The 115,343-nt window shown below is 64.0% G+C and carries 103 protein-coding genes and 2 tRNA genes (2 of these 105 running past the window's edge); 57 read left to right on the top strand and 48 right to left on the bottom strand.

Annotated elements, in window-relative coordinates:
- Positions 1-431 carry the 3' portion of a hypothetical protein gene (locus tag P9273_RS12430; protein ID WP_278049171.1) on the top strand. 94 nt of this gene lie to the left of the window's left edge, so the window shows 431 of its 525 coding nt (coding positions 95-525); its start codon lies off the left edge, out of view; the stop codon is at positions 429-431.
- A gap of 197 nt (positions 432-628) precedes the next feature.
- A complete protein-coding gene (locus P9273_RS12425) occupies positions 629-913 on the top strand; it encodes an SCP2 sterol-binding domain-containing protein (protein WP_040997164.1) in 285 nt (94 codons plus the stop codon).
- Positions 914-1,032: 119 nt separating this feature from the next.
- Here P9273_RS12425 and P9273_RS12420 read toward each other — a convergent pair whose 3' ends face one another.
- On the bottom strand, positions 1,033-1,563 hold the full coding sequence (locus P9273_RS12420) for a GNAT family N-acetyltransferase (protein ID WP_278049518.1): 531 nt from the start codon (positions 1,561-1,563) through the stop codon (positions 1,033-1,035).
- A gap of 338 nt (positions 1,564-1,901) precedes the next feature.
- Positions 1,902-3,035 (bottom strand): ornithine/lysine decarboxylase, encoded by a 1,134-nt coding sequence (odc2, locus tag P9273_RS12415; protein WP_278049170.1) that lies wholly within the window; start codon positions 3,033-3,035, stop codon positions 1,902-1,904.
- 542 nt (positions 3,036-3,577) lie between these two features.
- Here odc2 and P9273_RS12410 point away from each other — a divergent pair.
- From P9273_RS12410 to P9273_RS12395, 4 genes are all read left to right on the top strand, one after another.
- A complete protein-coding gene (locus P9273_RS12410; protein ID WP_278049169.1) occupies positions 3,578-4,774 on the top strand; it encodes an amidase in 1,197 nt (398 codons plus the stop codon).
- Between the two features lie 2 nt (positions 4,775-4,776).
- A complete protein-coding gene (locus P9273_RS12405; RefSeq protein ID WP_040997168.1) occupies positions 4,777-5,676 on the top strand; it encodes a LysR family transcriptional regulator in 900 nt (299 codons plus the stop codon).
- 217 nt (positions 5,677-5,893) lie between these two features.
- Positions 5,894-6,562 (top strand): DUF1007 family protein, encoded by a 669-nt coding sequence (locus P9273_RS12400; RefSeq protein WP_278049168.1) that lies wholly within the window; start codon positions 5,894-5,896, stop codon positions 6,560-6,562.
- A gap of 157 nt (positions 6,563-6,719) precedes the next feature.
- Entirely contained in the window at positions 6,720-7,856 is a 1,137-nt protein-coding gene (locus P9273_RS12395; protein ID WP_278049167.1) for a nickel/cobalt transporter, read from the top strand.
- 6 nt (positions 7,857-7,862) lie between these two features.
- Here P9273_RS12395 and denD read toward each other — a convergent pair whose 3' ends face one another.
- Genes denD through P9273_RS12375 form a run of 4 tightly spaced genes read right to left on the bottom strand, consistent with a single transcriptional unit; the run spans position 7,863 to position 10,839 of the window.
- Positions 7,863-8,837, bottom strand: a complete 975-nt coding sequence (gene denD, locus P9273_RS12390; RefSeq protein WP_278049166.1) for a D-erythronate dehydrogenase — start codon at positions 8,835-8,837, stop codon at positions 7,863-7,865.
- A gap of 2 nt (positions 8,838-8,839) precedes the next feature.
- The gene (locus tag P9273_RS12385; protein WP_278049165.1) at positions 8,840-9,046 is read right to left on the bottom strand and encodes a hypothetical protein; all 207 of its coding nucleotides are present in this window, start codon (positions 9,044-9,046) and stop codon (positions 8,840-8,842) included.
- A 51-nt stretch (positions 9,047-9,097) separates the two neighbouring features.
- Positions 9,098-10,093, bottom strand: coding sequence for a cation diffusion facilitator family transporter (locus P9273_RS12380; RefSeq protein WP_278049164.1), 996 nt, complete (start codon positions 10,091-10,093; stop codon positions 9,098-9,100).
- A 59-nt stretch (positions 10,094-10,152) separates the two neighbouring features.
- The gene (locus tag P9273_RS12375) at positions 10,153-10,839 is read right to left on the bottom strand and encodes a GNAT family N-acetyltransferase (protein WP_040997707.1); all 687 of its coding nucleotides are present in this window, start codon (positions 10,837-10,839) and stop codon (positions 10,153-10,155) included.
- Positions 10,840-10,921: 82 nt separating this feature from the next.
- On the opposite strand from P9273_RS12375, the gene P9273_RS12370 reads away from it, so the two are divergent.
- A complete protein-coding gene (locus P9273_RS12370; RefSeq protein WP_278049163.1) occupies positions 10,922-12,106 on the top strand; it encodes a pyridoxal phosphate-dependent aminotransferase in 1,185 nt (394 codons plus the stop codon).
- Between the two features lie 12 nt (positions 12,107-12,118).
- Here P9273_RS12370 and P9273_RS12365 read toward each other — a convergent pair whose 3' ends face one another.
- From P9273_RS12365 to trhO, 3 genes are all read right to left on the bottom strand, one after another.
- Positions 12,119-12,880 carry an SDR family oxidoreductase gene (locus P9273_RS12365; protein WP_040997709.1) on the bottom strand — a complete coding sequence of 254 codons (762 nt, stop codon included), beginning with the start codon at positions 12,878-12,880 and terminating at the stop codon, positions 12,119-12,121.
- 241 nt (positions 12,881-13,121) lie between these two features.
- On the bottom strand, positions 13,122-13,853 hold the full coding sequence (locus P9273_RS12360) for a tellurite resistance TerB family protein (protein WP_278049162.1): 732 nt from the start codon (positions 13,851-13,853) through the stop codon (positions 13,122-13,124).
- A 120-nt stretch (positions 13,854-13,973) separates the two neighbouring features.
- The gene (gene trhO / locus P9273_RS12355) at positions 13,974-14,903 is read right to left on the bottom strand and encodes an oxygen-dependent tRNA uridine(34) hydroxylase TrhO (protein ID WP_278049161.1); all 930 of its coding nucleotides are present in this window, start codon (positions 14,901-14,903) and stop codon (positions 13,974-13,976) included.
- Between the two features lie 147 nt (positions 14,904-15,050).
- Between trhO and P9273_RS12350 the strand changes: the two genes are divergently transcribed.
- Complete coding sequence (locus tag P9273_RS12350; RefSeq protein WP_278049160.1) at positions 15,051-15,689, top strand: 2-dehydro-3-deoxy-phosphogluconate aldolase; 639 nt, start codon at positions 15,051-15,053, stop codon at positions 15,687-15,689.
- A 9-nt stretch (positions 15,690-15,698) separates the two neighbouring features.
- Here P9273_RS12350 and P9273_RS12345 read toward each other — a convergent pair whose 3' ends face one another.
- Positions 15,699-16,448 carry an SDR family oxidoreductase gene (locus tag P9273_RS12345; protein WP_278049159.1) on the bottom strand — a complete coding sequence of 250 codons (750 nt, stop codon included), beginning with the start codon at positions 16,446-16,448 and terminating at the stop codon, positions 15,699-15,701.
- 215 nt (positions 16,449-16,663) lie between these two features.
- Between P9273_RS12345 and P9273_RS12340 the strand changes: the two genes are divergently transcribed.
- Entirely contained in the window at positions 16,664-17,557 is an 894-nt protein-coding gene (locus P9273_RS12340; protein ID WP_442920217.1) for an AraC family transcriptional regulator N-terminal domain-containing protein, read from the top strand.
- Positions 17,558-17,710: 153 nt separating this feature from the next.
- Here P9273_RS12340 and P9273_RS12335 read toward each other — a convergent pair whose 3' ends face one another.
- The 4 genes from P9273_RS12335 to P9273_RS12320 form a co-directional block, all read right to left on the bottom strand.
- On the bottom strand, positions 17,711-17,887 hold the full coding sequence (locus P9273_RS12335) for a hypothetical protein (protein ID WP_198540251.1): 177 nt from the start codon (positions 17,885-17,887) through the stop codon (positions 17,711-17,713).
- Between the two features lie 127 nt (positions 17,888-18,014).
- A tRNA-Gln gene (locus tag P9273_RS12330) sits at positions 18,015-18,086 on the bottom strand.
- Positions 18,087-18,177: 91 nt separating this feature from the next.
- Positions 18,178-20,034, bottom strand: coding sequence for a DUF882 domain-containing protein (locus P9273_RS12325; protein ID WP_278049157.1), 1,857 nt, complete (start codon positions 20,032-20,034; stop codon positions 18,178-18,180).
- A gap of 378 nt (positions 20,035-20,412) precedes the next feature.
- On the bottom strand, positions 20,413-21,954 hold the full coding sequence (locus tag P9273_RS12320; RefSeq protein ID WP_278049155.1) for a sigma-54-dependent transcriptional regulator: 1,542 nt from the start codon (positions 21,952-21,954) through the stop codon (positions 20,413-20,415).
- A gap of 144 nt (positions 21,955-22,098) precedes the next feature.
- Here P9273_RS12320 and P9273_RS12315 point away from each other — a divergent pair, with 144 nt between their 5' ends.
- The 11 genes from P9273_RS12315 to P9273_RS12265 all read left to right on the top strand — a co-directional run bounded on the left by P9273_RS12315 (position 22,099) and on the right by P9273_RS12265 (position 35,200).
- Entirely contained in the window at positions 22,099-23,937 is a 1,839-nt protein-coding gene (locus P9273_RS12315; RefSeq protein WP_278049154.1) for a M3 family oligoendopeptidase, read from the top strand.
- Positions 23,938-24,292: 355 nt separating this feature from the next.
- Positions 24,293-24,991 carry a proton-conducting membrane transporter gene (locus tag P9273_RS12310; protein WP_278049153.1) on the top strand — a complete coding sequence of 233 codons (699 nt, stop codon included), beginning with the start codon at positions 24,293-24,295 and terminating at the stop codon, positions 24,989-24,991.
- A gap of 155 nt (positions 24,992-25,146) precedes the next feature.
- The gene (locus P9273_RS12305) at positions 25,147-26,292 is read left to right on the top strand and encodes an aminodeoxychorismate synthase component I (protein WP_278049152.1); all 1,146 of its coding nucleotides are present in this window, start codon (positions 25,147-25,149) and stop codon (positions 26,290-26,292) included.
- On the top strand, positions 26,241-26,903 hold the full coding sequence (locus tag P9273_RS12300; protein WP_278049151.1) for an aminotransferase class IV family protein: 663 nt from the start codon (positions 26,241-26,243) through the stop codon (positions 26,901-26,903). The genes P9273_RS12305 and P9273_RS12300 overlap by 52 nt, the downstream gene beginning before the upstream one ends.
- Before the next feature lie 35 nt (positions 26,904-26,938).
- Positions 26,939-27,868 (top strand): heme-dependent oxidative N-demethylase family protein, encoded by a 930-nt coding sequence (locus P9273_RS12295; protein ID WP_278049150.1) that lies wholly within the window; start codon positions 26,939-26,941, stop codon positions 27,866-27,868.
- A gap of 130 nt (positions 27,869-27,998) precedes the next feature.
- A complete protein-coding gene (locus tag P9273_RS12290; RefSeq protein WP_278049149.1) occupies positions 27,999-29,444 on the top strand; it encodes a homospermidine synthase in 1,446 nt (481 codons plus the stop codon).
- 84 nt (positions 29,445-29,528) lie between these two features.
- A complete protein-coding gene (locus P9273_RS12285) occupies positions 29,529-29,903 on the top strand; it encodes a hypothetical protein (RefSeq protein ID WP_040997196.1) in 375 nt (124 codons plus the stop codon).
- 189 nt (positions 29,904-30,092) lie between these two features.
- Positions 30,093-32,216: a 5'-nucleotidase C-terminal domain-containing protein gene (locus P9273_RS12280; protein WP_278049148.1), complete on the top strand. Its 2,124-nt coding sequence runs from the start codon at positions 30,093-30,095 to the stop codon at positions 32,214-32,216.
- 143 nt (positions 32,217-32,359) lie between these two features.
- Positions 32,360-33,424 carry a ferrochelatase gene (gene hemH, locus P9273_RS12275; RefSeq protein WP_278049147.1) on the top strand — a complete coding sequence of 355 codons (1,065 nt, stop codon included), beginning with the start codon at positions 32,360-32,362 and terminating at the stop codon, positions 33,422-33,424.
- A 238-nt stretch (positions 33,425-33,662) separates the two neighbouring features.
- Positions 33,663-34,613, top strand: coding sequence for an SPFH domain-containing protein (locus P9273_RS12270; RefSeq protein ID WP_278049146.1), 951 nt, complete (start codon positions 33,663-33,665; stop codon positions 34,611-34,613).
- 122 nt (positions 34,614-34,735) lie between these two features.
- Positions 34,736-35,200 carry an NfeD family protein gene (locus P9273_RS12265; protein WP_278049145.1) on the top strand — a complete coding sequence of 155 codons (465 nt, stop codon included), beginning with the start codon at positions 34,736-34,738 and terminating at the stop codon, positions 35,198-35,200.
- Between the two features lie 145 nt (positions 35,201-35,345).
- On the opposite strand, the gene P9273_RS12260 is transcribed toward P9273_RS12265, so the two are convergent.
- Positions 35,346-36,347 carry a KpsF/GutQ family sugar-phosphate isomerase gene (locus tag P9273_RS12260; RefSeq protein WP_040997206.1) on the bottom strand — a complete coding sequence of 334 codons (1,002 nt, stop codon included), beginning with the start codon at positions 36,345-36,347 and terminating at the stop codon, positions 35,346-35,348.
- 160 nt (positions 36,348-36,507) lie between these two features.
- Here P9273_RS12260 and P9273_RS12255 point away from each other — a divergent pair, with 160 nt between their 5' ends.
- Positions 36,508-38,307, top strand: a complete 1,800-nt coding sequence (locus P9273_RS12255) for an outer membrane beta-barrel protein (protein ID WP_278049144.1) — start codon at positions 36,508-36,510, stop codon at positions 38,305-38,307.
- A gap of 72 nt (positions 38,308-38,379) precedes the next feature.
- On the opposite strand, the gene galU is transcribed toward P9273_RS12255, so the two are convergent.
- Positions 38,380-39,285, bottom strand: a complete 906-nt coding sequence (gene galU / locus P9273_RS12250; RefSeq protein WP_278049143.1) for a UTP--glucose-1-phosphate uridylyltransferase GalU — start codon at positions 39,283-39,285, stop codon at positions 38,380-38,382.
- 234 nt (positions 39,286-39,519) lie between these two features.
- On the opposite strand from galU, the gene P9273_RS12245 reads away from it, so the two are divergent.
- Positions 39,520-40,740, top strand: coding sequence for a lytic murein transglycosylase (locus tag P9273_RS12245; RefSeq protein ID WP_278049142.1), 1,221 nt, complete (start codon positions 39,520-39,522; stop codon positions 40,738-40,740).
- A gap of 123 nt (positions 40,741-40,863) precedes the next feature.
- Positions 40,864-42,078, top strand: coding sequence for an SGNH/GDSL hydrolase family protein (locus P9273_RS12240; protein ID WP_278049141.1), 1,215 nt, complete (start codon positions 40,864-40,866; stop codon positions 42,076-42,078).
- A 180-nt stretch (positions 42,079-42,258) separates the two neighbouring features.
- On the opposite strand, the gene P9273_RS12235 is transcribed toward P9273_RS12240, so the two are convergent.
- Both P9273_RS12235 and gltB read right to left on the bottom strand, forming a co-directional pair.
- Positions 42,259-43,713, bottom strand: a complete 1,455-nt coding sequence (locus tag P9273_RS12235; protein ID WP_040997214.1) for a glutamate synthase subunit beta — start codon at positions 43,711-43,713, stop codon at positions 42,259-42,261.
- A 143-nt stretch (positions 43,714-43,856) separates the two neighbouring features.
- A complete protein-coding gene (gene gltB / locus P9273_RS12230; protein ID WP_278049140.1) occupies positions 43,857-48,569 on the bottom strand; it encodes a glutamate synthase large subunit in 4,713 nt (1,570 codons plus the stop codon).
- 492 nt (positions 48,570-49,061) lie between these two features.
- Between gltB and P9273_RS12225 the strand changes: the two genes are divergently transcribed.
- Genes P9273_RS12225 through P9273_RS32270 form a run of 3 tightly spaced genes read left to right on the top strand, consistent with a single transcriptional unit; the run spans position 49,062 to position 51,035 of the window.
- Positions 49,062-50,111, top strand: coding sequence for a threonine aldolase family protein (locus tag P9273_RS12225; RefSeq protein ID WP_278049139.1), 1,050 nt, complete (start codon positions 49,062-49,064; stop codon positions 50,109-50,111).
- Positions 50,112-50,121: 10 nt separating this feature from the next.
- Complete coding sequence (locus P9273_RS32275; protein ID WP_336619386.1) at positions 50,122-50,640, top strand: MBL fold metallo-hydrolase; 519 nt, start codon at positions 50,122-50,124, stop codon at positions 50,638-50,640.
- A complete protein-coding gene (locus tag P9273_RS32270; protein WP_336619385.1) occupies positions 50,640-51,035 on the top strand; it encodes a hypothetical protein in 396 nt (131 codons plus the stop codon). The genes P9273_RS32275 and P9273_RS32270 overlap by 1 nt, the downstream gene beginning before the upstream one ends.
- Before the next feature lie 67 nt (positions 51,036-51,102).
- On the opposite strand, the gene P9273_RS12215 is transcribed toward P9273_RS32270, so the two are convergent.
- Positions 51,103-51,570 carry an Hsp20 family protein gene (locus tag P9273_RS12215; protein WP_040997220.1) on the bottom strand — a complete coding sequence of 156 codons (468 nt, stop codon included), beginning with the start codon at positions 51,568-51,570 and terminating at the stop codon, positions 51,103-51,105.
- Between the two features lie 557 nt (positions 51,571-52,127).
- Between P9273_RS12215 and P9273_RS12210 the strand changes: the two genes are divergently transcribed.
- Positions 52,128-53,084, top strand: a complete 957-nt coding sequence (locus tag P9273_RS12210; RefSeq protein WP_278049138.1) for an alpha/beta fold hydrolase — start codon at positions 52,128-52,130, stop codon at positions 53,082-53,084.
- Positions 53,085-53,094: 10 nt separating this feature from the next.
- Here P9273_RS12210 and hisN read toward each other — a convergent pair whose 3' ends face one another.
- A complete protein-coding gene (gene hisN / locus P9273_RS12205; RefSeq protein ID WP_278049137.1) occupies positions 53,095-53,868 on the bottom strand; it encodes a histidinol-phosphatase in 774 nt (257 codons plus the stop codon).
- 355 nt (positions 53,869-54,223) lie between these two features.
- Positions 54,224-55,180, bottom strand: coding sequence for an N-formylglutamate amidohydrolase (locus P9273_RS12200; RefSeq protein ID WP_278049136.1), 957 nt, complete (start codon positions 55,178-55,180; stop codon positions 54,224-54,226).
- 149 nt (positions 55,181-55,329) lie between these two features.
- Here P9273_RS12200 and cpdR point away from each other — a divergent pair, with 149 nt between their 5' ends.
- The 3 genes from cpdR (at position 55,330) to P9273_RS12185 (ending at position 56,875) form a co-directional block, all read left to right on the top strand.
- Positions 55,330-55,692: a cell cycle two-component system response regulator CpdR gene (cpdR, locus tag P9273_RS12195; protein ID WP_006199474.1), complete on the top strand. Its 363-nt coding sequence runs from the start codon at positions 55,330-55,332 to the stop codon at positions 55,690-55,692.
- A gap of 118 nt (positions 55,693-55,810) precedes the next feature.
- Positions 55,811-55,885 (top strand) — tRNA-Val (locus P9273_RS12190).
- A gap of 321 nt (positions 55,886-56,206) precedes the next feature.
- Positions 56,207-56,875 carry an outer membrane protein gene (locus tag P9273_RS12185; protein WP_278049135.1) on the top strand — a complete coding sequence of 223 codons (669 nt, stop codon included), beginning with the start codon at positions 56,207-56,209 and terminating at the stop codon, positions 56,873-56,875.
- Between the two features lie 107 nt (positions 56,876-56,982).
- Here P9273_RS12185 and P9273_RS12180 read toward each other — a convergent pair whose 3' ends face one another.
- From P9273_RS12180 to P9273_RS12165, 4 genes are all read right to left on the bottom strand, one after another.
- A complete protein-coding gene (locus P9273_RS12180) occupies positions 56,983-57,396 on the bottom strand; it encodes a hypothetical protein (protein ID WP_278049134.1) in 414 nt (137 codons plus the stop codon).
- A gap of 407 nt (positions 57,397-57,803) precedes the next feature.
- Positions 57,804-58,097 (bottom strand): DUF1330 domain-containing protein, encoded by a 294-nt coding sequence (locus tag P9273_RS12175; RefSeq protein WP_278049133.1) that lies wholly within the window; start codon positions 58,095-58,097, stop codon positions 57,804-57,806.
- A gap of 29 nt (positions 58,098-58,126) precedes the next feature.
- The gene (locus P9273_RS12170; RefSeq protein WP_278049132.1) at positions 58,127-58,891 is read right to left on the bottom strand and encodes an SDR family NAD(P)-dependent oxidoreductase; all 765 of its coding nucleotides are present in this window, start codon (positions 58,889-58,891) and stop codon (positions 58,127-58,129) included.
- 107 nt (positions 58,892-58,998) lie between these two features.
- The gene (locus tag P9273_RS12165) at positions 58,999-60,153 is read right to left on the bottom strand and encodes a dihydrodipicolinate synthase family protein (protein WP_278049131.1); all 1,155 of its coding nucleotides are present in this window, start codon (positions 60,151-60,153) and stop codon (positions 58,999-59,001) included.
- 241 nt (positions 60,154-60,394) lie between these two features.
- On the opposite strand from P9273_RS12165, the gene P9273_RS12160 reads away from it, so the two are divergent.
- The 13 genes from P9273_RS12160 to P9273_RS12100 all read left to right on the top strand — a co-directional run bounded on the left by P9273_RS12160 (position 60,395) and on the right by P9273_RS12100 (position 76,199).
- Positions 60,395-61,438 (top strand): LacI family DNA-binding transcriptional regulator, encoded by a 1,044-nt coding sequence (locus P9273_RS12160; protein ID WP_278049130.1) that lies wholly within the window; start codon positions 60,395-60,397, stop codon positions 61,436-61,438.
- Positions 61,435-62,451, top strand: coding sequence for a Gfo/Idh/MocA family protein (locus P9273_RS12155; RefSeq protein ID WP_278049129.1), 1,017 nt, complete (start codon positions 61,435-61,437; stop codon positions 62,449-62,451). Before P9273_RS12160 ends, P9273_RS12155 begins: the two co-directional genes overlap by 4 nt.
- On the top strand, positions 62,448-64,049 hold the full coding sequence (locus P9273_RS12150) for an acyl CoA:acetate/3-ketoacid CoA transferase (protein ID WP_278049128.1): 1,602 nt from the start codon (positions 62,448-62,450) through the stop codon (positions 64,047-64,049). Before P9273_RS12155 ends, P9273_RS12150 begins: the two co-directional genes overlap by 4 nt.
- The gene (locus P9273_RS12145; protein WP_278049127.1) at positions 64,042-64,815 is read left to right on the top strand and encodes an enoyl-CoA hydratase/isomerase family protein; all 774 of its coding nucleotides are present in this window, start codon (positions 64,042-64,044) and stop codon (positions 64,813-64,815) included. The genes P9273_RS12150 and P9273_RS12145 overlap by 8 nt, the downstream gene beginning before the upstream one ends.
- A 10-nt stretch (positions 64,816-64,825) precedes the next feature.
- Entirely contained in the window at positions 64,826-66,337 is a 1,512-nt protein-coding gene (locus P9273_RS12140) for an aldehyde dehydrogenase family protein (protein WP_278049512.1), read from the top strand.
- A 56-nt stretch (positions 66,338-66,393) separates the two neighbouring features.
- Positions 66,394-67,647, top strand: coding sequence for an ABC transporter substrate-binding protein (locus tag P9273_RS12135; protein WP_040997238.1), 1,254 nt, complete (start codon positions 66,394-66,396; stop codon positions 67,645-67,647).
- 123 nt (positions 67,648-67,770) lie between these two features.
- On the top strand, positions 67,771-68,730 hold the full coding sequence (locus P9273_RS12130; RefSeq protein WP_278049126.1) for a carbohydrate ABC transporter permease: 960 nt from the start codon (positions 67,771-67,773) through the stop codon (positions 68,728-68,730).
- The gene (locus tag P9273_RS12125; RefSeq protein ID WP_040997241.1) at positions 68,727-69,671 is read left to right on the top strand and encodes a carbohydrate ABC transporter permease; all 945 of its coding nucleotides are present in this window, start codon (positions 68,727-68,729) and stop codon (positions 69,669-69,671) included. Before P9273_RS12130 ends, P9273_RS12125 begins: the two co-directional genes overlap by 4 nt.
- A gap of 21 nt (positions 69,672-69,692) precedes the next feature.
- Positions 69,693-70,808: an ABC transporter ATP-binding protein gene (locus P9273_RS12120; protein WP_040997243.1), complete on the top strand. Its 1,116-nt coding sequence runs from the start codon at positions 69,693-69,695 to the stop codon at positions 70,806-70,808.
- Between the two features lie 68 nt (positions 70,809-70,876).
- The gene (locus P9273_RS12115) at positions 70,877-72,379 is read left to right on the top strand and encodes a GMC oxidoreductase (RefSeq protein WP_278049125.1); all 1,503 of its coding nucleotides are present in this window, start codon (positions 70,877-70,879) and stop codon (positions 72,377-72,379) included.
- Positions 72,376-73,137 (top strand): 3-ketoacyl-ACP reductase, encoded by a 762-nt coding sequence (locus tag P9273_RS12110; protein WP_278049123.1) that lies wholly within the window; start codon positions 72,376-72,378, stop codon positions 73,135-73,137. The genes P9273_RS12115 and P9273_RS12110 overlap by 4 nt, the downstream gene beginning before the upstream one ends.
- Positions 73,138-73,143: 6 nt before the next feature.
- Positions 73,144-74,772 carry a GMC family oxidoreductase gene (locus P9273_RS12105; RefSeq protein WP_278049121.1) on the top strand — a complete coding sequence of 543 codons (1,629 nt, stop codon included), beginning with the start codon at positions 73,144-73,146 and terminating at the stop codon, positions 74,770-74,772.
- 209 nt (positions 74,773-74,981) lie between these two features.
- Positions 74,982-76,199 (top strand): MFS transporter, encoded by a 1,218-nt coding sequence (locus P9273_RS12100; RefSeq protein WP_278049120.1) that lies wholly within the window; start codon positions 74,982-74,984, stop codon positions 76,197-76,199.
- Positions 76,200-76,209: 10 nt separating this feature from the next.
- On the opposite strand, the gene P9273_RS12095 is transcribed toward P9273_RS12100, so the two are convergent.
- The 12 genes from P9273_RS12095 to P9273_RS12040 form a co-directional block, all read right to left on the bottom strand.
- The gene (locus tag P9273_RS12095) at positions 76,210-77,055 is read right to left on the bottom strand and encodes an EamA family transporter (RefSeq protein ID WP_278049119.1); all 846 of its coding nucleotides are present in this window, start codon (positions 77,053-77,055) and stop codon (positions 76,210-76,212) included.
- Between the two features lie 7 nt (positions 77,056-77,062).
- Positions 77,063-77,980: an endonuclease/exonuclease/phosphatase family protein gene (locus P9273_RS12090; RefSeq protein ID WP_278049118.1), complete on the bottom strand. Its 918-nt coding sequence runs from the start codon at positions 77,978-77,980 to the stop codon at positions 77,063-77,065.
- 223 nt (positions 77,981-78,203) lie between these two features.
- Positions 78,204-79,757 carry a cation:proton antiporter gene (locus P9273_RS12085; RefSeq protein ID WP_040997258.1) on the bottom strand — a complete coding sequence of 518 codons (1,554 nt, stop codon included), beginning with the start codon at positions 79,755-79,757 and terminating at the stop codon, positions 78,204-78,206.
- Between the two features lie 170 nt (positions 79,758-79,927).
- On the bottom strand, positions 79,928-80,992 hold the full coding sequence (locus P9273_RS12080) for an ABC transporter ATP-binding protein (protein ID WP_040997729.1): 1,065 nt from the start codon (positions 80,990-80,992) through the stop codon (positions 79,928-79,930).
- A 29-nt stretch (positions 80,993-81,021) separates the two neighbouring features.
- Positions 81,022-81,813: an ABC transporter permease gene (locus P9273_RS12075; protein ID WP_040997259.1), complete on the bottom strand. Its 792-nt coding sequence runs from the start codon at positions 81,811-81,813 to the stop codon at positions 81,022-81,024.
- Complete coding sequence (locus P9273_RS12070; RefSeq protein WP_040997261.1) at positions 81,810-82,718, bottom strand: ABC transporter permease; 909 nt, start codon at positions 82,716-82,718, stop codon at positions 81,810-81,812. The genes P9273_RS12075 and P9273_RS12070 overlap by 4 nt, the downstream gene beginning before the upstream one ends.
- Before the next feature lie 60 nt (positions 82,719-82,778).
- Positions 82,779-83,885: an ABC transporter substrate-binding protein gene (locus P9273_RS12065; protein WP_278049116.1), complete on the bottom strand. Its 1,107-nt coding sequence runs from the start codon at positions 83,883-83,885 to the stop codon at positions 82,779-82,781.
- Positions 83,886-84,128: 243 nt separating this feature from the next.
- Positions 84,129-85,301 carry an iron-containing alcohol dehydrogenase gene (locus tag P9273_RS12060; protein ID WP_278049115.1) on the bottom strand — a complete coding sequence of 391 codons (1,173 nt, stop codon included), beginning with the start codon at positions 85,299-85,301 and terminating at the stop codon, positions 84,129-84,131.
- A gap of 17 nt (positions 85,302-85,318) precedes the next feature.
- Complete coding sequence (locus P9273_RS12055) at positions 85,319-86,707, bottom strand: aldehyde dehydrogenase family protein (protein ID WP_278049114.1); 1,389 nt, start codon at positions 86,705-86,707, stop codon at positions 85,319-85,321.
- 158 nt (positions 86,708-86,865) lie between these two features.
- Positions 86,866-88,236, bottom strand: a complete 1,371-nt coding sequence (locus P9273_RS12050) for a glutamine synthetase family protein (protein WP_278049113.1) — start codon at positions 88,234-88,236, stop codon at positions 86,866-86,868.
- Between the two features lie 82 nt (positions 88,237-88,318).
- Entirely contained in the window at positions 88,319-89,875 is a 1,557-nt protein-coding gene (locus P9273_RS12045; protein WP_040997271.1) for an amino acid permease, read from the bottom strand.
- Positions 89,876-89,894: 19 nt separating this feature from the next.
- Complete coding sequence (locus P9273_RS12040) at positions 89,895-90,713, bottom strand: N-formylglutamate amidohydrolase (protein ID WP_278049112.1); 819 nt, start codon at positions 90,711-90,713, stop codon at positions 89,895-89,897.
- A 142-nt stretch (positions 90,714-90,855) separates the two neighbouring features.
- Here P9273_RS12040 and P9273_RS12035 point away from each other — a divergent pair, with 142 nt between their 5' ends.
- The 3 genes from P9273_RS12035 (at position 90,856) to P9273_RS12025 (ending at position 96,173) form a co-directional block, all read left to right on the top strand.
- Positions 90,856-91,680 (top strand): MurR/RpiR family transcriptional regulator, encoded by an 825-nt coding sequence (locus tag P9273_RS12035; protein WP_278049111.1) that lies wholly within the window; start codon positions 90,856-90,858, stop codon positions 91,678-91,680.
- Between the two features lie 213 nt (positions 91,681-91,893).
- Positions 91,894-93,045 (top strand): efflux RND transporter periplasmic adaptor subunit, encoded by a 1,152-nt coding sequence (locus tag P9273_RS12030; RefSeq protein WP_278049110.1) that lies wholly within the window; start codon positions 91,894-91,896, stop codon positions 93,043-93,045.
- Positions 93,042-96,173, top strand: a complete 3,132-nt coding sequence (locus P9273_RS12025) for an efflux RND transporter permease subunit (protein WP_278049109.1) — start codon at positions 93,042-93,044, stop codon at positions 96,171-96,173. The genes P9273_RS12030 and P9273_RS12025 overlap by 4 nt, the downstream gene beginning before the upstream one ends.
- A gap of 1 nt (position 96,174) precedes the next feature.
- Here P9273_RS12025 and P9273_RS12020 read toward each other — a convergent pair whose 3' ends face one another.
- The 6 genes from P9273_RS12020 to P9273_RS11995 form a co-directional block, all read right to left on the bottom strand.
- Entirely contained in the window at positions 96,175-96,582 is a 408-nt protein-coding gene (locus P9273_RS12020; RefSeq protein ID WP_278049108.1) for a GtrA family protein, read from the bottom strand.
- On the bottom strand, positions 96,579-97,400 hold the full coding sequence (locus P9273_RS12015; protein WP_278049107.1) for a ChbG/HpnK family deacetylase: 822 nt from the start codon (positions 97,398-97,400) through the stop codon (positions 96,579-96,581). The genes P9273_RS12020 and P9273_RS12015 overlap by 4 nt, the downstream gene beginning before the upstream one ends.
- On the bottom strand, positions 97,397-98,365 hold the full coding sequence (locus P9273_RS12010; protein ID WP_278049106.1) for a glycosyltransferase family 2 protein: 969 nt from the start codon (positions 98,363-98,365) through the stop codon (positions 97,397-97,399). Before P9273_RS12010 ends, P9273_RS12015 begins: the two co-directional genes overlap by 4 nt.
- Complete coding sequence (locus P9273_RS12005) at positions 98,358-99,524, bottom strand: glycosyltransferase 87 family protein (protein WP_278049105.1); 1,167 nt, start codon at positions 99,522-99,524, stop codon at positions 98,358-98,360. Before P9273_RS12005 ends, P9273_RS12010 begins: the two co-directional genes overlap by 8 nt.
- Positions 99,525-99,745: 221 nt before the next feature.
- Positions 99,746-100,783, bottom strand: a complete 1,038-nt coding sequence (locus P9273_RS12000) for a zinc-binding dehydrogenase (RefSeq protein WP_278049104.1) — start codon at positions 100,781-100,783, stop codon at positions 99,746-99,748.
- Positions 100,784-100,786: 3 nt separating this feature from the next.
- Entirely contained in the window at positions 100,787-102,028 is a 1,242-nt protein-coding gene (locus tag P9273_RS11995) for an acyl-CoA dehydrogenase family protein (protein WP_278049103.1), read from the bottom strand.
- A gap of 130 nt (positions 102,029-102,158) precedes the next feature.
- Between P9273_RS11995 and P9273_RS11990 the strand changes: the two genes are divergently transcribed.
- From P9273_RS11990 to P9273_RS11965, 6 genes are all read left to right on the top strand, one after another.
- A complete protein-coding gene (locus P9273_RS11990) occupies positions 102,159-102,974 on the top strand; it encodes an SDR family oxidoreductase (RefSeq protein ID WP_278049102.1) in 816 nt (271 codons plus the stop codon).
- Positions 102,975-103,060: 86 nt separating this feature from the next.
- Complete coding sequence (locus tag P9273_RS11985) at positions 103,061-103,546, top strand: MaoC family dehydratase (protein WP_278049510.1); 486 nt, start codon at positions 103,061-103,063, stop codon at positions 103,544-103,546.
- Entirely contained in the window at positions 103,543-104,580 is a 1,038-nt protein-coding gene (locus tag P9273_RS11980; RefSeq protein WP_278049101.1) for a phosphotransferase family protein, read from the top strand. The genes P9273_RS11985 and P9273_RS11980 overlap by 4 nt, the downstream gene beginning before the upstream one ends.
- Positions 104,581-104,597: 17 nt before the next feature.
- Positions 104,598-105,374 (top strand): SDR family NAD(P)-dependent oxidoreductase, encoded by a 777-nt coding sequence (locus P9273_RS11975; RefSeq protein ID WP_278049100.1) that lies wholly within the window; start codon positions 104,598-104,600, stop codon positions 105,372-105,374.
- 120 nt (positions 105,375-105,494) lie between these two features.
- On the top strand, positions 105,495-106,139 hold the full coding sequence (locus tag P9273_RS11970) for a TetR/AcrR family transcriptional regulator (protein WP_278049099.1): 645 nt from the start codon (positions 105,495-105,497) through the stop codon (positions 106,137-106,139).
- A gap of 165 nt (positions 106,140-106,304) precedes the next feature.
- Positions 106,305-106,538: a DUF680 domain-containing protein gene (locus P9273_RS11965; RefSeq protein WP_278049098.1), complete on the top strand. Its 234-nt coding sequence runs from the start codon at positions 106,305-106,307 to the stop codon at positions 106,536-106,538.
- Positions 106,539-106,625: 87 nt separating this feature from the next.
- Here P9273_RS11965 and P9273_RS11960 read toward each other — a convergent pair whose 3' ends face one another.
- From P9273_RS11960 to P9273_RS11940, 5 genes are all read right to left on the bottom strand, one after another.
- The gene (locus tag P9273_RS11960; protein WP_278049097.1) at positions 106,626-106,850 is read right to left on the bottom strand and encodes a hypothetical protein; all 225 of its coding nucleotides are present in this window, start codon (positions 106,848-106,850) and stop codon (positions 106,626-106,628) included.
- A gap of 85 nt (positions 106,851-106,935) precedes the next feature.
- Complete coding sequence (locus P9273_RS11955; protein ID WP_278049096.1) at positions 106,936-107,520, bottom strand: sarcosine oxidase subunit gamma; 585 nt, start codon at positions 107,518-107,520, stop codon at positions 106,936-106,938.
- The gene (locus tag P9273_RS11950; RefSeq protein ID WP_278049095.1) at positions 107,513-110,506 is read right to left on the bottom strand and encodes a sarcosine oxidase subunit alpha; all 2,994 of its coding nucleotides are present in this window, start codon (positions 110,504-110,506) and stop codon (positions 107,513-107,515) included. The genes P9273_RS11955 and P9273_RS11950 overlap by 8 nt, the downstream gene beginning before the upstream one ends.
- Complete coding sequence (locus P9273_RS11945; protein WP_040997306.1) at positions 110,503-110,799, bottom strand: sarcosine oxidase subunit delta; 297 nt, start codon at positions 110,797-110,799, stop codon at positions 110,503-110,505. Before P9273_RS11945 ends, P9273_RS11950 begins: the two co-directional genes overlap by 4 nt.
- 72 nt (positions 110,800-110,871) lie before the next feature.
- Positions 110,872-112,125, bottom strand: coding sequence for a sarcosine oxidase subunit beta (locus P9273_RS11940; protein ID WP_278049094.1), 1,254 nt, complete (start codon positions 112,123-112,125; stop codon positions 110,872-110,874).
- Between the two features lie 242 nt (positions 112,126-112,367).
- Here P9273_RS11940 and P9273_RS11935 point away from each other — a divergent pair, with 242 nt between their 5' ends.
- The 5 genes from P9273_RS11935 to P9273_RS11915 all read left to right on the top strand — a co-directional run.
- Positions 112,368-113,126 carry an SDR family oxidoreductase gene (locus tag P9273_RS11935; protein WP_278049093.1) on the top strand — a complete coding sequence of 253 codons (759 nt, stop codon included), beginning with the start codon at positions 112,368-112,370 and terminating at the stop codon, positions 113,124-113,126.
- A 109-nt stretch (positions 113,127-113,235) separates the two neighbouring features.
- On the top strand, positions 113,236-113,622 hold the full coding sequence (locus P9273_RS11930) for an SET domain-containing protein (protein WP_278049092.1): 387 nt from the start codon (positions 113,236-113,238) through the stop codon (positions 113,620-113,622).
- A gap of 179 nt (positions 113,623-113,801) precedes the next feature.
- Positions 113,802-114,068, top strand: a complete 267-nt coding sequence (rpsU, locus tag P9273_RS11925) for a 30S ribosomal protein S21 (RefSeq protein ID WP_027165252.1) — start codon at positions 113,802-113,804, stop codon at positions 114,066-114,068.
- A 132-nt stretch (positions 114,069-114,200) separates the two neighbouring features.
- Positions 114,201-115,052, top strand: a complete 852-nt coding sequence (locus tag P9273_RS11920; protein WP_278049090.1) for a tetratricopeptide repeat protein — start codon at positions 114,201-114,203, stop codon at positions 115,050-115,052.
- Between the two features lie 232 nt (positions 115,053-115,284).
- Positions 115,285-115,343: the 5' portion of a DUF992 domain-containing protein gene (locus P9273_RS11915; protein WP_040997316.1), read on the top strand. Its footprint extends 418 nt past the window's final position; 59 of the gene's 477 nt are visible here — the first part of the coding sequence; the start codon lies at positions 115,285-115,287; the stop codon falls past the right edge of the window.

Raw genomic sequence — 115,343 nt, 5'->3', positions numbered from 1 at the left:
CCGAACCGCCGAAGCCGATGCTGGGAGGCCTCGATTACGTCAAGACCGACATGATCTCGGTGCCGCTGCTGCGCGACGGCTCGATCGACGGCTACTTCCTCACCAAGCTCGTCTACACGGTGGAGCCGGAACAGATAAAGAAACTGTCGGTCCCGGCGCAGGCGCTGATGACCGATCAGGTCTATTCCTATCTCTATTCCAACCCGCAGATCGATTTCACCAAGAAGGAATCGATTGATCTCGACGCTTTCCGCAAGTCGATCCGCGACACCATCAACACCCGTGTCGGCGTCGAGCTGGTGCACGAGGTGCTGATCGATCAGGTCACTTTCCTCTCCAAGGACGACATCCGCGACAACGCGCTTCGCCGCCGCAAGAATGCCGGCGAAACGGCGGCGGCGATGACCAGGCCCTTCCAGGCTGAACACTGATCGCCCTCCCTCTAGGACTAGCCGCGGCTGCCTGCTTGCCCGTGATGCGACATGACGCATGGTGACCGCGTTGACGTTTACGTCAACTCGAAGCTATATGCGCCGGTGAAAGGCGACCGCTTGGGCGCGGCGCGCCGACCTCGCCCAGCGGCTCGACGAGCCGGTGCGCGTCAATGCAACCAACGAGGAGAACCGCCATGGGCGTTCAGGAGATTGCCGACAAGATCAGGTCGCGCGTGGCAAGCGCGGGCTTCGAACATTCGGTCAAGTTCGACACCGGCAGCGACGGCGTCATCGTCATCGACGGCGCGACCGTCTCGACCACCGACGCGCCGACCGACTGCACCGTCAAGCTCTCGCTCGACGATCTGGATTCGCTGATCGCGGGCGACCTCAACCCGACCATGGCCTTCATGGCCGGCAAGCTCAAGGTCGAGGGCGACATGACGGTCGCAATGGCGCTCAGCCAGCTGCTCGGCTGATCCTTCGCAAAGCAAAAACGCCGCCCGATGGGTGGCGTTCTTGCTTTTGTCGAGCCTGGAGCAACTCCAGGAAAAGTGCGCAGCGGTTTTTCGTCCAGAATGGCGCGAAAACAAAGGCTTCACGCCGCGAAGCCCGGCGCCTGCCCTTTGATCTTGCGGCCGGCGGCCTTGATCGTGCCTTTGGCGCCGTCCAGCGCGCCTTCCTTCAGCTCCCTCGCCAGAAGCCGATGCCGCTCATAGGGGCCGGGCATGGCAAGCGCCCCGGTGCGGTCGGCCGAGAAGCCGAACCGTCCATAGTAGGGCGCATCGCCGACGAGCAGGATCGCGCCATGGCCGAGCCGCGCGGCTTCGGCAATGGCATGCCGCATCAGCGCAGAGCCGATGCCGCCGCTCTTCAAGCCCGGCTCGACCGCGAGCGGGCCGAGCAGAAGCGCCCCCGGACCGCCCTCGCCCAGCCTGACATCCCAAAGCCGCACCGTGCCGACGACCGCACCCGAGGCATCGCGGGCGACGAAGGCCAAGCCTTCCGAAGGCCGGCGGCCGCGCCGCAGCTTCTCGGACGATTTCTTCTTGCGCTTCGGCCCCATGGCGCGGTCGAGCAGCGCTTCGCGCGCTGCGATGTCGCCCGCACCTTCGCCGACGATGACCAAGGCCGGCGCTTGGGCGGCCCCCTCGTCCGGCGCGTCGCGCGAGCCAGCCTGTGCCCGGTGGGCAAGGGAGGGCGCCAGCGCATTTTCAGGCGAAGTGGAAACCGGTTCGCCGTCAGAAAATGCACCACGAAGCACCGCCGCAATCGGGCTCTTCTCCCCCGCGGAGAAAAGCTCAGCCGACGGTCCGGACGAGGGGGCAATTTCGGTGGCCGCAAGGGCCGATTTGGTCAGGTATTCCATATCCGCGATCCTTCACGAGCGGAGATCTGTTCCACAAGCGAGCCCGGGCGGGCGACAGGCGCCCGCGCCGGTTGATCCGAGCGGTTCTTGCGAACTGCTCAGATCACGTAGGATCGGAGAGGCTCGAAACCGTTGAAGGCGACCGCCGAGTAGGTGGTCGTGTAGGCTCCGGTGCCTTCGATCAGCACTTCGTCGCCGATGGTCAGCGACAAGGGCAGCGGATAAGGCGTCTTCTCGTACATCACGTCAGCCGAATCGCAGGTCGGGCCGGCAAGCACGCAAGGCGCGGTTTCCGAGCCGTCATGGCGGGTGACGATCGGGTAGCGGATCGCCTCGTCCATCGTCTCGGCGAGACCGCCGAACTTGCCGATGTCGAGGAACACCCAGCGCACATTGTCGTTGTCGGCCTTCTTCGAGATCAGCACGACTTCCGACTTGATGACGCCGGCATTGCCAACCATGCCGCGGCCCGGCTCGATGATCGTCTCGGGCAGCGCGTTGCCGAAATGCTTGCGCAGCGCCGAGAAGATCGCCTGGCCGTAGGCCTGCGCCGCCGGCACGTCCTTCAGGTAACGGGTCGGGAAGCCGCCGCCCATATTGACCATCTTGAGCACGATGCCTTCCTCGGCGAGCGTCGCGAACACCTTCTTGGCGTCGCCCAGAGCACGGTCCCAGGCCGAAAGATCGGTCTGCTGCGAGCCGACATGGAACGACACGCCATAGGCTTCGAGGCCGAGTCCCTTGGCATGGCGCAGCACGTCGACGGCCATCTTGGGCACGCAGCCGAACTTGCGCGACAGCGGCCACTCGGCGCCTTCTCCGTCGGTCAGCACGCGGCAGAACACGCGCGAGCCGGGAGCGACATGGGCGATCTTCTCGACCTCCTCGACGCAGTCCACCGCGTAAAGGCGAATGCCGAGCTGGTAGGCGCGTGCGATGTCACGCTCCTTCTTGATGGTGTTGCCGAAGGAAATGCGATCGGCCGGCGCGCCGGCGTCCATCGCCATCTCAACCTCGGCAACCGATGCGGTGTCGAAGGACGACCCCATCGCAGCAAGGAGGCGCAGGATTTCCGGCGCCGGGTTTGCTTTCACCGCATAATAGATCTTGGAATCAGGCAGCGCCTTCTCGAAGGCGCGGAAATTGTCGCGCACGACATCGAGGTCGACGACGAGGCAAGGGCCGTTCGGACGTCGGGTGGCGAGGAAATCAAGGATGCGCTGAGTGGCCATCGAGGTCTCTCCATTGGCGCCTTTCGGCGCGCACAAAGGCTGCGGAACGCGGGCGCTCAGCCTCGCGAACTCGCGGTGGACAAAGGCGGGACGTCAAATCCATGGAACCAGCCGGTGGAGACCCCGGAACCATGAAATGCCGTCTCGCGGCGGTGAACCTTGGCCTTGCCCGGCCTCGGTTCGCTTTGTCTGCCTTGGCTTGGATGGGAGACCCCGTCCGCACTGCCGGCAATGAAGGTGTGCCTCTTTAGTAACCCCGGTCTTTGGACGACCGGAAGAGAACCAGAAAGGCCCGCACCGTCGTTGCTTCAAGGTGTCCTCGGTCTTGTGGTTGGCCACTGACCGACTGGAGGGGTTGGCTCCAGTTACCTTACCGATTGCCCTCACCATTCGAGGATCGGCGGACACCCACAGGCACGTGCGACTTTGGGCAAGCGCGATATAAGAGCGAAGGCTTTCACAATCAATAAAAATCGTAAGCCCCGGTTGTAAAATTTCCGGCATCGAACAATGTTGGTCGCACCGTATCCGGAAATCGAACGATGCCAGGAACTCAAGGACCGCTCAACGCCTTCCTCGATCTGCGCCAAATGCCTGTGGCAAATGCGGAATTGGGCCCGCTCGCCGGCCTGCGCCTGGCCGTCAAGGACATCTATGACGTCGCCGGCTACCGCACCGGCTGCGGCAACCCGCAAAAATACGAGGAGGGGCATGCCGCCTCGCGCACGGCGCACGCGGTGCAGACGATCCTCGATGCCGGCGCGCGATTCGTCGGCAAGACCCAGACCGACGAATTGGCCTTCTCGCTGTTCGGCCAGAACGCGAATTTCCCCTTCCCGGTCAATCCCGCCGCCCCCGACCGCGTCACCGGCGGCTCGTCCTCGGGCTCGGCCGCCGCGGTCGCCGGCGGGCTGGCGAACATCGCCACGGGCTCGGATACCGGCGGCTCGATCCGCGCGCCGGCAAGCTTCTGCGGCCTGATCGGACTGCGCACCACCCATGGCCGCATCTCGCTCGACGGCGCGATGAAGCTGGCATCGAGCTTCGACACTTTCGGCTGGTTCGCCGATGACATCGAGACCTATGAGGCGGTCGGCAAGCTGCTGCTCGGCCGCGACCCGCACCAGCACCCGCTCAACCGTCCGCTATCGATTCGTTGGCTGGACGCCTTTGTCACGGGTCCGGCGGAAGCCGCCGAATATGCGCGCATGAAGGCGCTCGCAGCCCGCGTCATCGGCCAGCCGGTGGAGACCGAATACGCCTTCGCGTCGTTCCCCGACGAGCTTTACTGGTGCTTTCGTCGCTTGCAGGCCTTCGAGGCCTGGCGCGAGCATGGCCCCTGGATCTCGGCCGGCGGCCGCCTCAGCCCAGGCGTCGAGGAGCGTTTCGGCTTCGGCCGCACCATCGACGCCACGACTGCGGCCACCGAAGCCGCGCGCCGCCTAGCGTTCCGGGCCGAGCTTGGGGCGCTGCTCGGCAACAACGGCTTTCTGGTGCTGCCGACCGTTCCCGGCGCGGCACCGCTTGCCGTCAGCACGCCGGAACAGTTCCAGGCCTATCGCGAAAGGGCGCTGCATCTCCTGTGCCTTTCCGGCCTTTCGGGCTTTCCGCAGATCACCTTGCCGATCGGCTCCGTCGAGGGCGCGCCCTTCGGCCTTTCGCTGCTCGGCCCTTCCGGCAGCGACGTTGCCCTGATACGGCTCGGCCGCAGGATTCTCGACGCGGCACGAAAGGCCTGACCATGGATACATTGACCCGTATGCGCGCCTTCATCGACGTGGTCGAGGCGGAAGGCTTTTCGGCCGCGGCGCGCAAGATCGGCCGCTCCAAGGCGCTCTTGTCGAAATATGTGCGCGAATTGGAGGACGAGCTCGGCGCGCTGCTCTTGAACCGCACCACACGCCAGTTCTCGCTGACCGAAGCCGGCCACACCTATTATCAGCGCGCCTCCGAGATCGTGCGCGAGGTCGACAGCCTCGCCGAGGCTGTGCGCCAGTCTTCCGGCGACGTCCGCGGCAGGATCAAGCTGTCGGCCGCCCGCACCTTCGCCGATGCGCCGATCGGCCAATCGCTGGTCGACTTCACCAGGCAGCATCCCGACATCGTGCTCGACATCCATCTCGACGACCGCTTCGTCGACCTGGTCGAGGAAGGCTTCGACCTTGCCGTGCGCATCTCGCGGCTGGAGAACTCCTCGCTGATCGCCAGGCGGCTGGCGCCGTTTTCGGTCAGGCTTTGCGCTTCGCCGGAGCTGATCGCCAAGCATGGCGCGCCGACGCGGCCGCAGGACCTCGCCAATATGCCCTGCATCGTTGACACCAACGGCCGCTCGCTGTCCAACTGGCGCTTCAAGGGTGAGGGCGAGGACTCCATCAGCGTCGCCGTTTCGGGTCCGATCGAGGTCAACAGCCCGATCGTGGCTAGAGCGGCCGCGCTTTCCGGCCTAGGCTTTGCCATGCTGCCGGATTTCATCGCCGCCCCCGATGTCGCATCCGGCAGGCTGGTCACCGCGCTCGACGACCGCATCCTGTCGGGCACCGGCATCTTCGCCGTCTATCCGCACCGGCGTTATCTGCCGGCCAAGGTTCGCGTCTTCGTCGACTTCCTGGTGCACTGGTTCAGGACACGCGACACCGCCTGATGCGCCATCCGTCCCCATGCAGCGGCGCGCATCAAGATGAAGCTGAGGCGGGCGTCCCAATTTCGCCCGCTTTATGTCAACCCTCGGGCTCGCTCCCGAGAGCAATTCCAGGAAAAGTGCGTAGCGGTTTTCCGTCCGGAATTGCGCAAAACAAATAGTTGGAGCGGGTCAGCGTGGAACGCAGAACCGCTCTAAGTCAATGGAATCGCGGCACGGAATGCATCTGAAACGGCAAGCAACCATGCTGGCTTCGGCCCTTGCGGCCACATTGGCCTCGGTCGAGCAGGCTGAAGTCCATCCACATGTCTTCGCCGAAGCCCGGCTCGACGTCATCCTCAGCCAGGATCACCAAAGTGTGACGGCGCTGCGCCACCTTTGGCGCTTCGACGACCTGTTTTCGAGTACAGTGATGATGGAGTTCGACAAGAACTCCGATCTGAAACTTGACGACAAAGAGCTCAAGGAAGTGGCCGACACCGTCCATTCCTCGCTGGCCGAGTTCAACTATTTCCAGCTCGTCACCCAGGACGGCAAGGACGTGCCCATGGTGCCGCCGCCGCATCTGATGGCGAATTTCGACAACGACCAGCTGATCATCCTGTTCGAGTCGCAGCCGAAGACGCCGATCAAGCTCACTGGCAAGATCGACATCGGGGTCTACGATCCGACCTTCTACACCGCGATCGACTTTACCGACGACGCCAACCTCACCGTCGAAGGCTTGCCCTCGACCTGCACCAAGAAGGTCATCCGGCCCGATCCGGACGAGGCGATCAAGGAAAACCAGAAAACCCTGACGGACGCATTCTTCAACGATCCGACAGGCACCGACATGAGCAAGATCTTCGCCACCAAGCTCGAGCTGAACTGCCCGCCGGAAGGATAATTTGGTGATGAAACCGTCGCTGCGCGCAAGCAGGTTCCGCAAAAGTGTCCCACGATTTTGCGATCCGAACCCGCGACAGACAAGGGAATCTAAGCGGATATTCGTCGGGCACCCCACGAATATCCGCTTAGCTCTCGGCCTGCTGGCCGCCACTCTGGTGATCGCCCATTGGCCTGTCGTAGCGCATGCGCAAAGCTCGCTCGGCATCGGCACCAATGACGGCATGGCGCCGACCACCACGGGTCCGTTCGCCCATATCCTGATGTGGATCAATCTCCGGCAGCAGGAATTCTATCATTCGCTGGCCGCCGCCATGAAGGCGATGCGCCAGGACGGCAGCAAGCTCTGGCTTTTGATTGCGCTGTCCTTCGCCTACGGCATCTTCCACGCCGCCGGCCCCGGCCACGGCAAGGCGGTGATCTCGTCCTACATGGTCGCCAACGAAGTGGCGCTGAGGCGCGGCATCATGCTTTCCTTCGTCTCGGCGCTGCTGCAGGGCCTGACGGCGGTTGTCGTCATGATGCTTGCCTATTTCGCGCTGCGCGGCACCGCCATCTCGATGACCGACGCGGCCTGGTTCCTCGAAATCTCGAGCTATGTGCTGGTGACGCTGTTCGGCGCCTGGCTTTTGTGGCGCAAGCTCGGCCCGTCGGTCCTGCGCCTGTTCGGCAGGACGCCTGCTTACAGCCTGTCGGCCGCCCATGCCGGCCATTCGCATGGCGGGCATTCCCATGCAGGCCACGCGCATGCCCATGCGCATGCGCACGCCGCGCATTCCCATGCCCTGCACGCGCATGACGATCACGATCATCATAACCATTCGCACGCGCATGGCCACGATCATGGCGCGCATGATCACCACCATCGCGCCGCGCACGGTCATGACCACCACGACCATAGCCCCGGCGAAGTCTGTGAGACCTGCGGCCATTCGCATGCGCCGGACCCGGCGATGCTTTCGGGTGACCGCTTCGACTGGAAGACCGCCTGGTCGGCGGTGGCCGCCGTCGGCATCCGCCCCTGCTCCGGCGCGCTGATCGTGCTGAGCTTCGCGCTGCTCAATGGACTATGGGTGGGCGGGCTGCTGTCGGTGCTGGCGATGTCGATCGGTACCGCGATCACCGTCTCGGCGCTGGCGACGATCGCCGTGACAGCCAAGAACTGGGCCGTCTATTTCGCCGGCGACGGACGCATCGGCAACCGCATCCATTCGATCGTCGAGATCGGCGGCGCCGCCTTCATCTTCCTGGTCGGACTGCTGCTTCTGTCGGCCAGCCTGTCGGGCGGCGCCTGAACCCTGTCAGGCGATCTTCCCACCAAGCTCATCCTCGATATGCGCGCGGATGATCTCGTCAAAGCTCTTCTCAGCGGCGAAGCCGAGGTCCCTCGCCCGCCTCGCCTCGAAGCGCGTCGGCCAGCCCTTGACGATCGCCCAGATCGTCTCGTCGGGCTGCTCGCGGATCCGCTTCGCGACCTCGGCGCCGGCAATGCGCTCCAGCGCCTCGATCTGTTCACCGACGGTGACGGCGACGCCCGGCATTGTGAGGTTGCGGCGCGGACCGACCTTGTCGCCGTCGATTTCGGCCGCGTGGATGAGGAAATTTACCGCCGAGCGCGGGCTGGCATGTGTGTGCAGCACCGAGCGCGGCACCGGCAGGATCGCCTCCTGCCCGGCAAGCGGCTCGCGGATGATGCCGGAGAAGAAGCTCGACGCCGCCTTGTTCGGCTTGCCGGGGCGCACGCAGATCGTCGGCAGCCGGATGCCGATGCCGTCGAAGAAGCCGCGCCGCGTATAGTCGGCAAGCAGCGCTTCGCTCATCTGCTTCTGCGTGCCGTATGAGGTGAGCGGCGTCGGATGGAATTCGTCCGGAATGACGTCCGGGAACGGCGCGCCGAACACGGCGATCGACGAAGTGAAGACGAGGCGCGGCGCAAAGGCCGCCAGGCGCACCGCGTCGAACAGCGCGCGCGTACCGTCGAGATTGACCCTGTAGCCCAGATCGAAATTGGCTTCCGCCTCGCCCGAGACGATGCCCGCCAGATGGAAGATCACATCCGGGCGCGGAGCCACGAGGGCTGCCATGGCGCCGGGCGCGGATAGATCGCCGGTGTGGGTCGAGACATCGACACCCGCGAGCGCAGGCGCCTGCGGCGCCACGATGTCATGCAGGTCCAGCGCCGTAATTTTGCGGCCGCGCAAGGCGCCGTCCCTGGCGAGCCGCGCTATGAGCTTGCGGCCAACCATGCCGGCCGCGCCCGTGATAAGTATTCTCATCTTCAGAGACCTTTCTTGCGTTGGCTGCGTCCGCGCAGCCACAGGACGACGAACAGCCCGACCATGAAGACCGCGGCGATGACGGCCGCCAGCACCGTCGACACCTTGCCCGCGGCCAGCATGATGGCCGGCAGGAAATAGGCGGCGAGGCCGAACAGCAGCAATATCACCGCCGCGGCGATCGCCGCGTTCTTTGTCTCGCGGTCCATCAGCGGGCGGTCCTCGTTTCGAGGCTGTTCGGTTTCATCGTCACGGCGGGATCAGTGATAATGCCGGCGGTCGGCGGGCGCGCCATTCGCATGGTCGAGATCGTGGTGATGGTCATGCTCATCATGGCTGTCGGCGCATTGTCCGAACTCGGGCTCGACCGTGGCATGGTCGATGCCGTGCTTGACCGCAAGCCGCTTTTTGATGGCGCTCACCGCGATATGCGCATCGACACCGTCGTTTAGGCAGGCATGCAGCGTCGCCATGTTCGACGTCCCGTCGAGCGACCATACATGCATGTGATGCACCTCGCGCACGCCCTTGACCGCGCCTTCGATGTCCTTGGCGATCAGGTCGCGGTCGAGGCTTGCCGGCACGCCTTCGAGCAGGACATGGGCCGCCTCGCGCATCAGCGACCATGCCGTCGACAGGATCAGCAGCGACACCAGGACGGAGAGGATCGGATCGATCGGCGTCCACCCCGTCGCCACGATGATGATGGCGGCGGCGATCGCCGCCGCGGAACCCAGCAGGTCGCCCAGTACATGCAGGATGGCGCCGCGCATGTTCAGGCTCTCGCGGTCTCCGCCATGCAGCACGAAGAAGGAGGCCACATTGACCAGGAGACCTGCCACCGCCACCAGCAGCATCGGCCCGCCGAGCACCGGCGCCGGGTTCGTCAGCCGCCCCCAAGCCTCGTAGACGATCCAGAGCGCGATGGCGAAGATGGCGATGCCGTTGGTGTAGGCGACCAGCGTCTTCACGCGCGCGAAGCCATAGGTGAGCCGGCCGGTGGCCGGACGCCCCGTCAGGTGGAAGGCATACCAGGCAAGGCCGAGCGCGATCGAATCGGCGAGCATATGGCCAGCATCCGCGAGCAGCGCCAGCGAACCGGTGAGCAGACCGCCAAGCGCCTCGGCGACCATGAAGCCGCCAGTCAGGCAGGCCGCGATCAGCACCCGCTTCTTGTCGGTCGAGCCATGCACATGTCCGGGGCCATGGCTGTGACCGGCCGGGCCATGAACGTGCGAAGCGTGGTCATGCGCCATTGCCGAACTCCTGTCTGACCTTGCCCGGCAAGCGGTTTCCCGCTTCCGGAAATCGTGGTCTATGCGCCGAAATCGGCGCGAAAATCCTCAAGCCGCCGCTTCTGGCCGCCTTCACTGTCGAAATTCGCCGGATCGAGCCAGCCTTCATAGGCTTTGCGCAAGGCCGGCCATTCCTTGTCGATGATCGAATACCACGCCGTATCGCGGTTTTCACCCTTGACCACAAGGTGCTGGCGAAAGATGCCTTCGAACTTGAAGCCGAAACGCTCGGCGGCGCGCTTCGAGGGTTCGTTGCGGTTGTTGCATTTCCACTCGTAACGGCGGTAGCCGAGATCGTCGAAAAGATATTTCGCGAACAGGAACTGCGCCTCGGTCGCAGCCGGCTTACGCGAGACCAGCGGACCCCAATAGATGTTGCCGATTTCGCCGACGCCATTGTTGGCGTCGATGCGCATCAGCGTCTGCCGTCCGGCGATCTTGCCGCTTGCCTTGTCGATAACGGTGAAGAACAGCGGATCCTCGCTCGCTTCCGCCTTGTCGAGCCAAGGCTGAAAGGCGGCGCGGGTTTCCGGCGGGTAGTCGGGCAGCCAGGCGAAACGTCCGTCGGCATCGGAAACCGAGGAGGCCTCGTAGAGGCCGTCGCCATGCTTTGCCGCGCTCAGCGGCTCGAGCCTGACGGTGCGTCCCTCGATCGCCTTGCGTTCCGGCCGCGGGCGCGGCTGCCAATTCTTCAGATCTTCCGACACCGGCCACTCCAATCCGTTGACTTTTTCCAACGGACGGTCACAAAAACGCTCGCTCACAGAAAGAACCACAGGGACGGGAAAAATGCTCCACACCATCGCGGCCTTCGACCGTCTCGGCGAGGAAAACGCCTTCGCGGTGCTGGCCAGGGCCACCGCGCTAGCCCATCAGGGCCGCGACATCATCAACCTCGGCATCGGCCAGCCCGACTTCAAGACGCCGCAGCACATTGTCGAGGCGGCGATCAAGGCGCTGCGCGACGGCCACCACGGTTACACGCCGGCAAACGGCCTCTTGGCCACCCGCGAGGCGGTCGTGCGCCGCACGCTGACCACCACCGGCGTCGAGGTGTCGCCCGAGAATGTGATGATCCTGCCCGGCGGCAAGCCGACCATGTTCGCCGCGATCCTGATGTTCGGCGAGGCCGGCACCGAGATCCTCTACCCCGATCCCGGCTTTCCGATCTATCGCTCGATGATCGAGTTCACCGGCGCCACGCCGGTGCCTGTGCCGATCCGCGAGGAGAACGGCTTTGCCTTCTCGGCCGACGAGACGCTGGCGCTGATCACGCCCAGGACGAGGCTGCTCATCCTCAACTCGCCCGCCAATCCGACCGGTGGCGTGACGCCTCGCGCCGAGATCGAGAAGCTGGTCAAGGGCCTGGAGAAGCACCCCGAGGTCGCCGTCATGTCGGACGAGATCTACGACGTCATGACCTATGACGGCGAGACCCACTGCTCGCTGCTCAACTTCCCCGAAATCCGCGACAGGCTGATCGTGCTCAACGGCTGGTCGAAGACCTGGGCGATGACCGGCTGGCGCATGGGCTGGTCGATCTGGCCAAACGGCGACAAGGGCGCGCATCTCTATGACAAGGTGCGCAAGTTGGCCGTCAATTGCTGGTCCTGCGTCAACGCGCCGAGCCAGTTCGCCGGCATCGCGGCGATTGACGGCCCGCAGGACGATGTCGAGAAAATGATGCGCGCTTTCGACAACCGCAGGAAGATCGTGGTCGAAGGGCTGAATGCGCTCCCCGGCATTTCCTGCGTCACGCCGAAGGGCGCCTTCTACGCGTTCCCCAACGTCTCGAAGACCGGCTGGAAGGCGAAGAAGCTTGCCTCGGCGCTGCTCGAGGATGTCGGCGTGGCGCTCATCGGCGGCCCCGACTTCGGCGTGCTCGGCGAAGGTTATATCCGCCTTTCCTATGCCAATTCCGAGGAGAACATCCTGCGCGCGCTGGAGCGGATCGAGGCGTTTCTGAAGAAGTGATCCGTCAGGCGCTCACCCGCGCCCGACAAACGGCATCTTCGTCGCCATCACGGTCATGAACAGCACGTTGGCGTCGAGCGGCAGGCTCGCCATATGCAGCACCGCGTCGGCGACGCGCTGCACGTCCATCACCGCCTCGGCGGCGATCGAGCCGTTGGCCTGCGGCACGCCGACCGTCATCGGCTGCGCCATCTCGGTCAGCGCGTTGCCGATGTCGATCTGGCCGCAGGCGATGTCGAAGGGCCGGCCATCGAGCGCCAGCGTCTTGGTGAGCCCGGTGATCGCGTGCTTGGTCGCCGTGTAGGGCGCTGAGCCGGGGCGCGGTGCATAGGCCGACACCGAGCCGTTGTTGATGATGCGGCCACCCATCGGCTTCTGCCTTCGCATGGCGCCGAAGGCCGCGCGGGCGCACAGGAACGAGCCGGTGAGGTTGACGCCGACGACATCGTTCCAGACCTCGACCGGGATCTCGTCGATCAGCGTCGACTTGTAACCCATGCCGGCATTGTTGAAGAGCAGGTCGACACGGCCGAAGGCCTCGAGCACGGTCTCGAACATGTCGTCGACTTCCTCCGCCTTGCTGATGTCGCAGGCGACGGCCAATGCCTTGGCCTGCGTCTTGCCCGCGTCGGCGATCGCCTCTTCCAGCAGCGTCTTGCGGCGGCCGCAGAACACGGTGTTCCAGCCCGCCTGGAGCAGCGCCGTGGCGACGCTCTTGCCGATGCCGGTGCCGGCGCCGGTAACGATGGCGGTCTTCTCTGGTATGGCTGTCATCGCCGTCCTCCCGGTCATGCGTGGAAAGACGTGGCATCGCAAATGCCGGGGATCATGGCAAGCCGGTGTTGGCGATAAAACGGAGGCCAACAAAAAGGGCGGCCATTGGCGACCGCCCCGATCTGAACCGCGCTTGGGAGGAAGAAAAGCCGGTCCGACTGTTTAGAATGATGCGCTTGCTGAGTTAACGAAACATTAACGACCGGCAAGGCGGTGCGCAGCGTTGTTTACCAACGCTGATTCACCACGGCGAACTAGGCGCGCTGCCGGCCGGCACCTTTGCCGCCGAAACCGTCGCCTCGACATGATCGACCAGCGCGTCCGGCAGGCCGAGGCGGCCGGCGAGCAGGTCGAGATAACCGCGCTCGGCGCGCGTGTTGGGATCGACGGTCAGCCGCGAGGCAGTGTATAGCTCGAGCTTCTGCGCATCGGTCTTGGCGCCGGCGACCAGCGTGTCGAGATCGAGGGGGCTTTCCAGCTCGGCGAGCAGGAACTTTTCCGCTTCCACGCCGATGCCGGCGAGCTTGAGCTTGTCGGCGATCTTCTTGCGTTCTTCGTCGTCGACATGGCCGTCGGCCTTCGCCGCCGAGATCATCGCCCTGACCAGGGTCAGCGTGAACTCGGCCTCGCCCTGCGGCGCCTGCGCGGGGTCGAAGGCGGAATCGGCCGGCGGCGGCAGCAGCTCCGGCTCGCCGGATGCGGGCGCCTGCGCCGGCTCGTTGCCGGCCTTGTAATTCTGATAGGCCTTGTAGGCGAGACCGCCGATGGCGGCCAGACCGCCGAGCTTGATGGCCGCGCCCGTCACTTGCCGGCCTGTGCCCGTGCCGAGCAGCACCGCAGCCAGCGCGCCGGCGGCCAGCGGATTGTCCTTCGCCATCTGCACCGCCTGCCCGGCCTTGTCGCGGACGGTCGAGCCGGTCCCAGGGATTTGCGAGCCGAGAAGGTCGTCGAGCAGCTTCTTGGGGTCGAGCATCAATGCCTCCAGAATTGGCCCGGCCGAATGCGCGCGGGCAAAGTTTCGGACCGGCAAGAGGTAGGCCTCGCGCTTTGACATTACAATGACGCGGGCTTTTCGGTCGCGGGGCTGGCCGCTCTAATTGCCAATATGGCGCTTGCCGCCGCGCGCTTGCGCAAGTTCGACCTGACGATGGCGTTCGGCATAACGCTCGCGATCCGCATCGGACCGCGTTGCAAAGCAATGCGGGCATGAAACGCCAATTGTATATTTCGGCGACAGCCGATCCTCGACCGTCAGAGGGTACCGGCAAGCGCGGCAGAGCTCCGCCTCGCCCTCGATCAGTCCATGCGAGACGGATACCCGCTCGTCGAAGACGAAACATTCGCCTTGCCACAGGCTGTCCTCGGCCGGCACCTCTTCGAGATATTTCAGGATGCCGCCCTTGAGATGGAAGACGTTTTGGAGGCCGAGCGACTTCACATAGGCCGTCGCCTTCTCGCAGCGAATGCCGCCGGTGCAGAACATCGCTACCTTGCGGCCTTCGAGCTCCTCACGGTGCTCTTCCACCCAGGCCGGGAACTCGCGGAAGCTGCTCGTCTTGGGATCGACCGCGCCCCTGAAGGTGCCGAGCGAGACCTCGTAAGCGTTGCGCGTGTCGATCACGACGGTGTCGGCGTCCGAGATCAGCGCGTTCCAGTCGGCCGGCGCGACATAGGTCCCGGCGCTGGTCGCAGGGTCGATATCCTCGACGCCCATGGTGACGATCTCGTGCTTCAACCGCACCTTCATGCGGTGGAACGGCATCTCGGCGGCGCTGCTGTATTTGACTTCCAGCCCGGCAAGACCTTCGAGAGCCTCGAGGTGACCCATCAGCGCGGCGATCGCTTCCTCGCTGCCGGCGACGGTGCCGTTGATGCCTTCATGCGCCAGAAGCAGCGTGCCCTTGATGCCGCGCCCGCAACAGAAAGCGGCGAGCGGCGCGCGCATCGCCTCGTATCCGTCGAGCCGGGCGAATTTATAGAGCGCGGCGACGCGGACGGGCTGGATTTCCTTCGCTATTGTCATGGCCATGCCACTAGACCGTGGTGAAAGCCGTTTCAAGGCAGACACTGCCGTCGCATGACGACGTGACATCGCGACACGCCGGGCTTCGTGGACTTGAGCAGGCCCTTCTGCTAATCGGTTTAAAATGATCGAAATGGAGACCAGCACATGACCAGCAAGACCGAAAAGCTCCTGTCGCTCCTCAACGGTCAGCCGGTTATCCCGGTGCTCAAGATCGCCAATGTCGCCGATGCCGTGCCGCTCGCCCGCGCTTTGTCGCGCGGCGGCTTGCGGGCCATCGAGATCACGCTGCGCACGGCCGACGCGCTGGAAGCGATCCGGCGCGTCGCGGCCGAAGTCGAGGAAGCAGTCGTCGGCGCCGGCACCATTCTCGATCCCAGGCAATTCGACGAGGCAGCTCACGCCGGCTCGAAATTCATCGTCAGCCCCGGCATAACCAGCCAGCTTCTCGACGCGGCCAAGGACAGCCCGGTGCCACTGCTGCCCGGCGCCATCACACCCGGCGAGATCATGGCCGCGCGTGAGGCCGGCCTTCGCTTCCTGAAATTCTTCCCGGCCGAGCAGTCCGGCGGTATCGCTTCGCTGAAAGCCTTCGCCTCACCGCTGGCGGACGTGAAATTCTGCCCGACCGGCGGTATCACCGGCAAAAACGCCGCCGATTATCTGAGCCTGCCCAACGTCATCTGCGTCGGCGGCTCCTGGGTGGCGCCGGACGATCTCATCAAGGCCGGCAAATGGGACGAGATCGAAGCGCTGGCGCGTGAGGCGAGCAAGCTCAAGAAGTAATCAGCGCTTTCACCAGGGCAGCGCGCCGTTCTCATCGAAATAGCCGCCTGTCGGTCCGCCTGGCTCCAGCGTCGCCAGCCGCACGATGATCTCTGCCGCCTGCTGCACGGTACGGCCGCCTCTGTGCGCGTTGAGGTCCGTCGCGGTGTAGCCGGGAGCGGCCGCATTGACCATGATGCCGCGCGGCGCGAGTTCCCTGGCGAAGGCCAGTGTCACGGCATTGAGCGCCGTCTTCGAACTGCCATAGCCCATGACATTGGGCGACTGGCTATTGCCGGCCGCGCGCGCCAACGAACCGAGATAGCTGCTCACCATGACAATGCGGGAAGCGGCCGATGCCAGGAGCAGCGGCAGGAACGCCTGGGTGACCCGCACCGGACCGAAGACGTTGACGTCATAGGTGGCTTTCATATCCGCGACACTCTCGCGGCTCGGCGGCCGTTCATAGCGGCCGTTCGGGCCGAGCCCCTCGACATAGCCGGGAGCGATGCCGGCATTGTTGACCAGCACGTCCAGGCGGGGTGTCCGCGCCGCGACCATCTTGGCTGCGGTCGCCACGCTGTCGTCGCTGGCGACATCAAGCTCGAGCCACTCGACGTCAAGCGCTTCGCCGCGCAACGCCTGCGCGGCGGTCTCGCCACGCTCTGCGTCGCGCGCGCCCAGCCAAACCTTGTAACCCAATGCCGCCAGCCGCCGGACGGTCTCGTGGCCTATGCCCTTGTTGGCGCCGGTCACCAGCGCATTCCGTTGTGTCGTCATGTCCACGTCTCCTCTTCGATGACCTAGAGATGGCGTGAGTTGGTCCGCTTCGCGCGCCGGAAGCTCTCATGCTCTTGCCTAATCCTCTCAGGTGCGTCTTCGCGTCACCCAGGTGCGCGTCTGCGCGTCACCAGGCCCCGCGCCTCCGCGTCACCCGCCCCACGTAACCGCCTCGCTTGGTTGCTTGGCGGCAATGGATCGGCGATGCTGAAATGATGAACGAAGCGCTTGAGGAATTGATCGCGATTGCCGCCCGGCATGCGCGCGGGCGGCGCACGAACACGGCTATCCCGCGTGTTACGATCGGCCGTAGCGAAGTTCCGACGCCGCCGTTGCCCGAGCTTTGCCAGCCGACCACGCTGTTCGTTCTGCAGGGAACCAAAACGGTGCTGATCGGCGACCGCACGCTTGCCTACAGCGCCGGCAGCTATTTCGTCTACGCGGTTGAAACGCCCGCCACCAGCCAGCTGATCGAGGCGAGCGCCGCGCAGCCTTACATGGCCATCGCCTTCTCGATCGATACCGAGTTGATCGCCGGCCTGCTCATCGACCACAAGCCGGCGATCGACTGCGATCGCTTCATGACCGATCAAGTCGATGACTTGCTGCTGGATGCGTGGTGCCGGATGCTGCGGCTCCTCGACAGGCCGGCAGAGATTCCTGTTCTCGCGCCGATGCTCGAACGGGAGATCGCGTTCAGACTGTTGCAAGGCCCGCAGGGTGAGAAGCTGCGTCAGCTCGCGCGCGCCGACGGGCGCCTTTCACAGATCCGCCGTGCCACGGCCTGGATCCGCGCGCATTACAACGAGCCGATCGATGTGACGCAACTGGCGGAGCTGTCACATATGAGCAATGCGGCCTTTCATCGTCATTTCAAGGCGGCGACGGCGATGAGCCCGATCCAGTATCAGAAGCAGCTCCGCCTGCTGGAAGCGCGCCATCTGCTGATCGCGCAGTCCGGCAACGCCGCGCAGGTTGCCTTCACCGTCGGCTATGAAAGCGCTTCCCAGTTCAGCCGCGAATATGCGCGCCAGTTCGGATTGCCTCCGGCGCGTGACGCCGCGCGGCTTCTGGCCAAAGGCGAAGCGGCCACGCTGGACATTGACTGAGCACTAAAGCGCGTCGCGATCTTTCGGATTCGCTCCCTGCGCTTTAGGTTTTTATTCTACGCATGTCTTTGTCCCGAAACCGGTTCCCACTTTCGGGAGACATGCTTTAAAAAACCGGCCGGCTTGCGCCGGCCGGGGTAGTCTTGAACGCAACTATCTGCAGACCCTGACCTTCTCGACCACCTTGTGATGGTGGCGCCAATGCGTCACCAGCTTGGTCGCGCAATGATGCTTTCCGGTCTTGACGATGACGGTTTCGGCTTGCGAGGGAGCGACGACAGCCGATGCCGCAGCCAGCGCCAGAACTGACGCCAATACAATCTTCTTCATGAATATCCTCAGTTTGGAACGAACCCGTTTCAACCCATCATTGGGCGCGGCGTTCCAAGCTCACGGTAAGTTCAGCCAGGCGTGAAGATGCACGCATGGAACGCCGACTGAGGCATTGCCATGTCTGGTCCCGCTCATGGATTCGAACCGCGATCTCACGCCTTCAAACGGCACTGTCCTACCATTAGACGAAGCGGGAAAAGTGCGGACGAGCCAAAACACCGATGCGCCACAAAACAAAAACCGCGCTGGCGGGCCAGCGCGGCTTTGCGGCGGCCGGGCAGGCTCGCCTATTTCGTTTGGAAGCGCGCGACCGAGAGGAACTTCACGGCGTTGCCGGTGAAACGGCTTGCGTCCGGCACCTGGCCATCCGTCTGGAAGCCGGCCGTGTACACTTCGCTCGGCGGCGTGTGCACGATGTTGTAGGCATAGCGCGGCGCCGTCGTCGGATCGGAAACCGAGGCGATGTTGACGCCGCTGCCCAGCGCCCAGCGTGCGGCTTGCGGCGGTGCCGCCACCACCATGGCCTTGGGTCCTGGCTTCAGATCGTGGGCGGACGCCCTGTCTTCCTTGGCCGTCGTCTTGACACCGCCGCCGATCGCCTGCGCGGGATCGGCCCCGGCCGGCAGGGCTGCGATGGCTTTGCGCGGCGAGGCCGCATCGACGCCTGACGGATCGTTGAAGGCAGAGCGCGGCTCTGGCTCGGTCAGCGACGCGAGCTGGTATTCGGCACCGCCGCCATCGGCCTCGACGGTCGCATTGGCCTGTTCGAGAACAGCTTTGACCTCATCCTGCTTGCCGGGTTGCGGCCGTGCGGTCGGCAGCACGGAGAACGCATCGGTTGCGCTCTTGTCCTGCGAAGCCGTTTCGGCCAGCGCCAGAAGCACGTTCTTGTCCTTCGGCGCCAGTTCGGCCGGCGTCGAGCGGTCGGGGCGCCGAGTCGGCAGCGGGATGTTGTTGACCGCCACCTGCGCGGGATCGGTGCTCGCGGCCTCGGCGGCGCTGGCTGCGCCGAACGGAACCTTGTCCGGCACCGGCGCCTGTGCGGTCGAAACCGCCTGCCCGGTCGTCGCCGAGGCATCCGCCATGGCGAACGGCACGTTCTGCGGCGTCTGCTGGCCGACATCGACCTTCGGACGCGGCGCGAAGTCGGGCAGCGGGATTTCCTTGGGCGGCAGCGCGGCGATGATCGTTTCGGGCGTATTCTGCTGCGGCTGCGAATCGTCGGCGCTGTCATCCGCGATCTGCGGGATATTGGCGCGCTTGGCGTCCTTCGGCGAAACGATCGCGATACCCGGAAGATTGCTGGTGCGGGCCGTGGCGGCGCTCGCGACCTGAACCTGCTTTACAGCTTTTTGCTGAGGCGCCGGGGCGCTGTCATCGGCCTCGTCGTCGGCCTCGTCGGCACCGCCGCCGCGGAACCAGGCGAACAGGCCGCCGGACCGCTTGGTCGAGCCACCGGCGCTGGCCAGCTCGATATTGGGCGTGCCGGCGCCCTTACGAGCCTGATAAGCCGCCAGCGCCTGCTGATAGCCAGGCAGCGGCTTGCCGTCGCTCGGTACATGCAGCGTCTTGCCGTTGGGGAACAGGCTGACCAGTTCCTGGCGGCTGATGCCCGGCCAGTGGCGCACATTGCCGACATCCATATGCACGAAAGGCGAGCCGGAGGTCGGATAATAGCCGACGCCGCCGCCCTGCATCTTGAGCCCGATATTGCGCAGCTTCTTCAGCGGCACGCCGGGAATGTAGAAGTCCATCGCCTTGCCCAGCATGTGCTGGCTCTTCTCGGCGACGCCGCGGCTGCGCGAGCGCAGCATCGCGTTGGTCGACGGCGAACGATAGCCGCAGACGACCTGGATATAATCGGTCGCGCCGCTTTCGCGATAGGCTTCCCAGACAAGGTCGAGCAGCCGCGGATCCATCTTGGTCGGCTCGTTGCGGCGCCAGTCGCGCAGGATGATGTTGATCTTGCGCAGGCCTTCCGGATCGTAGCGCCCGTTGCGCTTGTAGACGATCTCGGCCTTCTCATGCGTGTGCAGGTGATAAAGCTTGAGCGACCGGATTTCCGCCCTGGCGCCCGACATTGCCGCGGACAGGAACCCGACGGCGAGAATCAGGAACGTCAGCCACCTTGGCCAGACGCTCATGTCAAAATGCCGCCCGTTTTTGTGTCGTTCGATTTTGTTCAAATCAAATGGCTTTCAGGCTGCCGTTTGTCCCCGGATTTGACCAAACGGATGCGTGGTTTTCACATCCGAATATCGATCCTAATGGTTAATCATCGTTTATTGAAGCCGAAATGCGGTAACACCGTGGCGATATCCCGTCAAAAATGATGCACAGCACTTCGTGGTAAACCGCTGGTTTAGATCAAGAATCCGGCCTCGGCCAGAACACGATCTGTTACTGTTAGCGTTAATGCGTGATCGTCGGCAACGCCAACCGCTGAAAACCCGGGATTTTCACGTCCAAAGCGACAATTTGACTCGGAGTTCAAGCGCGCAAGCTGGCTCGAGGCTTGTCTGTCACGAGGCAAGCCGGTCGACGCGACCAGCTTCGGGATCAATGCCATATTCCTTCAACTTGCGATAGAGCGTCGAGCGGCCGATGCCCAACCGGCGCGCAACTTCGCTCATCTGGCCGTTGTAGTGGTCGATCGCCAGCTTGATCATCTCGAGCTCGACATCGGCCAGCGCCCGCACATTGCCCCGCTCGTCGAGCGCACGAAGCGTTCCGAAGCGCGGCTGCGGCCTGGCCGGCGCTTCCCCGTCGAACAAGGCAGCCTCCATCGTGTCGGCAACATCGTCTTGGCGGATCTCCTCCGCAACGGTTTCGGCGACGGCGGATGCCGGCTCCGCTCGGAGATTGACCGTGCCTTCCACCTGCGCCCGGATCTGCGGGAACTCCTCCTCGGTCAGCACATCGCCCTCGGCAAGAACGGACGCGCGGAAGACCGCATTCTCCAGCTGGCGGATGTTGCCCGGCCAGTCATAGGCCTGCAGCATCGCGAGCGCCGACGCCGATATGCCGGCAAGGCGGCGGCGCGGATCGGCCGGGGCGACCTTTTCCATGAAATAGCGGACAAGATAGGGAATGTCGTCGCGGCGGTCGCGCAGCGGCGGCACAAAGATCGGATAAACGTTCAGCCTGTAGAACAGGTCCTCGCGGAACTTGCCGTCCTTGACCTGCTGCAGAAGGTTGCGGTGCGTGGCCGAGATCAGCCTTATATCGACCTTGACGGTCGAGCGGCCGCCGACCGGATCGACCTCGCCCTCCTGCACGGCGCGCAGCAGCTTGACCTGGACGTCGAGCGGCAGGTCGCCGATCTCGTCGAGGAACAGCGTGCCGGAATTCGCTTCGACGAATTTGCCGGTGTGTTTCTCCGTTGCGCCCGTGAAGGAGCCCTTCTCGTGGCCGAACAGGATCGATTCGACGAGATTGTCCGGGATGGCGCCGCAATTGACGGTGACGAACGGCTTCGAGCGGCGGTCGCCGCTGCCCTGGATGGCGCGCGCCACCAGTTCCTTGCCGACGCCCGACTCGCCCTCGATCAGGATCGGGATGGTGGAGGCCGCCGCTTTCTGCCCGAGTCGGATCACCCGGTCCATCGCCGGGCTGCGCGTGATCATGTCCTTGAAGGTGAGATGGCCGCCGCCGCGTCGCCGCGACGCGCGCTTCATCTCGTCCTCGACGGCTTCCACCTTGAGCGCGTTGGAAATCGCGGTCTGCAGCCTGTCGGGCGACGCCGGCTTGACGACGAAATCGAAGGCGCCGTGCCGCATCGCCGAGACGACCGTCTCGATGCCGCCCTGGGCCGTCTGCACGATGACGGGAATGTTGATGGCGCGCTCGCGCATCGCCTTCAGCACGCCGATGCCGTCGAGGCCGGGCATGACGAGGTCGAGAATGACGACGGAGACGTCGCGTGCGTTCGGCCCGTCGAGCACGTCGAGGCCGGCCTCGCCGCCATCCGTGACGATCGGGGTGTGGCCGAACTTGGTCAACGCGGCTTCGACCAGCCTGCGCTGCACCGGATCGTCATCGACTATGAGTATGGAACCTGTCATGACTGTTTGAGTTGTCCGCCCGAGAAAATCCCCATGGATCATCTTGGCACAGGGTTCTAAATAAGGTTTCAAAAAACCCGGTGAACGAATTCCTTAGGATTTGACCGGCTTCTCCTTTCCCTTTGATTCTGGAAGGTATTGTTGATGCGCATGGTATTTGGTCGGCGGCTTGCGGCGCCAACGTCCGGCCAGGGCGCTACGGGGCTTGGCGACCTGCCGGAGTGGAATCTCGCCGATCTCTATTCCGGCATGGAAGCGCCCGAGTTGAAGCGCGACATCGCCAAGGCGGCCAGCGACGCCGTCGCCTTCGAGACCCGCTGGAAAGGTACGCTGGCCTCGGAAGCCGGGCGTGGCGGCGCTGGCCGGCTGGGCGAGGCGCTGAAAGCCTATGAGGCGCTCGAGGAGCTGATCGGCCGCATCGTCTCCTATGCGGGGCTCGTCTATGCCGGCAACACCGCCGATCCGCAGCGCGCCAAGCTCTATGGCGACGCCCAGGAAAAGATGACGGATGCGAGCGCGCATCTCCTGTTCTTCGCGCTCGAGCTCAACCTGATCGACGACGCGGTGATCGAAAACGCTTTGGCCGCCGACAAGTCCTTCGGCCACTACCGGCCCTGGGTGCTCGACCTCAGGAAGGACAAGCCCTACCAGCTCGAGGATCGCATCGAGCAATTGTTCCACGAAAAATCGGTCACCGGTCGCGGCGCCTGGAACCGCCTGTTCGACGAGACGATGACCGACCTGCGCTTCGATGTCGACGGCGAGGAGCTGACGCTGGAGCCGGCGCTCAACCGGTTGCAGGATGCGAATGGCGAGGTCCGCCGCCGCGCCTCCGAGGCGCTCGCCGCGACCTTTCGCAAGAACCTGCGTACCTTCACCCTCATCACCAACACTTTAGCCAAGGACAAGGAAATCTCGGACCGCTGGCGCGGCTTCCAGGACATTGCCGACTCGCGCCACCTCGCCAACCGCGTCGAGCGCGAAGTGGTCGATGCGCTGGCCGCGGCCGTGCGCGAGGCCTATCCGCGGCTGTCGCATCGCTATTACGCCATGAAGGCGCGCTGGCTCGGCATGGAGGTGATGAACCACTGGGACCGCAACGCGCCGCTGCCGGAGACGCCGCAGGCGGTGATCAGCTGGGACGACGCCAGGGACACCGTGCTCTCCGCCTACCAGCGTTTCTCGCCGGACATGGCCGAAATCGCACGGGGCTTTTTCGATCGCAGATGGATCGACGCGCCGGTCAGGCCGGGCAAATCGCCCGGCGCCTTCGCTCATCCGACGGTGCCGTCGGTGCATCCTTACGTGCTGCTCAACTACATGGGCAAGCCGCGCGACGTGATGACGTTGGCGCATGAGCTCGGCCATGGCGTGCACCAGGTGCTGGCCGCCGGCCAGGGCGCGCTGATGGCCTCCACGCCGCTGACGCTGGCCGAGACCGCCTCCGTCTTCGGCGAGATGCTGACCTTCCGCTCGCTGCTCGAGCAGACCGGCGACAAACGCGAGCGCAAGGCGATGCTTGCCCAGAAGGTCGAGGACATGATCAACACCGTCGTGCGCCAGATCGCCTTCTACGAGTTCGAGCGCAAGGTGCATGCGGAGCGCAAGAACGGCGAACTGACTTCGGACAGGCTCGGCGAATTCTGGCTGGAGGTGCAGGCCGAAAGCCTGGGACCGGCAATCAAGCTGCGCGAGGGCTATGAGGTCTTCTGGACCTACATCCCGCATTTCATCCACTCGCCTTTCTACGTCTATGCCTATGCTTTCGGCGATTGCCTGGTGAATTCGCTCTACGCGGTTTACCAGAACGCCGAGCGCGGCTTTCAGGAGAAGTATTTCGAGATGCTGCGCGCCGGCGGCACGAAGCATCACTCCGAGCTTCTGGCGCCCTTCGGCCTCGACGCCACCGATCCCGCTTTCTGGCAGATCGGCCTCGGCGTGATCGGTTCGCTGATCGACGAGTTGGAGGCGCTCGACAATTGACGACAGCAACAGCGCGCACATCGGCCGCAGTAATTTAGGCTAGACGCATATTAGCGAGAATCTATTCTTGCTCTAAATAGCTGTTCTTGAATAACTCTCCCGCGCATTTTCAACTGGCTTTCGACAAGCCATATGATAGCGTCCGGCCTCAAGCTCAGCCGGACGCATAGCGCAGGCCAGAGATGGCCGGTCGCGGCGCTACGGCGAATGCGATGATGGCCGTCGGCTAGGGACAAGGCCGAACGCCGATGGCTCGATTGAAGCCGGCGGTTCCGCCAACCACGGAACCTTTGACGATCCTTGGCGTGCGCTCGCCTTTCCGGGCCTCGGCCGACAGATCGGACTGGAGAGGGAAATGAGCACTTTCTTCTACATGCTCCTGGCGTTCGTTGTGGGTGTCCTGGTCGGCTGGTTCATCTGGGGCCGCCTGCGCGGCGAGCTCGACAGTCTGCGTGGCGATCTCGACCGCACGCGAAGCGAGCGCGACAGGCTGCGCGCCGACTGCGATCGGCTGAAGGGTGAGCTTGACGCCTGCGGCCGTGCCCGCGCCGATCTCGAAAGCCGGCTGCGCGACGCGCCTTCCGCCAAGGACGGAGCCGACAAGGCCGCCACGCCGGCGCCGGCGGCGATGATGTCGACGCCGACGACTGCGACATCGGCCAAGGCCGCAAAGCCGGCCTCTGCCAGGAAGCCTGCCGCGACGAAGACCGCGGTGGCGCCGAAGCCGGCTGCCAAAACCGCTGCGCCCAAGAAAGCGGCGGGCCCCGCGGCAAAGAAAGCTGCCGCGCCGACGACGGGCAAGGCGGACAATCTGCGCCGCCTCATCGGCGTCGGGCCGGTCAATGAGAGGCTGCTCAAGGGCCTGGGCGTCACCACCTATGCCCAGATCGCGGCATGGACCGATGCCGATGTCAAACGCGTCGAGGAGGTGCTCAATTTCGACGGCCGCATCGCGCGCGAAAAATGGATCGAGCAGGCGAAATTGCTGGCCGCCGGCAACGAGGCCGAATTCGCCCGCCAGTTCCCCTCGGCCGGAACCGCAAGCAACAGCTGAATACCAGCTTATTGGCAGGCAGACGGCGTCCCAACGGGCGCCGTCTTTTGTTTTGGGCCACAACCAGCTTTGCGCCGCCCGACGCCGTTCCCTCGATTGCGCCACGCCGAACCCCCATATAGAGCGGTCGACTGAATTGTCCGCATCCAAGGCTTATGTCTCTGCCCGCAGCCATTTTCCGCAACGACGCGACCGCTCGTCAGCTGGTCTTCGACCGGCCGCGCGAGATCATCGTCGCGCACGACGCGGAAGAGTTCACGCCCGCGCTTGAAAAGGCGCAGGCCGCCTCCGACTCCGGCAAATGGCTGGCGGGCTATTTCTCTTACGAAGCCGGTTACCTGCTCGAACCGAAACTGGTGCCGCTTCTGCCCACAGACCGCCGCGCGCCGTTGGTCCGTCTCGGCATCTTCGATGCGCCCGTCGAGCAGGCCGTGCCGAAAAATGCGGTGCGCGCCAGCAACGGCCCGATCTTCGATGCCAGGGCAACCTGGTCCGCCGAGGACTATGCCCGCCGCTTCGCGCGCCTCCACAACCACATCCGCAAGGGCGACTGCTACCAGGGTAACCTCACCTTCCCGGTCCGTGCGCAATGGTCCGGCGATCCGCTCGCTGCCTTCGACGCGCTGACGGAACGCCAACCGGTCAAATATGGCGCGCTGGTCTCGCTCGGCGATCCGATCGTCCTGTCGCGGTCGCCCGAATTGTTCTTCGAGATCGATGCCGACGGCATGATCGAGACGCATCCGATGAAGGGCACCGCGCCGCGCGGCGCGACCAAGGCGGAAGATGCGCGGCTGAAGGCCTTCCTGCGCAACGACGAGAAGAACCAGGCCGAGAACCGGATGATCGTCGACCTTCTGCGCAACGACATCTCGCTGATCAGCGAAGTCGGCACGCTGGACGTGCCGGAGCTGTTCCGCATCGAGAGTTATCCGACGGTGCACCAGATGGTGAGCCGGGTGCGGGCACGGCTTTTGCCCGGCATCGGCATCCGCCAGATCTTCGCCGCGCTCTTTCCCTGCGGCTCGATCACCGGTGCGCCGAAGATCCGTGCCATGGAAATCCTGCACGAGCTGGAAGACACGCCGAGAGACGTCTATTGCGGCGCCATCGGCTGGATCGCGCCTGGAGGCAGGATGCGTTTTTCGGTAGCGATCCGCACCATCTCGCTCTTTGCCGACGGCGAGGCCGTCTACAATGTCGGCGGCGGCGTCGTCTTCGATTCCACCGCCGAAGAGGAGTACCGGGAGTGTCTGTTGAAAGCGCGCTTCGCGACGGGAACAGTGCCGGCTTCGAGCTGATCGAGACCATGCGCTGGGAGCCGGGCTCGGGCTTCCTGCGCTTCGAGCGCCACCTTGCGAGGCTTTATGCGTCCGCCGCTGAACTCGGCTTCGCCTGCGACCCTGAACGCACCGGCGATGTGCTTTCGAACACCGTCGGCGGACATAAAGTTGCCTTGCGCGTGCGCCTTGCCTTGCAGCGCAATGGCGAAGCGACGGCCGCCGCTCAACCCTATGAACCGCTGCCCGCCGACAAGATCTGGCGGCTGCAGCTGGCGCGGATCCGTGTCGATTCCGCCAATACACTGCTGCGCCACAAGACAAGCCTGCGCCAAGTCTATACGCAGGCGCGCAGCGAATATCTCTCGACCCGCGCCGACGAAGTGCTTTTGGCCAACGAGCGCGGCGAGCTCTGCGAGGGCACGATCACCAATCTCTTCGCCGATTTCGGCGACCGCACGCTCGCCACGCCCCGCCTCGACTGTGGCCTTTTGCCTGGAATACTGCGCGGCGAGCTTCTGGACGAAGGCCGCGCCGTGGAAGCGGTCTACAGCTTTGACGACCTGAAGGCGGCGAAGGCGATCTTCGTCGGCAACTCGCTGCGCGGGCTGATCCGTGCGACGCTCGGCTGACTGGAGCCGACGACGATTTTCTGTTTGAAGAACGCATGACTATTCGCCAGCCGACCCACACGCCCTATGATGGGTCCTCGAAACTCTTCACCATCGGACTCAAGCCCCTCGAATTCGAGCGCTGGATCGAGGTCGACGAATTCCTGCTGCCGCATCTGGCCGAAAAGCAGCGGCTCTACGCGGAAGTCCCGGAAAAGGTCTTTGTCGAGGAAGAAGGCACATGCGACGCTCAGCGCGAAGTGCTGGACCTGCTCGTCGCGCATCTCGAAGCCGCGCATCCCGGCACGCACCGCCGCGACGGGGGCGAGCCGGTCGGTTTCGAGGGGACGATCGACAGGCTGCCCCCCGCCCTGCGCGAGGCGCCGCTGGCAAGGGCGTCGCTGCTTGTCCAGGAAGATATGATCCTGATGCGTCGCGACGAGCGCGGCTGGCGGCTTGCCGCCGGTTCGCTCTGCTTCCCTTCGTCCTGGTCGTTGCGGGAAAAATTCGGCAAGCCGCTGCAGGAGATCCACGAACCGGTGCCTGGATTCGGACCCGGCACGCGGCCGGCCGAGCTCATCAACCGCATGTTCGACGGCCTGCAGGGCCAGGCGGTCGAGCGCTTCAACTGGTCGATCCAGGCGGGCGATGCGCTCTATCATCCGCTCTCCAATGTCGAGCGCATCGACCGCGCCGCGAACCGCCCGAGCCGCTTCCCCGGCGGCGACGTCAAAGCCCATGCCTTCATCCGCGTCGAACGCCAGACGTTGCGCAAGTTGCCAGTGTCGCGCGACATCCTCTTCACCATCCGCATCCATCTCGATCCGCTGGCCGTGCTCGCCCGCCACCCCGACAGGGCGATGCTTGCCGCGTCATTCGCGGAGCAGCTCAACGCGCTCGATCAGGCCCAGCTCGACTACAAGGGCCTGACCGCCGACCGTGACCGGCTGATCGCCTATCTCAGCGGCATGTCCAAAGCGGCTTAACCACGCCGCCACGCGAGTTAGCCGGCAATTGGTGATTTCGCTGGTTTGTGACAATGATCTGTGATTGTAGCGCTTGACCCGGCGCGAAAAGCGCCCGGTTTTGCATATGTTCGAAGGAGTGCGCGAAAAAATGGCGAATGAAAACTGGCCCGTTTACGGTGAAATCACCGGTCCTGTCGTGATGATCGGCTTCGGCTCGATCGGGCGGGGAACGTTGCCGCTGATCGAGCGCCATTTCAAGTTCGACAAGTCGCGCATGGTGGTCATCGACCCACGCGACACCGATCGCAAGCTGCTCGACGAGCGCGGCATCACCTTCATGCAGGACGCGGTAACCGAGAAGAATTACAAGAAGCTGCTCACGCCGCTCCTGACCAATGGCGGCGGCCAGGGTTTTTGCGTCAACCTGTCGGTCGACACCGGCTCGGTGGACCTGATGAAATTGTGCCGCAAGCTCGGCGTGCTCTACATCGACACCGTCGTCGAGCCGTGGCTCGGCTTCTATTTCAACGCCGAGGCCGACAATGCCAGCCGCACCAACTACGCGCTGCGCGAGGCGATGATCAAGGAAAAGCAGGACAAGCCGGGCGGCCCGACGGCGGTCTCCACCTGCGGCGCCAATCCCGGCATGGTCTCGTGGTTCGTCAAGAAGGCGCTGGTCAACCTCGCCACCGATCTCGGTCTGGAGTTTTCGGAGCCCGCGCAGGACGATCGCGAAGCCTGGGCCAGGCTGATGAAGAAGGCCGGCGTCAAGGGTATCCATATCGCCGAGCGCGATACCCAGCGCACCAAGAAGCCGAAGCCGATGGACGTGTTCTGGAACACCTGGTCGGTCGAAGGCTTCATCTCGGAAGGGCTGCAGCCGGCCGAGCTCGGCTGGGGCACGCATGAAAACTGGATGCCGAAGAATGGCAAGAAGCACAAGCACGGCTCCAAGGCGGCGATTTATCTGGAGCAGCCCGGCGCCAACACGCGCGTGCGCAGCTGGTGCCCGACGCCGGGCGCGCAATACGGCCTCCTGGTGACGCATAACGAGTCGATCTCGATCGCTGACTTCTTCACCCTGCGCTCGAAGAAGGGCAAGGTCCAATACCGCCCGACCTGCCACTACGCCTATCATCCCAGCAACGACGCCATGCTGTCGCTGGACGAGATGTTCGGCGCTGCCGGCAAGCCGCAGCCGGTCCACCATGTGCTCGACGAGAACGAGCTGGTCGACGGCGTCGACGAGCTCGGCGTGCTGCTCTACGGCCACGACAAGAATGCCTACTGGTACGGCTCGCAGCTGTCACTGGCCGAGGCGCGCAAGCTCGCCCCCTACCAGAACGCCACCGGCCTGCAGGTGACCTCCGCGGTGCTCGCCGGCATGGTCTGGGCGCTGGAGAACCCGACCGCCGGCATCGTGGAGGCCGACGAGATGGACTACCGGCGCTGCCTCGAAGTGCAGTTGCCTTATCTCGGGCCGGTCAGGGGGTACTACACCGACTGGACGCCGCTGGATAACCGGCCGGGCCTCTTCCCCGAGGACCTGGACAAGGACGACCCGTGGCAGTTCCGCAACATCCTGGTCCGATAGCAACGGGGCACACTGCCCTCACCGCCTTGCAATCGCCCGGAAATCGGGCGATTGAAAGGTGCGGACTGAGGAGAGGATTTCATCATGACCATCGCGCGCAAACTGCTTGCGGCGGGCGCCGCGGCAAGCCTTCTGGCTGCGGCCGCCTGCACCACCACCGGACCATCGGAACCACTGCCCGCCGCCGCACCCAAGGGTGTCGAGGGGAACTGGATCGATGCCAAGGGCACAGGCCTGTCGACCTTCACGGCCGGCAAGTTCACCACCGTCGCCACCGACACCGGGCAGAAATTGTCGGAAGGCAGCTACACCATGACCGGAGCGACCTCGGTCGAGATCCACGGCACCTCGCTGATCCGCCAGACGCCGGTCAGCTTCAACTGTCTTATGGTCTCCACCAGCCAGCTCAACTGCACCAGCGCCAGCGGCCAGAACTTCGTCTTGACGCGCAGGGCCTGAGGCTGGCGAATGTTTCGCTGAAAGGGACGGCGGCGCGAGCCGCCGTCTTTTTTGTGCCGGCAAACGTCTCCCTGATTTGTGCTTGCATCGGTCGGAACCCGATGTGAACATGAACCGAGGCTGGCTGTTATTTTCCGGTCAAGCGACGGCGTTAGACACCCTGAGGGTCAGCTCATCCGGGAGACGAAGATGAAGAAGATTGCCGCGATCTTAACCCTGTCCGCCTCGGCGCTCGGCCTGTCGCCGGGCGTGTCTTTTGCCGACTACACGCTGAACATCCTGCATTTCAACGATTGGCACAGCCGAATCGAAGGCAACAACAAATACGAGTCGACTTGTTCGGCCGACGAAGAGACCAAGGGCGAATGCATCGGCGGCGCCGGACGGCTGATCACCGCGATCGCTGAGGAGCGCAAGAAGCTCGAAGGCCAGAACGTGCTGCTGCTCAATGCCGGCGACAGCTTCCAGGGGTCGCTCTTCTACACAACCTACAAGGGCGCGGTGGAAGAGGAATTCCTCAATCAGATCAAGCCCGACGCGGTGACGCTCGGCAACCACGAATTCGACGATGGCGAGGCCGCCCTGGTGCCTTACCTCGATAAGGCGAAGTTCCCGATCGTCAGCGCCAATGTCGTGCCCAACGACAAGTCCGGCGCCAAGGACAAGATCAAGCCTTCGATCGTCGTCGAGGTCGGCGGCCAGAAGATCGGCATTGTCGGCGCCGTCACCAACGACACGCCGGAACTCGCCTCGCCTGGTCCGAACATCGCCATCACGGATGACGTCAAGGCGATCACCGCCGAAGTCGAGAAGCTCAAGGCGCAAGGCGTCAACAAGATCATCGCGGTCACTCATATCGGCTACCGGCGCGAGCGCGACGTGATCGCCAAGATCCCGGGTGTCGACGTGGTGGTCGGCGGCCACAGCCACACGCTCCTGTCGAACACCGACCCGAAGGCCGAGGGACCGTACCCGACGATGGTCGACAACCCCGACGGCTACAAGGTGCCGGTGGTGCAGGCGGCCTCCTATTCGAAATATCTCGGTGAGTTCAAAGTCGTGTTCGACGACAACGGCGTCGTCAAGGAAGCCAGCGGCGCCCCGATCTATCTCGACAAGTCGATCACGCCCGATCCCGTCGTGCTTGCCCGCATCAAGGAGCTCGGCGCGCCGATCGAGGCGCTGAAGAACAAGGAGGTGGCCGAGACCACCAAGGCGATCGACGGCAGCCGCGAGAACTGCCGCGCGCGCGAATGCGAGATGGGCAATCTCGTCTCCGACGCCATCCTCGACCGCACCAAGGGCCAGGGCGTCGAGATCGCCATCTCGAACGGCGGCGGCCTGCGCGCCTCCATCGACCAGGGCACGGTGACCATGGGCGAGGTTCTGACCGTGCTGCCCTTCCAGAACACACTTGCCACCTTCAAGATCTCGGGCAAGGACCTGGTTGCGGGGCTCGAAAGCGGCCTCAGCCAGGTCGAGGACGGCGCCGGCCGTTTCCCGCAGGTCGCCGGGCTGAAATATTCCTTCGACAAGTCGGTCGCGCCCAATGCCGGCCGCGTCAAATCGGTCGAAGTGATGGAGAACGGCGCCTGGGCGCCGATCAATCCGGACAAGCAATACCTCGTCGCCACCAACAATTACGTCCGCCAGGGTGGCGACGGCTACAAGGTCTTCGCCGAGAAGGCGACGGACGCCTATGACTACGGCCCCGGCCTGGAGCAGGTGGTGGCCGACTATCTCGGCGCGCATCGGCCCTACACGCCCAAGCTCGACGGCCGCATCACCGAGATTGCGGCGACGACCGCGGCGGCCGAGCCGGCCAAGCCTGCGGAACCGGCAAAGCCCGCCGAAACCGCTCCCGCCGCCACTCAGGCGCCCGCGGCCGAGGCAGCAAAACCGGCCGAGGCTGCGCCGGCAAACAGCGAACCGGCAATGCCGGCTCTGCCTTCCGGTTCCAGCGACATTGCCGGCACGCCGCCGTCCGTTTCGGCTGAGACCGCCCCCGCCGCGCCCGCCGAGACCGCGAAACCGGCTGAGACGGCGCCCGCGGCGCCGGCCACTGAACCGGCAAAGCCTGCCGAGGCTGCACCGGCAACCCCTGCTCCCGCCGCCGAGCCGGCCAAGCCAGCTGAAACCAAGCCGGCGGAAACCAGCCACACCGTCGCCGCCGGCGATACCTATTGGGACCTGGCCAAGAAAGCCTATGGCGACGCCACCAAATGGAAGCTCATCTCCGAGGCCAACAAGGACTACAAGCCGCGACGCCTGCCGCTCGGCGCGAGGCTGACCATTCCGCCGGCCGCGAAGTAATCGGTCATCCGGATTCATGGCACCTGCCCGGACAACCGGGCGGGTGTTCCTTTTTCAGATCGTAACGCGGTAAGGTGCGGCCAGACGCGGCATTGAAACCCGGCAGGGCATCGCTAGTTTCGCGGCGCTACCGGAGACTGTTCATGACGCTTGCCAGCTCAACCGATGCCAAAGCCGCCAAGGCCGTCGGTCCGCTGTCCGCCGACGCCGCGCCTGTCAGGCCGGGCAGGATCGGCATAATGCTGGTCAATCTCGGCACGCCCGACGGCACCGACTTCAAGCCGATGTGGCGATATCTCAGGGAATTCCTTTCCGACCCGCGCGTCATCGAGCTCAACAAGGCGATCTGGTACCCGATCCTCTACGGACTGGTGCTGACCACCCGGCCGAAGAAGTCCGGCGCCAACTACGCCAGGATCTGGAACCGGGAGATGAACGAGTCGCCGCTGCGCACGTTCACCCGTGCTCAGGGTGAGAAGCTGGCCGCCGCGCTCGCCGACCTGCCCGACGTGATCGTCGATTGGGCGATGCGCTACGGTAATCCCTCGACGGCAAGCGTCGCCCAAAGACTGGTCGACCAGGGTTGCGAGCGCATTCTCACCTTCCCGCTCTACCCGCAATATTCGGCGACGACGACGGCGACGGCCAACGACCAGCTGTTCCGTGCACTGATGAAGATCAGGCACGCGCCGGCGATCCGCAGCGTGCCGCCCTATTACGACGAGCCGGTCTATATCGAGGCGCTTGCCCGTTCGATCGAGAAGCACGTTGCGACGCTCGATTTCGTGCCGGAAGTGGTGATCACCTCCTACCACGGCATCCCCAAGCCCTATTCCGACAAGGGTGATCCGTACCGGTCCCATTGCCTGGAGACGACGCGGCTGCTGCGGGCGAGGCTCGGCTGGGACGAAAACAAGCTCATCACCACCTTCCAGTCACGTTTCGGCGCGCAGGAATGGCTGCAGCCCTATACCGACGTCACGGTCGAGAAACTGGCCAAGGACGGCGTCAAATCCATCGCCATCGTCAATCCGGGCTTTTCCGTCGACTGCATCGAAACGCTGGACGAGATCGGCCGCGAAGCAGCCGAAACCTTCCATCACGCCGGCGGCACGAACTTCGCCCATATCCCCTGTCTCAACGACAGTCCCGAGGGCATGGCCGTGGTCGAAGCGCTGGTGCGGCGCGAGCTTTCCGGCTGGGTGTGACCGGCTTCAGCGGCTAATGCATGTCGCCCAGAAGTGTGCAGCGGTTCTGGGATAACGACATGCATCACGACAAGACCCAAAGCGCGTCGACTGAATCCGTTTCAGCGCGACGCGCTTTGGCCCGAAACCGGTGCGCAAAAGCCTTCACTAACCAATATTCCCGATCACCTGATTGTAACGTTGCGGAAACACACTTAAGTGATTCCGTGAGGTCGCCGCCTTTTGAGGGAGAAACGAAATGGGCTTCAGCGGTTTCGATATTGCCATCATTGTTCTTGTCTTTTTGGTCATCATCCTGCTTTTCAAGGGCATCAGGACGGTTCCGCAAGGTTACAATTATACGGTTGAGCGCTTCGGCCGTTACACCAAGACGCTGACCCCCGGCCTCAACATCATCAATCCCATCTTCGAGCGCGTCGGCGCCAAGATGAACATGATGGAGCAGGTGCTCGACGTCCCGACGCAGGAGATCATCACCCGCGACAATGCCATTGTGGGGGTCGACGGCGTCGCCTTCTACCAGGTGCTGAACGCCGCGCAGGCCGCTTACCAGGTGGCCGGGCTGCAGAACGCCATCCTCAACCTCACCATGACCAATATCCGTACCGTCATGGGCTCGATGGACCTCGACGAATTGCTCTCCAACCGAGACGCGATCAATGAGCGGCTGCTGCGCGTCGTCGACGAGGCGGCGCATCCGTGGGGCATCAAGATCACCCGCGTCGAGATCAAGGACATCAACCCGCCGGCCAATCTGGTGGAATCGATGGGCCGCCAGATGATGGCGGAGCGCGACAAGCGCGCCCAGATCCTTGCCGCCGAAGGCCTCAAGCAATCGCAGATCCTCGAAGCCGAGGGCCGCAGGGAAGCAGCCTTTCGCGACGCCGAGGCGCGCGAGCGCTCGGCCGAGGCGGAAGCCAAGGCGACCCAGGTCGTGTCGGAAGCCATCGCAAAGGGCGACGTGCAGGCGATCAATTACTTCGTCGCCCAGAAATACACCGAGGCCCTGGCCAGGATCGGCTCGTCGAGCAACAACAAGATCGTGCTGATGCCGTTCGAAGCCTCCTCGCTGATCGGCTCGCTCGGCGGCATCGGCGAGATCGCCCGCGAGGTCTTCAAGGGAGATGGGCCGTCCAGCCCGCAGCGGCAGGGTTCGCGCCCGCCGGTCGTGCGGCAGACCGACAGCTGAGGTGACAGCCGCAATTCCAGGAAAAGTGTGACACGGTTTCCGTCCGGAATTGCGGCAAACAGAGAAATAGGACGGTTCCTCGTTTCCGTGAAACGGGAACTGCTCCGGGTGGGAGAACATCGATGATCGACCGCATCGTTTCGGAACTCGGCCCGTGGAACTGGATGGTCCTCGGCATCGTGCTCCTGGTGATGGAAGTCGTGGCTCCAGGCGTGTTCATGCTGTGGATCGGCATCGCCGCGCTGATCGTCGGCGCGGTATCGCTGGCGATCTGGGACGCGGCTTTCTGGACCTGGCAGGTCCAGGTCCTTGCCTTCCTCATGCTGGCCGTCGTCTCGGCCTATGTCGGCCGGCAGATCGCCGTCGGCCGGCAAGGCAGCGTCGACCAGCCGCTGCTCAACCGCCGCGGCGCACAGATGGTCGGCCGCACGGCGACACTGGCCGAGCCGATCAAGAACGGCCGCGGCCGCATCCGGCTCGGCGACACGCTGTGGCGCGTCTCCGGTCCCGACCTGCCGGTCGGCGCACAGGTGCGCGTGACCGGGGCGGCGGATACCGATTTGGAGCTGATCGTCGAGGCGATTTGACTGCAAACGCTGTGTAACGAGCGGATATTAAGGTCAGGCCGAGTCGAAAACGGTGGGTTCCGAGAACCGGAGCGGAGCGTACTTTCGTACGTGAGCACCGGAAGCGCAGGAAGCCGCCGTTTGCAGGCCGGCCTCACCTTAATATCTAGGCAGCGCCGATGCGCAGCAGGTCGTGCAAATGCACCAGTCCGACCGGGCGTCTGCCCTCCACGACCATCAGGCTGGTGATGGCGGAGGCGTTGATCGTCTGCAGCGCCGTCGCCACCAGCGTGTCGGGGCTTGCAGTCTTCGGCTTCTTCGTCATCACCTGATCGACGCTCATCGAAAGCAGGTCGCTGGCGATGTGCCGGCGGATATCGCCGTCGGTGATGATGCCGGCCAGCGCGCCGTCGGCGGCGGTGATCGCCACGCAGCCGAAGCCCTTGCGCGACAATTCCAGGATCGCCTCGCGCATGCCGGTGCCCAACGGCACCAGCGGCAGCCTTTCGCCCACATGCATGATCTCGCGCAGCTGAGTCAGGTTCGCGCCGAGCTGTCCGCCCGGATGGAAGGTGCGGAAATGATCTGGCGTGAAGCCACGCGCCTCGAGCAGCGCGATCGCCAGTGCATCGCCCATGACGAGTTGCAGCAGGGCGGAGGTTGTGGGCGCCAGCCCATGCGGACAGGCCTCCGGCACGGCGGGCAGGAGCAGGACGACGTCGGCGGCTCGCGCCAGCGCCGAGCTCTCGCCCGAGGTGATGGCGATCAACGGGATGGAAAAACGCCTGGAATAGGCGACGATGCCCATCAGTTCCTTGCTCTCGCCCGACCAGGACATGGCGATAATGGCGTCATCGCGGGCGATCATGCCGAGATCGCCGTGATTGGCCTCGGACGGATGGACGAAAAAGGCCGGCGTGCCGGTGGAGGCAAGCGTGGCGGCGATCTTGGAGCCGATATGGCCGCTCTTGCCGACACCCGTGACGATGACGCGGCCATCGATGCGCGAGATCAGGTCGATCGCGGCGGCGAAGGGCTCGGCCAGCCCGTTTCCGAGCGCGGCGGCAAGGGCCGCCACACCGGCCTGCTCCGTCGCCACCGTTCTCAGCGCCGACTCGATCGCAGCCTGCCTATCCGGCTGCTTTCTTTCTGGGGACCCCGCATGCATGGGCGAAGCGATTAGCGCTTTGCCGCGCCCCTGTCCAACAGAATTGCCTTAAGCCTCCGATCGGAGAGGCTCCGGGGCCGCTCTCTCAACCCTCCGTTAACCATCCGCATTTACGGTTCGGTAAGTATGGCGCAACCGCGCCGCGCAAGCAGTGGTGACGATGTCCGGGGGCCAGCCTGAAACGAAAATCGGTCGGAAGGGCATTGCCGTTGCAGCACTGCTGCTGACGGCAAGCGCGCTTGCCCTGCTGCGTCCGGCGCCTGCATATTCGCAGGAAACCGAGCTGCGTGGCGAGGTCTCCGAATCGGCCATACTTGCCGACCAGCAGCGCAAGGCCAGGCAGTTGCGGGCGCAAGGGTCGTTGGATCAGACCCCGCCGGCCGCGGCCGCCCAGGACACGGCACCGACGGCCTACCAGCCGGCAAGCCCCGGCGCCGTTCCCGATGACGATCAGGCGGCGGGCGCGACGGACAGCATCTTCGACCCGCCGCAGGCGGCGGACGATACACTGACCGATACGGCGGTGCCGGCGAAGCCGCGCCGGCCCTCGACGGCGAATCGGCGCGCTCAGGACACCAAGGCCGACACCAAGTCGAATACCAAGGCCGCCGACAAGAAGAAGGCCAAGAAAAAGGCCGGCGAGGCCACCGACAGCATGGCCACTGCCGCGACCGCCTCCACAGGCGACAAGGCTGATGCGGCAGCGGCCGACGATGATGGCAGCAACCGCCGCGCCGTCACCATCGACAGTGTCGACAAGCAGAAGCTCGACCCGGGCCAGGAGCGCACCGGATCGATCGATGGGCAGAAGATCAAGCCGGAGGAAGATCCCTTCGCCGCGCCTGGCATCAGGATCGGCACCTTTGTCTTCCGGCCGACGCTGGAACAGGGCTTCACCGCGACGTCCAACGCCGATTCCAGCAGCACGGGCAAATCGGCGGTTCTGTCCGAGACGGCGCTGCGTTTCACGGCGACCTCCGACTGGCGCGAGAATTCGGCTCTGATCACCGGCTACGGCCAGTTCCGCAACACCGTCTCGGGCGAAAAGATCAACGATGCGCAGGGCCGCATCGAGGGCCAGCTCAATGTCGATCTCGACAACGAGCTGCGTGCCATCGCCAAGCTCGGCTATGAGGCAGCACCGGAATCGGCTTCCTCGCCGGACGCGATCGCCGGCGTCGACCAACAGCCGCTGCGCCAGACCCTGGACGGCAGCCTCGGTCTCGAAAAGAGCGTCGGCAAGATGCGTTACGCGCTGACCGGCGCGGTCTCGCATGACTTCTATGGCGACGCGGAACTCACCGACGGCACCACCATATCGCAGAAAGATCGCAACAACACGCTCTACACCGCGACTTTGCGCACCGGCTATGAAATCTCGCCGGCGCTCACGCCCTTCACGGAAGTCGAACTCGGCCGCAGGGTCTATGATCAGCGTCTCGATACTGACGGCTTTGAGCGCTCTTCGAAGCGGCTCGGGGCGCGCGCCGGCGTCGAGCTCGACATGGGCGAGAAGCTTTCGGGCGAATTCTCCGTTGGCTGGTTGCGCGAGGCGCTCGACGACAGCCGCCTTCCGGCAATCGCGGGGCCCTCCATCAATGCCGATCTGAAATGGTCGCCCGAACGCGGTACCACGATCGGGCTCACCGGACAGACCAACGTCGAGACGACCACGACGGCCGGCGAGAGCGGCGATATCCTCTACTCCGGCCGTCTGACCGGCGAGCGCCAGATCCGTGCCAACCTGACGGCGAACTCGGCGCTTGGCCTCGATTGGCGCGACTACACCGGCTCCGACGGCCACGATCTGATCCTGAGCGCCGAGGCCGGGCTGACCTGGTGGCTGAACCGTTATGCCGGCCTCACCACCCGGGTGCGGACCGAGAAGCTGACCAGCAACCTGCCTGGACGCGACTATACGGCCAACAGCGTCTATCTCGGCCTGAAAGTCCAGCGCTGACGCCTCGTCATTCTCGGACGTGACGGCAGCGAAACGGACGCGCAGACCCGATGGTGACGAAAACGCTGTAGCTTAGAACGCCGCGCCGCGGCGTTCCACCGGCCGCACCTCGTCAAGCAGCGTGCGGATCACGCCCGCCATGCTTCCGTTCATGTCGCTGCGCCACAGCGCGAAGGCGACATTTGCCTCGACGAAACCTTCAGGAGAGCCGCAATCGAAGGTGCGACCCTTATAGTGGTAGCCGTAGAAGGGCTGCTGTTTCTCCAGCTTCAGCATCGCGTCGGTCAGCTGGATCTCGTTGCCGGCGCCGCGCTCCTGGCTTTCCAGGATGCCGAAGATTTCCGGCTGCAGGATGTAGCGGCCGTTGATGTAAAGATTGGAGGGCGCGGTGCCCTGTTTCGGCTTCTCCACCATTCCGGTGATGCGGAAGCCGTGATGCGTGTCCTCGCCGCGGCCGACAATGCCGTATTTATGCGCTTCCGCCGGATCGCATTCCTGCACGGCGATGATGTTGTTGCCGGTCTCGGCATAGAGCTCGACCATGTCCTTCATGCAGCTCTTTTCCGACTGCATGATCATGTCCGGCAAAAGCAGCGCGAACGGTTCGTCGCCCACCAGTTCGCGGGCGCACCAGACGGCATGGCCGAGGCCCATCGGCACCTGCTGGCGCGTGAAGCTCGTCTGTCCCGGCGCCGGCTGCAGCCGCTGCAGGCGGGCGAGCTGATCGTCCTTGCCGCGCTGGGCGAGCGTGTCGTAGAGCTCGAACTGGACGTCGAAATGGTCCTCGATGACCGCCTTGTTGCGCCCGGTCACGAAGATGAAATGCTCGATGCCGGCCTCGCGCGCCTCGTCGACCACATATTGGATGACCGGCCGGTCGACGACGGTCAGCATCTCCTTCGGGATCGCCTTGGTGGCCGGAAGAAACCGCGTGCCGAGGCCGGCCACCGGGAAAACTGCCTTGCGAACGCGCTTCATGTTGACACCCCTGCGTTTGAGCCAATTATCCGCGCGGCGGCACGCTCTGCAATCCCCCAAACATCTTCACATCGGAATCATTTTCACGCCGGAATGTTGGATTACCGGCGAGCAGTGAATGTGAGAGCAAAAGCTGCGATACCTCTTTTCGTTCCCGGCGGCACCTATGGTAAACTAAATACTAACCCAGTTCGGCGTTGAATGATCCTTCCTAATTTGACGAAGGAGGAAATGATGTCCGTTCGCAACACTGCGAGGCGCCTGACGGCACTGGTGACGGCCGCCGGCCTCACGCTGGCCTTGCTGATGCCCGCCGGTCCCGCTTTCGCCGATGCCGGGTTCCGCCAGTGGGTCGCGGGCTTCCGCGCCACCGCGGTGGCAGGCGGCGTTTCGGGTGCTGTCTACGATCGATCTATGAGGGGCATCGAGCCCGACCCGGTTGTGTTGGAAAAGGCCCGCACCCAGCCGGAATTCACCGCGCCCGCCTGGGACTATTTCGACAACCGCGTGCACGACCAGGCGGTCGCCAATGGCCGGGCGATGGCACGCAAATGGAAGCCGTGGCTCGACCGCATCGAGGCGCGGTTCGGCGTCGACCGCAACATCCTTCTGGCCATCTGGTCGATGGAATCGAATTATGGCGAGACGCTCAAGCGCGACGACATCATGCGCAATGTCATCCGTTCGCTGGCTACCCTTGCCTATGGCGATCCCAAGCGCTCGAAATATGCCCGCACCCAGTTGATCGCGGCGCTGAAGATCCTGCAGACCGGCGACATCGACGAGAGCCATCTGATGGGCTCCTGGGCCGGCGCGATGGGCCAGACCCAGTTCATTCCGACTAGCTATCAGCGCTATGCGGTCGACATGGACGGCAACGGCAGGCGTGACATCTGGAATTCGATCCCCGATGCGCTGGCGACCTCCGCCAATCTGCTCAAGAAGAACGGCTGGCAGGCCGGCAAGACCTGGGGCTATGAGGTCACCATCCCGGCCGGCAAACTGCCCGGCGGCGCAAAGACCATCGCCCAATGGCAGGCGCTCGGTGTCGTCAGGGCCAATGGCAAGCCGTTCAGGAACCTGACCGACAAGGCGACGCTGAAAGTGCCGGACGGCCGGGGTGGCCCCGCCTTCCTGATGGTCAGGAATTTCTCGGTCATCAAGGCCTACAACAATGCCGACAAATACGCTTTGGCCGTCGGCCTGCTCGCCGATGAGATCGCCGGCGGCACCGGCCTGGTGCAGGACTGGCAGCGGCCCTTCACCAAGCTCACCTTCGAGGAGCGGCAGGAGCTGCAGAAGCGGCTTTCCGAGCACGGCTATTATGACGGCAAGTTCGATGGCAAGATCGGCGACGGCTCGAAGGCCGCCATCATGGCCTACCAGGCCAAGGTCGGCCTGACGCAGGATGGCTATCCGAGCATGGAAGTGCTCAAATGGCTCCGCAAGCAGTAGCTGAGCCGCGCTAAGGCGCCCGGCATCCTTTCAAAGAGGGCAAGGATGCTGTAGCGCTGCGGCTTGCGCATGACTTTGCCATGTCATGTCTGCCTGGTCATGCGCCAAGGGATGGAGAGGTGTTTGGTTTCGGTTGCGCGTATCAGGCAGAGCATTCGCCGGGCGCCCGTCCTGATTCTCGCCCTTGCTGTGCTTGTCGTCACCGCCGCCGGCGGTTTCCACGCCCCCGCGTTCGCGCAGGAGGAAAGCCGTGGCTGGTCGCTGCGTGACCTTCTGTTCCCGCGCCGCAGCGAACGTGTCGAGCCGCCGGTCGAAGTCCAGAAACCACGGCCGAAACCCAAGAAGAAGCCCAAGCCGCGCCCGCCGGCGGAGCCGGAAACGCCGATCGTCGAGAAGACGAGCGACGCCCGGGTCGTGCTGGTGGTCGGCGATTTTCTGGCGGGTGGGCTGGCGGAGGGCCTGGACACGGCCTTTGCCGACAATCCCGCCGTCAGGATCGTCTCCCGCGCCAACGGTTCGTCCGGCTTCGTCCGTGACGATGTCTACAATTGGCCAGCCCAGATAAAATCCCTGATCGAAACCGAGAAACCTGCGGTCGTAATCGTCATGCTGGGTTCCAACGATCGCCAGCAGATGAAGGTCGGCGACGTGCGCGAGCAGCCGCGCTCGGAGAACTGGACCAAGGAATATGAGCGACGCACCGATGCGCTCGGCAAGGCCATACAGGACACCAAGGTGCCATTCCTGTGGGTCGGCATGCCGGCTTTCGGTGTGTCGAAGATGAATTCCGACATGCTCGCCTTCAACGACATCTATCATTCGGCCGCCCAAAGCCATGGCGGAGAGTTCGTCGATGTCTGGGACGGCTTTGTCGATGAGAACGGCGCTTTCGTCACCTCCGGCCCGGACATCAACGGCCAGCCGGTACGCCTGCGTTCCGACGACGGCATCAACGTCACCAAGGCCGGCAAGCGCAAGCTTGCTTTCTACACGGAAAAGCCATTGGCAAAGATACTCGGCCTGGCGGCGCCGGGAAGCGTCACGACCATGTCGGCGCCGGCCGGCGCGCCGGTAGAGGCGCCGAAGCCGGCCGCCGCGCCCGTCATCGTCGACCGCACCGCGCCGATGCTGCTCGGCGACCCGGCGCTCGACGGCGGCACCGAACTGCTCGGTGCCGCACAACCGGCCAGGGCGGATCCGAACCTGCCCGGCGAGAAACTGATCCTTGAAGGCAAGGCGCCCGCCGCTTCGCCCGGCCGCGCGGACGATTTCTCCTGGCCGCCGAAGCCGCCGGCGACCGCCGCCGCTCAACCTGATACGGCGGGCGTCAATCAGTAGCTCATCGGCTCGGAGACCGTTTCAGAAATTCGCTCCCGCGAGTCGGATGGTGGTGTTTTCGAGCACCGGCCTACGCCGGCCATAGCCTTAATTGCCACACCGTTTCTCATTGATGCTTCGGCCGGCGGAAGCGCAGAAAAGGCCATCCGCTGGCCGTAGGAGTAGAATTTCCAAACCGTCTCAGCGCGGCAGCACCGTCGATCCCATCAATGCCTCGTCGATCGAGCGCGCCGCCTGACGGCCCTCGCGGATCGCCCAGACCACCAGCGACTGGCCGCGGCGCACGTCGCCCGCCGCATAGAGCTTGTCGACGCTGGTCTTGTAGTCGCGGTCGTTGGCCTCGACATTTTTCGAGCGCCGGCTGTCGGTGACGACCTTGATCTTGCCGTCGAGCTCTTTCATCAGGCTGTCGCTCGCCGGTCCGGCGAAGCCGATGGCGATGAAGGCGAGATCGGCGCGGATGACGAACTCGGTGCCGGGGATCGGCTTGCGCTTCTCGTCGACCTCGCAGCAACGCACACCGGTCAGTTGGCCGTCCTCGCCGATGAATTCGAGCGTCGCCACCTGGAATTCGCGCTCGGCGCCCTCGGCTTGCGAGGAGGATGTGCGCATCTTGGTCGCCCAATAGGGCCAGACCGCGAGCTTGTCTTCCTTCTCCGGCGGCTGCGGGCGGATGTCGAGCTGCGTCACGCGCACCGCGCCTTGGCGGAAGGCGGTGCCGATGCAGTCGGACGCGGTGTCGCCGCCGCCGACCACGACGACATGCTGGCCGCCGGCGATAATCGGGTGCGAGGGCCAGGCCACCGACTGGATCGGCTCGCCGCCGACGCGGCGGTTCTGCTGCACGAGATAGGGCATCGCGTCATAAACGCCGCTGAGGTCGCTGCCCGGAATGCCGGCCGGGCGCGGCGTTTCGGAGCCGCCGCAATAGAGCACGGCGTCGAATTCCTCGAGGAGATCGGCCACCTTCATGTCGACGCCGACATTGATGCCGCAATGGAAGGTCACGCCCTCGCCCCGCATCTGCTCGATGCGCCGGTCGATATAGTGCTTCTCGATCTTGAAGTCGGGGATGCCGTAGCGCATCAGCCCGCCCGGGCGGCTCTCGCGCTCATAGACATGCACGTCGTGGCCGACGCGGCCGAGCTGCTGCGCCGCTGCCATGCCGGCGGGGCCGGAGCCGATGATGGCGACACGCTTGCCGGTCTTCTTCTCCGGCGGATAGGGCCGGATATGGCCGGTCTCGTAAGCCTTGTCGGCGATCGCCTGCTCAATCGTCTTGATGGCAACCGGAATGTCCTCGAGGTTCAGCGTGCAGGCTTCCTCGCACGGCGCCGGGCAGATGCGGCCGGTGAATTCCGGGAAATTGTTGGTCGAATGCAGGTTGCGGATCGCGCTGTCCCAATCGCCATTGTAGACGAGGTCGTTCCAGTCCGGGATCTGGTTGTGGATCGGACAGCCGGTCGGCCCATGGCAGAACGGAATGCCGCAATCCATGCAGCGCGCGGCCTGTTTCTCGACCTCCTTGTCGGACATCGGCAGCGTGAATTCACGGAAATGCCTGATGCGGTCGGAGGCCGGCTGGTACTTGTGCACCTGCCGGTCGATCTCGAGAAACCCTGTTACCTTGCCCATAGTCCAGTCCCTGCTGTCCGAAGGCACGCTTTTGCAGCGCACCCGTTAACCCCATAAGGCTGCCGTGGCAACCTTCGTTCCGAGGTCAGGATTGTTGGTGAGGATGCCGGCCGGGGCATCGTCTCCCCGGCCACGCCCAATGCTTATTCCGCCGCCACGCTCATGCGCATGCGTTCCATCTCGATCAAGGCGCGGCGATACTCGACCGGCATGATTTTCCGGAATTTCGGCCGGAAGCTCTGCCAATTCTCGAGGATCTCGCGGCCGCGCACCGAACCGGTGAAATGCACGTGGTTCGAGATCAGCTGGTAGAGCCGTTCCTCGTCATGGCTGGTCATGTCGCCCGACACGTCGACGCGGCCCTTGTGGTCGAGGTCGCCGCCATGATGGAGCAGCTTCTCCATCAGGTCGTCCTCCTCCGGGACCGGCTCGAGTTCGACCATCGCCATGTTGCAGCGTTCAGCGAAATCGCCCTCCTCGTCCAGCACATAGGCGACGCCGCCCGACATGCCTGCCGCGAAGTTGCGCCCCGTCTTGCCGATGACGACGACGATGCCGCCGGTCATGTATTCGCAGCCATGGTCGCCGACGCCTTCGACGACGGCGACAACGCCGGAGTTGCGCACGGCGAAACGCTCGCCGGCGACGCCGGCGAAATAGGCCTCGCCTTCGGTGGCGCCGTAAAGCACCGTGTTGCCGACAATGATCGAGTCCGCCGCAACGATCTTGGCTTCTTCCGGCGGGCGGATGACGATGCGGCCGCCCGACAGGCCCTTGCCGACATAGTCATTGCCGGCGCCGACCAGCTCGAACGAGACGCCGCGCGCCAGGAATGCGCCGAAGGACTGGCCGGCGGTGCCGGTGAGCTTCACCTGGATCGTATCTTCCCGAAGGCCTTTGTGCTTGAAGCGCTTGGCGACTTCACCCGACAGCATCGCGCCGGTAGAGCGGTCGACATTGCGGATCGGCAGCTCGATGGTCACGGGCTGCCTGGCCTCCAGCGCCGGCTTCGCCAGCTCGATCAGCTTGCGGTCGAGCACGTCGTCGATCGGATGCTTCTGCCGCTCCGTCCAATGCAGCGCCTCATGCGGCGCGTCGGGCTTGTAGAACATCTTCGAGAAATCGAGCCCGCGCGCTTTCCAGTGCTGGATCACGTCGCGCTTTTCCAGGAGATCGGTGTCGCCGATGATCTGGTCGAGATGGGTGAAGCCCATTTCGGCAAGCAGCGCGCGCACCTCTTCCGCCACGTAGAAGAAGAAGTTGATGACGTGCTCGGGCGTGCCCTTGAAACGCTTGCGCAGCACCGGGTCCTGCGTCGCCACGCCGACGGGACAGGTATTGAGGTGGCACTTGCGCATCATGATGCAGCCGGCCGCGATCAGCGGCGCGGTCGAGAAGCCGAACTCGTCGGCGCCGAGCAGCGCGCCGATGATGACGTCGCGCCCGGTGCGCAAGCCGCCATCGACCTGCAGCGCGACGCGCGAACGCAAACCGTTGAGCACCAGCGTCTGATGCGTTTCGGCAAGGCCCATTTCCCACGGGCTGCCGGCATGCTTGAGCGAGGTCAGCGGCGAAGCGCCGGTGCCGCCGTCATAGCCGGAGATGGTGATGTGGTCGGCGCGCGCCTTGGCGACGCCCGCCGCGACCGTGCCGACGCCGACTTCCGACACCAGCTTGACCGAGACGTCGGCCGCAGGATTGACGTTCTTCAGGTCGTAGATCAGCTGCGCCAGATCCTCGATCGAATAGATGTCGTGATGCGGCGGCGGCGAGATGAGGCCGACGCCGGGCGTAGAATGCCTGACTTTGGCGATGGTCGCATCGACCTTGTGTCCCGGCAGCTGGCCGCCCTCGCCGGGCTTGGCGCCTTGGGCCACCTTGATCTGCATGACATCGGAATTGACCAGATACTCGGCCGTGACGCCGAACCGCCCGGAGGCGACCTGCTTGATCGCCGAGCGTTCCGGATTCTTGCCGCCGCCGGGCAGCGGCAGATAGCGGTCGGCCTCTTCGCCGCCCTCCCCGGTGTTCGACTTGCCGCCGATGGCGTTCATCGCGCGCGCCAGCGTGGTGTGCGCCTCCCGCGAAATCGAGCCGAAAGACATCGCCCCGGTCGAGAAGCGCTTGACGATCTCGGCCGCCGGCATGACGTCCTCGAGCGCGACCTTCTTGCGGCCGGTCTCTTCGGCGAGCTTGATCTTGAACAGGCCGCGGATCGTCTGCGCTCTGGCCGTCGCGCTGTCGATCTGCGCCGAATACTCCTTGAACGTATCCCAGGAGCCCTGCCGCACGGCGTGCTGGAGGCTGGCGACCGCATCGGGCGACCACATATGCGCCTCGCCGCGCATGCGGAACATGTACTCGCCGCCGACCTCGAGATTGTTGCGCAGCACCGGATCGCTGCCGAAGGCGTCCGAGTGGCGGCTAAGCGTCTCGGTGGCGATCTCGTCCAGGCCGACGCCTTCGATCAGCGTCGCCGTGCCGGTGAAATACTTCTCCACGAAATCGGACTTCAGGCCGATGGCGTCGAAGATCTGCGCGCCGCAATAGGACTGGTAGGTCGAGATGCCCATCTTGGACATCACCTTGAGGATGCCCTTGCCGATCGACTTTATGTAGCGCGACACCACCTCGTATTCGTCGACCTCTTCCGGCAGCTCGCCGCGCTTATGCATGTCGAGCAGCGTGTCGAAGGCGAGATAAGGATTGATCGCCTCGGCGCCGTAGCCTGCCAAGCAGCAGAAGTGATGCACCTCGCGCGGCTCGCCGGATTCCACCACGAGGCCGACCGCGGTGCGCAGCCCCTTGCGGATCAGGTGATGGTGCACGGCCGCCGTCGCCAGCAGCGATGGAATGGCGATGCGGTCCGGCCCGACCTGCCGGTCCGACAGGATGATGATGTTGTAGCCGCCGGCGACCGCCGCCTCCGCGCGCTCGCAGAGCCGGTCGATGGCGCCCTGCATGCCCGCGGCGCCTTCGTTCGAGCCGTAGGTGATGTCGATCGTCTTGGTGTCGAAACGGTCCTCGGTGTGGCCGATCGAGCGGATCTTCTCCAGATCGCCATTGGTCAGGATCGGCTGGCGCACCTCAAGCCGCTTGCGGCGCGACGTGCCGACCAGGTCGAAGATGTTCGGCCGCGGCCCGATGAACGACACCAGGCTCATCACCAGCTCCTCGCGGATCGGGTCGATCGGCGGGTTGGTGACCTGGGCGAAGTTCTGCTTGAAATAGGTGTAGAGCAGCTTCGACTTGTCCGACATCGCCGAGATCGGCGTGTCGGTGCCCATCGAACCGACCGCTTCCTGGCCGGTGGTGGCCATCGGCGCCATCAGAAGCTTGGTGTCTTCCTGCGTGTAGCCGAAGGCCTGCTGGCGATCGAGCAGGCTGACATCCTTGCGCAGCGCGCGCGGCTCGACCGGCTTCAGGTCTTCGAGGATGAGCTGCGTGTTGGCAAGCCAGGTCTTGTAGGGATGCCTGGTCGCGATCTCCGACTTGATCTCCTCGTCGGAGACGATGCGGCCCTTGGCGAGGTCGATCAGCAGCATGCGGCCGGGCTGCAGTCGCCACTTCTGCACGATCTTCTCTTCCGGCACCGGCAGCGCGCCGGCTTCCGACGCCATGATGACGCGGTCGTCGTCGGTGACGATGTAGCGCGCCGGCCGCAGTCCGTTGCGGTCTAACGTGGCGCCGATCTGGCGGCCGTCGGTGAACACGACCGCCGCAGGCCCATCCCACGGCTCCATAAGCGCCGCATGGTACTCGTAGAAAGCCTTGCGATCGGCGTCCATGAGCTTGTTGCCGGCCCAGGCTTCGGGGATCAGCATCATCATGGCGTGGGTGAGCGAGTAGCCGCCCTGGAACAGGAACTCGAGCGCATTGTCGAAGCACGCCGTGTCCGACTGGCCCTCATAGGAAATCGGCCAGAGCTTCGAGATGTTGTTGCCGAACAGCTCGGAATCGACCGAGGCCTGGCGCGCCGCCATCCAGTTGTTGTTGCCGCGAACGGTGTTGATCTCGCCGTTATGCGCGACCATGCGGTAGGGATGCGCCAGCTTCCACGACGGGAAGGTGTTGGTCGAGAAGCGCTGGTGAACGAGGATCAGCGCCGTCTCAAAGCGCGGATCCTTGAGGTCCTTGTAATAGGCGCCGACCTGGTAGGCCAGGAACATGCCCTTGTAGACGATGGTGCGCGCCGACAGCGACACGCAATAGGCGCCGACATCCTTATTGTCGTTCTCGGCATAGATGCGGCCCGAGATCACCTTGCGCAGCAGATAAAGCCGCGCCTCATACTCCTCGTCGTCCGGGATGTCGGCCGTGCGGCCGATGAACACTTGGCGGTGGAACGGCTCGGAGGCCACGATATCCGGCGCCTTCGACAGCGATGAATTGTCGACCGGCACGTCGCGGAAGCCGATGAGCGGCAGCCCTTCCGACTGCGCCGATTCGGCGATGATGTCCTCGATATGGGCGCGAAGCGCCGCATCCTGCGGCATGAACCAGTGGCCGACGCCGTATTGGCCCGCCGGCGGCAGTTCGACGCCCTTGGCCGCCATTTCCTCGCGGAAGAAAGCGTCCGGGATCTGCACCAGCACGCCGGCGCCGTCGGCGCCGCGATGGGTGAGGTTTTCCAGCATCGCCAGACCGTCCTCGACGATGTCGTGCGACTTCACGCCCTTCATATTGGCGATGAAGCCGACGCCGCAGGCGTCATGCTCGTTGCGCGGATCATAGAGGCCCTGGGCGGCCGGGCCGTTAGTGGTTCGGCCGGCTTTGGTCAGGACGGTATTTTTAACGGCTGCCGCTTTCGTCTGCGCGGCCTGGCCGTTGATCGCAGATGGCGTCAGTTCCGTCATCGTCCTATCCTCCGTTCTCCACCTTGGCCCCGACTGTCTCAGGGCGCTGGTTTGCCTTGGGAAGCGCTAATGCTTCCCCTTCATCCTGCTGCACGTCTCGCGAAATCCATCGAACCATACGGCTATACGCCCGGTTCGCATCCGGTATCGTATAGGCCAGAGCCGGGCCGTCTACCCGCCGCTCGCGACAATGGCCGGATTGGCAGTGATGATACGCCAGTCCAGCCTGTTTTGTGCGACAAAATAAGACAGCACTACTGTCCTAAATTTTTTATGGCAGAAATTAGGAGGCCAGACAAGACTGATTCACAAAAAACTTGGTCGTGCCGCGACACAAATGTTCGTGGCGAGCACCGGAAACGCAAGCTTCGGTCCGGGGTCTTTTGAGGGGACGCGCTGGCTTCACCGCTTTGCCAGCGATTGGCCCTTGCGCTTCAACCGCCGAAGCGGTCAAGTCCCGCCGCCTTTGCCAATCACGATATGGACCTCTCGATGTTCTTTGCCTCCGACAACTGGGCCGGCGTCCACCCCGACATTTCCGCCAATCTGTCGCGCCATGCCGCCGGAATCGCTGTCGCTTATGGCGATGGCGATGTGGATCGCGCCGTCTATCGCCGCTTCAGCGAGATCTTCGAGCGCGAGGTGCAGGTCTTCTTCGTCGCGACCGGCACAGCGGCCAATGCGCTTTCGATGGCTGCAGTGAACCAGATCGGCGGCATCGCGCTCTGCCACTCCGAAGCGCATATGAATGTCGACGAGTTCGGCGCGATGGGTTTTTACACCGGCGGCGCGCGCATGGCGCCGGTGCCGGGGCCGCTGGGGCGCATGAACCCCGAAGCTCTTGACCGCGCCATCAAGCGCTATTCGCAGGATCTGGCCCCCGCCGGCCAACCGATGGCGGTCACCCTCACCCAGGCGACCGAGGTCGGCACGGTCTATAGCATCGACGACGTCAAGGCGGTCGCCGAGGTCAGCCACCGCCACAAGCTGCCGCTGCACATGGATGGCGCGCGCTTCGCCAATGCGATTGCGGCGACCGGCGTCAGCCCGGCCGAAATGACCTGGAAGAGCGGCGTCGACCTCATCTCCTTCGGCGGCACCAAGAATGGCTGCTGGATGGCCGACGCGGTGGTGATCCTCAATCCCGATCTCGGCAAGGACCTGCGCCTGCTGCGTCAGCGCGCCGGACAGACCTTCTCCAAGGCCCGCTTCATCTCGGCCCAGTTCGAGGCCTATTTCACCGACGATTTGTGGCTGCGGATGGCGGCACACGCCAATCAGATGGCCGCGCATCTGGCGGAAACGATCGAGGACGCGCCGACCGGCAAGCTCGCCTGGCTGCCGCAGGCCAATGAGGTCTTCGCCATCCTCGCCCGCGAGACAGCCGAGAAGCTGCAGGCGGCCGGCGCCAAATTCTACGAATGGGGCCTTCCGCAGGGTTTCGATGGCCATCTCGGAGAGGAGGAAGCGATCTACCGTTTCGTCGCCAGCTTCGCGACCACGACGGAAGAGATCGAGCGTCTCGGTCAGCTGCTCGCCTGAGTTTCCCGGCATGGCCAGGCCGTTTCTCGCCTCGACAATGCGCCTGGTCCGCCCGGCGCCGAATGTGCTGGGCTTCTATGACGGCCGCGTCGATGGCGTCCGCATCTGGTCGGACGAGCCGAACTGGCTGGACGACGGCGCCTATACGCTCGGCATCTGCACCTATGCGATCGTCGACGGATCGCAGGCGCTCGTCTACGACACGCATATCTCTCTGCCGCATGCCCGCTTCATCCGGCGGACGCTCGAAGAGATGGGCGTGACCTCGACACGCGTCGTGCTCAGCCACTGGCATAACGACCATATCGCCGGCAACGAGGTGTTTAAGGATTGCGAGATCATCGCCAACCGCCTCACCGCCGCGGCGCTCGAACGCGGCCGCGCCGGGATCGAGAGTGGCAATCCGCCGATCAAGCCCCTCGTCCTGCCCAACAGAATGTTCGAGGGCAGCCTCAGTCTGATGGTAGAGCGATCCCCATCGAACTCCGCCAGGTCGAAATCCACAGCCATGACGGCATGGTGCTGCTGATGCCCGACGCCGGCCTGCTTTTGGCGGGCGACACGCTGGAAGACTCCGTCACCTATGTTTCGGAACCGGAATGCCTGGGCGAGCATCTGGTCGACCTCGAACGCATGGCCGGCTGGCGGTTCGATCGAATCCTGCCCAACCACGGTTCCTTGCGGGCAATCGAAGCGGGTGGCTATGACCGAAGCCTCATCGGCGCCACACAGGCCTATATTCGCAAGCTGCTTGCCTGCCGGCATGATCCGGACCTGGCAAGGCAGGATCTAAGGACCTTCGGCGCCGACATTTTTGCCACGACGGCAACCGAATATTTTCCACCATACGAAGCCGTTCATCGGCAGAATGTCGAAGCTGTCGTCGCGGCAAAAGCCGATAGCCAGAAAGGCTCGGCACAATAAAAAGCGGCGCCTCTCGGCGCCGCTTTCGTCTCGGGAGGGAGACGTTGTCTGGGATGGAGACCGCGGGTTACGCGGCGGCCTTGGCCTCGATCTGCTTGGCCTTGTCCGAGGACGAGGTGATCGCGATCTTGCGCGGCTTCAGCTCCTCGGGAATGTTGCGCTTGAGATCGACGAAGAGCAGACCGTTCTTCAGCGTGGCGCCTTCCACTTCGACGTGGTCGGCAAGCTGGAAGCGACGCTCGAAGGACCTCGAGGCAATGCCGCGATACAGCAGCTCCGAACCCTCGCTGTTGTTCTCTTCCTTGCGCTCGCCCTTGACGGTCAGCACGTTGCGGTGGGCTTCGATCGAGATTTCGTCTTCCGAGAAGCCGGCAACGGCCATCGAGATGCGATAGGCGTTCTCGCCGGTGCGCTCGATGTTATAGGGCGGGTAGGTCTGCGCGGTCTCGGGCTGGCCGAGCGAGTCGAGCATGGTGAACAGCCGGTCGAAGCCGACGGTCGAACGATAAAGCGGGGAAAAATCAACGTGACGCATAAGTGTTCTCCTGTTGAGCAACATGGTTTGCGTGTGACCCGGTGCGAAACCCTCGCAAGGCGTTCCGGATAGGCCAGCGGCCCCGACATCGGCGGCCGCAACCTTCATTTGGGAAGCTCAAAAAGCCATTTCAAGGTTTTTTCGCGTCGCAATGTGGCCACGTTGATGAATGGCGGATGAACCGCCGCTTCGGCATCCGTTCAGTCATTCAGCGCTAGGCTTTGACCAACATGACGGACAAGCGGCGCATCGATCCCCGCGCCGCGACGAGGCCGAACCGGGTGCAACGTCCCTTCCTCCCGGATCGACAGAGGCCGGAAGTGCGCCGCAGGCACTTCCGGCCTCCCCTTCACTATAGCGCCGCGCGTCCTCCGGACTCGTTAAGGGCGATGTAGCACACTTGATTTCGCGCGTGGTCCTTTCCGAAAATCGATTCCGATTTCGGCTTATGCGCGGGTTCCGCTTAAATCCTCGCAGCGCTTTGCTTTTGCCGGCTGGCCGTCTATCACCATGCCGACGCCTCGCCCGTCCGGGCAAAGAACAAGCAACGACACCGAATGACGGATCTTTTCCATCTGACCGAGGACAATCCCCTGCCGCAAAACGCCGCGGGCGGCTTCTTCACCACGCGTGACGGCAAGAAGATCCGCTACGGCGTTTTCGCCGCTGTCGCCCGGCCGCTCCAGGGCACCGTGGTTCTGCTGACCGGGCGCAACGAATGTATCGAGAAATATTTTGAGACCATCCGCGATCTCGCCGATCGCGGCTTCGGCGTCGCCATCCTCGACTGGCGCGGCCAGGGCGCTTCCAGCCGCCTGCTGCGTGACGGCCAGCGCGGCTATGTCCGCAGCTTCCGCGACTACACGCGCGACCTCGAGCAATTTTTCGAGGAGGTCGTGCTGCCCGACTGCCGCGGCCCCTATTACATCCTCGCCCACTCGACCGGGGCGGTGATCGCGCTGCTTGCCTCGCCGTCCATGGTCAACCGGGTGCGGCGCATGGTGCTGCTGGCGCCTTTTCTGGAGGTGCCGGACCTGCCGGTCTCGATCGCCACGGTGCGACGCGTCTGCGCGATATTCTGCGCGCTGGGTCTCGGCTGGCTCTACGCCGCGCTCGGTCCGCGGCCGAAAGTGCCGCCGCCTTTCGAGGTGAACAAGGTGACCTCGGACCCTGAGCGCTACCGGCGCAATGTCGGCATCTACGAGGCCTGGCCGCAGCTGGCGCTCGGCGGCCCGACCATACGCTGGCTGAAGGCGGCTGCCGCGGCCGCCCATGCCGTCAGCGATCCGGATTTCATGGCAAGGATCAGGGTGCCGATGCTGATCGTCGCCGCCGGCGCCGACCGGGTGGTCTCGACCAAAGCGGTGGAAGCCTATGCCAGGAAATTGCGCGTCGGCTCGCTGCTGATGATCGACGGCGCCCAGCACGAGATCCTGCAGGAGAAGGACATCTACCGCGAACAGTTCCTGGCCGCCTTCGACGCCTTCATCCCCGGCACCGGCGACACTCCCTGATCGCGCCCGCTCAGCCGCGCAGCGCCGCCATCGCCGCCGCGTGCAGTTCCGGCGTCGCGGCCGCCAATATGTCGCCGCCCTTCTCGGCCGCTCCGCCTTCGAAAGTGGTGATGACGCCGCCGGCCTTCTCGATGAGCGGGATCAGCGCGACGATGTCGTAGGGCTTCAGGCCCGGGTCGGCGACGATATCGATGCTGCCGGCCGCCAGCATGGCGAAGGCATAACAATCGGTGCCGTAGCGGGCGAGCTGGACCTTTGTCTCGAACTGGTCGTAGCGCTTGCGCGCATCGCCCTTGAACAGGGCCGGCGTGGTCGTGAACAGCGTCGCCTGTGCGAGTTCGGTCGTCTTGCGGGTCGCCAGCCTGCGCGGACCGCCCGGTCCTTCATAATGCGACCCGGAAGCGTTGGCGTAGAACAATTCGCCGGTGAAGGGTTGCGACATCATGCCGGCGACCGCATCGCCATCGACAGTCAGCCCGACCAGCGTTCCCCAGACCGGAATGCCGGAAATGAAGGCGCGGGTGCCGTCGATCGGGTCGATCACCCAGACATGCCGGCTGGTGAGGTTCTGGCTGCCATGCTCTTCGCCGAGGATGCCGTGGTCGGGATATTCGGAGGAGATCAGCGCGCGGATCGCGCGCTCGGCCTCACGATCGGCTTCGGTGACCGGGTCGAAGCTCCCCGCAAGCTTGTTGGTGACCGTTCCCTGACTGCGGAAGCGCGGCAAGGTTTCCGCGGCGGCGGCATGCGCGATGCGCCGCATGAAATCGGTGCTGATATCCAAGTCGCTCTCCCCATCGCGGCCCTTGCCAGCCGCTCTTTCTCGCAGAACGGGCGCTCTCAAGACCGGTCAGGCGCCCGCTTTCTGTTGCCCGAATGCCACATCTGAACCGCTGAAGCGGAATTTCCACATCATATTGAATTAAAAAACCCTGATGTCGATTGACATTTGTGCGACGCACAATAATTCTGTCATCGGGCAGGTTTTCCTGTCCATGCCCTCCTTGGGCGTTTCCTCCCTAGACTTCGACCGTGTCGTGAAAACGACGCGGTCTTTTTTTCGAGCAATTCCAGGAAGGTGTGAAGCGGTTTCCGACCGGAATTGCGTTTGTAAAGAACTCGGTGCACCGATCGCACCGTCATTCGGCTGCGAGCGGCAAATCGACGAAATGATGATCGGGCATCGACATCAGGTCGGCCGAGAAGCGGGTCAGGTCGGCGGCCAAGGCGTCGAAGCCGGCCGATTTCTGGAACGTCCGCTCGTCCATGTAAAGCCCGCGATTGACCTCGATTTGCAGCGCATGCAGATGCCGCGCCGGCCTGCCATAATGCTCGGTGATGAAACCCCCGGCATAGGGCTTGTTGTGCGCGACCGTGTAGCCCATGCCGACAAGCAGGCTGATCGCCATTTCGGTGAGCGCCGGCGAGGCCGAGATGCCGAACCGGTCGCCGATGATGAAGTCGGGCCGCACGCCGTTGTCGCCGACGCGGATCGAGGCCGGCATCGAATGGCAGTCGATCAGCACGGCATAGCCGAACCTGGCATGCGTCCTGGCCAGGAGCCGCTTCAGCGTCTCGTGATAAGGCTTGTACACCGCTTCGATGCGTCCTACCGCCTCGGCCAAAGGCAAGCGTCCGGAATAGATGTCGAGCCCCTCGCCGACCAGTTTCGGCACCGTACCCAGCCCGCCGGCGACACGCGCCGAGCGGATGTTGCAGAAGGACGGCACCGGCTCCGCGAACATGCGCGGATCGAGTTCCCAGGGCTCGCGGTTGACGTCGAGATAGGCGCGCGGAAAGTTCGCTGCCAGCAACGGCGCTCCGAGCGGCACGGCGCCGCCGAAAAGCTCCTCGACATAGCAGTCCTCCGACCGGCGGATGGCGTTACGGTCGAGCCGCGCCATGGCCAGGAAACGCTCCGGATAATGGCGGCCGCTATGCGGTGAGTTGAACAGGAAGGGAACGCGCTGTTCGGCGCCCGATCGGATTTCGAAGGGTGGAACGACCGAAAAATCCTCGGCTGCCGTCTTCAATTTGTATGAACCAGGATGAAGCACTGCATCATGACCCAAAACTTGCCACCTTGCGTCCGGCATGTCCAGCATTTCAGGCTGTGAAACCGCGCTTCGAACCGGATGTCGGATGCCCTTCATTCACTTGATGTTTACCGGCACATCCTCATATACAGCATGGTTAACGGCCTTGCCCGGCGGCAGGCTTGGGCGGATGATTCGGACGGGACATGATGGCACGCATTCTGCTGGCGGAAGACGACGACGATATGCGCCGCTTCCTCGTCAAGGCGCTGGAACGCGCCGGCTACCAGGTAAGCGATTTCGACAATGGCGCCAGCGCCTATGAGCGGCTGCGCGAAGAACCTTTCTCGCTGCTCCTGACCGACATCGTCATGCCGGAAATGGACGGCATCGAGCTCGCCCGCCGCGCCACCGAGATCGATCCGGACCTCAAGGTGATGTTCATCACCGGCTTTGCCGCGGTCGCGCTCAATCCCGATTCGAAGGCGCCCAAGGACGCCAAGGTGCTGTCGAAGCCCTTCCACCTGCGCGATCTCGTCAACGAGGTCGAGAAGATGCTGCAGGCCGCCTGAGGCCTGCATCGAGGCTCGCATCGGCAGGGTCCTCGCCGATGCGACGAATGGAAGCCGTCTTTCCACATTCCCGCTATTGACGCGCCGGATCAAAAGTGGTGTATGCGCGGCGTCGGATGGGCGTGTAGCTCAGCGGGAGAGCACTGCATTGACATTGCAGGGGTCACAAGTTCAATCCTTGTCACGCCCACCATCCTTCCAAATAACATAGCCGGTCTTCGCCACTGCCTGGCACAAGCGGCGGCGTAAGCAGGCGAGTGAAAGTACACGCCGCGTCCTGTGCCCATCATAGGTTCGCTCGCTGCCCTGGCAGCTCGAGATCAAACCAATCTTTCACCCCGCTGGCTCCCGCTTGCGGGGTTTTCGTTGGGTCCGAACCTTGCTCACGGTGTCGGACGCAATCTCTCGCCACGCTCCCTCCAGCGCCACTGTTGCCGCTGTGTTACAGCGCCACCACTGAAACCCATGCTATCAACCCTTAGATGCAATGGCGGATCGGAGCGATAGGCAAGTTATGAGGAAGGTTCTACTCACATCGGCAATGCTTGTTGGGTTTTGTTCGTCAGCCTTCGCTGCGGATGCATTGTCAGTCGAGCCCTCGTCCTACAATTGGACAGGCGCCTATATTGGTGCAGTGGCCGGCGTCAATTTTCTCAAAGGGGATGTGACGATCCCGAATTACGATCCCACCGGATATGATGGCGACAGCACATCGGCATCGATTGGCGGACAAGTGGGCTACCAGTACCAGTTCGACAACAATTTCGTTCTCGGAGCGGAGGCCCGTCTGGTTGCGGTGTTCAACAAGAAGACAGTGCCGACGATTGACGGTGAAACGTTCGAGACCGCTGCCGATTGGCAAGGCGATATCATCGCGAAGGCGGGATATGCGATGGGCACTTTCCTCCCTTACGTTAAGGGCGGCGTGGCCTTCCTGCACCTGCACGATACCGGATATAGCGTTCTCGGTTTTGGAGATACCAAGTTCGACCGGACCTATACCGGCTGGACGATCGGGGTTGGCGCAGATTACGCGCTCAATGACAAATGGGTTGTCGGCCTTGATTACGCCTACGCGCATTTCTCGGACCATAATTTCCAAGACGACAGCGCGCTGGTTGGCCCAACGTTTGTCAAGCCCAGCACCCATACGGTTTCTCTGAGCCTGAACTACCGCTTTTGATCTCGCTTGAATTGTTGCGGGCGGCTCTTCGTTCGCAATGGCTTTCCTCCTGAGCGGGAATAAATCCCTCTCGCTGAACAGTCCCCATCGGCAGTAGCGGCTTGCTGCTACTCGACCTTCACGTTGATCGTGATGCTGTATGATGCGCCTTCGTATGTGTGTACCGACAGGGCGACTTCGTCCTCGCCTTTGAACCCCGGCTTCGACCGGTACAGCACCTTTATGCCGTCCACCTTACGGAAATTGCATTTCCATCGAATGTTGCTTTTGGCGAAGTGCGGGAATGTCTTTGCATTAATGATCGAGATTTTGCCATGGGTTGGTCCGGAAACAGCCTTCAGATCAACCGGGCCCGCGTTCGAGCAGTCTGGGTTAACACTCGACCCCTCATAGATGTCGATTTCTTTCCCCGAAAGCGCTGTCCTCTCAAGGGTTTTCGTGTTCCCCCATGCCGCGGCCTGGCCTGCGCCAAGTCCCAAAAAAACAAGCGCGATCCCAACAGCAGTAACCCGGGAAACCATTTTTGTTGCCCCTTCCCTCAATCCCCCCGACGGTTTTAGATGGGCCGTGGCAAAACGCCATGATGTATTTGTATCATCCCATCAAATGATTGTTATTGGCGAAGAGTTCGAAACATATCAGATCGAGGGCCCTTTCTCTCGCCTGACGCATAGGGAGATCGCGCCCCACGGGCACAGAAACGGCACAGATATGTTCGAACGTTTTTGCTCTGTTCACGTTCTTCGGTGGCGATTTCGCAATGAATCAGAGAACGCACTGCATTAACATTGCAGGGGTAACAACTTCCATCGTTGTCACGCCCACCATCCTTCCAATAACCTAGGCTGACGACTGGCCCCCCGCATAGCGTTGGCCATGGCGAATCGAGCTCGAGTTTAGCGGCTCTCAACGACGCTACGCCCGCTGGCTAACCGAGATCCCCTTCGAACATCACCAGCGTACGGCTCGACGCCTTGAGCGCGAAGCGCATGGCTTCCTCATAGGCCGGATCCGCATAGCAGGCCTTCGCGATCTCCAGCGATGGAAACTCCACCAGGACCATGCGCCTGGCATCGCGCGCCTCGACGAGCAGAGGCGGCTGGTTCGTCGTGTTGGTTCGTGCCTGGTATTTTTCGCCGATAGGCTTCCAGAGACGGCTATATTCGGCCTGCGCCTGCTGGTCCGAAATCTCGGTTCCGACGATGAGCCAGTATCCCTTCACGCCGACCGCGCTCCCTGATGATTGCAAGCCTACACCATGAACTCGCCGCCGTTTATGTGCAACAAATGTCCGGTGACGAACTTGCCCATGTCGGACGCGAGATAGAGGCAGGCATTGGCGACGTCTTCGGCGGTTCCAAGCGTCCTTAGCGGCACCGTCGCCTTCACATGCTCGTAGGTTTGCTCGAGATCGGGGTACCAGGCCGCATTCCTGTCCGTGTCCAGCCATCCCGGGGCAATGCTGTTGGCGGTCACCCCGTCCGGCCCGCATTCCAGCGCCACAGCCTTCGCCAGGCCGTGCATGCCATGTTTCGCGGCGACGACATGCGCTCGGTTCGCCAGCGGGAAAAGCGCTTCCGTGCCTGCCATGTAAAGCAGGCGGCCATACTTCCTCCTGCGCATGTGGGGAAGGACCGCCTGCGTCAGGATGAAAGCCGATCCGAGATTGGTATTGATCACCTTCTGCCAGTCCTGGAGAGTGATCTCCTCGAGCGGCTGGTGCGGTCTTATCCCCGCGCAGGACACCGCGATGTCGACACCGCCCAGTTCCGCCACCGCCCTTTCGATCAAGGCATTCATGGCGGCCTCGTCGGCGCCGTCGCAGATGGATGCTATCGCCTCGACGCCGAAAGATCGAGCCTGGTCGGCGACGGCCTCGATCTTGGCCGCGTCGCTGCCCCCGGTGATGACGATGTGCGCCCCCGCTCGGGCGAACGCCAGCGCGACGGCCTTGCCGATGTTCTGGCCGGCGGCGGTGATGACCGCTACCCGCCCTTTCAGACCTGGAACTTCCATGTGCTCACCTATGGGTCAGGAGGGCGCGGAGCGTGTCCTGCGCCAGCCTTGTAGGTTGAGAAATCAAACAGGGGCTTTGCCAGGAAGCAAGCCGCCATAGGTCTAGGCTAGACGCCCGCCGTCGCCAGCAGAGTCTTCATCCGGGCCATGGCAAGATCGGGGTCGGCCAACAGGCCAGCTTGATCGGAGAGCCGGAAGACGTCCGCATAGTGGCATATGCCGCGCGCCGACTGCATACCGCCGACCATGGTGAAATGGTCCTGATGCCCGTTCAGCCAGGCCATGAACACGATGCCGGCCTTGTAATATTCGGTCGGCGCTTCGAAGATCTTGCGCGACAGCGGCACGGTCGGCGCCATCAGCGCGTCGTAACCGACTCTGTCGCCCTCCGCCAGCTTCGCCAGCGCGGCATTGGCGACCGGGGCGATGGCGTCGAAGATGCCGAGCAGCGCGTGCGAATGCCGCCTGCCGTCGCCTGCGATCAGCTCCGGATAGTTGAAATCGTCGCCGGTGAACATCATCACCCCGTCGGGCAGCCGCTCGCGCAGAAGCACCTCCTTCTCGGCATCGAGCAGCGATATCTTGATGCCTTCCACCTTGTCCGCATGCCGCTCGATGATGGCGACGACCGTGCCGAGCGCCGCATCGAAATCGTTGCTGCCCCAATAACCCTTGAGCGCCGGATCGAACATGTCGCCCAGCCAATGCAGGATGACCTTGCCTGATGCCTGGGAAAGCATCCGGTCATAGACGCGGGCATAGTCGTCCGGCCCCTTTGCAACCGCCGCCAGCGCACGGCTCGCCATCATGATCGCCTTGCCGCCCTCGCCTTCGATGAAGGCGAATTGTTCTTCATAGGCGCTGATGACGTCGTCGAGCGTCTTGGCCGCCGCCGGCGCCAGATGATCGGTTCCCGCTCCCGAAGCGAGGTCGGCGCCCGGCACCGTCTTGGCCTCCGCGATCGAGCGCCGGATCAGTTCCTTGGCGCTGGCCCAGTCGAAACCCATGCCGCGCTGAGACGTGTCCATGGCCTCGGCGATGCGGAAGCCGAGCCGCCACAGATGATGGCGAAACGCCATGGTCTTGTCCCAGTCGACCGCCGGTTGTGACCAGGGGTTGGTCATGGCGATGGGGTCGGCAACGACATGGGCGGCGGCATAGGCGATGCGCGAAAAAGGCGCGTCCTGGCTCGGCTCGACCGGTTGACCGACGAGCCGGTAGCTGACCCGGTCGCCATTTGCGGCAGGCAAGGTGATGTCCATGGAGCTCTCCCTTCCGGGCCGCTATAAATGGAACGTTCCAATAAATCAAGAAGCTTGATGATTCAAAGGCTGGGAGCTGATCGGCTACAGACCCTCGGTGCAGAACTCCTTGCGCCAGCACCGATTTTGAACCGCTTCAATCAATTTTTCGAATCTCGCAGGAATCACGATTGACTCCGAATTGCGTCAGCGATTAGAACGTTCCAATAAATTTGCTCGAAAACGTGGAGGACGGACGAGGATGGCCAGCCGGGCCAAGGCGACGATCCTGGACATCGCCCGCGAGGCCGGTGTGTCCAAATCGACGGTGTCGCTCGTGCTACAGGGCAGCGGGCTGATCCGGCCTGAAACCGCGACAAGGGTGCGCAAAGCGATCGAGGATGTCGGCTATGTCTACAACCGCGGCGCCGCCAATCTGCGCAAGGCCCACTCCAACGTCATCGGCATGGTGATCAACGATCTCACCAACCCCTTCTTCGCCGAGCTTGCCGTCGGCATGGAGCGTGTCTTCCAGGCGGCGGGCGTCGTCCCCTTCATCGCCAACACGGCGGAAAACCCCGTACGCCAGGAAGAGGTTTTGAAGTCGCTGATGGAACAGGGTGTCGCCGGCCTCATCGTCTCGCCGGCGCGCGGCACCACGCCCGGCGCCTTCCGCCGCATCGAGGCGGCGGGCGTGCCGGTCGTCTTCACCATGCGCCGGCTGCCTGAAAGCCGCATTCCGGTGATCGCGCCGGACAACCATCGCGGCGCCTTCATCGCCACCGAGCATCTGATCCGCAAGGGTCATCGCCGCCTGGCCTTCTTCGGCGGCTCGTCCGAACTCGTCGTTTATCAACAGAGGCTTGGCGGCTTTGTGGAAGCTTGCGAAACGCTGGGCATCCCCGCCGCCGACAGAACGATCGTCGAGGGCGAGACCAGCCGCAAGGGCGGCATGGCCTGCCTGGAGACAGCGCTTGCCGCGGCGCAACCGCCGACAGCGGCACTCTGCTTCAACGACGCGGTCGCCTTCGGCGCCATGCTGGCATTGCGCAAACGCGGCCTCGAGGCGGGCGCCGACTTTGCCGTCGTCGGCTTCGACGATGTCGCCGAGGCCGAGCACTACAGCCCGGCGTTGACCAGCGTTGCCGTCGACACCGCGGGCCTCGGCGAACGCGCCGCTCACGTCATGCTGAAGATGATCCAGTCGCGCACCACGCGCGCCGAGGACCATATCGGCGCCGTCAGCCTAGTCGTGCGGGAAAGCAGCGGTCCGGACCGCAACAGCCAAGTGGGAGATGCGGCATGAGCGTGCGATGGGGACTGATCGGCGCCAGCACGATCGCCAGACAGTTCATGATCAACGCCATCCGCGCGCAGGCCGATGGCGAGGTCGTCGCCGTGATGAGCTCGAGTGCCGAGCGCGCAAAGGCCTATGCCAGCGAGAACGGTATTCCTGCTGCCGTCTCGTCCCTCGATGCGCTGCTCAGTTCGGATATCGACGCCGTCTACATCTCGACCACTAACGAATTGCACCTCGAACAGGGTCTCGCCGCGATCAAGGCCGGCAAGCATGTGCTGTGCGAGAAGCCGCTAGCGCTGACCAGCGCCGACGCCCGCAAGCTGGTTGCCGCCGCGAAAGCCGCCGGCATCGTCTTCGGCACCAACCATCATCTGCGCAATGCCGGCGCCCACCGCGCCATGCGCGAGGCGATCGTCGCCGGCCGCATCGGCAAGCCGATCGCGGCGCGCGTTTTCCATTCCGTCTACCTGCCGGAGAACCTGCAGGGCTGGCGCATCACGAAGCCCGAGGCCGGCGGCGGCGTGGTGCTCGACATCACGGTGCACGATGCCGACACGCTGCGCTTCGTGCTCGGCGACGATCCGGTCGAGATTTCGGCTTTCACGCAATCCGCCGGCATGGCCGGGAGTGGTCTGGAGGACGGCGCCATGTGCATCTGGCGCTTCAAGTCCGGCGTCATCGCGCAATCGCATGAGGGCTTCACCACGAAATTCGCCGGCACCGGCTTCGAGGTGCATGGCTCGGAAGGCTCGCTCATCGCCAGCAATGTGATGACGCAGAAGCCTGTCGGCTCGGTGCTGCTGCGCACCGCGAGCGGCGAGGAAGAATTGAGCTTCGACCGCGAGGACCTTTACACCCGCTCGCTGCGCCAGTTCCATGCCGCGATCCGCGGTGAAGGGCAGCCTTCCGCCGCCGGCGAGGACGGCATCTGGTCGCTGGCCGCAGCTGAAGCAGCACTTCAATCGTCGAAGACCGGCAAGGCCGTCGCTATCGATCCGCAACTCGGGAGCCTCGATTGAGCAAGCTCGTCTCGGCGGCTTATGCCGCCAGCCTGATCAAGGACGGCATGGTCGTCTCGGTGTCGTCGTCGAGCGGCCTCGGCTGCCCCGACGCGGTGCTTGCCGCGATCGGCGAGCGCTTCGAGGCGCAAGGCCATCCGAAGGCGATCACCACGCTGCATCCTATCGCCGCCGGCGACATGTATGGCATCAAGGGCATCGACCATCTCGCCAAGCCCGGCCTGTTGAAGCGCACGCTCTGCGGCTCCTACCCGTCCGGTCCCTCTTCCGCCGAGCCGCCGCAGATCTGGAAGATGATCGGCGACAATTCGGTCGCCGCGTACAACGTGCCGTCGGGCATCCTGTTCGACATGCATCGCGAGGCCGCCGCCAAGCGGCCGGGCGTACTGACCAAGGTCGGCCTCGACACTTTCGCCGATCCGCGCCACCAGGGCTGCGCCATGAACGCTGCGGCCAGCGAGCCGATCGTTTCGGTTGAGCAGTTCGACGGCGAGGAATGGCTCTATTTTCGCGCCATCGTGCCCAACATCTCGATCATCCGCGCCACCACGGCCGACGAGCGCGGCAACCTCACCTACGAGCACGAAGGCGCCTATCTCGGCGGGCTCGAGCAGGCGCTGGCGGCCCGCAACAATGGCGGCATCGTCATTGCGCAGGTGAAGCGCGTCGTCGAAAACGGCACGCTGAAGCCGCATGACGTGCGGGTGCCGGGCGTTCTGGTCGATCATATCGTGGTGGCGCCCGATCAATTGCAGACGACGCAGACGCCTTACGATCCGGCGATCTCGGGTGAAGTCTTCCGGCCGCTCTCGACCTTCCGCACGCCGGAGATGAACATCCAGAAGGTGATCGCGCGTCGCGTGGCCATGGAATTGCGCGACGGCATGGCCGTCAATATCGGCTTCGGCATCTCCGCCAACGTGCCGCGCATCCTTTTGGAGGAAGGCCAGCACGGCAAGGTCACCTGGGTGATCGAACAGGGCGCGGTCGGCGGCGTGCCGCTGCTTGATTTTAAATTCGGCTGCGCCTCGAATGCCGAGGCGATCATGCCATCGCCGCACCAGTTCATCTATTTCCAGGCCGGCGGCTTCGACGCCTCGCTGCTCTCCTTCCTGCAGATCGACCGCCACGGCTCGGTCAATGTGTCGAAGCTCTCGGCAAGGCCTCATGTGACGGCCGGCGCCGGCGGCTTCGTCGACATCACCGCGCGGGCGAAGAAGATCGTCTTTTCCGGTTTCTTCAATGCAGGCGCCAAGCTCTCGCTGGCGAATGGCGCCATCCGCATCGACCAGGAAGGCAAGGTCAAGAAGATCGTCGAGGAGGTCGAGCACATCTCATTCTCGGGAAAACGCGCCGTCGCTCAAGGGCAGGACATCACCTATGTCACCGAGCGCTGCGTGATGAAGCTTACGCCGGACGGGCTGATGGTGACGGAACTCGCGCCCGGCATCGATCTCGAGCGTGATGTGCTGGCGCAGGCGGAGATCCCGCTCGCCGTGGCAAACGACCTCAAGGTAACGCCCGCCGCCCTCTATCAGGACAGGCCGATCGGCCTGTCGCTGAACGGCGGCGCTTCGCTCGGAGGCGCGCATGGCTGAGCTTGTCACCTTCGAGCGGGACGGCGCCATAGCCATCGTCACCTTGCGCCGTCCGGAAAAGTTCAACGCGCTCGACATCCCGATGCTGCGCGCGCTGGAAGCCGCGCTCGACGAAGCCGAACTGGCCGAGGGCGTCCGCGTCGTGCTCATCCGCGGTGAAGGCAAGGGCTTTTGCGCCGGCGGCGACGTCGAAGCCTGGGGACGGTTAAGCGCCGCCGATTTCCAGGTGCAGTGGGTGCGCTACGGACACCGCGTCTTCGACCGGCTGGCCCGGCTCAGGCAGCCGACCATCGCCGTGCTCTCCGGTCATGCGCTGGGCGGCGGACTTGAACTCGCCGCCGCCTGCGATTTCCGCGTCGCCGAAACGCAGGTGAAGATCGGCTTTCCGGAAACTTCGATCGGCGTTGTGCCCGGCTGGTCGGGCACTCAGCGCGCCGTGCGCCGCTTCGGTGCACAGATCGTGCGCCGGATGGCGATTGGCGGCGAGATTTTCCTGGCGGCCGAGGCGCTGGCGCACGATATCGTCGACCGTGTCGTCGAAACCGGCAAGGCTTTCGACGAAGCGAAAGCCTGGGCGGAAAAAATCGCCGAGCGCGGCCCGCTAGCGATAGAGGCCGCCAAGCTGATGATCGGCGTTGCCGAGGGCGAAGAAGACGCCGCCGCGACCGAGGCGCTGGCCAGCGGCTTCATTGCGCTGACAGGCGACCTCAAAGTCGGCGTCGGCGCTTTCAAGGCCAAGCAGAAGCCGGCCTTTTCGAGATCCTAGAGAAGACATGATGAACGCACCGCTCAACATTGCCATGCCGGCCGAGGCGTCTGAGGCGCCGAAAGCCTACAAGCTCTTGATTGACGGCAGGCACGTCGATGCCCGTGATGGCCGCAGCATCGAGCGCGCCAGCCCCGGCCACGGTTTTGTCGTCTCGTGCTATGCCCAGGCAGGTCCTGAAGAAGTGGAAGCCGCAGTGCAGGCCGCGCACAAGGCGTTCGAGACCGGCCCATGGCCGCGCATGAAGGCCTCGGAACGCGCCGCGGTGCTACTGAAGACTGCCGACCTGATCGAGGCCCGGCTGGAAGAGATCGCCCGGCTCGACGCGCTGGAATCCGGCAAGCCGATTGCCCAGGCGCGCGGCGAGATCGGCGGCGCCATCGACATCTGGCGCTATGCCGCCTCGCTTGCCCGCACGCTGCATGGCGAGAGCTATGCCAATCTTGGCGACGATATGCTGGGCGTCGTGCTGCGCGAGCCGATCGGCGTCGTCTCGATCATCACGCCGTGGAACTTCCCCTTCCTGATCGTCAGCCAGAAATTGCCCTTCGCGCTCGCCGCCGGCTGCACGGCGGTGGTGAAGCCGAGCGAGATGACGTCGGCCTCGACCTTCGTGCTCGGCGACATCCTGCTCGAAGCCGGCCTGCCGGCCGGCGTCGTCAATATCCTCGCCGGCTACGGCGCCGATGTCGGCGCGCCGATGGTCGGTCATCCGCTGGTCGAGATGGTCTCCTTCACCGGCTCGACCCGTGTCGGCAAGACGACCATGGCGGCGGCTTCCAATTCGCTGAAGAAGGTTTCGATGGAGCTCGGCGGCAAGAACGGCCAGATCGTCTTCCCCGACGCCGACCTCGAGGCGGCGGCGGACGCCGCCGTGTTCGGCGGCTTCTTCAACGCCGGCGAATGCTGCAATGCCGGCAGCCGCCTGATCGTGCATGAGGCGATCGCCGACGACTTCCTGAACGTGGTCAAGGCGCTGTCCCAGAAGGTCCGCGTCGGCGATCCGCTCGACGACCGCACCAAGGTCGGCGCGATGATCTCGGCCGATCACATGGAAAAGGTAACCGACTATGTAACGGCGGCAAAAACCGAAGGCGGCAACGTTTTCACCGGCGGCGCCAGGCTTCAATCCAACGCCGGGCAATATCTCGATCCGACTATCGTCCGTAACGTCACGGAAGACATGGCGATCGCCCGCGAGGAAGTGTTCGGGCCGGTGCTGTCCGTGCTCACTTTTGAAACGATTGAAAAGGCATTGCACATTGCCAACAACACGCCCTATGGTTTGTCTGCGGGGGTGTGGAGCGCCGGCGTCGATACATGCATGTCGGTGGCGCGCGGTGTGCGTTCGGGGACGGTTTGGGTGAATACGTTCATGGAAGGTTATCCCGAACTGCCCTTCGGCGGCTACAAGCAGTCCGGTCTGGGCCGCGAACTCGGCAAACGCGCTGTCGAGGACTATACCGAGGAAAAGACTATCCAGTTTCATCGCGGCCAGCGCACCGGTTGGTGGGTCGGCTGAGTTGGGAGACCCCGGCGGACCCGCCGGTCATGTGTATGCAACAAGGGAGGTAGTACATGTTGCGCAAACTGCTTATCGGAACGGCTCTTGCGACGAGCTTTGCGTTCTCGGCGCATGCCGCGGACGTCAAGGAAGTGCAGATGCTGCATTGGTGGACGTCTGGCGGCGAAGCGGCTGCTCTGAACGTGCTGAAGCAGGATCTGGCCAAGGAAGGCTATGCCTGGAAGGACGTGCCGGTGGCCGGTGGCGGCGGCGATGCCGCCATGACCGCGCTGAAGGCGATGGTCGCGGCCGGCAACTATCCGACCGCCTCGCAGATGCTTGGCTACACCGTGCTCGACTATGCCGCCGCCGGCGTCATGGGCGACCTGACCGAGACCGCCAAGAAGGAAGGCTGGGACAAGTCGGTTCCGGCCGCCCTGCAGAAGTTCTCCGTCTATGACGGCAAGTGGGTCGCCGCTCCGGTCAACGTCCACTCCGTCAACTGGCTGTGGATCAACAAGGCGGTGATGGACAAGATCGGCGGCACCGAGCCGAAAACCTTCGACGACTTCATTGCGCTCCTCGACAAGGCCAAGGCCGCGGGCGTCATCCCGCTCGCGCTCGGCGGCCAGAACTGGCAGGAAGCCACCATGTTCGACTCCGTCGTGCTGTCGACCGGCGGGCCGGAGTTCTACAAGAAGGCGATGAACGACCTCGATGAGGAGTCGCTCAAGTCCGACACGATGAAGAAGTCGTTCGACAACCTCGCCAAGCTCGTCAAATATGTCGACCCGAACTTCTCGGGCCGCGACTGGAACCTCGCCACCGCCATGGTCATCAAGGGCGATGCGCTGGTTCAGGTCATGGGCGACTGGGCGAAGGGCGAGTTCCACGCCGCTAAGAAGACCCCTGGTACCGACTTCCTCTGCTACCGCTTCCCGGGCACTGACGGCACGGTGATCTACAACTCCGACATGTTCGGCATGTTCAACGTGCCGGAGGACCGCAAGGCCGCCCAGGTGGCACTCGCCACCGCCACTTTGTCAAAGAGCTTCCAGTCGGCCTTCAACGTGGTGAAGGGTTCGGTCCCGGCCCGCACCGACGTGCCTGACACCGACTTCGATGCTTGCGGCAAGAAGGGCATCGCCGACCTGAAGAAGGCCAATGAAGGCGGCACGCTGTTCGGCTCGCTGGCCCAGGGCTACGGCGCCCCGCCGGCCGTCGCCAACGCCTATAAGGACGTCGTGTCGAAGTTCGTCCATGGTCAGATCAAGACCTCCGACGAGGCCGTGACCGAACTGGTCAAGGCAATCGAAGACGCCAAGTGAGGTTCACTTGAACCAACCCTCCCCCGCTTCGGCGGGGGAGGTCTCCTGTCGACAAAAGGCGCGGAAAGACCTGGTGCGTTTTGGCGCCGGGCCGTCTCCGACCAACCGGTACTGGATGAGCTGATGAGCACAGTTGCCGAAACCCAGATCAAGCTGACACCGGAGCACGACGCCCGTCCCGGCGCGACGGTCCGTTCGCGGCTGCAGGATCTGTTGCCGAAGATCGTTTTGGCACCAAGCTTCGCGGCGACGATCGTCTTCGTCTATGGCTTCATTCTCTGGACGATCTATCTGTCCTTCACCAACTCCAAGACCTTCCCGTCCTACGACATAACCGGGGCCCGGGCCTATCAGCGGCTGTGGCGCTGGACCTTCGAGAGCGACCCGCCTTCGAGCTGGTACACCTCGATCACCAATATGGGCATTTTCGGTTCCCTTTATATCCTGATCTGCCTGGCGCTCGGCCTGTTCCTGGCTATCCTGCTCGACCAGAAGATCCGCGGCGAAGGCGTGCTGCGGCCGATCTATCTTTATCCGATGGCGCTCTCCTTCATCGTCACCGGCGTCGCCTGGAAATGGTTCCTCGATCCTGGCCTCGGACTGGAGCAAACGCTGCATCAGTGGGGCTGGACGAGCTTTCATTTCGACTGGATCAAGAACAAGGATTTCGTCATCTACACGGTGGTCATCGCAGGCGTCTGGCAGGCCTCAGGCTTCATCATGGCGATGTTCCTGGCCGGCCTGCGCGGCATCGATGGCGAGATCATGAAGGCGGCGCAGATCGACGGCGCATCCACCTTCCAGCTCTACCGCCGCATCGTCATTCCGATGCTACGACCCGTGTTTCTGTCAGCCTTCATCGTGCTCGCGCATCTGGCCATCAAGTCCTATGACCTGGTCGTGGCGCTGACCAGCGGCGGGCCCGGCGGCTCGGCCTGGCTGCCCTCCAACTTCATGTATGAGTTCACCTTCAAGCGCAACGAAATGGCAGTCGGCTCGGCCAGTGCGGTGATCATGCTGATGACGCTGACCGCGATCATCGTGCCTTACCTCTATTCCGAGCTCAGGGAGAAGCAGCGATGAGCGCCGTCACCTCGCCGGCCCGTCCGGCTTCGAGCGGCATGAGCGCCAGGACGATTAACCGCATCGTCATCTACGGCCTGCTTGCGCTGTTTGCGATCTTCTATCTGATGCCGCTTTTCGTCATGCTGGTCACCTCGTTCAAGACCATGGACGAGATCCAGAACGGCAACATGCTGGCGCTGCCGCAATCGCCGACCATCGAGCCATGGTTCAAGGCCTGGGGCGAGACCTGCGTCGGCCTCACCTGCGCCGGCATCAAGGGCTATTTCTGGAACTCCATCAAGATGGTGGTTCCGGCGGTGCTGATCTCGACGCTGCTCGGCGCGCTGAACGGCTATGTGCTGACCAAATGGCGCTTCCGCGGCCACACGCTGGTCTTCGCCATGATGCTGTTCGCCTGCTTCATCCCCTTCCAGTCGGTGCTGTTGCCGATGGCGACGATTCTCGGCAGCCTCGGCCGCTTCGGCGCCACGCTGCAAAACGCGACGGGTTTCAATTTCGGGCTCGGCAATTCGACGGTGAACCTGGTCTTCGTCCACGTGGTCTACGGCCTGGGCTTCACCACTTTGTTCTTCCGCAACTACTACGAGGCGTTCCCGACCGAGCTGGTGAAGGCGGCGCAGGTCGACGGTGCGTCCTTCTTCCAGATTTTCCGCCGCATCATGCTGCCGAACTCGATGCCGATCTTTGTCGTCACCGTCATTTACCAGTTCACCAACATCTGGAACGACTTCCTGTTCGCTTCCGCCTATGCCGGCACCGGCGACGTGATGCCGATGACGGTGGCGCTGAACAATGTCGTGAACACCTCGACCGGCGTCGTCGAATACAATGTCAACATGGCGGCGGCGATGATCGCCGCGCTCCCCACCCTGATCGTCTATGTCGTCGCCGGCCGCTATTTCGTGCGCGGGCTGATGGCCGGCGCGGTCAAGGGCTGACCCCTTTCGGAAGGAACGACCATGGCTTTTCTGGAAATTGATGGGCTGAAGAAGCGCTTCGGGAATGTCGAGATCCTGAAGGGCATCGATGTCGAGCTCGAAAAGGGCGGTTTCCTCGTGCTAGTCGGCCCGTCCGGCTGCGGCAAGTCCACACTGCTCAACACGATCGCCGGCCTGGAGCAGATCACCGAGGGCGAGATCCGCGTCGACGGCCGCGCCATCAACGACCTGCATCCTTCGAAGCGCGATATCGCCATGGTGTTCCAGAGTTACGCGCTCTATCCGAACATGACGGTTGCGGGCAACATCGCCTTCGGCATGGAGATGCGCGGCGTGCCTGCCGCCGAGCGCCAGGCGGCGATCGATAAGGTGGCGAAGATCCTGCAGATCGGCCATCTGCTCAACCGCAAGCCCAGCCAACTCTCCGGCGGCCAACGCCAGCGCGTCGCCATGGGCCGCGCGCTGGTGCGCGACCCAAAGCTTTTCCTGTTCGACGAGCCGCTGTCCAATCTCGACGCCAAGCTGCGCGTCGACATGCGCATCGAGATCAAGCGCCTGCATGCCACGACCGGCACGACGATCGTCTACGTCACGCATGACCAGATCGAGGCGATGACGCTGGCGACCAAGATCGCCGTGATGCGCGACGGCGAGGTCCAGCAGTTCGGCACGCCTGCGGAGATCTACAACAACCCGACCAACATCTTCGTCGCCGACTTCATGGGCTCGCCGGCGATGAACCTGATCCCGGCCAAGATCGACGGCAATGGCAGCGGGCTGTCGGTGGTGCTCGACCGCGAGGCGCGGCAGCCGATCGTGCTGTCCATGCCCGGAGCGCCGGCCGGCCTTGCGGCCTTCAAGGACAAGCCGGTGATCTTCGGCGTCCGCCCAGAAGCGCTGACCGACCCGGAAGGCGCGGAACGCAACGGTTCGAACATCGCCACCGCCGACTGCCATATCGAAGTGGTCGAACCGGCCGGCTCCGACACCTTCGCCGTCACCAATCTCGGCGGCAAGGGCGTGGTGGCGCGGCTCAGAGCGGATGCCCGGATCCAGCCCGGCACCAGCACGCCGCTGGCCTTCAATCTGAGCAAGGCGGTGTTCTTCGACCCGGCGACCGAGAAGCGCATCCTCTGATGCATGTCGCCCAAAAGTGGCTCCGGTTTTGGAGCAACGACATGCATCAAAACAAAGACCCTTAGACTATGACAAACCCGGATATCGTCATCATCGGCTCCGGCATCGGCGGCGCCACGATCGCCTCCGGCTTGGCCGGCAGCGGCGCCTCGATCCTGATCCTTGAGCGCGGCGAACCGCTGCCCGCGACGCCGCATGCGCGCTCGACGCGATCGATCTTCATCGACGAGCATTACCGGCCGAAGGAGATGTGGCGCGAGGCCGGCGGCGCTGTCTTCAACCCTGGCAACTACTACTATGTCGGCGGCAATTCGAAGTTCTTCGGCGCGGTCCTGATCCGCTACCGCAAGGAGGATTTTTCCGAGCTCGAGCATTTCGGCGGCGTGTCGCCGGCCTGGCCGTTTTCCTATGACGAATTCGAGCCTTGGTACTCCAAGGCCGAGCAGCTTTTTCGCGTTCGCGGCACCATCGGCGAAGACCCGACCGAGCCGTTCCATTCGATTCCCTATGCCTTCAAGCCGGTGCCGGACGAGCCGCCGATCGCGCGCGCCCGCGCCGAGCTGAAAAGTCTCGGCTTGCATCCGGCCTCGCTGCCGCTCGGCGTCGACATCGAGACCTGGCTGAAGGAAGGCAAGACCGGCTGGGACGCCTTCCCCAACACCGGCCAGGGTAAGATCGACGCTCAGACCGGCCCGTTGACGGCGGCGCTCGCTGACAAGAACATCCGGCTTGAAACCGGCGCGCATGTCGACTGGCTGGAAACGTCGCCGGACGGCAGGTCGATCGCCACCATCCACTACACCCAGGACGGCGCGCAAAAGACGCTGTCGCCGAAGCTCGTCATCTTGTCGGCCGGCGCGATCAACTCGGCCGCCATTCTGCTGCGCTCGCCGTCGGCTAACGGAAAGGGCCTCGCCAACAGCTCCGACCAGGTCGGACGCAATTTCATGAACCACAATTCGAGCGCGATGCTGGCGATCGACCCCCGCCGCCGCAATGACGCCATCTACCAGAAGACGCTGATGCTCAACGACTACTATCTGTCGGACGGCAAAGGCGGCAAGCCGCTCGGCAATGTGCAGCTGCTCGGCAAGATCGACGGCAACATGCTCAAGGCCAATGTGAAGAGCATGCCGAAATTCGTGCTCGACTTCATGGCCGGACACGCCGTCGACTGGTATCTGATGTGCGAGGACCTGCCCGATCCCGAAAGCCGCATCATGGTCGACGGCAAGGAGATCGTCATGCAGTGGCGCCGCTCCAACATGCAGTCGCTGGAAGGCCTGACCAAGGTGATGCGCGAGAACCTTCGCGCCTGCGGTTATCCGATCGTGCTGTCGCGCCCCTTCGACAAGCGCACGCCTTCGCATCAGTGCGGCACGGTGAAGATGGGCAACGACCCGGCCACTTCACCCCTCGATACGTTCTGCCGCGCCTACGACCATCAAAATCTGTTCGTCATCGACGCCGGCTTCCTGCCGACCTCCGCCGCGGTCAACCCGGCGCTGTCGATCGCGGCGCAGGCGCTGCGCGTGGCTGACTACATCCGCAAGACGGAGCTTGCCGCATGACCCGCCCGGCGGCCATCGTCACCGGCGGCGCACGCGGCATCGGGCTCGCCTGCGCCGAGGCGCTGGCCGACGCCGGCTTCGACATTCTTGTCGCCGACCTTGCCGAGGGCGCAGCCGAAGGACTGGCCGAGAAAATCGCCGAGCGCGGCGCGAAGTTCGCCTACGCCCAATGCGATATTGCCAATCTTGCCGGCCATGCGAAATTGGTCGAAGCGGCTACGGATGCTTTCGGCCGCATCGATTGCCTCGTCAACAATGCCGGCGTCGGCGCCGTGGTGCGCGGTGATCTTCTGGAGCTGACGCCGGAGAATTTCGACCGCGCCCTGAACGTCAACCTGCGCGGCACGGTGTTCCTCAGCCAGGCCGTCGCCAAGGCCATGCTGGCGACGCCTGCCGTTTCAGCCCGGTCGATCATCACCATCACTTCGGTGAGCGCCGCCATGGCTTCGCCGGAACGCGCCGATTACTGCATCTCCAAGGCCGGGCTTTCGATGTGGGTGAAAAACCTTGCACTGCGCCTCGCCGCCGAAAATGTCGGCGTGTTCGAGGTGCGGCCGGGCATTATCCGAACCGATATGACGGCGGGCGTTTCCGCCAAATATGACGCCCTGATCGACGGTGGCCTGGTGCCGGCCAAACGCTGGGGCGAGGCCGGCGACATCGGCGCCGTCGTGGCCGCGCTCGCCTCCGGAAAATTCGGCTTTTCGACAGGATCGGTCATCGATGTCGACGGCGCCCTCTCCGTGCCACGCTTGTGAGGAACAATGGCTGACTACATCATTGTCGGCGCCGGCCCGGCCGGCTGCGTTCTCGCCAACCGGCTGAGCGAGGATCCGGGCAATTCCGTCCTGCTCCTGGAGGCCGGCGGCAAGGACTGGCATCCGCTGATCCATATGCCGGCGGGCTTCGCCAAGATGACCAAGGGCATCGCCTCCTGGGGCTGGTCGACCGTGCCGCAGAGAAACATGAAGGACCGCATCTTCTGGTACACCCAGGCCAAGGTAGTCGGCGGCGGCTCATCGATCAACGCGCAGATCTACACGCGCGGCAACGCCCGCGACTACGACGCCTGGGAGAAAGAGGAAGGGCTGACCGGCTGGGGCTATCGCGACGTGCTACCCTATTTCAAGCGCGCCGAGAACAACCAGCGTTTCGCCAACGATTTTCATGGCGACCAGGGCCCGCTCGGCGTCTCCAACCCGATCTCGCCGCTGCCGATCTGCGAGGCCTATTTCCGCGCCGGCCAGGAAATGGGCATCCCTTTCAACCCGGACTTCAACGGCGCGAGCCAGGAAGGCGTCGGCTACTATCAGCTGACCCAAAAGAACGCGCGCCGCTCATCGGCCTCCGTCGCCTATCTGAAGCCGATCGGCGCCCGCAAGAACCTGACGGTCAGGACAGATGTCCTGGTCACGCGCGTCGTCGTCGAGAAAGGCCGCGCCATCGGCGTCGAGGTGGTCGACCGGCCGGGCGGCGAGAAGACGATCCTGCGCGCCGAACGCGAGGTGATCGTCTCCTCCGGCGCGATCGGTTCGCCGAAACTCCTCATGCAGTCGGGCATCGGTCCGGCCGACCATCTGAAAGCGGTCGGGGTCACGCCGGTGCATGACCTGCCCGGCGTCGGCTCCAACATGCAGGACCACCTCGACCTGTTCGTGATCGCCGAATGCACCGGCGACCACACCTACGACAATTACGCCAAGCTGCACCGCACCCTATGGGCAGGGCTGCAGTACCTTTTGCTCAAGAAGGGTCCTGTCGCTTCCAGCCTGTTCGAGACCGGCGGTTTCTGGTACGCCGACCCGACCGCCGCCTCGCCCGACATCCAGTTCCATCTCGGCCTCGGCTCCGGCATCGAGGCGGGCGTCGAGAAGCTGAAGAATCCGGGCGTGACGCTGAACTCCGCCTTCCTGCGCCCGCGCTCGCGCGGCACGGTGCGGCTGAAGAGCGCCGACCCGGCTGACCATCCGCTGATCGATCCGAACTACTGGTCAGACCCCTATGATCGCGACATGTCGATCAAGGGCCTCAGGCTGGCGCGCGAGATCATGCGGCAGAAGGCGCTGCAGCCCTATGTGCTGCGCGAGGTGCTGCCCGGCCCGGACCTGCAGAGCGACGCCGACCTTTTCGACTATGCCTGCCGCACCTCCAAGACCGATCATCATCCGGTCGGCACCTGCCGCATGGGCCATGACGCCATGGCCGTGGTGTCGCCGGACCTCAGGCTGCGCGGCATCGACGCCTTACGCGTCTGTGACGCTTCGGTGATGCCGCGCGTCCCCTCCTCCAACACCAATGCGCCGACCATCATGGTCGGTGAAAAAGGCGCCGATCTGATCCTCGGGCGCGAGCCGCTGCCGCCGGCCGTGTTCAAGGGCAACCAGGCGGCGTGAGGCATCAACGATGATCCGGCATTGCGCCTTTGTCCGCTTTCGCGACAACGCTCCTGAAACCGAGCGCGGCACCGAGGGGCTGATGGTCATCGATCTGGAGGTGACGCAAATGTGACCGCTCGCCGACTTAAAACCGGCGGCTGTCCCGTTCTCTTTTGCCCGCCGTGGAACATATCGCTCCTTTTGGGGAATGCAAAAGGAGCACCGCCTTGGACCTGACCGCCGAGCAGAAGAAAACCGTTGTCGCATCATTCCTTGGCTGGACGCTCGACGCTTTTGATTTCTTCCTTCTGACTTTCCTGCTCACCGATATTGCCGCTGAGTTCCAGACCGACGTGCCGGCGGTCTCCAAAGCACTGTTCCTGACACTGGCGACGCGTTTCATCGGCGCGTTCTTCTTCGGCATGCTTGCCGACAGATACGGCCGCAAGCCGATCCTGATGCTCAACATCGTCAGCTATTCGGTGATCGGCGCCTTGGCCGCCTTCTCGCCCAATCTCGGAGTATTCCTGGCGCTGCGCGCTTTGTTCGGCATCGCCATGGGTGGCGAATGGGGCCTGGGCAGCTCGCTCGCCATGGAATCCATTCCGCCGAGCGCGCGCGGCACGGTCTCGGGCATCCTGCAATGCGGCTATCCGGCCGGTTATCTGCTGGCCGCGGTGGTCTACGGCCTGCTCTATGGGCAGAAGATCGGCGACTTCAGCTTCGGCTGGCGCGCCATGTTCCTGCTCAGCTTCGTGCCGGCGCTGATCGTGCTCTTCATCCGCTCGCATGTGCCGGAATCGCCGGCCTTCGTCGAAGGCCGTGCCCAGGCGCGGCCCGGCCTCCTGGAAACGTTGCAGAAGCACTGGGGCATCGCGCTCTACGCCGTAGTGCTGATGATGTTCTTCAACTTCTTCAGCCATGGCACGCAGGACCTCTATCCGACCTTCCTGAAGAAGCAGCACGGCTTCGACACGCACACGGTGAGTTGGATCACCATCGTCGCCAATATCGGCGCCATCGTCGGCGGCCTGGCCTTCGGCGCGCTGTCGGAAAGGATCGGCCGCATCAACGCCATCACGCTGGCCTGCGTGATCGCGCTGCCGGCAATTCCGCTTTGGGCCTACACGACCACGCCCTTCATGCTGGCGATTGGCGCTTTCATCATGCAGGTCGCGGTGCAGGGTGCCTGGGGCGTCATCCCGGTGCACCTCAATGAATTGTCGCCAGGCTCGGTGCGGGCGACCTTGCCCGGCTTCATCTATCAGGCCGGCAATCTGGCGGCATCCTATGGAGGGCCCTACCAGGCCGGCATCGCCGAAGCGCCGGGAGGCAGCTACGGCTATGCGCTGGCCCTGTTCGCCGGCGTGGTCGCCGTTTGCATCATCATCGTCATCCGCTTCAGTCCGGAAAAGCGTGGTCAGGTGATGACCGTGCTCGGCTGACGATCCGCTTTCAACCCATCCTGAGCGCCGCGACGCCGGCAACGATGCCGAGCGCCGCGGCCGCGCGCCAGACGGTCATCTTTTCGCCGAGCGCCAGCACCGAGATCAGCATGGCGAACAGGATCGAGGTTTCGCGCAGCGACGCGACCGAGGCGATCGGCGCCTTGGTCATCGCCCACATCACGATCCAGTACGCGGCACCGCTGAGCGCACCGGTGAAGAGCCCTGCCTTCCAGTCGCGCGCGAGCACCGCCAGCGACCGCGGTCCGCGGAAGGCGACGCACAACGCCAGCGCCGACAGCGCATCGCAGACGAACACCCAGGCCGCATAGCTTTGCGCGGTGGCTGCAAGCCGCGCGCCGGTGCCGTCGGAGAGCGTGTAGCTGGCGATGAAGATCGACGTGCCGAGCGCGAAGCCGACGGCGCGCAGATTGAGCCTTTCCAGATGCGCACCGCCGCGAAACGACATCACCAGCGTGCCGATCGACAACATCACAATGCCGGCGATGGCAAGCGGCGCAGGAACCTCTCCAAGCAGGAAGATGCCGCCGAGCGCGGAAAGCAGGGGCGCCGCGCCGCGTGCCAGAGGATAGGTCTGGGCGAAGTCGCCCGCCTGGTAAGCGCCGACCAGGAAGGTCCGGTAACCCATGTGGAAGATCACCGAGGCGATGATGTAGGGCCAAACTTCCGGTTTCGGCACCTCGACGAAAGCCAGCGCCGGCAGCGCCGCCAGTCCCGTGCCGAGCGTCATCAGCGTGATCGACAGGAAGCGGTCGAGATGCACCTTGACCAGCGCGTTCCAGATCGCGTGCATGGCCGCCGCCGAAAGGACCGCCAGGAAGACGAACAGCGTCATGCCCGCCTCACCTGCCCGCCGGACCTGAGGCGATGTCCGGCGTTTCCAGATCGATATCGATCCTGAGCGGAAAATGGTCGGAAGCCACCTCGCCGATATCGGCGCTGACCGAACGCACGCGCCCGGCCAGCATGCCGCCGATGAAGCAATGGTCGAGCCGGCGTTTTGCCAGCCTGCCGTCGATGATCTTTTCGTGCGTATGAAAGTCCGGCCCGGACTCGCTGGCGACGGAAGCGGCATCGACGAACCCGTCGATATAGGTGGCGCCCCGATGATAAGGCGTATTGCCGACGATGCGCCGGTATTCGGCGCTGCCCGGCTCCATGTTGAAATCGCCAAGCCAGATCGCCGCCAACGGGTTTTCCGGTTCCGTCTGGCCGTTCGACCAGTTGCGCTGCGGCTCGTCGTCGACGCCGCTCCAGGGCCCGCCGTCGGCCGGGGCGCGGCGATGCTCGGCAAGCAGATAATCGATCTGGTCCAGCCGCTCTTCGGCCGCGATATGCGCCAGATGCAGGGAAAGCACCCGTACCGGTCCCGCAGGCGTGCGGATCATGCATTCCAGCGCCGCGTTGCGGGTGTTGAGAGGTCTCAGCGTCCGCCGCAGCGGCAGCGTGTGGAGCCGCGACCAGACGATCGGCAGCTTCGACAGCACCATCGTGCCGAACTGCCGCCTGCGGTTGACGATGCGGCCGTCGCGCTTTTCGCTGGCATCCATGTCGAAGGCGGGACCATAGGCCCAGTAATAGTCGGGCAGCAGCCCGGACAGGATCGCGGGCTGGTCGTCCTCATTGGTGCGCCGCCAATGCCGCTCGACCTCCTGCAGCGCGATGATGTCGGCGCCGTCCACCAGCCTGGCGCAGCGGCTGAGATCGTAGCGTCCGTCGCTGCCGTAGCCGTACTGGATGTTGTAGCTGATCAGCTTCATTGATTAACCGGCTCAGTTCCAACGATCGCAGTAGCGCAATTCCAGGAAAAATGTGAGCGTTTAAGTTCGCGTCTTCGCCGTAACCTTCCGCCCGGAATTGCGTCAGAAACAAAGAGATAGAGCGGTTCTTCGCTTCGATGAATCGCTCTATCGCGCCGCCTTTGGCGTTTCAATGTGGCGCGCGAGGCAGGCGAAATGGTCCAGCCGACAGCGGCGAACCGGCCTAATAGGTCGTCAGCGGCTGGAACCTTCCGGCAGGCGACGCCGCCAGTTCCGACCAGTCGATCTCCTCTTCCAGCCTGTGATAGGCCTCGTCGCCGATCGTGCCGTTGCTGCGCAGTTCCTCCAGCGTGTCGCGCTGCCGCTTGATGGCGTAAAGACGCAACCGGTCGTATTCCGTCGCGGCTTGCGCGTCATCGGGATTTTCAGCGATCCGGCGTTGCGCCTCGTATTGCTCGCGCACGACGGCGGCAGCGGACGAGGTCTTGCGGCTAAGCACATCGAGCGCGGCCTGCATGATCGCCACCCGCGCCTCCGCCACCTCGCGGTCGATCGAGGTATCCCGCTCGAAGTTGAGCCGGCGCAGCAGCGGTTTCAGACTCATGCCCTGCAGCACAAGCGTTCCGAGGACGACGGCGAAGGCCGCCAGCACGATCGGGTCGCGGCCGGGAAAGTCGGCGGGCAAGGCGATCGCCACCACCAGCGTCACCAGCCCGCGCATGCCGCACCAGCCCACGAGCACGGCGCCGCGAAATGTCGGCGCATCCCGCTTCTGCCTTTCGTCGTCGAAACGCGTAAACTGCCTTATCACCGCAACGTATCCCATCACCCAGACGAGACGCGCCACGATAACGACGGCCAGCACCGTTGCGGCAAAGAGGAAAGCCTCGCCTTGCCCGTCGCCGGAGAGCCGGCCGACGATCGACCGCGCCTGGAGGCCCATCAGAACGAAAGCCAGCACATTGAGCACGAACACCGCCGATTCCCAGACCGAATAGGTGCTGACGCGGCGCCTCGCCGACATGTGGCGCGGCGCGGTGCGCGCGATGGTGATGGCATAGACGACGATGGTGATGATGGCGGAAAGGCCGAGCCTGTCGGCAATGATCCAGACGGCGAAGGTTCCGGCGAACTGCACCACGGTGCTGCTTGCCGCATCCTCGATGCGCGTCAGCGTGAGCAGCGACACCCGGCCGAACAGGTAACCGGCGACGACGCTGCCGACCGTCGCAAGCAGGATGACGGGCACTGCGTCCTTCAACATGAGCGAGCCGATGGCCGCCGAAACCGCGATCCGGTAGATCAGCAGCGCCGTGGCGTCGTTGAGCAGGCTCTCCCCCTGCAGGATCGCGGTGAGGCGGTGCGGCACTCTGAATTGGCTGAGCACGGCGCTTGCCGCCACCGCGTCCGGCGGCGCGACGATGGCACCCAGCGCGATCGCCGCCGCGATCGGCAGCCCGGCCATTTTCCAGCCGACGAAAGCCACAACCAAAGTGGTGAAGACGACGGCGCCGAGCGCCAAAAGCACCAGCGACAGCCGATAGCGCTTCAGGTCGCGCAGCGAGGTGTCATAAGCGGCATCGAGAAGCACCGGCGCGATGAACAGCGCAAGCGCCAGTTCCGGATCGATCTCGATCACCGGCGCGCCCGGCACGAAGGCGATCCCGACCCCCGCAAGCGCCAACAACGACGGATAGGGAATTTCCAGCCGCCGCGACAGCGCCGTCAGCGCGACGGCGATCAGAAGCAGGATGAGGGTGAGCTCGAAGAGGGCCATGGCTCATCGTAACGATGGAACCAGGCGTTTGGCACTGGAAAAAGTAATGGTGAATGGTGAATGGTGAATGGTGAATGGTGAATGGTGAATGGTCGCATCAGAAGAATCCGGGCACGTAAAGTGCTCTTCGTCGATGCCTTTCCATTCATTATTCGCTATTCACCGTATCCCTAATGCAAGACCAGCATATCGCCCGACGAGAACGAGATATCCGCCTTGTCGCCGACCACCGGCGGCGGCGTCGTCGAATTATTGAAAGTATCGAGCGACACAGTGTTGCCGCCGATGCCGACGCGCACGCGGATAACCGAGCCCAGGAAATGCACTTCAGCGATCTCCCCCGACAGGCTGGTGTCGTGGCCGGGCTGACGCGCCAGCGAGATCGCCTCCGGACGCAGCGCCAGCGACAGCGTATCGCCGGACTTGGAGCCGTTGAGCTTGCCCTTGAGCGAGACTTCCTGCGCGTTGACCTGAACCTTGCCGGTGGAGGCGTCGGTGACCTTGCCTTCCAGCACGTTGAGCGTGCCGACAAAATTGGCGACGAATTTGGTGGCCGGGCGGTTGTAGATTTCGAACGGCGTGCCGACCTGCTCGGCCTTGCCGCCATACATCACCGCGATGCGGTCGGAGATCGACAGCGCTTCTTCCTGGTCGTGCGTGACGAAGATGGTGGTGATGCCGAGCTTCTTCTGGATCGAACGGATTTCCTCGCGCAGCGACACGCGCACCTTGGCGTCGAGCGCCGACAGGGGCTCGTCAAGCAGAAGCAGCTTCGGCTTCGGCGCGATGGCGCGCGCGAGCGCGATGCGCTGCTGCTGGCCGCCGGAAAGCTGGTAGGGATAGCGGTCGGCCATCTGCGGCAGCTTGATCATGTCGAGCATCTCGGCGACGCGCCTGTCCGTGTCCGGCTTCGGCATGCCGGCCACCTTGAGACCGAAGGCGATGTTCTGGGCCACCGTCAGGTTCGGGAACAGCGCATAGGCCTGGAACACCATGCCGACATTGCGCTGGTTGGGCTTTAGCCGGGTGATGTCCTTGCCGCCGACCACGATCTTGCCGGCCGAAGGCTCCTCGAAACCGGCGACCATGCGCAGCACCGTCGTCTTGCCGCAGCCGGACGGGCCGAGGAAGGAGACGAACTCGCCAGGCTCAACGTCGAGGCTGAAATCCTGCACCACGGTGTTGGCGCCGTAGGACTTTCGCACATGCTGGATGGAGAGGAATGGCTCGGCCATGGGTTTTTCTTTCGATCGATATTTTTCGCTCAATTCGGGCGGCTCGCCGATTTCGGCGCGAAGCGGGACAGGACCTGGATCAGCGACATGCAGCCCCAGGTAATGGCGAAGGCGATGATGGCAAGTGCCGCGGGCTCGTAAGCGCGGTTGGCGCCCATATTCTGCAGATACGGACCGAAGGCCGGCCGGTTGAGCAGGCTGGCTACGGTGAACTCGCCGATGACGATGGCGAAGGTCAGGAAGGCGCCGGACAGCACGGCGATCAGCACGTTGGGCAGGATCACGCGTCCGATGATCGTCGTCCAGCCTGCGCCGAGGATCTGCGCCGCTTCGGTAAGCGTCCTGACATCGATGGTGCGGAGCCCGGTATCGACGGCGCGGTACATGTAAGGCAGCGCCAGCGTCGCATAGCCGATGACGAGCAACGCATTGGTGCCGAATCCGCTGGCGAGGAACGGCAGCGGCGAGCTCGAGCCGTACATGCGGATATAGCCGAACACGATGACGATCGCGGGGATGACCAGCGGCAAGAGCGTGACGAACTCGACGACCGGCCTGAGCTGGGGTAGGCGAAGCCGTATCCAGTAGGCGGTGGGCACCACCAGAAGCACGCCCAAGATGATGGTGAAGATCGCGGCCACCACCGAGAAGGTGAAGGATTCCTGGAAGCGCGCATCGCCAAGCACGACCCGGTACGCCTCGAAGGAATATTCGCCGCGCTTCATGCGCATCGAGAATTCCAGCGTCGCGATCAGCGGAATGAAGAAATAGGCAGCGCCCAGGATGAACGTGACCCAGGCCCAGAACTTACCCGACTTCATTTGAGCCACCTCTCCGAACGGGTCCGGAACCAGATGTAGAAGACATTGGCGAGGCCGGTGATGAAGATCATGCCGAAGGCGATCGCATAGCCGAGATTTGCGTTGTGCAGCACGTCGCCGCGGATCTGCGCATAGAGCACAATCGGCACGATGTTGAGCGAAGAGCCGGTCAGCGCATAGGCGGTGGCGATTGCGCCGAAGGCATTGGCGAAAAGCAGGATGAAGGTGCCGAGGAAACTCGGCCACAGGACAGGGATGACGACCATGCGCCAGTACTGCCACTGGGTAGCGCCGAGCGTGGCGGCGGCCTCGCCCCACTCCTTTTTCAGACCGTCGATCGCCGGCACGATGATGACGACCATCAACGGGATCTGGAAATAGAGATAGGTCAGCGTCAGCCCCCAGAAGGAAAGCACGTTGAAGCCGTGCTGATAGAGGTCGAAGCCGATCGAGCGCAAAAGCACGGTGAGCAGCCCGAGGCGGCCGAGCGTCGCCAGGAAGGCGAAGGCCAGCGGCACGCCGGCAAATTGCGATGCCACGCCCGAGAAGGTGAGCGCTGCCGAACGCGTCCAGTTGGGCAGGCCGCCGCGCACGATGGCGACCGCGATGGCGAGGCCGATGAAGGCGCCAAGCAGCGACGAGGCGATGGAAACCTTGATGGAAATCCAGTAGGCGGCGACGATGGTCGGCTGCGCGAGATCGGCGATGTTCTGCAGCGTGAAGGCGCCATCGGCGTTCTGGAACGCGCCGATGATGAGATAGAGTGTCGGCAGGATCAGGAACATCAGCGCGAAGATGATGAAAGGCGCGGCGCCCAGCCATTGCGTGGGCAGACGCATCGCGCGCGCCCCGGGCGGAATGGTCTTATCGGCGGCGGACGGTCCTGAAAGGCTGATATCGGTCATGCCTGACTGCCTTCAATAACGGAATCCGGGCGGCGCAAGGCCGCCCGGACGAGCGTCGACTTACTTGACGTTGGCGCCGACGACGGAGTCCCAGCCCTTGGTGATCTCTTCCTTGGCAGCGCCCTGCTCGTCGAGCGACGGGAACACGGCCTTGGCATAGGCGTCGGCCGGCGGCAGCTTGTCGAGCAGCTCCTGCGGGATCTTGCCGTTCTTGGCGAGATCGTTGAAGCGGATCGGGTGGCAGTAACCCTTCAGCCAGCCCAGCTGGCCTTCGTCGGAATAGAGGTATTCCATCCACAGCTTGGCGGCGTTCGGGTGCGGCGCGTAGGCGCTGATCGCCTGCACGTAGACGCCCGCCACGACGCCGGTCTTCGGGATGACGATGTCGGTCGGCGGGTTTCCGTTCAGCGTATCGCGACCCGACAGGTTGTTGTAGTCCCAGTTGATCAGGATCGGGGTCTGGCCCTGCGCCAGCGTCGCCGGCTTGCCGATGACCGGAACGAAGTTGCCGGCGGCGTTGAGCTTCTTGAAGAACTCGAGGCCGGCTTCGCCGGCGGCCTTGCCGGCAGCCGCGCCGGTTGACAGACCGGAAGCATGGACGGCCTGGATCGCCTGGTTCGACGCGCGCGGATCACCGGCGAGCGCAACCGAGTTGGCGTATTCCGGCTTCAGGAGGTCGGCCCAGTCGGCCGGGGCGTTCTTGACCAAATCCTTGTTCACCATGAACGACAGAACGCCGTAGTAGTCGCCATACCAGGCGCCGTCGGCATCCTTGGCGCTCTCCGGGATCGAATCCCAGGTCGAGACCTTGTAAGGCATCAACAGGCCGTCTTTCTTGGCCGAGGGGCCGAAAGCCAGGCCGACGTCGATGACGTCGGGCGCCTGCGGTCCCTTGTTGTCCTTGTTGGCCTTGATCGCCTCGACCTCGTCGCCCGAACCGGCGTCGGGATTGAGTTCGTTGATGGTGATTCCTGGATACTTAGCCTTGAAAGCGTCGATCACTGCCCCGTAGCCGCACCAGTCATGCGGAAGCGCAATGACAGTGAGCTGGCCTTCCGCCTTCGCGGCCTTGACGAGATCGTCCAGCGAATCCGCGGACGAAATCATCGTCGACGCAAAGAGCGCCGCGGCCGAGAGGGAAAGCACTTTCCCCGTGAACTTGAACATGTGTTCTCTCCGTTGAACTGGCGCTTGAGCGCCTGCGATGCGGGTATCGTTTTCGTGTGACAGCCAGATGAAGGCTTTTTGAAACCGGAGCCCCGCGGCACAAAAAGTTAACTCTTTTTAACGGACTGTAGCAATTAGCCCGCACTTAATTTTCCGGCTAATGGTTAGCTGCCTTGATTTTTGCCCCGCTCCTCCTCCAGCTGGTCGCCCCTTCTTCAACTCTTCGGCATTGAAAGCCGGCTTTCAGACAGATCCGGCGATTGCGTTTTCGAGCAGCGTCAGAGCCCCTTTTTTGGTGAGCTTGACCGGGTTGCCGCCGGCGGTCGGGTCGACCACCGCCATGTCGGCGATCAGCGCCTTGCGCTTCTTGTCCATGTCGAGCCCTTTGATCAGCCCGGGCAGCGCGTGCGGCACCTTGAGCTCCTTGCGCAGCTTGATGACTGCCTTGGCGAAGCCATCGAAGCTGCCCTTGATGCCGCAATAGGCGGCGAGCCGCGCAATGCGGTCCTCGATCGCCTCGCGGTTGAAGGCGAGCACATAGGGCATGAACACTGCATTGGTCATGCCGTGATGGGTGTCGTAGAGCGCACCGATCGGATGCGACAGCGAGTGGATGGCGCCCAGCCCCTTCTGGAAGGCGGCGGCGCCCATCGCGGCCGCGCTCATCATATTCGCGCGGGCGACCAGGTCCTTGCCGTTGGCGAAGGCCTTGGGCAGGTTCTCGAACACCAGCCGGATGCCTTCCACGGCAATGCCGTCGGCCATCGGGTGATAGCCAGGCGCGCAGTAGGCTTCGAGGCAATGGGCAAGCGCGTCCATGCCGGTGCCGGCGGTGATGAAGGGCGGCATGCCGACCGACAGCTCCGGATCAGCGATGACGATCGCCGGCAGCAGCTTCGGATGGAAGATGACCTTCTTGGTGTGGGTCTCCTCATTGGTGATGACGCCGGCGCGGCCGACCTCGGAGCCGGTTCCCGCCGTCGTCGGCACCGCGATGATCGGCGCGATCGCCTCGGAATTAGCCCTAGTCCACCAGTCGCCGATGTCTTCGAAATCCCATACCGGGCGCGTCTGGCCGGCCTGGAAGGCGATCAGCTTGCCGAGGTCGAGCGCCGAACCGCCGCCGAAGGCGATGACGCCGTCATGCTTGCCCTTCTTGAAAACCGCGATGCCGGCCGTGAGGTTGGACTCGACCGGGTTCGGCTTCACCTCCGAAAATACGCCATAGGGGACGTTGGCGTCGTCGAGAATCTTCAGCGTCGAAGCGACGACCGGCAGTTTCGCCAGGCCTGGATCGGTGACGAAAAGCGGTCGCTTGATCCCGGCCGCCGCCAGCGCATCCGGTAATTCCTTGATACGGCCGGCGCCGAAACGGACGGTGGTGGGGTAGTTCCATTTGGAGATGAGCTTGGACATTGTTCGTCTTTCGAAGGTCAGATCGCTTCACGCAGGTGATAAGATTTCGGTCGGGTCAGATTGTCGTAGCCGATGGCGGACAGGGCGGCGCCCTTGCCGGTGTCCTTGACGCCGGTCCAGACCAGCGCCGGATCGAGATAGTCGCAACGGTTCATGAACACGGTGCCGGTTTCGACGCGATCGCCGATGGCCACCGCGCGCTCGGTGTCGCGCGTCCAGATCGAGGCTGTCAGCCCATAGGGGCTGTCGTTCATCAGCGCGATCGCCTCCTCGTCGTTGCGCACCTTCATGATGCCGACGATCGGCCCGAAGCTTTCCTCGCGCATGACGCTCATCTGGTGGTCGACCTCGGTCAGCACCTCCGGCGCCAGATAGGGAGAGCCCGGCTTGTCGTTCTCGACCTTCATGTTGATATGCGCCTTGGCGCCCTTGCGCAGCGCCTCGGCCCTCTGCTCGCGGATCAGGTCGGCGAAGCGCGCTTGCGCCATCGGTCCCAAGGTCGTCGCCTGCTCCAGCGGATTGCCGACGACATAGTTCTTCGTCTCCGCGATGAAGCCCTCGACGAATTCGTCATAGACCTTCTCATGCACATAGACGCGCTCGATGCCGCAGCAGCACTGGCCCGAATTGTAGAATGCGCCGTCGACGAGGTTGGCGACGGCATGGTCAAGCTTGGCGTCGGGAAGCACATAGGCAGGATCTTTGCCGCCGAGCTCGAGGCCGAGCGTCATGAAGGTGCCGGCCGCGGCCTTCTCGATGGCGCGGCCGCCGCCGACCGAGCCGGTGAAATTGACATGGTCGATCTTGCCCGAGCCGAGCAGCTTCTCCGTCTGGGCGTGGTTCATGACCAGGTTCTGGAACAGGCCCTTGGGCAGGCCGGCCTTGTCGAAGGCTTGCTGGAAGCGTTCGCCGACCAGCAGCGTCTGCGCGGCATGCTTGAGGATGACGGCGCTGCCCGCCATCAACGCCGGCACGATGGTGTTGACCGCCGTGAGATAGGGATAATTCCACGGCGCGATCACAAGCACGACGCCGAGCGGCACCTTCTTCACATAGCGGCGGAAACCGTCCTTCGGGTTGGAAGCAAGCACCGGCTTCAGCGCGGCTTCGGCGATCTCCACCATGTAGTTGGTGCGTTCCTTGACGCCGCCGAACTCGCCGCCATAGCGCACCGGCCGCCCCATTTGCCAGGCGATCTCGGGCACGATCTCGTCGCTCATGGCGACCAGCGCCTCGAGCATCGCCAGCATGTATTTGCCGCGCTCGACGACCGGCGTCTCGGCCCATTTCTCCTGCGCCGCCCTGGCGCGCTCGACCGCCGCATTGATCGCCTGGTCGCTCGCGACCGGCCGCTCGGCATAGATCGAGCCGTCGATGGGGGATTTTAGTTTGACCGTCTCGGTCATTTCTTCCTCGCAGTTCTACAACAATCGAAAATCATCTGGAGCTTCATCCTCGTCCGGCTGCACCTTCTCCCGACTGATGGCAGGAGAAGCAACAAAGTGCGGCCCCGGCCCCCTTCCAGAAGAGAAAAAGGCAAGCGCGGACACCCTTGGCTGGCGAGCTAGTACCGTTCAAACCCCCGGTGCAGTTCCCAATCCGTGATGCGGCGGTCGTATTCGAACTGCTCCCAGCGGGCGGTGTGGACGTAGTGCTCGATCACCTCCTCGCCAAAGGCCTGCCTTAGCATCGTGGAGCCTTCGAGCGTCTCGGTGGCATCGCGCAGCGTCTTCGGGATTTCCGGCAGCTGCGACGCCTGATAGGCGTCGCCGACAAACGGCTTCTCCAGCTCCAGCTTCTCGTCGATGCCGGCGAGACCGGCCGCGATCAGCGCGGCGAAGGCGAGATAGGGGTTGAGATCGGCGCCGCCGATGCGGCATTCCATGCGGATGCCCTTGGTGCCCTCGCCGCACAGCCGGAATCCCGCCGTGCGGTTGTCCTCGCTCCACATGATCTTGGTCGGCGCGAAGGTGCCGGCCTGGAAGCGCTTGTAGGAATTGATATAGGGCGCCAGGAACCAGGTGAATTCCTTGGCGTATTTGAGCTGGCCGGCTGCCCATTGCTGGCCGAGGCTCGACAGCGTCCATTCGGCGTTTTTGTCGAAGAACAGCGGCGTTCCGCCGTCGGCGCTCCACAGCGAATTGTGGATATGGCTGGAATTACCCGCGAGCCCATAATTGTATTTGGCCATGAAGGAGATGGCCTTGCCTTCGGAATCTGCGATCTCCTTGGCGCCGTTCTTCAGGATGACGTGGCGGTCGGCCATGTCGAGCGCCTCGGCATAGCGCACATTGATCTCTTCCTGGCCGGGGCCCCACTCACCCTTGGAGTTCTCGATCGGGATGCCGGCAGCCTCCATCTCGTTGCGAAGCCGGCGCATGACGCCTTCTTCCTTGCTGGTGATGCCGATCTGATAGTCGCCGATATAGGGCGATGCGCTGTCGAGCCCCTGCCAGTGCTTCTTGCGGGCGGACTCGTAGGTTTCGCTGAACAGATAGAATTCGAGCTCGGAAGCGAAATAGCCGATATAGCCGCGCTCCTGCAGACGCTTGACCTGCTTCTTCAGGATCGCGCGCGGTGAGTGACCGAGATCCTCATGCGTGTGATGGTCGAGCACGTCGCAGATGACCAGCGCCGTCTTCTCCAGCCACGGAATGCGCCGCAGCGTCGACAGGTCCGGCTTCATGACGAAATCGCCATAGCCCTTCGACCAGCTTGCCGCCTTGTAGCCCGGCACCGGCTCCATATCGATGTCGCAGGCCAGGAGATAGTTGCATCCATGCGTCTCGCCATGCGCGGAATCGACGAAATACTGGGCTAGGAAGCGCTTTCCCGCGAGCCGGCCCTGCATGTCGACGATGCAGGCCAGCACCGTGTCGATCTCGCCGTTCGAGACGGCTTGCTTCAACTGATCGAAGGAGAAATTCCCGGCCATTCCTTTGGCGCTCCAGCTTGTCGATTGAAAGGAAACGAAACCATGGCCGGCACGACGCCGGCCATGGCCATGATAATCGATGTCAGTGGCCGGTTTCGCCCACCGCCTGTTCGGCCGCCTTGATCGCCGCCTGGCGCGCCGCGATGATGTCGCCGAGCGGCGGCCCCTGGAAGCGGTTGCGCTCGAAGGCGAACCAGACGATCGCCGTCAGGATGAAGAAGCCGACGGTGATGTAGAGCGCCCAGTCGTTCGGCGGCTGGATGCCGATGACGAAGATCAGGATCATCGACACGATCGACAGGAAGGCGAACAGCATGAAGACAGCACGTCCCATGTTCCACGGACCCATCTTGTCCCACTTCGGCGTTCCCCAGGCCACCATGCCGAGCACTATCGGCACGGTGAAGGAGAGGAACAGGAAGATGACCGTGCAGGACACCACGATCGTATAGGCCGATGTGCCGGCGACCGAGACCACCGACGAACCCCACACGAACAGCACCGACAGGATCGAGGCCGTCCAGATCGCCGCCACCGGCGTGCGATAGGTCGGGCTCACCTTGGCGAGCGCCGCCGAGCCCGGCAGGCCGCCATCGCGCGAGAAGGCGAAGATCATGCGCGAGGCCGAGGTGACGGTGGCAAGACCGCACAACAGCTGCGCGACGAAGACGACGAGATAGACGAACTCCTTGAGACCCGACGGAACACGCTGGTCGAAGGCCCAGAAGAACACGTTCCAGCCCTGCTTGGCCGCATCGTCCATGTTCGGGATCATCAGCACGAAGGCGGCCAGGAACAGGTAGCCGAACAGCGCCGACCAGATGACCGACATCACCATCGCGCGCGGCACGGAAGACGCCGCCTTGATGGTCTCCTCGGAGGTGTGCGCCGAGGCATCATAGCCGGTGATCGTGTAGATCGGCAGCAGCAGGCCGAGCGCGAAGACCCACGCATTCGACACTTGCGGCCACACGCCGCCGCCGGCGTCGCCGGAGTAGTTGTGGAAGGTGAAGAGGCGGCTGAAATCCCAGGTTTGAGCAAACAGCAGGCAAACCACCGCGATCAGGATCGAGCCGAAGAAGATGAGATAGCCCGAAAAGTCGGTGAGTTTCGCCGTCAGCTTGATGCCGAGATGGTTGATCAGTGCCTGGGCGCCGGTGATGATGACCAGGAAGATCATCTGGTTGGTCAGCGTGCCCTCGATGCCGAGCGCCGGACCGAAGGCACCGATGAAGAAGGTCCAGGTGCCGACATTGATGGCGCCGAGCACGGTGATCAGGCCGAGCAGGTTGAGCCAGGCCGTCACCCAGCCGGTGCCGCGGTTGCCGAGGATCGAGCCCCAGTGGTAGAGGCCGCCGGCTGTCGGATAGGCCGAGCTGATCTGCGACATGGCGACCGCGAAGGTCAGCGACACGAAGCAGCCGATGAGCCAGCCGATGCCGATGCCGATACCGCCGGCGCCCGACGTCGCCTGCGCCAGCGAATTGATGCCGCCGGACAAGATGCAGATGATGGAGAACGAAACCGCGAAATTCGAAAAGCGGCTGAGGCGCCGCTCCAGTTCTTGGGCATAGCCCATGCTGTGGAGGTGTTTTACGTCCTCCGCCTTGTCGGCGTCTGTATAACCCGGTGCTGCCATGTGAAGTCCCCTTAATTTCTTAGCTGGCCGATTGTACTGACTTTCCCATTGCGCTTTGTCGGGAGCCCCTGGCCTCCTCGGGCTCCAGATTCGAAAATATGCCTGTGAGCAGATCCGCCCATTTCCGCTGCCCGGCCTCGCCGGCGATTTCGTCGTTGCGGATTTCGATCATCGCGCAGGCAAGGCCGCGCGAGCGCGCGTGCCGTTCCAGCGTGAAATAGACGCGGTCGGCCGGCGAATAAGGTTCGTTGACGCCGACGGTGACGCCGGCAAGCCGCTGCAGCGCCGATATCAGCGGCGCCGCCAGGCGGCGGTCGTCATCATGGATGATGCCAATGTGCCATGGCCGGCTCTTGCCCTTAAAGACGGGCGTGAAGGAATGCACCGACACCAGACGCGTCTCCTGGCCACGCGCCAGCCGCCGCTCGACGATCTGAGCGATCGTGTCGTGAAAGGGGCGCCAGGCAAGGTCGATGCGGGCGGCGCGCTGCTTGTCGGACAGGCCCGAATTTCCCGGAATGGCCGTCGTCTCGCTGACCGGCGGAACGAGGTCGGGGGCGTCGAGCGGCCGGTTGCAATCGATGACGAGCCGCGACACGCGGGTCTCGATCAAGGTCGCGTCGAGCGCCTCGGCCATGCGGCCGGCGACGGGGAGCGCACCCGGGTCCCAGGCGATATGGCGCGAAAGCGCGTCGGCCGGCAGGCCAAGCGTTCCGAATTCGGTGGGGAGGAAATTGGAAGCGTGATCGCAGGTGAAGACGAAGGGGCTGGATCCGTCGGGATTGGTCACCCTTACGGTCTCAGACGGTGCAAGGCTAGCAGGCCGAGCTTTCTCCATATCGTCCCCTGCGGAACGCTGTATCTTATGTTACGTATTTTGTCTCATTGCGTCCCTGTGAATGATTTCATACAGTTTGGCAGGCTTTGTCAAACGCGAATTCGGGAAAACGGCGGCGGCGGGTCATTGGGCGGGGGAAAACATGATTTCCAGCATTGCCGAACTGATCTCGGACCGCATCGGCGCAATGCCGGCCGGCGAGCGCCGCGCCGCCCAGACGCTGATTGCCAACTATCCCTTGACCGGGCTGAAGACGGTCGCTGAATTCTCGGCCGCGGCTGGCGTGTCCTCGCCGACGATCCTGCGCTTCGTCGCCAGGCTCGGCTTCCAGAACTACCCCGAATTCCAGTCGGCGCTACAGGATGAGTTGGCGGCGCAGCTGCAGTCGCCGGCTTCGCGCACGCTCGATCCAGGCTCGGCCGGCGGCGCCGTCTCGCCGATGCTCGAGGCGACGCTCGACAATATGCGCGAGACATTCCGCCACCTTACCGACAAACAGCTCGCGGACATCGCCACGCGGCTTGCGGAAAGGCGCGGCAAGACCTTCCTCATTGGCGGCCGTTTCACCGATCCGCTGGCGCGCTACATGGCCGCCCATCTCGCCATCATCCAGCCGGATGTCTATCATCTCGCTGGCCAGGAGAGCATCTGGCGCGACCGCCTGATCGACATGGGCAAGCGCGACGTCCTGGTGATCTTCGATATCCGCCGCTACCAGGAGAGCCTGGTGCGCTTTGCCGAGAAGGCACACCAGCGCGGCGTGCAGATCATTCTCTTCACCGACCAGTGGCTGTCGCCGATCGCCCGTTTCGCCCGTCATGTGATCGCCGGGCGCACCGCCGTGCCTTCGGCCTGGGATTCGTCGGCTGCTCTGTTCGTGGTCGCCGAAACGCTAATTGGCGCCGTGACCAGGCAGCTGGAAGCAGCCGGCGCCAAGCGCATGCGCGACCTGGAGAGCTTGCGCTAGCCAGGCGGAGCGGTTGTCGTCGGCAAAAAACGCAAGGGTCCGAACCGCGTCCGGACTTCACGTTACCGAGATTTAATGTGCACGTTTGCGTGATAATTGCCATAAACCGCTGATATCGGGGTGTGGCGTGGCCGGTTTTCGCCCCCAGCCCGTGTCGTTGATGTGCCTGCTTCCGTTGGAATCCGGCAGACGAGTCCTGCCGCTGGAGTGCCGATGTCGAGCTGGAAACAGATTGTTGCAGCGCTCGTGATTCTGGTTGCCGCCGTGGCCGCCTGGGCACGCTTTTATCCCGGCGCGCCACAGATACTGGCGCGTTGGGGACTGGACTGGGCCATCGCCGCGACGCCTCCCGCTACGGAGAGCGCCGCCGCCGGCCAGCCCGGACGCGGCCGCGCCGGCCAAATCGTCACCATCGTCGCTTCGCCGGCCGGCACCGCCACCATCAATGACAGGCTGCAGGCGATCGGCACCGGCCGCGCCAACGCAACCGTCACCGTCACTCCATATTCATCCGGCCGCCTTACCGAGCTGCTGGTCCAGTCGGGCACGCATGTCGAAAAGGGCGACGTGATCGCCAAGCTCGATTCCGACGTGGAAGCGATCGCGCGCGACCGCGCGCAGGTGGCGGTCGAGGATGCGCAGTCCAAGCTCGACCGGGTGAAGTCGCTCCGGGCTTCCAATGCGGCCACGCCCGTGGCCGTCGCCGATGCCCAGGTGACGCTCGCCAATGCCAGGCTGGCGCTGCGCGACGCCGAGCTCGCGCTCGAGCGCCGCTCGATCGTGGCGCCGATCGGAGGCACGGTCGGCATCCTGCCGATCGCCGCCGGCAATTACGTCACCAACCAGTCGGCGATCGCCACGCTCGATGATCGCTCCAGCATCCTGGTCGATTTCTGGGTGCCGGAACGTTTCGCCGCCGCCGTCAAGGTCGGCGCCCAACTGTCGGCCACGCCTTTGGCCAACCCCAACCAGGTCTATACCGGCACTGTCTCGGCCATCGACAACCACATCGACGAGAACAGCCGCACGCTGCTGGTCAAGGCAACGATCGCCAACCCCGCCGATTCGCTGCGCGCCGGCATGTCCTTCCAGATCGCCATGCGCTTCCCCGGCGACACCTATCCTGCGGTCAGCCCGTTGGCCATCCAGTGGGGCACTGACGGCGCCTATATCTGGGCCGTCGAACACGGCAAGGCCAAGCGCGTTCCGGTGCGCATCATCCAGCGCAACACCGAGACGGTGCTGATCGATGCTCCCGTGTTGAGCGGCGACATGGTGGTGACCGAAGGCACGCAGAGCGTCAGCGAGGGCGGCGACGTCCGCATCGCCGGCGAGGATCTCGCCACCGAGGCCGAAGGCTCATGAGCGCCGCCGGTGACCCGGCCGCGGGATCGGGCCTGACCGCGCTCTTCATCCGCCGGCCGGTCATGGCCTTCGTGCTGAACACGCTGATCGCGGTTGCGGGCCTTGCCGCCTTCTGGGGCGTCGAGGTCCGCGAGTTGCCGGATGTCGACCGTCCCGTCATCACCGTCAACACCACCTTCGAGGGCGCGGCCGCCGAAACCGTCGACCGCGAGCTGACCGACACGATCGAGGGCGCGGTCGCGCGCGTCTCGGGCGTCAAGTCGATGTCGTCGACCTCGTCCTTCGGGCAGAGCCGAGTCACCATCGAGTTCAACGACGGCGTCGACCTCAATGTCGCGGCCTCCGACGTGCGCGACGCCGTCAGCCGGATCACCAACCAGTTGCCCGACACCGCCGACGCGCCGCGCATCGTCAAGGCCGACGCCAATTCCGACCCGGTCATGCGGTTGGCGGTCACCTCCGACACCATGTCGGTTCAGGACATGACGGTGCTGGTGCAGGACCGCATCGAGGACGAGCTCGCCGCCGTGCCCGGCGTCGCCGACGTCCAGGTCTATGGCGACCGCGACAAGATATTCCGCATCGACGTCGACCAGAACAAGCTCGCGAGCCACGGCTTCACCGTGGCGGATCTGCGCAAGGCGCTCGCCTCGGTCGCCTTCGATTCGCCGGCCGGCTCGATCACCACGACCAACCAGGACCTGATCGTGCGCACGACCGCGGACGTGACCACGCCGGAGGAGTTCGAGAACATCGTCATCGGCGGCGCGACGCGCATCCGCGATGTCGCCACCGTGACGCTCGGTCCCGACATCGGCCAGACCTCGCTGCGCTCCGACGGCAAGACCGGCATCGGCCTCGGTATCATCCGCCAGGCGGAATCGAACACGCTCGATATCTCGACCGGCGTCAGGGCCGCGGTCGAGAAGCTCCAGCAGAACCTCCCGCAAGGCGTGGCGATCAAGGTCACCAGCGACGACGCCGTCTTCGTCAACGGCGCCGTGCACGAGGTCGAGATCGCGCTGGCGCTGTCGGTCTCCATCGTGCTGATCGTCATCTATGCCTTCCTGCTCGACTGGCGGGCGACGCTGATCCCCGGCCTGTCGATGCCCGTCGCCATGATCGGCACCATCGCGGCGATCTATCTCGCCGGTTTTTCCGTCAATATCCTGACGCTCCTGGCGCTGGTGCTCGCGACCGGCCTCGTCGTCGACGACGCCATCGTCGTGCTGGAAAACATCGTGCGTCGCCGCAACGAAGGCATGGGCCCCCGCGCCGCCGCGGTGCTGGGCACCCAGGAAGTTTTCTTCGCCGTCGTCGCCACCACGCTGACGCTTGTCGCCGTCTTCGTGCCGATCTCCTTCCTGCCCGGACAGACCGGCGGCCTGTTCCGCGAATTCGGTTTTGTGCTGGCGATGTCGGTGCTGCTCTCCTGCGTGGTCGCGCTGACGCTTTGCCCTATGCTCGCCTCGCGCATGCTGACCAGCGCATCGCTTCACCATGAAGGCGGCAGCGGCGTCGGCGCTCGCATCGGCGGTGCATTGCACCGGCTCTACAAGCGTTGTCTGCGTCTTTGCCTCGACGCGCCATGGATCGTGGTGCTGGTAGCGCTGATCTTCGCCGGCACCGCCTTCACGCTGTTCGGGACCATCCGCCAGGAGCTGACGCCGACGGAGGACCGCGCCGTGGTGCTGTTGCGCATCAACGCGCCGCAAGGCGTCAGCCTCGACTACACGACCGAGCAGATGCGCAAGATCGAGCGGCTGATCCAGCCGCTGCGCGATTCCGGCGAGATCCGCTCGACCTTCGAGAACGCCGGCAACAACGGTTCCTACAATTCGGGCTTCATGGTGATGACGCTGGCGCCCTGGGACGAGCGCAGCCGCAGCCAGCAGGAGATCATGGCCGACATCAGCCGCCTGACCAGGCAGGTGCCGAGCGTGCGTGTCTTCCCGGTGCAGCCGAACAGCCTTGGCATCCGCGGCGCCGGCAACGGCCTGCAATTCGCGCTGGTCGGTAACGACCGCAAGGCGTTGAGCGAAGCGGCGGTGAAGATCGTCGACGAGATGCGCCAGGATCCGCGCTTCCAGACGCCGCGGCTTTCCGTCGACCCCACCCAGCCGCAGCTTGCCGTGGCCATCGACCGCGAACGCGCCTCCGATCTCGGCATCGACATCACCGGGCTCGCCGACACGCTGCAGGCCATGCTCGACGGCAACGATGTCGTCGATGTCTACATCGCCGACCGCAGCCATGGCGTGAAGCTGGTCTCGACCACCAATCCGATCAACGATCCGACCGATCTGGAAAACATCTTCCTGAAGACTTCCGATGGCCGCTTCGTGCCGATGTCGACCATCGCCACATTGACCGAGCGCGCCGTGCCGCCGTCGTTGACGCGCGAACAGCAGCAGCCCTCGGTCGCGATCACCGCCAATCTCGGCAGCGGCTTTGCGCTCGGCGAAGCGCTGACCCGCGCCGAGGAAATCGCGACCCCTCTGCTGCCGCCCGGCGCGCGCATCCTGCCGCTCGCCGAGGCCGCCACACTCGGCGCGAGCAACAACGCCATGGTCGCCGTCTTCAGCTTCGCGCTGGTCATCATCCTGCTGGTGTTGGCGGCGCAGTTCGAAAGCTTCGTCAGCGCTGTCATCATCATGGCGACGGTGCCGCTCGGGCTCGCCTGCGCCATCTTCGCGCTGCTCTTGTCGGGCACCAGCCTCAATGCCTACAGCCAGATCGGCCTGGTGCTGCTGGTCGGCGTCATGGCCAAGAACGGCATCCTCATCGTTGAGTTCGCCAATCAGTTGCGCGACCGTGGAGCAAGCGTGCGGGAGGCGATCGAAGAGGCGGCCACCATTCGGCTCCGCCCGGTGATGATGACCATGATCTGTACCGTGCTCGGCGGCGTGCCGCTGGTGCTGGCCGCCGGCGCCGGCGCGGAAGCCCGCGTGGCGCTGGGCTGGGTCATCGTCGGCGGCCTTGGATTGGCCACGGTCTCGACCTTGTTCCTGACCCCGGTCGCTTATCTCTTGCTTGGCCGCTTCGTCACGCCGAAGGCGCATGAGGAAGCCCGGTTGAAACGCGAGCTCGAGGAAGCGGCCTATGTCGACCTGGAGCCCGCCGAGTAGGCTATTTCACGAGCCGGCCCTCGATCGACCAGCGCGCCGCCAGGAAGTTCAGCACGGCCGCCACCACAACGCCGATGATCTTTGCCGGCCAGACCCCGACGGCCCCTGCCAGGGCCGCGATCGAGAGGCTCGAAACGCCAAGCGAAATCAGCGCGCCCAGCGAGACGAAGCGCAGGAAGGAATGGTGCACCAGGATGTCGGGGTCCCGCTCGAATGACCAGAAGCGGTTCGCCAAGAAGGAGAAGAGCACGGCTACGAACCAGGCGCCGACATTGGCGGCCAAAGCCGGCGCCGCGCGCTTGAGCAGCAGGAAGAATGCGCTGAGGTCGATGCCGGTGTTGACCAGCCCGACCAGGGCGAAACGGACGATCTTGCTGCCGGTTGAACGTTGCGGCTGGCCGGCTGTCATGCTTTGCCGTCCATGATGCGCACTCCCGCCTTGTCGAGGCTGGCGCCGAAATCCTCAGAACTCAGAACCGTGAATTCGACCTCACGCGCGCCCTGCATCGGGTCCCGTGCCCGCAAAATGTCATCGACACGGCCCGGATGACACATGAACAAACCTCGTTCGGACAAGGTGTCGACCGCGGCGCCCAGCGTCGAGACGAACTTCTCCGGCTGCCGCCAGTCATAGATGCCGGAAAGTGGCGTCATGACGCTGAAGCCAGCCCGTTGCATCGCTCCGTTGAAGCCGGTGGCCAGAGCGGCGATCGCCGCGATCTTGGCCGCCGCCGCATCCAGGCCGGGAAGCCCAGGCGCGCCGCGCAGCGTCGGCTTTTGCGCATTTGCCCCAAACCGCGCGAGCAACCAGTTCCGTACCGCGGGAAGAAAGTGCACATGCTGGTGCCCGTCGATGTGGTCGGGCGGGCCGGCCAGCGCTTCGGTGAAGCGGTCGTACTGAGCGTCGAGCTCGGCATGAATGTCCCGCTCGTCGATACGCCCGCGCCGCACCGGCAGCGCAAGGGAGGCGAGCCCGGGCAACTTGCCTTCCGGCGCCAGGCTGGACGAACCGGTCACGGCGATCTGGTCGGTAAGGGTCAGGTGTAGCCCAACGGCCGCCCGTCGACGGAACGGCCTGATGCGCGCCGCCGCTTCTTCCCATTCGGGAAAGCCGGTCATGCAACTGGTGCCGGTCAGGCGGCCGTGCTCGATGAGGTCGAGGATCGCGCTCGATACCCCCGGCGCCAGCCCATAATCGTCGGCGATCAGGCGGATCGACTTGGTCATCTGTCGGCAGCGACCTGCTCGGCGGCACTGCCATGCAAGACGTCGCGCACGATGTAGACGGGCCGGTCCTTGCTTTCGCTGAGCGTGACCCAGACATACTCGCCGATCAGGCCGAGCAGCGCCAGGTTGAGGCCGCCCAAAAGCACGATGGCGACCATGATGCTGGGGTAGCCAGGCACGGCGATGCCGTAGAACAGCACCTCGAACAGCACCTTCACGCCATAGGCGAGGCCGGCGAATGCCGCCAGCAATCCGATGAGGCTGATGACGCGCAGCGGGACCACGGAAAACGAGGTGAACGCTTCAAGCGAAAACGCGATCAGGTTGAACCTGGTCCATTTCGACGTGCCGCCGGCGCGGTTTTCCGGCGAGTAAAGCACCGCCTTCTGGCTGAACCCGGCCCAGGCGAACAGGCCCTTGTTGAAACGCCGCTTGTCGCGCACGCTGGTCAAGGCGCGCGCCACGGCGCCGCGCATCACGCGGAAGTCTCCGGCATTCTCGGGAATATCGAAACGCTGGCTGCTGTTGATCAGCTTATAGAACAGCCGCGCCAGCTGGCTGCGCCGCCAGCTCCCCTCGCGGCGGTCGTTCTGCGCGTAGACGACGTCGATCTGCGGATTCTCGACCAGCTCGCCGATCATCTTCAGGCTGATGTCCATGGAATGCTGGAGATCGGAATCCATGATCAGGACCATGTCGCCGCGGGAATGATCGAGGCCGGCGAGCACAGCCGCTTCCTTGCCGAAATTGCGGCTCAGCCGCACGATCTCCCAGGAGCCGGAGAGCGCGGCCGCGAACGTCTCGGCGCTGCCGTCGCGACTGCCGTCGTCGACGAGTATCTTGCGTACCGTAATGCCGAAGCGCTCCGCCACGGCCGCTTCCAGCCTGTCGAGCAGCCCGACAAACGCAATGGCGGATTCGGCCTCGTTGAAGAACGGCGCGATGATGTCGAGGGTCTCAGCCATGCACGACGGCTCCGGCGGCCGGCATATTCTGCCTGCCCCGCGTCCAGAGCCAGCCGATGAGCACGCAGGCGATGATGCCGATGCTGATTGGCCGGAACCACGGGTGGAAAAGATCGTGCAGCCGGCCATCGATGCTGGTCAGCCCGGTAACGAAGAGGAGCACCGCCAGCGACCAGAGCACGGCCCCGGCTCCCTTCTCCCGCCAAAGCAGGGCGATGGAGAGACCGGCAGGCACCGCCACCATGGCATAGGTGTTCTGCTCGACCCGTGGATTGAAGACGCACATGTAGAATGCGGCGGCCAGGAAGATGGCGAGTCCGCCAATGTTGGCGTCCAGCCTGCGATCGAACTGGAGCACCAGCCAAAGTGTAAGCAAACCCGCGACGACGCGCACGATCGTCGCGTCAAACTCGGAAATCGGGACGCCAAATCGCGTGAAAGGCGCTGTGAAGTCGGCCGGGACGAAGGGGCCGGTTGGGTCGACCGTCATCGAGGTCAGCAGCCGGAAGAAATCGTGGTACTGGGCGTTGATATAGCTCGTGGACGCAAAGCCGTAGGGAATGGCGAGCACGACAAGGACCGCCAGCGCCAGCACGGGTATCAGCCTGGGACGCAGCGCTCCCGCCAGCAGCAGCATGATGATCGCAGTCGGCTTGGCGATGATCGCTAGCATGGCCCAGAAAAAGCTTTCGGCCCGGCGCCCCTCGAGTGTCGACAGCGTGAGAGACCAGCACGCTCCGGTAAGCAGGATCGTCGCCTGGCCGTTGCGAAGCGCCGCCAGCGACACCGGCAAGGCGAGGAAGAGACCGAAGGACAGCGGCCATGTCTGCTCCTCGCCGCCAAGCTTGCGCACCTGGCGCATCGCGGCAAAGGTCAGGACGCCGAAGCCCAGCATGTGCCACAAGATATCCCCCAGATGCGGCCCGAGCTTCAACAGCGGAACGTAGAGAACGGCGAAGGCGGGAGCGTACAGATATCCCATGGCGACTTCGACCTGATACAGCGGCTGGCCGCTCAGAAACGCTTCACTGCCATGTCTGTAGATGTGGACCACCGAATGCGCATCGGGTGACCACAGCGCCAGGCCAAGCACGATCAGAAACGACCCGACCCATAGCCAAAACCCCAAACGGTCGAAAACCGGCTTGGTTACCATCATAGCGCACCCCGCGTTCCGGCCGGGGCGGCATTCCCATCGCCGCGAGGCCTTCAGCGCCGGCGGGATATCACAAGAAATGAAATAGAACATCCGAGCGTGACTGTTACCGGCGCGACGGAAAGGACGTTGGAAACGCGACATTTTTCCGCCGCCCTATCATGGATCACGACTTTGTGTTCGAAGGCATTGGGCCCGACCCGTTGCGATCGACGCCCAGCCGCTTACGGTTTGATCAACACTTTTCCGTTGGGCTTGGCGAGCTCGGCCGGCAGCCGCGCCATCGCCTCGTCCATCGGCACGACCGCCGTGACGTCGGTCGACCAGCGTCCGTCGGAAAAGCGCTTCTGCACTTCCAGCACCGCCGGGCCCAGCCTGTCGCGGAACTGCCGCATCCATTCGGCCAGCCAGAAGCCCTCGACGCGCTTGTGCTGGAAGATCAGTTGGCCGGGCTCGCGGATCACCGTCGGATCGGCGTCGAGCCGGCCGTAGACGATCCAGCGCGCGCGTTTCGGCATAGCGTTGAAGATGGCGGAAGCCAGCGGGCCGGTGACGGCATCGAGGAAGATGCGCGGCTGCTCGGTTTTCATCGCCTCGCGCAACGCCGCCTCGAAATCCGCCGCCTTCTCGTTGAGCACATGGGCGGCGCCGAGCTCCTTCAAAAGCGTGATCTGCTCGTCGCGGCGCACCGTGACGATCGGCCGGAAACCTTCCTCCTTCGCCAGCCCGATGATCAGCTTGCAGAGCTGGCTGGCGCCGGCCGTCAGGATGAAGGCCTTTTCGCCCTCTTCCCTGACGATGTCGAACATGGCCAGGGCCGTCAGCGGATTGACGATCATCGCCGCGCCGTCCTCGTCGCGCACCGTATCGATGAGCGGGATGCAGGACGCTGCCTGGGCGACGGCATAATCCGCCCAGGCGCCCCAGTTCGACACGCCGGTGGCGAAGGCGACGCGCTTGCCCGCAAGGCTTTTTGCGTACGGGTCGTCGCCCGTGGCCACGACGATGCCGACGCCCTCGAAACCGGCCGGCCGGCCCTTGACCCGCGGCTGGCCGTACTGGCCCTTGATGAAGGCGATGTCGGCCGGGTTGATCGAGGCGAGGCTGACCTTGATCAGCGCCTGTGTCGGCCCCGGCGCCGGCACGGCTATGATGCCGGGCTGGAGGTAAGGCTCCATCGCTTCGAGCGCGGCCGCCGAAGGCGCCCTGGTGTAACCGTCGCCGACAAGCAGCAGGCCCCGCATTTGCGATGGAAGCGTCATGCGTCAGACCTTTTCCTGCGTGTACTTCTTCAGTTCCATGCGCGCCACCTGGCGCCGGTGCACGGCATCCGGCCCGTCGGCCAGCCGCAATGTCCTCAAGTGTGTCCAGGAACGGGCGAGCGGCGTGTCCTGGCTGATGCCTTGCGCGCCGAACATCTGCACCGCCTCGTCGGTGACCTTGAGCGCGACGCGGGGCGCCACCACTTTGATCTGGCTGATCCAGGGCGCGGCCGCGCGAGGGTCTCCCTGATCGATCATCCACGCAGCCTTGAGGCAGAGCAGCCGCGCCATCTCGATCTCCATGCGGCATTCGGCGATGATGTCGAAATTGGCGCCGAGCTTTGCCAGCGACTGGCCGAAGGCCTCGCGCCGCACCGAGCGCTGGCACAGCATCTCCAGCGCCATCTCGGCCTGGCCGATGGCGCGCATGCAGTGATGAATGCGGCCAGGCCCGAGCCGCCCTTGCGCGATCTCGAATCCCCTGCCCTCGCCGAGGATCAAATTCGCCACCGGCACCCGGACATTGTCGAATCTCAGATGCATATGCCCGTGCGGCGCGTCGTCGTCGCCATAGACCTGCATGGGCCGCAATTTGGTGATGCCCTTGCTGTCGGAGGGCACCAGGATCATCGAATGCCGGCGATGCTGCGGCTCCTCGTTCGATCCGGTCCTGACCATGACGATATAAATGGCGCAGCGTGGATCGCCCGCTCCGGAGGCCCACCATTTCTCGCCGTTCAGCATGTAGTCGTCGCCCCGCCGCTCGCAGCGCATCGAAATGTTGGTGGCATCCGAGGACGCCACGTCCGGCTCTGTCATCAGATAGGCCGAACGGATTTTCCCCTCGAGCAGCGGCTCCAGCCAGTCGCGCTTGTGCGCTTCCGATCCATAACGCTCCAGCACTTCCATGTTGCCGGTGTCGGGCGCCGAGCAGTTGAAGGTTTCGGCGCCGAGATGCGCCTTGCCCATCTCCTCAGCCAGATAGGCGTATTCGACGGTGGAAAGGCCGTAGCCGCGCTCGGAACCGGTGAGCCAGAAGTTCCACAGGCCGCGCTCGCGCGCCGTCTTCTTCAAGCCCTCCAGAATTTCCGTCTGCCTGGCCGTATAGGCCCAGCGGTCGCCCTCCTTGCCGACTTCGGCGAGGAACTCTTCGCCGAGCGGCGCGATCTCGTCACGCACCATCGCCGCCACGCGCTGGTGGATCGGCTTCAGCCGATCGGTCATGCCGAGATTCATGTCCGCCATCGCTTCCGCCTTTCCGAAGATAAATCTTTACCCGTGGCAAGGATGACCGTACTTCGGCTAGCCTTGTCAACGCGAGTCCTTGGGCGAGTCCTTGGGCAAATCCCCGGCTGGCAGCATGCGGAGAAACATGATGAGCTATCTGGACAAGCTGTTCTCGGTCGCCGGCAAAACCGCGCTGGTGACGGGTGCGGCGACCGGCATCGGCCGCATGGCGGCGACCGGGCTGGTGCGCGCCGGCGCTCACGTGATGATCGCCTCGCGCAAGGGCGAGGATTGCGCGAAAGTCGCCAACGAATTGAACGCGCTTGACGGCTCCGGCCATGCCGAGGGCTTTGCCGGCGACGTGTCCAGCGAAGCGGGCATCGCCGCACTCGTCGCCGAGGTCAGGGCGCGCACGGAGCGCCTGCATATCCTGGTCAACAATGCCGGCATTTCCTGGGGCGCGCCGCTGCAAGATTTCCCCTATCACGCCTGGGCCAAGGTGTTCGGCGTCAACGTCACCGCCGTCTTCCACCTAACCCGGGAGCTTTTGCCGCTGCTCGACGGCGCGGCGAGCGACGACGACCCGGCCCGCGTGATCAATCTCGGCTCGGTGATGGGCACCCAACCGCTGGCCGACGACGCCTATTCCTACGCGGCTTCGAAAGCGGCGGTGCATCATTTGACGCGCACGCTGGCGATCGAATTCGCCGCCCGCCGCATCACCGTCAACGCCTTTGCGCCCGGTCCTTTCCAGAGCCGCATGACGGCCTTTGCCACCGCGACCGAGGAGCAGGCGAAACATGTTGGTAACCACGTTCCGCTCGGCCGCATCGGCGTGGCGGATGACATTGCCGGCGCAACGCTTTATTTGTGCAGCCGTGCCGGAAGCTATGTCACCGGCGCCATCCTGCCGATCGACGGCGGCCAGTCGGTGCAGCATGGAATGACATTGTTCAAGGAGTAAGTCGCCCGATTCAGGGAATCGGGCGGGGTTCAAGGAATAAGGCGTCCGGTTCGTGGAATCGTTATCCGGGCGGGGGTGCGGAGGACATCAGCGTGGAACCGATCAGTCTCGAAACGCTTCTGGCAAGCGTCGGCAAGGAGGTCGGCGTCTCGCCCTGGCGAACGGTCACGCAGCGCATGATCGACCAGTTCGCCGATGCGACCGACGACCACCAGTTCATCCATTGCGATCCGGAGCGCGCCAAGCGCGAGACGCCGTTCGGCGGCACCATCGCGCATGGCTTCCTGTCGCTGTCGCTTTTGTCGGCAATGACCTTCGAGACCATGCCGCCGCTGGAAAACACCAAGATGGGCGTCAACCACGGCTTCGACACACTGCGTTTCCTGGCGCCGGTGAAGACGGGTTCGCGCATCCGCACCCGCTTCGTGCTGGCGGACGTCAAGGTGCGGCCCTCCGGCTGGGTGCAGACGGCGCATGACGTGACCATCGAGATCGAAGGTTCGAAGAAGCCGGCGCTGACGGCGCGCTGGCTGACCTTGACGCTGATCGAGCGCCAGCCCGAGAACGCATGAGCGGCGAGGCCGGCGCCATAGACCAGGCGGCGCTTGCGCCCTATCTCGAGGCGCATATTCCGGGCTTCGCCGGCCTTTCCGCGATCGAAAAATTCAAGTCCGGCCAGTCCAATCCAACCTACCTTTTGACCGCCGCCAGCGGCCGCTATGTGCTGCGCGCCAAACCGCCGGGGCAATTGCTGAAATCCGCGCATCAGGTCGATCGGGAATTCCGGGTAATGCGGGCTCTCGCCGGCACGGCGGTGCCGGTGCCGCGCATGCTGCATCTGTCGGGCGAAGACTCCCCGATCGGCCGCATGTTTTATGTCATGGAATACATCGACGGCCGCATCTTCTGGGATCCGCCGCTGCCGGACGTTTCCAGCAATGAAGAGCGCGCCGCGATCTACGACGCGATGAACGCGACGCTTGCCGCCATGCACGACGTCGATATCGACGCCGTCGGCCTTGGTGATTTCGGCAAGCCCGGCAGCTATTTCGAACGCCAGCTCGCGCGCTGGACCGGCCAGTACCGCGCCTCCGAAACCGAAACCATCACCGATATCGACAGGCTGATTGCTTGGCTCGAAACGCATATGCCGGCCGATGACGGCCGCGTCTCGCTTGTCCATGGCGATTACCGGCTGGACAACATGATGTTCGCGCCGGACGCCCCGAAAGTCATCGCGGTGCTCGACTGGGAACTGTCGACGCTCGGCCACCCCTTCGCCGATCTCGCCTATCAATGCATGCAGTGGCGTCTGCCGCATGCCTCGGGTTTTCGCGGCCTTGGCGGCGTCGATCGCGTGGCTGCCGGCCTGCCTTCCGAGGAAGCCTATGTCGCCGCTTACTGCCGCAGGCGCGGGATCGAGGGGATCGACAACTGGACCTTCTTCCTGGCCTTTGCCTTCTTCCGGCTGGCGGCGATCTGCCAGGGCGTCTACCGCCGCGCGCTGGACGGCAATGCGTCCAATCCGGAAAAGGCGAAGACCTATGGCGAGGCAGTGAAGCTGCTCGCCGCACTTGCGGTACAACTGATCGACGAGAACAACTGAAGCAAGAGAGCCGAGCGATGGGCCGTTTCGATGGGATGACGGTGCTGATCACCGGCGCGACCGGCGGTCTCGGCAGCGGTGCGGCAAAGGCCTTCGCCGCAGAAGGGGCGCGGCTGGTGCTCTCCGATCTCGACGAGGCTGCGCTCGGCAGTTTCGCCGCGACGCTCGATACCGAGACGGTTCACCTTGCCGGCAACATCGCCGACGAAAACCTCTCCGAGGATCTGGTGAAGCTTGCCGTGCAGAAGTTCGGCCGGCTCGACATCGCCGTCAACAATGCCGGCATCGTGCACTCCTTCGTACGCCTGCCGCAGGTGACCTCGGAGGAGGCGCGCCGGGTGGTCGAGGTCGATCTCCTCGGCGTCTTCTACGCCATGAAGCACCAGATCCCTCAGTTGGAAAGCCAGTTCAAGCAGAGCGGCAAGGGTGGCGTCATCGTCAACATCGCCTCGGTCGCCGGCCTCTCCGGCGCGCCGAAGCTGTCGGTCTATGCCGCCGCCAAGCACGGCGTCGTCGGCCTGACGCGCTCGGCCGCCGTGGAATATGCCAGCAAGGGGATACGCATCAACGCGGTCTGCCCGGCCCACACCCGCACGGCGATGGTCGACGGTTTCGTGCGTTTTACAGGCGCGCCCGAAGCCGAAGCCCTTGCCGAACTCGCGCGCGGCGTGCCGATGAAGCGTGTCGGCGAGGTCGACGAGATCATCAGCGGCATCCTGTTCCTTGCCGACCCTGGCAACTCCTTCATGACCGGCCACACTCTGGCGCTCGATGGCGGCATTGGCGCGATCTGAGCCAGAATTGTGTTAAAACAAGGAGTTAGAGTGCACGCAAGGGAACCGGAAGGCTCCCTTGTCCGTTTCCGTACAGCGTATATAATTTCACCAGGCAACCAACACCAAAGGCAGCGGACATTGACGCTGAGCGTTCAGAAACGCCGCGAAAAACAGAAGGCGGAGCTTCGCTCCGAACTCGTCGCGGCGGCTCACAAGCTGGTACAGGAAGAGGGCTATGAGGGCCTGACTATCCGCAAACTTGCCAAGCGTGTCGGCTATGCGCCGATGTCGGTCTATTCCTACTTCGCCGACAAGCAGGACATTCTGTTCGCGCTGGCCGAAGACGCCTTCGAAACGCTGGCGCGACGCATCGAGGAGCACCCCGCGGACGATCCGATCGAGGCACTGCGGGCGGTAATGACCGAATACGCCGCCTTCGGGCTCGGTAATCCCAACGAGTACCGCACCGTCTTCATGACCGAGAAGACCCGGCTGCCAGAGGACCGCAGCTACGAGGACATGGAAGAGGGCAATCCGGCGATGAAGGCGCTGATAAGCCGGGTCGAGGCCTGTGTGGCCGCCGGCAAGCTCAAGGGCGATCCCCGCGCCATCGCCACCATGCTGTGGACCGTCGGCCACGGCACGATCTCGTTGCTGATCACCTTCCCCTTCTATCCTTTCGGTGACCCCCAGGCCTATGTGAAGCGGATGTGCGACTTCATGCTAGCCTCATTGTCGGCGCAGGATATCCCCCCGCTCACCGAAACACCCGTCAACTGCTAACCGGGTTTGCGCCGGCTTTTCCGTGATGCCGATTGCTTGGATTCGCGCTGACGAATTCCTACGTTCAAGAAAAGTTGTCGTACGCGTACAAATTCCCTCTTGAATTCATCTTCCGTTAACCGTATGTGTACGTTGCATCGTACATGTACGAACTGGAGATGGAAGATGAAAAAGACGACCCTCGCCCTCGCCGCCGTGCTGGCTTTTTCCGGGGCGGCTTTTGCGGGTACGCACCAGCCGGCCAAGCATGCTCCGGCAGCCTGCGCCCAGACCAACACCAATGGGGTTCTTGATTGCACCGCGACCGGCTCGGTCGAAAAGGCGGACGCCAGCAAGACCCAGACCAAGAGCCCGCGCCTCGGCATCGACGTTAGCCCCCGGTTCGTGCCGGGCCTGTAAGCACTATCGGCAGAATTAACGAAAACGGGCGGCACTTGGCCGCCCTTTTTCGTTTTGCCTGAAGTCCGATTGCCTGCTGCGACGGCGCTACTTCTTGCGCGACTTCATTCCAGGCACGGCCTTGGCCTTGCCGGGCTTTGCCGGTCCTCCGGGGATGGACGTGCTGGTAATCGATACCGGATCGCTGGCCGGAAACGTATCCTCGAGGCCTTCCTCGAGTTCCTCTTCCTCGACCTCGCGATGCCTTTCGTTCTCCAGCGAACGGACTGCCGCTGTCTTCTTGGGTGACTTCGGCGCGGATTTGGACGGCATCGGCAATCTCCCTCACGAGCTGCGGAAACGGCCAGGGTCGGCGATGGTTCCTGCCGCGCTGCTTTCCGACAGCGCAGTGTGGAGATCAGTTCGCCGCGTCGCCTGCCGCTTCCGACAGCAGAGTAAAGACATAGTCCGAAAAGGAACGCCAGCATTCCACGCGGAACGCATCGGCCGCGATGCGCAACAGCACGATCTCGGATTTGCCTAGAATGGTGCGCGAAGCAGCACCCACCGGGAACGCCTCGAGCGACAGGTCCTGCGGACAGCCCGAATTGACCGTCACCGCGGCTGCGGGCCCGACAACGGAAATCCCGACATTGCGATGCGAGATGCCGACCGCCGAATGCAGCGCCGTCACCTTGGCGCAGTCGGCGAGCGGATCGTTGCCGGCCTCGTCGATGATCATCCATTCGTCCGGCCCGAGCCACAGCGCCGTGCGCCCGTCCTTCGTCGCCGAGGTCTTAGGTTTTGTCGGCAGCGTGAGGCCGAGCGCCTTGGAGAGCGCGGCGAGCGAAGCCTCCGGCGCGCGCAGCGAGATGCGCTCGGCCGGCGGCAGCATCTCCACCTTCACGCCCGGCGCCGACAGCGCGCGGCCGGCAAGCGCAGGGCGCCGCTCGACGGAGGCAGGAACAGCAGCGGCTTTTGTCTTGGCGGCGGCCTTAGCCATTGAGGCGTTCTCCCTTCTCGTCGACGAACACCATGCCGGTGACTTCCACCTCGATCGTGCCGTTCGGCATCGGCACATAGAGCGTCTCACCCATGCGGTCGCGGCCGCCGGCGACCAGCGCCAGCGCGATCGAACGGCCGCAATTCTCCGACCAGTAGCTGGAGGTGACATGGCCGATCATCTTCATCGGGACCGGTTGCTTCGGATCGGCGACGATCTGCGCGCCTTCTTCCAGCACCACCTTCGGATCCTTGGTCTTCAGGCCGACGAGCTGCTTGCGGCCCTTGGCCACAAGGTCCGGCCGGGTCAGGCCGCGGATGCCGACGAAGTCGGTCTTCTTCTTGCCGACCGCCCAGTCGAGCCCGGCATCGTTCGGTGTCACCGTGCCGTCCGTATCCTGGCCGACGATGATGTAGCCCTTTTCGGCGCGCAGCACGTGCATCGTCTCGGTGCCGTAGGCGGTCGCGCCATGCTTCTGGCCTTCAGCCCACAGTGCTTCCCAGACCGCCTCGCCACAATCGGCCGGCACATTGACCTCGAAGCCGCGCTCGCCGGTGAAGGACATGCGGAACAGCCTTGTCGGCACGCCGCAGATCTTGCCCTCGCGCACCGACATATGCGGCATCGCCTCGTCCGACATGTCGATGCCTTCGACCAGCGGCGAGATGATGTCCCGCGACTTCGGCCCCTGCACCGCGATCACCGCCCATTGCTCGGTGATCGATGTCAGCCAGACATTGAGATGCGGGAACTCGGTCTGGAGGTAATCCTCCATGTGGTTCATGACACGCGGCGCGCCGCCGGTCGTCGTCGTCACGTGGAAGCGTTCCGGCGCCAGCCGGCCGACGACGCCGTCGTCATAGATGAAGCCGTCCTCGCGCAGCATGATGCCGTAGCGGCAGCGTCCGGTTTCGAGCTTCTCCCACGGATTGGTGTAGAGCAGCTCCATGAACTTCGCCGCATCCGGTCCGACCACTTCGATCTTGCCGAGCGTCGAGGCGTCGAACAGGCCGCCGACCTTGCGCACCGTCACGCATTCGCGGTTGACGGCGGCATGCATGTCTTCGCCGGCCTTGGGGAAATACCAGGCGCGCTTCCAGTTGCCGACGTCCTCGAACACCGCGCCCTGGCGTGCCGCCCACGGATGGATCGCTGTCCGCCGCGTAGGGTCGAAAAGCGCGCCGCGCGCGTGGCCGACGATCGAGCCGAAGGTCACGGGCGTATAGGGCGCGCGGAAGGTGGTGAGGCCGACCTGCGGGATCGGCTTGCCGAGTTCCTCGGCGGCGATCGCCAGGCCATGCATGTTCGACGTCTTGCCCTGATCGGTCGCCATACCGTTGGTAGTGAAGCGCTTGACATGCTCGATCGAGTGCATGCCTTCATGCACCGCCTGGCGGATGTCCTTAGCGGTAACATCGTTCTGGAAATCGACGAAGGCCTTGACCGTCGTGCCCGGCCCGGCGCCGGGCGCGGCGCCCAGCATGCCGCGCGACCAGATCTCGCCGGCATCGACCTTCGGCTTGCTGCCCTTGCCAATCTTGCCGCCGGCCTCCTTCGCCGCCTTGGCGCCGGCGGCATAGGCCTCGTCGATCGTCGCATCCAGCCCGTCCGTGCCGTTGCAGGCGCCGACCGAGACGCAGTCCTGCGCATAGGTGCCCGGCACGAAGCGCTTGGTCTCATCGTTGAAGGCGACCTTGCCGCGCGACTGCGAGAAGAGATGCACCGACGGCGTCCAGCCGGCCGACATCAGGATCGCGTCGACGGGGATGGTGCGCTGGCCGCCACCGTTCTTTGGCTGCACGGTCATCGACGACACGCGCAATTTGCCGCCGGCGCTGACCACGGCGCGGCCGAAATTGATCTCGATGCCGAGGCCCCTCGCCTCGTCGATTACCGCTCCCGACGGGTTGTCGCGCAGGTCGACAATGGCCGCAATGTTGACGCCGGCCTTCTTGAGATCGATCGCCGCCGCGTAAGCCGAGTCGTTGGCCGTGTAGACGCCGACATTCCTGCCGACCGCCACGCCATAATGGTTGAGATAGGTGCGCGCCGCCGAGGCGAGCATCACGCCGGGACGATCGTTGTTGGCGAACACCATATGGCGCTCGATGGCGCCGGTGGCGAGCACGACGCGGTTGGCGCGAACCTGCCACAGGCGCTCGCGCGCGAGCTCATGGCCCGGGTTCTTGAGATGATCGCTGACCCGTTCGACCAGGCCGACAAAGTTCTGCGCGTAGTAGCCGAAGGCCGTGGTACGGGAGAGCACGCGCGCATTGTCCATCCCCTTGAGCTTGGCGATCGCCGCCTGCGCCCAGGCATAGCCGTCCTGTCCGTCGATCCTGGCGCCGCTCTCGAAGCGCAGGCTGCCGCCGAATTCGGCCTGCTCGTCCGCGAGGATCACCCGGACGCCGGTTTCGGCCGCGGCAAGGGCAGCGGCAATGCCGGCGGCGCCGCCGCCCAGCACCAGCACCTCGCAATGCGCGTAGCGCGAAGCATAATGGTCCGGGTCCGGCTTTTCGGGGGAAACGCCGAGGCCTGCGGTAGCGCGAATCTTCGGCTCGTAGAGATCCTTCCAGGCCCATTTCGGCCACATGAAGGTCTTGTAGTAGAAGCCGGCCGAGAACATCGGCGAAGCGATGTCGTTGACCGCGCCGACGTCGAAGGCAAGCGAGGGCCAGCGGTTCTGTGAATTGGCCGTCAGCCCGTCATAGAGCTCTTGCACGGTCGCACGCACATTCGGCGTCTTGCGCGCGTCGTCGCGCACGATCTGCACCAGCGCGTTCGGCTCTTCCGCACCGGCCGAAAGGAAGCCGCGCGGCCGGTGATACTTGAACGAGCGGCCGACCAGATGCACGCCGTTGGCGAGCAGCGCCGAGGCCAGCGTGTCGCCCTCGATGCCGACATATGGCTTGTCGTCGAAGCTGAAGGAGGCGGTCTTCGCCTGGCTGAGGCGACCGGCGCCGGAAATGCGAAACGCGGCGTTCATTTCGAGGCTCCAGGCAGCTTCGCGGGCTTCGGCTCGCCGGCCTTGTAGGTCATGACGAACTTGTCGGTGACGGTATCGCGCACGGCGTTGAAGAAACGCGCGCAGCCATGGATGTGCCGCCAGCGCTCATAGATGACGCCTTTCGGGTTCGCACGGATGAAGAAGAATTTCTCGAAGTCGTCGTCGCTCTCGGCCGCGATGTTGGTCGGGCGCGCGATATGCGCCTCGCCGGCATTGCGGAACTCGAGTTCCGGGCGCTCTTCCTCGCAATAGGGGCAGCGGATGAGAAGCATCTGGTTGATCCTAAAACTTGCCGTGACCGGCGCGCGCGCCGGCCGGGTGGAAGCAAATCGGGTGAGCCATCATCAATGCGCCACCGCAGCCGCCGCCGCTTCGTCGATGAGCCGGCCGGTGCGGAAGCGCTCCAGCGTGAAGGGCGCGTTGATCGGGTGCGGCTCGTCCTTCGCGATCGTGTGCGCGAAGACATTGCCCGAGCCGGGCGTCGCCTTGAAGCCGCCCGTGCCCCAGCCGCAATTGACGTAGAGGCCCTTGACCGGCGTCTTAGCCAGGATCGGCGAGCGGTCGGGCGTCACGTCGACAATGCCGCCCCAGGAACGCAGCATCTTCATGCGGGTGAAGATCGGGAACATCTCGCAGATGGCGTCGAGCGTGTGCTGCAATATGTGTAGGCCGCCGGTCTGCGAATAGGAGACATACTGGTCGGTGCCGGCGCCGATGACCAACTCGCCCTTGTCCGACTGCGAGATATAGGCATGCACGGTGTTCGACATCACCACGCAGGGCACGACCGGCTTGATCGGCTCCGACACCAGCGCCTGCAGCGGGTAGCTTTCGAGCGGCATGCGCACGCCGGCCATGTTCATGATGACGGAAGAATGGCCAGCCGCGACCACGCCGACCTTCTTGGCGCCGATGAAGCCGCGCGTCGTCTCGACGCCGGCGACGGCACCATTGGCCGCGCGCTTGATGCCGGTGACCTCGCAATTCTGGATGATGTGGACGCCGCGCGCCGACGCGCCGCGCGCATAGCCCCAGGCGACCGCGTCGTGGCGCGCCGTGCCGCCGCGCCGCTGCAGGGCGGCGCCCATCACCGGATAGCGCGCCTCCTTGGAGATGTTGAGCGGCGGGCAGAATGCCTTCGCCTCTTCCGGCGTCAGCCATTCATTGTCGATGCCGTTGAGGCGATTGGCATGGATGTGGCGCTTGAACACCTGAACGTCATGCACGTTGTGAGCGAGCATCATGACCCCGCGCGCCGAATACATGACGTTGTAGTTGAGCTCCTGGGAAAGCCCGTCCCACAGCTTCAGCGCATGGTCGTAGATGCCGGCGCTCTCGTCATAGAGATAGTTGGAGCGGATGATGGTGGTGTTGCGGCCGGTATTGCCGCCACCGAGCCAGCCCTTTTCCAGCACCGCGATGTTGGTGATGCCGTGCTCGCTCGCCAGATAGTAGGCGGTCGCCAGGCCGTGTCCGCCGGCGCCCACGATGATGACGTCGTATTCCTTCTTCGGCTCGGGCGAGGTCCACTGCTCCTCCCAGCCCTTGTGGCCGCGCATCGCCTCGCGGGCAATGGCGAATACCGAGTATTTCTTCACGTTAAGCCTCGCGCCAAAAATCGCGGATGTCGTTCGGGCCTCTCCCGTCACGCGAGGTGTATCACTAGCGAAACCGCGATGTCATCCTTACGCTGTTTGCGACGGCGCTTGCCGTTTTGCGCCAGTGCCGCGCAATGCCTGCGCGACGATGGCAAGGCAGCTTTCGGGTGGCTGCATCCATGCCGATTTGCGACCCAGACATCCATCCGCCGCAAGCCGGCACCAAGGAAGGATGCTGAGATATGTTCACTCTTACAAACAAGGTCGCGATCGTCACCGGCGCAAGTTCCGGCATCGGCCGCGCCACCGCCAAACTGTTTGCAGAGCAAGGCGCAAGCCTGGTCGTCGCGGCCCGGCGTCAGGCCGAGCTCGACGCGCTCGTCGGCGAGATCGAGAATGCCGGCGGTAGGGCGGCCGCACTTGCCGGCGATGTCAGGGACGAAGTCTATGCCCAGGCGCTGGTGAAGCTCGCTGTAACCCGCCTTGGCGGCCTCGACATCGCCTTCAACAATGCCGGCGCAGTCGGCGCGATGGGGCCGGTGCCCGATATGGCGCCGGCGGCCTGGCATGAGACGATGGACACCAACCTGACCAGCGCCTTTCTCGCCGCCAAGCACCAGATACCGGCAATGCTGGACCGCGGCGGCGGTTCGCTGATCTTCACCTCGAGCTTCGTCGGCTACACGGCCGGCCTGCCTGGCATGGCGGCCTATGCCGCCGCCAAGGCCGGGCTCATCGGCCTGACGCAGGTGCTCGCCGCCGAATACGGTCCGCAAGGTCTGCGCGTCAACGCGCTGCTGCCCGGCGGCACCGACACGCCCGGCGCGACCACGACCACCCCCGAGGCGCGCGCTTTCGTCGAAGGCATCCATGCCCTGAAGCGCATGGCAGAGCCGCTGGAGATCGCGCGCTCGGCGCTTTACCTGGCATCCGACGCATCGAGCTTCACCACCGGCACGGCCTTGTTTGCCGATGACGGCGTCTCGATCAGCCGGACGTGATCCGGCCGGCAGGCTGGAAACACGCCCATCCGCTGAAATGTAGCTGCGCGGTCTTGCATTTCGGCGCGAATTGACGATTTCGTTTCCCGTCGAAAATGGACGGGGAACGATGCTGCTGATCAGAACCTATGTCGCCCAGAGCGCCATCGAAGGCGTCGGCGTGTTCGCCGCCGAGCCGATCCGCAAGGGTGCTTCGATCTGGCGGCTCGACCCGGATTTCGACCGGCTGATCCCGATGGATAGATATGAGGCCGCCCCCCCGCATCTGCGCGAGTTGCTCGACCGCTACGCCTATCCGAGCCCGGACAAGCCCGGCTTCATGGTCTATGAGGTGGACAATGGCCGCTTCATGAACCACTCCGAGCGGCCGAACACGGATTTCTCGCAATATGGCGGCGCGATCGCCATTCGCGACATCGCCGCCGGCGAGGAAATCACCTGCGATTACGGCGAGTTCTTCGAGGACTTTGCGCGCCTCCATCTGACGACCGCGTAGGGCGACCAAACGTCAGGCAGCAGCGCTCGGGTTTTTGATCGCTGTTTCGCGCAATCAGCGGTGGACATCCCAGCCTGATTCTGCTATCAGCCGCCACAATTCGCGGTGCAGCTCGCCGCGGAGGCATCTCAGCTATGGCTGTTTGCCTAACGATTTCAAACCCGAAGACAGGATTGCCCGTGCAGGTACTCGTCCGCGACAACAACGTTGATCAGGCGCTTCGCGCGCTGAAGAAGAAGATGCAGCGCGAAGGTATTTTCCGCGAAATGAAGATGCGCGGTCATTACGAGAAGCCGTCTGAGAAGCGTGCCCGCGAGAAGGCCGAAGCCGTGCGCCGCGCCCGCAAGCTGGCCCGCAAGCGCGCCCAGCGCGAAGGCCTGCTGCCGATGACCCCGCGCCCGGCTCCGGCTGGTGCTGCCGGCGCATCGCGCTCGCCGCGCTCATAACGCCAATTTTTCGTCCTTTTCGAAGGATACCGAGGGTGGCGCGATGCGAAATCGCCGCCACCTTTTTATTTATAGATTCGAGCCGGTTCGGAGAGGGAACGGACTGACGGCGCCGCGGCAGTGAGGACAAAGATGAACGCTATTACCGTGGAGCGCGGAACCGCTTTTCGCGGCTTCGCCCTGACGGCGGCCCTGCTTTCGGGTCTGGTGCTTGCAGCATGCCAGACGACCCCGACAGGTGAGTTCAACTCGATCGACAAGGCGCAAGGGTCGAGCGAGAACATCTCCTCGCTTTCGGCGGTCATCCAGCGCAATCCGCAGGATCCCGAGGGCTACAATGTGCGCGGTTCGGCCTATGGCCGCGGCGGCCAGTACCAGGCAGCGCTCCAGGACTTCAACCAGGCCATCCAGCTCAATCCGAACTTCTACCAGGCCTATTCGAATCGCGCGCTGATCCAGCGCTTCCTCGGCAATCAGCAAGCGGCTTTGGCCGACTACAACCGCGCGATCCAGATCAACGCCAACTACGATGCCGCCTATATCGGCCGCGGCAATCTCTACCGCAAGGCGGGCCGCATCCAGGACGCCTTCAACGACTTCCAGAAGGCGATCCAGCTCGACACCACCGACGCGCGCGCCTACCACAATCGCGGCCTGATCTATCAGAGCCAGGGCCAGCACAAATTCGCCATCGAGGATTTCTCGACCGCAATCTCGCTGGCGCCGGACGCCGCCGAACCCTATAACGGCCGCGGCCTCTCCTACCTGGCGACGGGCGACGAGGACAACGCCTTCTCCGACTTCAACATGGCCATCAAGCTCGATGGCAAGAACGCCGAAGCCTGGGCGAACCAGGCGCTGATCTATGAAAAGCGTGGCGACAAGGTCAAGGCTTCCAAGTCCTATCGCGAAGCCATCCGCCTCGACCCCACCTACCAGCCGGCCAAGGACGGCCTGTCGCGCGTCGGTGGCAACGCCAGCTGATCGGAAGCCGACGCCGTAAGGATATCCTGCACGACGCGCTTAGGCGTCGTCCCCGATCGCCCGAGTCCGTCCGCAAGCGCAGTGTTGCCCTGCAGCAAGGCCGATAGCGATCCGTTAACCGCCCAAGGCGAGGCGTTAACCTTTGCCATGTTCGCGCCAAGTTTTCAGCGGAACGCTCGACGCACCTCGATCGTTTAAGGCGGGGCCAAATTTTCGCGAAAGGACCTTTCCAATGATCAAAACACTTGCCTGTGCCGCTGCCGCGCTTGCCGCCACGGTCCTCGCTTTTCC

This window comes from Mesorhizobium sp. WSM4935 (genome assembly GCF_029625735.1).
Classification (GTDB): domain Bacteria; phylum Pseudomonadota; class Alphaproteobacteria; order Rhizobiales; family Rhizobiaceae; genus Mesorhizobium.
This window is presented reverse-complemented; position numbering and strand designations above follow the sequence as displayed.

Excerpts from the sequence above, each read along its gene's own strand:
- P9273_RS12425 (WP_040997164.1), top strand. The coding sequence starts at position 629 with ATGGGCGTTCAGGAGATTGCCGACAAGATCAGGTCGCGCGTGGCAAGC.
- odc2 (WP_278049170.1), bottom strand. The coding sequence starts at position 3,035 with ATGGCCACTCAGCGCATCCTTGATTTCCTCGCCACCCGACGTCCGAAC.
- P9273_RS12410 (WP_278049169.1), top strand. The coding sequence starts at position 3,578 with ATGCCAGGAACTCAAGGACCGCTCAACGCCTTCCTCGATCTGCGCCAA.
- P9273_RS12405 (WP_040997168.1), top strand. The coding sequence starts at position 4,777 with ATGGATACATTGACCCGTATGCGCGCCTTCATCGACGTGGTCGAGGCG.
- P9273_RS12400 (WP_278049168.1), top strand. The coding sequence starts at position 5,894 with ATGCATCTGAAACGGCAAGCAACCATGCTGGCTTCGGCCCTTGCGGCC.
- denD (WP_278049166.1), bottom strand. The coding sequence starts at position 8,837 with ATGAGAATACTTATCACGGGCGCGGCCGGCATGGTTGGCCGCAAGCTC.
- P9273_RS12385 (WP_278049165.1), bottom strand. The coding sequence starts at position 9,046 with ATGGACCGCGAGACAAAGAACGCGGCGATCGCCGCGGCGGTGATATTG.
- P9273_RS12380 (WP_278049164.1), bottom strand. The coding sequence starts at position 10,093 with ATGGCGCATGACCACGCTTCGCACGTTCATGGCCCGGCCGGTCACAGC.
- P9273_RS12370 (WP_278049163.1), top strand. The coding sequence starts at position 10,922 with ATGCTCCACACCATCGCGGCCTTCGACCGTCTCGGCGAGGAAAACGCC.
- P9273_RS12365 (WP_040997709.1), bottom strand. The coding sequence starts at position 12,880 with ATGACAGCCATACCAGAGAAGACCGCCATCGTTACCGGCGCCGGCACC.
- P9273_RS12360 (WP_278049162.1), bottom strand. The coding sequence starts at position 13,853 with ATGCTCGACCCCAAGAAGCTGCTCGACGACCTTCTCGGCTCGCAAATC.
- trhO (WP_278049161.1), bottom strand. The coding sequence starts at position 14,903 with ATGACAATAGCGAAGGAAATCCAGCCCGTCCGCGTCGCCGCGCTCTAT.
- P9273_RS12350 (WP_278049160.1), top strand. The coding sequence starts at position 15,051 with ATGACCAGCAAGACCGAAAAGCTCCTGTCGCTCCTCAACGGTCAGCCG.
- P9273_RS12345 (WP_278049159.1), bottom strand. The coding sequence starts at position 16,448 with ATGACGACACAACGGAATGCGCTGGTGACCGGCGCCAACAAGGGCATA.
- P9273_RS12340 (WP_442920217.1), top strand. The coding sequence starts at position 16,664 with ATGAACGAAGCGCTTGAGGAATTGATCGCGATTGCCGCCCGGCATGCG.
- P9273_RS12335 (WP_198540251.1), bottom strand. The coding sequence starts at position 17,887 with ATGAAGAAGATTGTATTGGCGTCAGTTCTGGCGCTGGCTGCGGCATCG.
- P9273_RS12325 (WP_278049157.1), bottom strand. The coding sequence starts at position 20,034 with ATGAGCGTCTGGCCAAGGTGGCTGACGTTCCTGATTCTCGCCGTCGGG.
- P9273_RS12320 (WP_278049155.1), bottom strand. The coding sequence starts at position 21,954 with ATGACAGGTTCCATACTCATAGTCGATGACGATCCGGTGCAGCGCAGG.
- P9273_RS12315 (WP_278049154.1), top strand. The coding sequence starts at position 22,099 with ATGCGCATGGTATTTGGTCGGCGGCTTGCGGCGCCAACGTCCGGCCAG.
- P9273_RS12310 (WP_278049153.1), top strand. The coding sequence starts at position 24,293 with ATGAGCACTTTCTTCTACATGCTCCTGGCGTTCGTTGTGGGTGTCCTG.
- P9273_RS12305 (WP_278049152.1), top strand. The coding sequence starts at position 25,147 with ATGTCTCTGCCCGCAGCCATTTTCCGCAACGACGCGACCGCTCGTCAG.
- P9273_RS12295 (WP_278049150.1), top strand. The coding sequence starts at position 26,939 with ATGACTATTCGCCAGCCGACCCACACGCCCTATGATGGGTCCTCGAAA.
- P9273_RS12290 (WP_278049149.1), top strand. The coding sequence starts at position 27,999 with ATGGCGAATGAAAACTGGCCCGTTTACGGTGAAATCACCGGTCCTGTC.
- P9273_RS12285 (WP_040997196.1), top strand. The coding sequence starts at position 29,529 with ATGACCATCGCGCGCAAACTGCTTGCGGCGGGCGCCGCGGCAAGCCTT.
- P9273_RS12280 (WP_278049148.1), top strand. The coding sequence starts at position 30,093 with ATGAAGAAGATTGCCGCGATCTTAACCCTGTCCGCCTCGGCGCTCGGC.
- hemH (WP_278049147.1), top strand. The coding sequence starts at position 32,360 with ATGACGCTTGCCAGCTCAACCGATGCCAAAGCCGCCAAGGCCGTCGGT.
- P9273_RS12270 (WP_278049146.1), top strand. The coding sequence starts at position 33,663 with ATGGGCTTCAGCGGTTTCGATATTGCCATCATTGTTCTTGTCTTTTTG.
- P9273_RS12265 (WP_278049145.1), top strand. The coding sequence starts at position 34,736 with ATGATCGACCGCATCGTTTCGGAACTCGGCCCGTGGAACTGGATGGTC.
- P9273_RS12260 (WP_040997206.1), bottom strand. The coding sequence starts at position 36,347 with ATGCATGCGGGGTCCCCAGAAAGAAAGCAGCCGGATAGGCAGGCTGCG.
- P9273_RS12255 (WP_278049144.1), top strand. The coding sequence starts at position 36,508 with ATGTCCGGGGGCCAGCCTGAAACGAAAATCGGTCGGAAGGGCATTGCC.
- galU (WP_278049143.1), bottom strand. The coding sequence starts at position 39,285 with ATGAAGCGCGTTCGCAAGGCAGTTTTCCCGGTGGCCGGCCTCGGCACG.
- P9273_RS12245 (WP_278049142.1), top strand. The coding sequence starts at position 39,520 with ATGTCCGTTCGCAACACTGCGAGGCGCCTGACGGCACTGGTGACGGCC.
- P9273_RS12235 (WP_040997214.1), bottom strand. The coding sequence starts at position 43,713 with ATGGGCAAGGTAACAGGGTTTCTCGAGATCGACCGGCAGGTGCACAAG.
- gltB (WP_278049140.1), bottom strand. The coding sequence starts at position 48,569 with ATGACGGAACTGACGCCATCTGCGATCAACGGCCAGGCCGCGCAGACG.
- P9273_RS12225 (WP_278049139.1), top strand. The coding sequence starts at position 49,062 with ATGTTCTTTGCCTCCGACAACTGGGCCGGCGTCCACCCCGACATTTCC.
- P9273_RS32275 (WP_336619386.1), top strand. The coding sequence starts at position 50,122 with ATGGCCAGGCCGTTTCTCGCCTCGACAATGCGCCTGGTCCGCCCGGCG.
- P9273_RS32270 (WP_336619385.1), top strand. The coding sequence starts at position 50,640 with ATGCCCGACGCCGGCCTGCTTTTGGCGGGCGACACGCTGGAAGACTCC.
- P9273_RS12215 (WP_040997220.1), bottom strand. The coding sequence starts at position 51,570 with ATGCGTCACGTTGATTTTTCCCCGCTTTATCGTTCGACCGTCGGCTTC.
- P9273_RS12210 (WP_278049138.1), top strand. The coding sequence starts at position 52,128 with ATGACGGATCTTTTCCATCTGACCGAGGACAATCCCCTGCCGCAAAAC.
- P9273_RS12200 (WP_278049136.1), bottom strand. The coding sequence starts at position 55,180 with ATGCCGGACGCAAGGTGGCAAGTTTTGGGTCATGATGCAGTGCTTCAT.
- cpdR (WP_006199474.1), top strand. The coding sequence starts at position 55,330 with ATGGCACGCATTCTGCTGGCGGAAGACGACGACGATATGCGCCGCTTC.
- P9273_RS12185 (WP_278049135.1), top strand. The coding sequence starts at position 56,207 with ATGAGGAAGGTTCTACTCACATCGGCAATGCTTGTTGGGTTTTGTTCG.
- P9273_RS12180 (WP_278049134.1), bottom strand. The coding sequence starts at position 57,396 with ATGGTTTCCCGGGTTACTGCTGTTGGGATCGCGCTTGTTTTTTTGGGA.
- P9273_RS12170 (WP_278049132.1), bottom strand. The coding sequence starts at position 58,891 with ATGGAAGTTCCAGGTCTGAAAGGGCGGGTAGCGGTCATCACCGCCGCC.
- P9273_RS12165 (WP_278049131.1), bottom strand. The coding sequence starts at position 60,153 with ATGGACATCACCTTGCCTGCCGCAAATGGCGACCGGGTCAGCTACCGG.
- P9273_RS12160 (WP_278049130.1), top strand. The coding sequence starts at position 60,395 with ATGGCCAGCCGGGCCAAGGCGACGATCCTGGACATCGCCCGCGAGGCC.
- P9273_RS12155 (WP_278049129.1), top strand. The coding sequence starts at position 61,435 with ATGAGCGTGCGATGGGGACTGATCGGCGCCAGCACGATCGCCAGACAG.
- P9273_RS12145 (WP_278049127.1), top strand. The coding sequence starts at position 64,042 with ATGGCTGAGCTTGTCACCTTCGAGCGGGACGGCGCCATAGCCATCGTC.
- P9273_RS12140 (WP_278049512.1), top strand. The coding sequence starts at position 64,826 with ATGAACGCACCGCTCAACATTGCCATGCCGGCCGAGGCGTCTGAGGCG.
- P9273_RS12135 (WP_040997238.1), top strand. The coding sequence starts at position 66,394 with ATGTTGCGCAAACTGCTTATCGGAACGGCTCTTGCGACGAGCTTTGCG.
- P9273_RS12130 (WP_278049126.1), top strand. The coding sequence starts at position 67,771 with ATGAGCACAGTTGCCGAAACCCAGATCAAGCTGACACCGGAGCACGAC.
- P9273_RS12125 (WP_040997241.1), top strand. The coding sequence starts at position 68,727 with ATGAGCGCCGTCACCTCGCCGGCCCGTCCGGCTTCGAGCGGCATGAGC.
- P9273_RS12120 (WP_040997243.1), top strand. The coding sequence starts at position 69,693 with ATGGCTTTTCTGGAAATTGATGGGCTGAAGAAGCGCTTCGGGAATGTC.
- P9273_RS12115 (WP_278049125.1), top strand. The coding sequence starts at position 70,877 with ATGACAAACCCGGATATCGTCATCATCGGCTCCGGCATCGGCGGCGCC.
- P9273_RS12110 (WP_278049123.1), top strand. The coding sequence starts at position 72,376 with ATGACCCGCCCGGCGGCCATCGTCACCGGCGGCGCACGCGGCATCGGG.
- P9273_RS12105 (WP_278049121.1), top strand. The coding sequence starts at position 73,144 with ATGGCTGACTACATCATTGTCGGCGCCGGCCCGGCCGGCTGCGTTCTC.
- P9273_RS12095 (WP_278049119.1), bottom strand. The coding sequence starts at position 77,055 with ATGACGCTGTTCGTCTTCCTGGCGGTCCTTTCGGCGGCGGCCATGCAC.
- P9273_RS12090 (WP_278049118.1), bottom strand. The coding sequence starts at position 77,980 with ATGAAGCTGATCAGCTACAACATCCAGTACGGCTACGGCAGCGACGGA.
- P9273_RS12085 (WP_040997258.1), bottom strand. The coding sequence starts at position 79,757 with ATGGCCCTCTTCGAGCTCACCCTCATCCTGCTTCTGATCGCCGTCGCG.
- P9273_RS12080 (WP_040997729.1), bottom strand. The coding sequence starts at position 80,992 with ATGGCCGAGCCATTCCTCTCCATCCAGCATGTGCGAAAGTCCTACGGC.
- P9273_RS12075 (WP_040997259.1), bottom strand. The coding sequence starts at position 81,813 with ATGAAGTCGGGTAAGTTCTGGGCCTGGGTCACGTTCATCCTGGGCGCT.
- P9273_RS12070 (WP_040997261.1), bottom strand. The coding sequence starts at position 82,718 with ATGACCGATATCAGCCTTTCAGGACCGTCCGCCGCCGATAAGACCATT.
- P9273_RS12065 (WP_278049116.1), bottom strand. The coding sequence starts at position 83,885 with ATGTTCAAGTTCACGGGGAAAGTGCTTTCCCTCTCGGCCGCGGCGCTC.
- P9273_RS12060 (WP_278049115.1), bottom strand. The coding sequence starts at position 85,301 with ATGTCCAAGCTCATCTCCAAATGGAACTACCCCACCACCGTCCGTTTC.
- P9273_RS12055 (WP_278049114.1), bottom strand. The coding sequence starts at position 86,707 with ATGACCGAGACGGTCAAACTAAAATCCCCCATCGACGGCTCGATCTAT.
- P9273_RS12050 (WP_278049113.1), bottom strand. The coding sequence starts at position 88,236 with ATGGCCGGGAATTTCTCCTTCGATCAGTTGAAGCAAGCCGTCTCGAAC.
- P9273_RS12045 (WP_040997271.1), bottom strand. The coding sequence starts at position 89,875 with ATGGCAGCACCGGGTTATACAGACGCCGACAAGGCGGAGGACGTAAAA.
- P9273_RS12040 (WP_278049112.1), bottom strand. The coding sequence starts at position 90,713 with ATGGAGAAAGCTCGGCCTGCTAGCCTTGCACCGTCTGAGACCGTAAGG.
- P9273_RS12035 (WP_278049111.1), top strand. The coding sequence starts at position 90,856 with ATGATTTCCAGCATTGCCGAACTGATCTCGGACCGCATCGGCGCAATG.
- P9273_RS12030 (WP_278049110.1), top strand. The coding sequence starts at position 91,894 with ATGTCGAGCTGGAAACAGATTGTTGCAGCGCTCGTGATTCTGGTTGCC.
- P9273_RS12025 (WP_278049109.1), top strand. The coding sequence starts at position 93,042 with ATGAGCGCCGCCGGTGACCCGGCCGCGGGATCGGGCCTGACCGCGCTC.
- P9273_RS12020 (WP_278049108.1), bottom strand. The coding sequence starts at position 96,582 with ATGACAGCCGGCCAGCCGCAACGTTCAACCGGCAGCAAGATCGTCCGT.
- P9273_RS12015 (WP_278049107.1), bottom strand. The coding sequence starts at position 97,400 with ATGACCAAGTCGATCCGCCTGATCGCCGACGATTATGGGCTGGCGCCG.
- P9273_RS12010 (WP_278049106.1), bottom strand. The coding sequence starts at position 98,365 with ATGGCTGAGACCCTCGACATCATCGCGCCGTTCTTCAACGAGGCCGAA.
- P9273_RS12005 (WP_278049105.1), bottom strand. The coding sequence starts at position 99,524 with ATGATGGTAACCAAGCCGGTTTTCGACCGTTTGGGGTTTTGGCTATGG.
- P9273_RS12000 (WP_278049104.1), bottom strand. The coding sequence starts at position 100,783 with ATGACGCTTCCATCGCAAATGCGGGGCCTGCTGCTTGTCGGCGACGGT.
- P9273_RS11995 (WP_278049103.1), bottom strand. The coding sequence starts at position 102,028 with ATGGCGGACATGAATCTCGGCATGACCGATCGGCTGAAGCCGATCCAC.
- P9273_RS11990 (WP_278049102.1), top strand. The coding sequence starts at position 102,159 with ATGAGCTATCTGGACAAGCTGTTCTCGGTCGCCGGCAAAACCGCGCTG.
- P9273_RS11980 (WP_278049101.1), top strand. The coding sequence starts at position 103,543 with ATGAGCGGCGAGGCCGGCGCCATAGACCAGGCGGCGCTTGCGCCCTAT.
- P9273_RS11975 (WP_278049100.1), top strand. The coding sequence starts at position 104,598 with ATGGGCCGTTTCGATGGGATGACGGTGCTGATCACCGGCGCGACCGGC.
- P9273_RS11965 (WP_278049098.1), top strand. The coding sequence starts at position 106,305 with ATGAAAAAGACGACCCTCGCCCTCGCCGCCGTGCTGGCTTTTTCCGGG.
- P9273_RS11960 (WP_278049097.1), bottom strand. The coding sequence starts at position 106,850 with ATGCCGTCCAAATCCGCGCCGAAGTCACCCAAGAAGACAGCGGCAGTC.
- P9273_RS11955 (WP_278049096.1), bottom strand. The coding sequence starts at position 107,520 with ATGGCTAAGGCCGCCGCCAAGACAAAAGCCGCTGCTGTTCCTGCCTCC.
- P9273_RS11950 (WP_278049095.1), bottom strand. The coding sequence starts at position 110,506 with ATGAACGCCGCGTTTCGCATTTCCGGCGCCGGTCGCCTCAGCCAGGCG.
- P9273_RS11945 (WP_040997306.1), bottom strand. The coding sequence starts at position 110,799 with ATGCTTCTCATCCGCTGCCCCTATTGCGAGGAAGAGCGCCCGGAACTC.
- P9273_RS11935 (WP_278049093.1), top strand. The coding sequence starts at position 112,368 with ATGTTCACTCTTACAAACAAGGTCGCGATCGTCACCGGCGCAAGTTCC.
- P9273_RS11930 (WP_278049092.1), top strand. The coding sequence starts at position 113,236 with ATGCTGCTGATCAGAACCTATGTCGCCCAGAGCGCCATCGAAGGCGTC.
- P9273_RS11920 (WP_278049090.1), top strand. The coding sequence starts at position 114,201 with ATGAACGCTATTACCGTGGAGCGCGGAACCGCTTTTCGCGGCTTCGCC.